Origin of the sequence: Carboxylicivirga marina (genome assembly GCF_016612505.1) — a bacterium.
GTDB lineage: Bacteria > Bacteroidota > Bacteroidia > Bacteroidales > Marinilabiliaceae > Carboxylicivirga > Carboxylicivirga marina.
This window is the reverse complement of record NZ_JAENRR010000019.1, coordinates 1-81985: the sequence shown is the minus strand read 5'-3', so window position 1 is coordinate 81985 and position 81985 is coordinate 1. Positions and strand designations below refer to the sequence as shown.

Annotated in this window: 52 protein-coding genes; 21 read left to right on the top strand and 31 right to left on the bottom strand. The window is 38.9% G+C overall.

Features of this window, described 5'->3' with window-relative positions; genetic code table 11:
• Positions 1 to 1430 (bottom strand): hypothetical protein (locus tag JIV24_RS10010; RefSeq protein ID WP_200464894.1); only part of this gene is annotated, 1430 nt, incomplete at its 3' end.
• A 776-nt stretch (positions 1431 to 2206) separates the two neighbouring features.
• Between JIV24_RS10010 and JIV24_RS10005 the strand changes: the two genes are divergently transcribed.
• The 6 genes from JIV24_RS10005 to pruA all read left to right on the top strand — a co-directional run bounded on the left by JIV24_RS10005 (position 2207) and on the right by pruA (position 9054).
• Entirely contained in the window at positions 2207 to 2758 is a 552-nt protein-coding gene (locus JIV24_RS10005) for a DUF6261 family protein (protein WP_200464893.1), read from the top strand.
• Between the two features lie 182 nt (positions 2759 to 2940).
• Positions 2941 to 3744: a hypothetical protein gene (locus JIV24_RS10000; RefSeq protein WP_200464892.1), complete on the top strand. Its 804-nt coding sequence runs from the start codon at positions 2941 to 2943 to the stop codon at positions 3742 to 3744.
• A 180-nt stretch (positions 3745 to 3924) separates the two neighbouring features.
• The gene (locus JIV24_RS09995) at positions 3925 to 4122 is read left to right on the top strand and encodes a hypothetical protein (protein WP_200464891.1); all 198 of its coding nucleotides are present in this window, start codon (positions 3925 to 3927) and stop codon (positions 4120 to 4122) included.
• Positions 4123 to 4305: 183 nt separating this feature from the next.
• Complete coding sequence (locus tag JIV24_RS09990; RefSeq protein WP_200464890.1) at positions 4306 to 4932, top strand: class I SAM-dependent methyltransferase; 627 nt, start codon at positions 4306 to 4308, stop codon at positions 4930 to 4932.
• Between the two features lie 160 nt (positions 4933 to 5092).
• Positions 5093 to 7264, top strand: coding sequence for a T9SS type A sorting domain-containing protein (locus tag JIV24_RS09985; RefSeq protein WP_200464889.1), 2172 nt, complete (start codon positions 5093 to 5095; stop codon positions 7262 to 7264).
• 161 nt (positions 7265 to 7425) lie between these two features.
• Positions 7426 to 9054 (top strand): L-glutamate gamma-semialdehyde dehydrogenase, encoded by a 1629-nt coding sequence (pruA, locus tag JIV24_RS09980; protein ID WP_200464888.1) that lies wholly within the window; start codon positions 7426 to 7428, stop codon positions 9052 to 9054.
• A gap of 103 nt (positions 9055 to 9157) precedes the next feature.
• On the opposite strand, the gene JIV24_RS09975 is transcribed toward pruA, so the two are convergent.
• On the bottom strand, positions 9158 to 9922 hold the full coding sequence (locus JIV24_RS09975; protein ID WP_200464887.1) for a lipopolysaccharide kinase InaA family protein: 765 nt from the start codon (positions 9920 to 9922) through the stop codon (positions 9158 to 9160).
• Positions 9923 to 10108: 186 nt separating this feature from the next.
• Here JIV24_RS09975 and JIV24_RS09970 point away from each other — a divergent pair, with 186 nt between their 5' ends.
• Together JIV24_RS09970 and JIV24_RS09965 are read left to right on the top strand one after the other, a co-directional pair.
• A complete protein-coding gene (locus JIV24_RS09970) occupies positions 10109 to 10417 on the top strand; it encodes an FtsB family cell division protein (protein WP_200464886.1) in 309 nt (102 codons plus the stop codon).
• 105 nt (positions 10418 to 10522) lie between these two features.
• The gene (locus JIV24_RS09965; RefSeq protein ID WP_200464885.1) at positions 10523 to 10846 is read left to right on the top strand and encodes a hypothetical protein; all 324 of its coding nucleotides are present in this window, start codon (positions 10523 to 10525) and stop codon (positions 10844 to 10846) included.
• A 6-nt stretch (positions 10847 to 10852) separates the two neighbouring features.
• Here JIV24_RS09965 and JIV24_RS09960 read toward each other — a convergent pair whose 3' ends face one another.
• The 7 genes from JIV24_RS09960 to JIV24_RS09930 all read right to left on the bottom strand — a co-directional run bounded on the left by JIV24_RS09960 (position 10853) and on the right by JIV24_RS09930 (position 39439).
• The gene (locus JIV24_RS09960; RefSeq protein WP_200464884.1) at positions 10853 to 12100 is read right to left on the bottom strand and encodes a glycosyltransferase; all 1248 of its coding nucleotides are present in this window, start codon (positions 12098 to 12100) and stop codon (positions 10853 to 10855) included.
• A 60-nt stretch (positions 12101 to 12160) separates the two neighbouring features.
• Complete coding sequence (locus JIV24_RS09955; protein ID WP_200464883.1) at positions 12161 to 12757, bottom strand: OmpH family outer membrane protein; 597 nt, start codon at positions 12755 to 12757, stop codon at positions 12161 to 12163.
• A 181-nt stretch (positions 12758 to 12938) separates the two neighbouring features.
• Positions 12939 to 14033, bottom strand: a complete 1095-nt coding sequence (locus tag JIV24_RS09950; protein ID WP_234445776.1) for a PorP/SprF family type IX secretion system membrane protein — start codon at positions 14031 to 14033, stop codon at positions 12939 to 12941.
• Positions 14033 to 36367 carry a PKD domain-containing protein gene (locus JIV24_RS09945; RefSeq protein ID WP_200464882.1) on the bottom strand — a complete coding sequence of 7445 codons (22335 nt, stop codon included), beginning with the start codon at positions 36365 to 36367 and terminating at the stop codon, positions 14033 to 14035. The genes JIV24_RS09950 and JIV24_RS09945 overlap by 1 nt, the downstream gene beginning before the upstream one ends.
• A gap of 254 nt (positions 36368 to 36621) precedes the next feature.
• Entirely contained in the window at positions 36622 to 37731 is a 1110-nt protein-coding gene (gene dprA / locus JIV24_RS09940) for a DNA-processing protein DprA (protein ID WP_200464881.1), read from the bottom strand.
• 614 nt (positions 37732 to 38345) lie between these two features.
• Complete coding sequence (locus tag JIV24_RS09935) at positions 38346 to 38954, bottom strand: hypothetical protein (RefSeq protein ID WP_200464880.1); 609 nt, start codon at positions 38952 to 38954, stop codon at positions 38346 to 38348.
• Positions 38955 to 38974: 20 nt separating this feature from the next.
• Complete coding sequence (locus JIV24_RS09930; protein WP_200464879.1) at positions 38975 to 39439, bottom strand: hypothetical protein; 465 nt, start codon at positions 39437 to 39439, stop codon at positions 38975 to 38977.
• 226 nt (positions 39440 to 39665) lie between these two features.
• Between JIV24_RS09930 and aroB the strand changes: the two genes are divergently transcribed.
• On the top strand, positions 39666 to 40736 hold the full coding sequence (gene aroB / locus JIV24_RS09925; RefSeq protein ID WP_200464878.1) for a 3-dehydroquinate synthase: 1071 nt from the start codon (positions 39666 to 39668) through the stop codon (positions 40734 to 40736).
• Positions 40737 to 40808: 72 nt separating this feature from the next.
• On the top strand, positions 40809 to 42053 hold the full coding sequence (locus JIV24_RS09920; RefSeq protein WP_200464877.1) for a 3-phosphoshikimate 1-carboxyvinyltransferase: 1245 nt from the start codon (positions 40809 to 40811) through the stop codon (positions 42051 to 42053).
• Between the two features lie 73 nt (positions 42054 to 42126).
• Here the strand turns inward: JIV24_RS09920 and JIV24_RS09915 are convergent, their stop codons facing one another.
• Complete coding sequence (locus JIV24_RS09915; RefSeq protein ID WP_200464876.1) at positions 42127 to 42651, bottom strand: hypothetical protein; 525 nt, start codon at positions 42649 to 42651, stop codon at positions 42127 to 42129.
• A 93-nt stretch (positions 42652 to 42744) separates the two neighbouring features.
• On the bottom strand, positions 42745 to 44649 hold the full coding sequence (locus JIV24_RS09910) for a vWA domain-containing protein (RefSeq protein WP_200464875.1): 1905 nt from the start codon (positions 44647 to 44649) through the stop codon (positions 42745 to 42747).
• A 109-nt stretch (positions 44650 to 44758) separates the two neighbouring features.
• Here JIV24_RS09910 and JIV24_RS09905 point away from each other — a divergent pair, with 109 nt between their 5' ends.
• The 3 genes from JIV24_RS09905 (at position 44759) to JIV24_RS09895 (ending at position 47156) form a co-directional block, all read left to right on the top strand.
• Positions 44759 to 45349 carry an RNA polymerase sigma factor gene (locus JIV24_RS09905; RefSeq protein ID WP_200464874.1) on the top strand — a complete coding sequence of 197 codons (591 nt, stop codon included), beginning with the start codon at positions 44759 to 44761 and terminating at the stop codon, positions 45347 to 45349.
• Positions 45339 to 46634 (top strand): carboxypeptidase-like regulatory domain-containing protein, encoded by a 1296-nt coding sequence (locus JIV24_RS22790; protein WP_200464873.1) that lies wholly within the window; start codon positions 45339 to 45341, stop codon positions 46632 to 46634. Before JIV24_RS09905 ends, JIV24_RS22790 begins: the two co-directional genes overlap by 11 nt.
• Before the next feature lie 63 nt (positions 46635 to 46697).
• The gene (locus JIV24_RS09895; RefSeq protein WP_200464872.1) at positions 46698 to 47156 is read left to right on the top strand and encodes a hypothetical protein; all 459 of its coding nucleotides are present in this window, start codon (positions 46698 to 46700) and stop codon (positions 47154 to 47156) included.
• On the opposite strand, the gene JIV24_RS09890 is transcribed toward JIV24_RS09895, so the two are convergent.
• Complete coding sequence (locus tag JIV24_RS09890; RefSeq protein WP_200464871.1) at positions 47153 to 47731, bottom strand: peroxiredoxin-like family protein; 579 nt, start codon at positions 47729 to 47731, stop codon at positions 47153 to 47155. The genes JIV24_RS09895 and JIV24_RS09890 overlap by 4 nt on opposite strands.
• A 140-nt stretch (positions 47732 to 47871) precedes the next feature.
• On the opposite strand from JIV24_RS09890, the gene JIV24_RS09885 reads away from it, so the two are divergent.
• Complete coding sequence (locus JIV24_RS09885) at positions 47872 to 48480, top strand: porin family protein (protein ID WP_200464870.1); 609 nt, start codon at positions 47872 to 47874, stop codon at positions 48478 to 48480.
• A 181-nt stretch (positions 48481 to 48661) separates the two neighbouring features.
• Complete coding sequence (locus tag JIV24_RS09880; RefSeq protein WP_200464869.1) at positions 48662 to 49243, top strand: outer membrane beta-barrel protein; 582 nt, start codon at positions 48662 to 48664, stop codon at positions 49241 to 49243.
• Between the two features lie 77 nt (positions 49244 to 49320).
• On the opposite strand, the gene folE is transcribed toward JIV24_RS09880, so the two are convergent.
• The 5 genes from folE to JIV24_RS09855 all read right to left on the bottom strand — a co-directional run bounded on the left by folE (position 49321) and on the right by JIV24_RS09855 (position 52876).
• Positions 49321 to 49944, bottom strand: a complete 624-nt coding sequence (gene folE, locus JIV24_RS09875; RefSeq protein ID WP_200464868.1) for a GTP cyclohydrolase I FolE — start codon at positions 49942 to 49944, stop codon at positions 49321 to 49323.
• 103 nt (positions 49945 to 50047) lie between these two features.
• On the bottom strand, positions 50048 to 50767 hold the full coding sequence (locus JIV24_RS09870) for a peptidase associated/transthyretin-like domain-containing protein (RefSeq protein ID WP_200464867.1): 720 nt from the start codon (positions 50765 to 50767) through the stop codon (positions 50048 to 50050).
• A 134-nt stretch (positions 50768 to 50901) separates the two neighbouring features.
• On the bottom strand, positions 50902 to 51465 hold the full coding sequence (locus tag JIV24_RS09865) for a nitroreductase family protein (RefSeq protein ID WP_200464866.1): 564 nt from the start codon (positions 51463 to 51465) through the stop codon (positions 50902 to 50904).
• Positions 51466 to 51567: 102 nt separating this feature from the next.
• A complete protein-coding gene (locus tag JIV24_RS09860) occupies positions 51568 to 52143 on the bottom strand; it encodes a superoxide dismutase (protein ID WP_200464865.1) in 576 nt (191 codons plus the stop codon).
• A 130-nt stretch (positions 52144 to 52273) separates the two neighbouring features.
• Positions 52274 to 52876, bottom strand: coding sequence for a superoxide dismutase (locus JIV24_RS09855; RefSeq protein ID WP_200464864.1), 603 nt, complete (start codon positions 52874 to 52876; stop codon positions 52274 to 52276).
• Positions 52877 to 53070: 194 nt separating this feature from the next.
• On the opposite strand from JIV24_RS09855, the gene JIV24_RS09850 reads away from it, so the two are divergent.
• Positions 53071 to 54366: an MATE family efflux transporter gene (locus tag JIV24_RS09850; RefSeq protein WP_200464863.1), complete on the top strand. Its 1296-nt coding sequence runs from the start codon at positions 53071 to 53073 to the stop codon at positions 54364 to 54366.
• Positions 54367 to 54436: 70 nt separating this feature from the next.
• Here the strand turns inward: JIV24_RS09850 and JIV24_RS09845 are convergent, their stop codons facing one another.
• Positions 54437 to 55348 (bottom strand): proline dehydrogenase family protein, encoded by a 912-nt coding sequence (locus tag JIV24_RS09845; protein ID WP_200464862.1) that lies wholly within the window; start codon positions 55346 to 55348, stop codon positions 54437 to 54439.
• A gap of 312 nt (positions 55349 to 55660) precedes the next feature.
• Between JIV24_RS09845 and JIV24_RS09840 the strand changes: the two genes are divergently transcribed.
• Complete coding sequence (locus JIV24_RS09840; RefSeq protein WP_200464861.1) at positions 55661 to 60043, top strand: PKD domain-containing protein; 4383 nt, start codon at positions 55661 to 55663, stop codon at positions 60041 to 60043.
• Positions 60043 to 61098 carry a PorP/SprF family type IX secretion system membrane protein gene (locus JIV24_RS09835; RefSeq protein WP_200464860.1) on the top strand — a complete coding sequence of 352 codons (1056 nt, stop codon included), beginning with the start codon at positions 60043 to 60045 and terminating at the stop codon, positions 61096 to 61098. Before JIV24_RS09840 ends, JIV24_RS09835 begins: the two co-directional genes overlap by 1 nt.
• A 145-nt stretch (positions 61099 to 61243) precedes the next feature.
• On the opposite strand, the gene JIV24_RS09830 is transcribed toward JIV24_RS09835, so the two are convergent.
• The 3 genes from JIV24_RS09830 to JIV24_RS09820 all read right to left on the bottom strand — a co-directional run bounded on the left by JIV24_RS09830 (position 61244) and on the right by JIV24_RS09820 (position 63343).
• Positions 61244 to 61684: an Hsp20/alpha crystallin family protein gene (locus JIV24_RS09830; protein ID WP_200464859.1), complete on the bottom strand. Its 441-nt coding sequence runs from the start codon at positions 61682 to 61684 to the stop codon at positions 61244 to 61246.
• A gap of 395 nt (positions 61685 to 62079) precedes the next feature.
• Positions 62080 to 62691, bottom strand: a complete 612-nt coding sequence (locus JIV24_RS09825; protein WP_200464858.1) for a porin family protein — start codon at positions 62689 to 62691, stop codon at positions 62080 to 62082.
• A gap of 31 nt (positions 62692 to 62722) precedes the next feature.
• Positions 62723 to 63343 carry a DUF4136 domain-containing protein gene (locus JIV24_RS09820; protein ID WP_200464857.1) on the bottom strand — a complete coding sequence of 207 codons (621 nt, stop codon included), beginning with the start codon at positions 63341 to 63343 and terminating at the stop codon, positions 62723 to 62725.
• Between the two features lie 147 nt (positions 63344 to 63490).
• Between JIV24_RS09820 and JIV24_RS09815 the strand changes: the two genes are divergently transcribed.
• Positions 63491 to 63967, top strand: coding sequence for a hypothetical protein (locus JIV24_RS09815; protein WP_200464856.1), 477 nt, complete (start codon positions 63491 to 63493; stop codon positions 63965 to 63967).
• A gap of 47 nt (positions 63968 to 64014) precedes the next feature.
• Here the strand turns inward: JIV24_RS09815 and gdhA (JIV24_RS09810) are convergent, their stop codons facing one another.
• The 3 genes from gdhA (JIV24_RS09810) to JIV24_RS09800 all read right to left on the bottom strand — a co-directional run bounded on the left by gdhA (JIV24_RS09810) (position 64015) and on the right by JIV24_RS09800 (position 72662).
• Positions 64015 to 65352 carry an NADP-specific glutamate dehydrogenase gene (gene gdhA / locus JIV24_RS09810; protein WP_200464855.1) on the bottom strand — a complete coding sequence of 446 codons (1338 nt, stop codon included), beginning with the start codon at positions 65350 to 65352 and terminating at the stop codon, positions 64015 to 64017.
• Between the two features lie 22 nt (positions 65353 to 65374).
• Positions 65375 to 68386 (bottom strand): PEP/pyruvate-binding domain-containing protein, encoded by a 3012-nt coding sequence (locus JIV24_RS09805; protein WP_200464854.1) that lies wholly within the window; start codon positions 68384 to 68386, stop codon positions 65375 to 65377.
• Positions 68387 to 68447: 61 nt separating this feature from the next.
• Positions 68448 to 72662: a PEP/pyruvate-binding domain-containing protein gene (locus JIV24_RS09800; RefSeq protein ID WP_200464853.1), complete on the bottom strand. Its 4215-nt coding sequence runs from the start codon at positions 72660 to 72662 to the stop codon at positions 68448 to 68450.
• Positions 72663 to 72925: 263 nt separating this feature from the next.
• On the opposite strand from JIV24_RS09800, the gene gdhA (JIV24_RS09795) reads away from it, so the two are divergent.
• Both gdhA (JIV24_RS09795) and JIV24_RS09790 read left to right on the top strand, forming a co-directional pair.
• Positions 72926 to 74278, top strand: a complete 1353-nt coding sequence (gene gdhA / locus JIV24_RS09795) for an NADP-specific glutamate dehydrogenase (RefSeq protein ID WP_200464852.1) — start codon at positions 72926 to 72928, stop codon at positions 74276 to 74278.
• Between the two features lie 810 nt (positions 74279 to 75088).
• Positions 75089 to 75310 carry a hypothetical protein gene (locus JIV24_RS09790; RefSeq protein ID WP_200464851.1) on the top strand — a complete coding sequence of 74 codons (222 nt, stop codon included), beginning with the start codon at positions 75089 to 75091 and terminating at the stop codon, positions 75308 to 75310.
• 264 nt (positions 75311 to 75574) lie between these two features.
• On the opposite strand, the gene JIV24_RS09785 is transcribed toward JIV24_RS09790, so the two are convergent.
• The 7 genes from JIV24_RS09785 to gdhA (JIV24_RS09755) form a co-directional block, all read right to left on the bottom strand.
• Positions 75575 to 76048: an ExbD/TolR family protein gene (locus tag JIV24_RS09785; RefSeq protein WP_200464850.1), complete on the bottom strand. Its 474-nt coding sequence runs from the start codon at positions 76046 to 76048 to the stop codon at positions 75575 to 75577.
• Position 76049: 1 nt separating this feature from the next.
• The gene (locus tag JIV24_RS09780; protein ID WP_200464849.1) at positions 76050 to 76625 is read right to left on the bottom strand and encodes an ExbD/TolR family protein; all 576 of its coding nucleotides are present in this window, start codon (positions 76623 to 76625) and stop codon (positions 76050 to 76052) included.
• Positions 76626 to 76670: 45 nt separating this feature from the next.
• Positions 76671 to 77117, bottom strand: coding sequence for a hypothetical protein (locus tag JIV24_RS09775; RefSeq protein ID WP_200464848.1), 447 nt, complete (start codon positions 77115 to 77117; stop codon positions 76671 to 76673).
• Between the two features lie 8 nt (positions 77118 to 77125).
• The gene (locus JIV24_RS09770; RefSeq protein ID WP_200464847.1) at positions 77126 to 77938 is read right to left on the bottom strand and encodes a MotA/TolQ/ExbB proton channel family protein; all 813 of its coding nucleotides are present in this window, start codon (positions 77936 to 77938) and stop codon (positions 77126 to 77128) included.
• Positions 77939 to 78258: 320 nt separating this feature from the next.
• Complete coding sequence (locus JIV24_RS09765) at positions 78259 to 79287, bottom strand: asparaginase (RefSeq protein WP_200464846.1); 1029 nt, start codon at positions 79285 to 79287, stop codon at positions 78259 to 78261.
• Between the two features lie 12 nt (positions 79288 to 79299).
• Positions 79300 to 80064: a TatD family hydrolase gene (locus JIV24_RS09760; protein ID WP_200464845.1), complete on the bottom strand. Its 765-nt coding sequence runs from the start codon at positions 80062 to 80064 to the stop codon at positions 79300 to 79302.
• Between the two features lie 140 nt (positions 80065 to 80204).
• Complete coding sequence (gdhA, locus tag JIV24_RS09755; protein ID WP_200464844.1) at positions 80205 to 81545, bottom strand: NADP-specific glutamate dehydrogenase; 1341 nt, start codon at positions 81543 to 81545, stop codon at positions 80205 to 80207.
• Positions 81546 to 81985 lie beyond the last annotated feature (440 nt).

The window sequence follows — 81985 nt, the reverse complement described above, 5'->3', positions numbered from 1 at the left end:
AAATCCTGAATATGACAACTCTCCACGGTAATAGTCATGGCAGAACCACCATTTAATTGTGCCAAATTCAGATTATACCCTGTCATTGCAACATTGCGGAATGTAAGGTGTTCATCCCTGGTAATGGAAGCGCTTAATACATGCCCTTTAAATTGACAACGCTCAAAGCGCACATGATTACTCTCATTCTGAATCAACACACTGTTGGTCCCATTGCTACGAAGCACTCCCATATCCTCAAACGAGATATAATCAGAACCGGTTAGTGCCAAAGTAAAATCATTGCTCGGATTACTGGTGCTGTAATGCAATTGAACCAAACTACTGTCCCGACTCTCTCCACGGAAAGTAATCGTATTGACTTCACTGCTACCACTGATTTCATACAACTTAATCTGCTCATCGTAAACACCATCGCGTACCTCGAAAATAACCGGACAAGCCACACCTGCATTATTCAATGCAGTAGCTACTTCGGTAAAATTTTCAAAGTCGGGCGATGCACCTCCAACGGTATAGGTACCGCACAGTGCCGTGTACAATGTTTTATTTAAGGTGTCGTTTAAGGCATAACCATCGTCTTCTCCATTGGGGTTGTTTTGCCATATTTTAAATACAGTTTTCTTCCCTGATTCAAACGAATAATTCCCAATAGTAATGTTTTTTTCAGTTGTACCAGAACTAAGAGAACCTGTCCAATTATAGGAAGGTTGACTTATTCCATTAACTGACCATTCGATGGTCGTATTGTTTATTGTATTGGCTCCAAAGTTGGCTAAGGTCACTTCTATAGGGTGCGTACCGGCAGCAAAAGGCATAATCGGCGCATCAAGCGTGGTAATTCCAGCATCGGTTGGCAAAGGGGTGTATATACTAATGTTATCTACGGCCCACATACCAAGGCTGTCGCCCTGCCAGTAGAAACGTATTTTGGCATTGGATATGCTCCCCGCATAAGCCGATATATCCAGAATTTCTTTTTCCGAATTAGCAGTTGTGTCAGTGTAAGTTTTAGCAATCTGCCATTTATCACCATCATACACTTCGACGGTTCCATTGGCATTGTTCGCTCCAACAAAATAATGGTCGAAGGATAATAAAATCTCGGCACTAATGGTGGCATCAAAAAATGGACTTTCCAAAATAACCTCTTCGGGCTCCTCATCTGCCGAGTAATTGGCGGCATCAAAAATGGCCATTTTACCAATAACCGGGTAGTTAACAGTCCGGCTTCCTGGATTATCGAACTGCCACAAATCGCTTGCTACACCTGCCGCCGTTGTGTTGGACCAGCCCTCGGGTGGTGTTGTACCATTGGCCGACGAAAAATCTTCGTTAAGTATGTAAGTCTGTGAAGATAGGCTATTAACAGCCAAAAGGAGTAGTAAAACTAAAACGTAGTTTTTAGTCATTGATAAGGGGTAATTCATTATTGCTCAATTATTTTTATCCAAAGCAAATACGTCTTTACATAAGAAAAAGTTTCTTAACTTTTGACGAAGCCATGAAAAACCATACTAAAGGGTTGTTTGAAGAGGGTGAAAACCCCGATAGTAATAAATGATATACCTATGGTCTTTTAATCTGCCACTTCGGAAAATTGCCATGAAGCATTATAAGTTCCTCCCCACCTCGTGGCACTCATACTTCAAAAAGCAGGAGAATACAAAACACTGTCCCTTACTAGACTATGGGCGTAATAGTCAATTTATTTGTTAATCTGAATCACCAACTATCCACTGATTCTTAACTGCAATCGCGATCGTAATTTTCAAAGTTTCGACAAGGCTCACTTTGAAAAATAATTTATGTACGTCAAGCGTTGAGCTCCTCAGACAAACTCTTTTATGAACAGGAGACCAATTACATAGAGTACAATTATCATACAGAAGCAAGAATAAATGTTATTGTTAACAAGAAGCCTTCTCCAATGATCACCATCACAATTAACCAGAAACGAAGAAACAAATGAAATCTTATACTTTTTCACCAAGTCTTACACTGTCTTCGCAACAACTAGCTAGCAACCAAATAGCTGTCTCGCTATAATGCCATTATTAACCTATACTTTACTCAAATTTAACTCACATTAAACTCAATCCCATTCGAATTTAATATGAGTTTAGTATGTATTTAGTATGACTTTACTATGAGTTTAATCCTTTGTTGACTATAAGCAGGTAGGAATCTGTCACTTTGCAGCATTATGCGCCACATAATAGAATCAGAATTAGCTGATATGGATGCCGTAACCGACAATGAAGTAAGCCTATTGCATGGCCTAACAAAAGGTTATACCTGCCACCCGGACACAACAAGAGCTAATGCAGCCAAAATGCTTTTTAATATGATTGATAAGTATGGGCTGGAGGTAAAGAAAAAAAGTTATCGCGAAGAATACCCGCTTCTGGGTTCCATGTTGACCGAAAGTAAAACGGAACCTTACCCGGCTTACATCGCCCAACTAAATGGTTGCGCCGAGCGTTTTAACCGATTAGAGACGGCTGTTAACCATTTTAACACCAAGCAAAATGCTTACCTGTCGGTGAAAGACGATGAGAGAAACCTCGCCTCGGCCACCGATATTAAAAAGCAGCTTATTAGCTTTATTAACGAAGAACTGATTGCCTACCTGAATGTGATGCAAAAGGTACAACCCGATGTGTATGGCGAACTGGTACAGTTTGTGGCCAACCGAATCGACGAGAGTAATAAGGCAAGGCGCCAGCGACGCAATAAAGTAGATGTAAACGAGTAAGTATTATTAACCAGAGATTAGTTGTAGCCCTGCACTTTGTGTGGGGCTTTTTTAATTAGAATAGTTCAAGAATAATTCCATATAGGTATGTATAATTGCACTCATTTTTTTCTACATTTGAAATAACTTGCATTACAGGCCATTAAGAAGTTAGGGGCAATAATAAATTAAATACACAAATTATGCATTGGATCATTTGCTTATTTTTAATTACCCCATTCATAGGTTATGAATGCTTTTCCCAGTCTATAAAAGAAAAGGGAAGTATCAATGGATACTTTGATCATGTTGTTGTTACTATGCCTACTAAAACATTTGATTCATTGTCACTGTATTTGAAGGGTGCCATTCCTAATTCTACCCGAATTGCTCAAGATAACTCAAAAGTATTTATTTTACCAAGATTAAAAATGCCTTATGTGGAAATATGGAATTCTGGTATAATTTATAATGCAGGAAATCAAATTGCACTTGGAAGTACTGATGATAACGCCATAGAGAAAGCCAAAGCTCATTATATGCAAGGTGGATTCGATTATGGAGATGGGCTATTTATTGTTGGTCGCGAGTTAGCTGCTGGTCATCCCTATGGTGGAAATTTTTTTGTGTCATATGGAAACCTTAACACGCAGAACCAAGCAGATTCAATAGAAATCCTTAGGCTAAAAGAGATAAAAACAATTATCCCAAAAACCAGAGAATATATTCAAGAGGATTATGAATTTTTTAATATTGAAATTGAAAAACAGGATTCCACATTCTCTTCAATTGATAAGTATGACACTAAAGTTTATACCAAAATTATAAAAGGCACACCCGAAAAAATCCTATTGGGAAAAATTGGACATGTTTCTTTCCGCTTCGAATTAACAGAAGCCAAATTTAATGAGTATAAAGAGATTTTAGTTGACGATAAACTAAAAATTATCTTTGACGGCAAAGAACTAATAATAATTCTTTTAGAAGAAGAATATATTAAGTGGTAGAATGAATTACTGGCCATAATCGAGTAGGCTGCCGATAGACCATTAGCCTATCGGAGAACCTCTCACACCACCCAGCGTACGGATCTCGTACTGGGCGGTTCGTTAAGTCATCAGGAAGAGCGAGTCACTTCTTTTGGCGTAATCCTTTATCTTACGCATCACTTCTTTAAACAAAAACCATTGAAAAAGAAAAAAATATACAAAGACAAAAAAGGTCGTGAATACGTCAAGGAAGCCTATTTTGTAGGCGGCAAACAGAAATTCAGACGAATATTTGTAATAGATAGTATACCTGCTGATAAGTATTACGAACAAAATGCCACGGACATTGACCATGTTATCAATGAAGAATATTGGCTAATCAAGGGGGAGAACTGATTTCATTATTAAAACATGTATTCAAGCAATCAACCATGAGCTATCTCCATGCTAACGTACAAACCCCTGCTGCCGCGCGAATCACTTCGCGTGGTATAATGCATAATTACACAATACAATGCTAACTTTGAATATTATTGCATACATATAGTCTCAACTCTCATATTATTAAATAGCTGAGTTATGCATCAAATGGACCACATCTATAAGAATATTCCATTGAATAAGATTCCCTGGAATATGGAACGGCCGCCTAAAGCTTTGCTTGATTTAGTAGCCAATAAAAATATAGTCCCTTGCAAAACAATTGATTTGGGTTGTGGCCTTGGTCATTATGCCCATTACCTGGCTAATTGTGGATTTGATGTTACCGGCATAGATATTTCTACAGAAGCCATTAAGTTAGCCCAAGAACGCTCTAAACAAGAAGGCATTAAAGCCGCATTCCGGACAGCTGATATGATTGGTGATTTAAATGAAATAAAGGAAACCTTTGACTTTGCCTACGACTGGGAAGTACTTCACCATATATTTCCCAATCATCGTCAACAATACATTAAAAATGTACACCAACTGCTTAATCCGAAGGGTAAATACCTGTCGGTTTGCTTTAGCATTAAAGACCAACAGTTTGGAGGACAGGGAAAATACAGAGACACAAAGCTGGGTACAACCTTGTATTTCTCTTCCGAAAACGAATTGAAAACACTCTTCGAAGCTTATTTCATCATAAAGGAATTAAAGACAATCGAGATCGAAGGTAAAATGGGAAACCATTTAGCGGTGTATTGTTTAATGACAAGAAAATAAATTCACCTTTTTACACCAGACGGTAAGCGGTTAAAAATGCAATCCACTTGTTCTAGCTCTTGCGCTTGGGCAAAAAAACTTATAATTTGATAATGTGACTGGTCGATTAATCATGACAAGTCCTTCTTGCCGGTTAATAAGCATATCAAAACCATTCGTTATGAAGCGACATTTCTTTCTGAGTATTTTCATTGTTTTTACCGTTCTTTCAAATGCACAAACAAACCTCTATGTTAATCCCGATGCGCCGGACAACGAATCAGCTGATGGCACACTGGTAAATCCGTATAATGATATAGCAGCAACGGTACAATTAGTGGCCAATGCAGGAGGTGGAAATGTCATCATCATCGATGGAGAATACGACCTGACCGGTAGAAAAGTTCTTATTACTACCGCAGCTACAGCCTCTGGCTCTGTCACCATTAAACCACAAAGCAGTTTTGGTGTTAAAATCATCTCCCGCGATCAATATGGTTGTTTTGATTTCGACACCTCCTCTCGTCATATTACACTGGAAGGAATAGAATTGTACGGCATGACGGACCAGATTGACTACTGGACCATTGTGGCACGAGCGTTCTGGGGCGATGAAACCATTCCTCGAAATGGAGGTCTGGCCATTATTTTAGACGGACAGTATATTACCATTAAAGACAACTATATACACGACTGGTTCCAAAAGGCAGTCGAAATACGTGATGGTCGTTATGTTGTGGTTGAAGGAAATATTATACACGACATTGCCACCTCTTCATTAACCGGAGGCCATGGTATTATGCGCCAACAAAAAGGAATCGAATTTTTTGATGATGACACACCCGGTGTTTATCGTTGGGATATTCGCGAGAACATGCTCTTTAACGTTGAACAACGCATTTATTCCTGGATACAGACAAAAGGATTTATTGAAATGGTTATTGACGAAGGAAAATCAATACTGATAGACGATCCTAAAGATACAGATGGAATACAGGAGCATATGAGTGCCCGAATAACAAATAATGTGGTGGCATTTGGTTCCATTGATCATATTCGTTTAAAAAGCACACCAAATTTAGAAGTGAGCCATAACAATGTATATGCTGACATTTCAGGTGCCGATGGTATTTCTGACCGAACGGGTGATACTGAAACGGCTCAATTTACAAATTTCAAATGCCTTAATAATGCTGTTCAATCCTTAAGCGATGCCTTTGCCATAGAGATCGATAACGCCATTGACCAAACTATCAACGCCGGTGGTATTCCAGAGGTTTCAGGTAATTATACAATGACAGGCAAACTAAAACCATCAAATGCAACAGGCATAACACCATTGAATGAAGAACAGCTGTTTATTGACCCCGCTGGTGGAAACTTCAGGTTAAATCCTGCACTTAATCTGCCTGCCTCAGCAGGTGTAAGTTCGCTAGTTTTAGATGCTCTGGATTTAAAAAATGCCAGTTATGGAGTGACATTTGAGCGTGAAGGGTTTGAAATTGATCATTTGAAACTTTCACAAACAATTTTTGATAACATACCAGGTTTAAATGATGGAATAACGGACAATGAAACAGTTTTTGCTGATTATGGAACCATGTCTCCAGACTATCATACTATCACCTTCGATGTTGTTGATGGCGACTGGAAGACTGATACAGGTTCACCTGACACACAAGAATTTAGACTTAATGAGGTATATCGCACATGGTATGAAACGGTAGCTACTACCCATCTTAATAATAGTGGCACCCAATATGAACGAATTCGCTGGGGCAATAGCGAGGTAATGCAAAATCAGGCTTTTGATCCAGATTGGTTATTGGTTAGTCAAATCACTGCAGAGTCTAATACAATAATAAATGGTCATGGCAATAATTTCATTTTAGACGGCGACATCTTAATTGACTTTGAAAATGTCACTCCTCAGGATGGGGAATATTTTGATCTGATACAGGCGGGTATTATTACGACAAACAATTCAGGAAGCTTATTTGACAGAGTGCTTTTTGAAGGCTTCACGCCAGCAAACTACACCTTGGAGATCATTAACATAGAAGGCAGACAGGCGCTTAGATTAAATATTATCTCCTCAACGTCAATCGAAGAAAATTCTCCAATTAAACAAAAGTTAAAAATCATTCCTAATCCGGCAAAGCACCAGTTTGAACTGCATAGCACTAAAGCATTAAAAAACATTCAACTCTATAATATTGCAGGAAAAGAAGTCACTAAAGACATTGTTATTAAACCAGATAATTATGCTTATCTCATCAATGTAACATTACTAAAATCGGGTATATATATCTTACAAGCTGATAATACATGCATTAAGCTAATCATTAATTGATGTTAGGGATAAAATATTATTCAAATTCACATCAAACCCTGACATTTTTCATGTACATCGGCTTTTTTATTTCATAGATTTGTTTCACTCAGATGATTTGGAGTAATATCCATTAACAAAAGTCAAGTGTGACTAATAACAACCAAAAAAAATAAAAATCTATGCCAAAAGGAATTTTCAATGTACCGCCGGCTGTCAATGAGCCAATTAAAAGCTACGCACCGGGTTCACCTGAGCGTGCCGAGTTAAAGGACATGTTGAATAAGCTACGTTCTGAAGAATTAGACATCCCAATGTTTATTGGTGGTGAAGAAATCAGAACAGGTAACAAAAAGCGTATTCACCCGCCTCACGAAATCGCTCATACATTAGGTCATTACCACCAGGGTGATGAAACGCATGTACACATGGCTATCGACGCTGCTTTAAAAGCGCGCCAGCAGTGGGTTAACCTAAGCTGGGAGCACCGTGCATCAATCTTCTTAAAAGCAGCAGATCTTTTAGCTGGTCCTTACCGTCAGTTAATTAATGCTGCTACGATGTTAGGTCAGTCGAAAAACGCTTTCCAGGCAGAAATTGATTCAGCTTGTGAGTTAGCAGATTTCTTCCGTTTCAATGTTCAGTACATGACTGAAATCTATGCTGGTCAGCCTGAGTCGGCTCCTGGCATCTGGGATCGTGTAGAGTATCGTCCGTTAGAAGGTTTCGTATTTGCCTTAACACCATTTAACTTTACCTCTATCGCCGGTAACCTACAAACAGCTCCTGCTATGATGGGTAATGTGACTGTTTGGAAACCATCTAAAACAGCTGTTTACTCAGCTTATTTCTTGATGAAGCTATTCAAAGAAGCTGGTGTACCTGATGGTGTTATCAACTTAGTTTATGCTTCAGGTCCTGTGGCTGCTAAAGAGATTTTCTCTCACCCTGATTTCGCTGGTTTCCACTTTACGGGTTCTACTGGTGTATTCCAGAGTACTTGGAAGGCTATTGGTGACAACATCGAAAAATATAAGACTTACCCACGTATCGTTGGTGAAACAGGTGGTAAAGATTACATCATGGCTCATAAGTCGTGTGATAATAAAGCGGTTGCTACTGCTATTGTTCGTGGTGCTTTCGAATACCAGGGACAGAAGTGTTCTGCTGCCTCTCGCGCCTACATACCGGCTGGTTCATGGGACGAGATTCTTGGCTATGTCAAAGAGCAGATGAAAGAAGTGAAGATGGGTCCTCCTGAGGATTTCAGCAACTTTGTAAATGCTGTAATCGACGAGACTTCATTTGACATTTTAGCAGGTGCTATTGATGAGGCAAAAGCAAGCAACGAAGCTGAAATCGTTGTTGGTGGTGGTCACGATAAGTCGGTTGGGTATTTTATTGAGCCTACTATCATCGTCACTACAAACCCAATGTACCGCACAATGGAAGAAGAGTTATTTGGCCCTGTATTAACTATTTATGTATACGACGATAACAAATTTGAGGAAACAATGGATATCCTTGATAAGACATCAATGTATGCATTAACGGGTGCTATTTTCGCTCAGGATCGTTATATCATTGAGCAGGCTACAAAGCGCTTGGTTGATACTGCTGGTAACTTCTACATCAACGACAAACCAACAGGTGCTGTTGTAGGTCAGCAGCCATTTGGTGGTTCTCGTGGTTCGGGTACAAACGATAAGGCTGGTTCAGCCATTAACTTAATGCGTTGGGTAAGCCCACGTACCATTAAGGAAAACTTTGTTCCGCCTTATGACTTTAAATACCCATTCTTAGCAGAATAGATCAATCGATAATTAGGTCGATAGACCATTAGATATTCGAAAGGCTTCACAAATGTGAAGCCTTTCTTTTTTTGACTTAAGTTATCTTAAATCTTGTCATATACTAGAGGATGGTTTTAAGAGCATGCAGAAAGCGTTTGGTATATCGGCGACGTAGGCGTCCAATATATTTCACAAAAAGAAGTTCATAAATCGTTTCTTCTTCGTTAGTATTTTTAAAGTTCGCGTAATATTTGGCTAGTTCAGCCAGGTAAATGGGGTTAGAACTTATCTGTTGTAAATTATGCAAACCTCTATGGTATTGAATGACTTTTGAAAACTTTATTCGGTTCAGGTCAACCAGTGAATATTGAAAGTGGCGTTCTCCAAGCTGCTTGATTAACACATTGGAGCCATTAAAATCTTTATGCCAAATACCCTGTGGGTGCAATCCGTTGATCATGAAATTAACAAAGCCGCGAACAATTAATGCCTTGTCATTTACTTCACTATTCAACACCTCAGATAAGGTGTAATCAACATGTTCAAAACGGCATATGTAGTACGAATGCTTTAAGAAATGCCAGCGATTGTAAATTTCCATAAAGGCAATCGGTTCAGGCGTATTAATGTTATTCACCAGCAACTGTTGGGCGATTTCATATGAACGCTGTGCTTTAGACTTTCGAATGTATGAATACATTAGGTGATTAAAAGCGGTTGCTTTATAAAATTTCTTTATACAGTAATCAACACCATCGTACTCAATACGCTTGATTTGATTTCGAGCATCTTTGATCCATTCACCATTATTAAGAAAATTATTGTCGATTTGTTCGATAACAGCCCGTAATTCTTCGTGCTTTTTATTTATTAAAATTTTAATCATCTGTTAGGTTTTAACTGTGGGTAGAAACTTAATTCATAGGATATTAAAATTGCTAATTATGTGTATGCACAATAGAAATTGAATCCTCAATTTACAAAAGCATAGGTCAAATGGCAATTAAAAATCAGTCATGCTGATAAGCTAGTTAATTGATAAAACCTTACATTTGTACAAATTTAGATATCAATGAACTGGTCAAATTTCAAGAAATACGTTAAACCACTTATTAGCAATAAGTATTTTTTGGCGACAATCGCCTTTATTGTGTGGATAACTATTTTTGATCAGAACAGTTTAATCGATCGTTACCGTTTGTCAAATCGCATTTCGCAGCTTGAAAAACAAAAACAGCATTACATTGATGAGATTGAGCAGAACAACCGTAAAATGGAAGAACTGCAAAGTAACCTTGATAATCTTGAGAAATTTGCTCGCGAAGAGTATCTGATGAAGAAAAAAAACGAAGTGATTTTTGTAGTTGAAGAAGAGGACTGATTTGATGTTGGATTTATGATGTGCAGATGTTTGATTGATATGACACAAACCTGGAACTCAAACGCGTAAGCAAACTACTGACGACTATCTAATAACGTAATTACAATGAAGATTTATAAGCTTTTAAGTATTGTCTACTACATTGGTATGGCATTGGTTTTTATTGGTGTATTAATGCACATTAGCGACTTAGTTTCTGGTGCCTGGGTATTTGGAGCCGGTTCGCTTATTATGATTGGTATCCGTGGGTACAACCGAATGATCGGACGAATTGAAAACCGACGTGTTTTTACCATTTTATTATATAGTTCATTGATGCTTCTACCTGCCACATGGGCCATGCTAAGCTATCGTAAATATTGGATCATATTTATCGCCTTAACAGCTCTATTAGACACCTACGCCAGTTTTCGAAGAATAAAGAAATAACAGAGATTAGCTTTTCTCAAGTTGGCGGTATGCCAATAAGAGCTCTTTGGTATCGAACACATCTAATGCTTGCTCGTACTTCATTTCGTACAAGTTGATGGCCGCATCAAACACATTCATTTTTTCAAGAAAATGCGTGTGCGTGTAGTTAAGGTACTTGACAACCCTAAATGCATTAAAAACTTCGTAAAAACGCTTCTGAAACACCTCTAGCGAACTGCAGTTGTCTTTTACAGCTTGCAGTGCCGGGAAGAAGTCGGAGTTAACCAAATAGCTTCTAATTCGCCCACTAAGCTGATGTGTGAAGCTTTCAATACCTTCATCAGTCATTTGATACAATTCATCCTTTATCGCAATAAATTCTTTTAGATCGATAAAGGCCTGTAAATTGTAGGTTTGATATTCCTCTTTAGATTCAAGCATCGCACTAATAGACGGCCCTGTTCCGAAAGGCACACGATCAGATGGTCGAGATGATGGATAGACACAGGTATTATTCACTTCTTCGAACTTGTCGGATGGTATGACCTTTTGTAAAAAATAGAAGTCTTCTCCCGCCTGTTTACGCGGCATCCCTCCTGCTTTTATATAAGCCTCGGCTGTTACGGTAAAACACGAGCCCACTGTATGAAAAGCATGTGGAAAGGCGGCATAGCGTAAAGCCTGAATATAATAGCGTAAATGCAATTCATATTCGGCAATGGCATCGTAAACTTCTGAATGAAAATTACCAGCCAAAGGGTGTTCAAAATAGACATTGCATCCTGACAAGCATTTCTTAGAATAGCATTCATTTAAAGCTGAAAAATAATTGTCACTCACGGTACAATCTGCATCCAGTGAAACAATAATGCCATCGTATTTTTCCTGGGTAACATATGAAAAAGCCGCATAATCCATTCCTGTTTTGCGGGCATGCCCCACCCCGGCATGTTTCTTAGCCACCGAATAATCTTTTAGTATGGTCAAGTCAAAACCAGTGCTCTCGAAAACAGTCCTATGTTCTTCTACCCTATCCAGCAATGCTACTTGCCGCTGAATTATCTGTTCGCTGGCCAATTCTGAATAATTAAATACCAGAATCAATTCGACAGATGAACCTGAGAATGTAGCAGCTTTTTGCACACTCTCCAACATCTTAAAAAGATCATCTTCTTCAAGATAAACAGGTACAACCACTTTGAAATCACTTGAGATAATCTCTCCTGATAGTGCTTGGTGTTGCTTAAAGTATTTGATATATAACTTATCCATATGAACTAAAAAAGGCAGAAATCTTACGACTTCTGCCCTCTTTTTATACGATTATTCTATTTATTTAGAAGCCGCATGACGGGCATTTAAAGCTTCTACAATTTGATTTGTAATATCTACACCTTCGGCAGCATACAATACATTGTCGCCAAGTGTATTACTTAAAATCATCTTATAAGGATGATCCTTTGCATACTCATCAAGATAAGTAATTAAAGTATCACGCAACTGACGGTTTAATTTCTCTTGCTCTTGCATAAGTGCATTGGTCAATTGCTGATTTAATTGCGCCAGGTCCTGCTCAGCTTTAGCTAAACGCTCTTGTTCCTTTTGCGCACGCTCCATACTTAAGAAACCATTGTTCTGAACTTTACGCTGAAACGCAACAGCATCCTGCTGAAAAACTTTGGCTTTCTCATTAAAATCTGCTCTTGAAGCTTCTTCCTGATTCATCAACTGCTCATTTACTTCTTTAGCAAATGTGTAGTTTAATAGTAATGAATCTGTATTAATATATGCAACAGGGAATTCAGCATCAGCTTGTGCATTACTTGCAACATTCGCTTGTTGATTTCCTGTGTTATTACAACTTGATAAAAATAATATATTAACAGCAACTAATAATACGCCATTCAACACTGTTGATAATTGTTTCATACTCTCCCTAGTGAAATTTAACCATTTAATTTTACGGAGAACAAATATAAGTGATTACCCTTCATATAAAAATATTTGCTCCTTTTTTTTGATAATCTCTGATACCTTCAATTCAAGTAATAGCCTACTCAATTATCAATGATAACGCTTTGGTATTAGTCATTCCTAAAATAATGAAGCATTAAAAGAAAGAGCGCGACCGACGACGGTATTTCGACCCAGAGCCTCCGTTAATACCTGGGGCGCTACAAGGTATAGCTCCCCGGCTTTTTAACTTCTTAACAGTTTGATTAAAACGCCATATAAGACTTAGCTCATTTGCTCCGTTGCTATAACCTGCCAATTCCGACATTGTCCAGTCATAGCTGTATGCAAAGCGGGCAGGTCCTATATTAATGCCCAATATAAAGATGAGTCCATCGTGGTTCTCAAGTCCCCCACTTGAAGCAAAAGGGATTCCGCGATACCACACCCCCAGCTCCATTGGATTGATATACCAATACGTACCAAAATCAAGTTGACTAAACTGTTCCTGTAAGCGATAATTAAATGCCAATGTTATACTTTTTTCATCATTGCGACGCATTTTATCACTATAGCGGTATTTATAACCTCCGTAAAGCGAGGTTTTAAATGGATTAAACGTTTCAATATCAGTGGTGGCAATATCGCTCTTCACTAAATTATGAAAGGCAAATCCAAACCAAAAATCATTGTTATAAATCATTGCCGATGCTGCAGCATCAAAATGCTTGTGATTATATTCCTCATTCGCACCATTCGCACCATTTGGCACATAACTTCCGTCAAAATTCAGGCCGGATGGGAAAACGGCATCTACCAGATTTAGATTGCGTTCTTTATAAGCAAACTCTATTCCTGGCCGAACAAAAAGATCACGGGCTACTTCAATTTCATAAGAATAGGACGCACTGATATCCTGCCTCACCAGCAGGCCACTGCCGCTATCATCGCGCATGACCATTAAACCAAGGCCACTGCTATATTCTTCCAAGAAATGATCCACAGCAAAGGAATAGGTTCGATAAGTATTAGCTATTCCAGGCCACTGATCTCTATACGCAAGGCTCATTCTGGTGCCTTGTGTCAGTCCTGTAAACGATGGGCTTAAGTACAATGGATTTGCATACATCTGAGAAAAGGACACGTCTTGTGCATTGACATTTAGTGACAACATACAACATGTTATCACCATGCTAACAAATAGCATGTTCCCTTTTTCCAGCGGTTTATGGGTTATATCTATTTTCGTCATTATCTAACTAATAAAACACTTCCGGCTTTGTTAATTTGTCTTCCATTTGTAAATCGAACAAAGGCTTTATAAACATAAACTGCTTGTGGCGCTAATTGTCCTTTGTAGGTTCCATCCCAACCTTCATTAACATCATTCGATTCAAAAATCAATTGTCCCCAACGGTTAAATATTTGTATATTGAATTCTTCTACATCCTTATTTTTCGATTTAAAGATGGCGTCGTTACGTTCTCCAATTGTACCAGAACTGCCAGCTCCACCCGGACGCGGTCTAAAGGCATTAGGAAATTCAACATAGCCGCTATTAATAGCTTCTACTGCATCCTCCTTAGTAAATGAATCTTCACATCCGAATTTATTCTGAACCGTCAAGGTTATGGAATAAGTACCTTCTTTACCATAGACATATGATGGATTTTGTTTATCTGATGTTTGACCATCGCCAAACTCCCAGAACCAACGCACTGCATCCACAGACATATCGTAGCACCTGATTTCTTCATGTGGTAAATATACCTTTTCAGGGCTTACATTAAAATCAGCCACAGGATGATCGTGCACTAGTATACGTTTTGTGTATATGGCATCAGGCACACCTGTTTTTGACACCGTTAAAATGGCAGTATAGTTACCAGCGTTTTCATATGTATGTTCAGGACCAGTAATCATGTCTGTTTCATAAACATGTCCGTCACCAAAGTCCCACTTATAACGCTCACCTCCTACCGAATAGTTGGTAAACTTCACCTCAAACGGAAAACAGCCTTCTTCTTCACTTAAAGTAAAGCCAGCCTCTGGTGTTACTTTATAGTCGATGGTTACTTCGTCATAGGCTTCACAACCATCCGTTGTAATTGTCCAGCGGAAAGTACTCTTACCCTCAGGCAAATTGAGCACAGTGGTATTAAAGAAGGTCGTATCATCAAATGTTCCTCCACCTGCTACAATCGTCCATACGCCATTCAAGGCTCCCGGGTTTTGAGCTTGTAAAGTATAAGCAGGCTCATAGGTCACATCATCTTCACCGGCATATGCATTGGCTTTATTACTCACGACTGTGACAACATCTTCAGTGGTGCAATCACCATAAGAAATCGTCCACTTATAGATATTCTCACCATAACCGATATCAGTTACCATAGTGTTATATTGGTGTTCATCCTCAAATACACCCTGGCCACTAATGACGGTCCATTTGCCGTAATCACCTTCAACATATCCGGAACTTGTCTTAGGATCATTAGAATTAAGAACTATAAAGTCATCACATGTTACCCTATCATCACCTGCAAATGATTGTGCTGGCACTCTGTTGGTAATGACCACAGAATCCATGGAGATACATTCGCCATTGGTAATGGTCCATAATAGGATATTATCACCATGCCCAAGTTCACTAATCAATGTTTTAGCACTTGAATGATTCTCAAAGTTACCTTTACCTGACACCAATGACCATTCACCTATACCTGTACCCTCCTGTGGTATATTGGCATCAAGTTGGGACCAATCTTTACAATCCGTAATATCAGGACCGGCATTGGCAATATCGGCTGCGTTATTAGTAACAGTGATTGAATGACTCAATTGACACTGACCACGGGTAATTGTCCACTTCAAAACATTGACTCCAGGCTTCAGATTAGAAATGGTAGCAGTTGGACTAGTTGGGTTATCGAAATTACCATAACCTTCTTCAATAGTCCATAAACTCTCCTCTATAACTAAAGCATCCTTAGCTTTAAGGGTAATAGAGGCACTACATGTCTCCTCATCAATTCCAGCATAAGGTATCGATGGTTCATTATTGACAATTCGCACTACATCCTCTGACCAACATTCTCCATTAACAACACTCCACACCAGAACATTATCACCCTTTGCAAGACCTGTTATCTCTGTTTTGGCATTCAAGGTATCTACAATTTCTCCGGATCCACTTAACAACCTCCATCTACCAACTCCGATACCAGGAACTGTGGCATCCAGTATTGTATTATCACCACATAATTCCTGATAGTTACCTGCATAAGCTGTACTTGGTGAATTATTAGTCATGCTTACTACCGACTCTGTTTCGCAACCACGGTAGTTAACCGACCATCGTAATATATTTTCACCATGGCCTAAATTAGATACTCTGGAACTTGGATTATTGACATCCTCAAAAATAGCCTGGCTGGTACCTCCTACCACACTCCATGTTCCGATTCCTGGGGCTGCTGCACTGCCTTCTAATTGTACCTCATCCGAACATAAATCCATATTGTAACCTGCATGAGCATCGATACGGTTGTTGCTAATCATCACATCAGATACAGATACACATTTATTATTCGTTACTGTCCAGCGCAATACATTATCACCAAAAGCAAGATTATTAATTGTGGAGTTATTATCTGTTGTACTTGTTTCAAATGTAGCCGAACCATTGATTACAGACCAAACTCCATCACCAACTGATGGGTTATTGGCTGATAATGTTGTTGAATTTGTTTCACACAACGACTGGTTATCACCAGCAAAAGCCACTGATGGGTTATCGTTAGTTATGATTACCTCACTAGTATGAGAGCATCCACCATAACTAATAGTCCACTGTAATGTATTATCGCCTTGCTGTAAACCACGAACTTTGGTATATGGATTTGATGAATCATCGAAAGATGCAGAACCAGCACCAGCTTTGACAGTCCAGCTGCCCATTCCAGGCGATGCTATATTGGCCTTTAATGTTGCTGTATCAGCACACAATACCTGATCTTTACCGGCAATCGCCTCGATGTGGTTATTTGAAATATTGACTTCATCGGTTGAAATACAACCATTATTATCAACTATCCAACGGAATCGGTTAACACCCAAACCAAGCCCATTCACTTCCGATTTTGGATTAGATGAATCGGAGATGGAACCGGAACCAGCTACTAATTCCCATCGACCAACACCTTGGCCCGAAAGAACTGGTACTGCATCCAATAGGGTATTATCAACACATAGTCCCTCAGTGATATCCTCACCAGCATTGGCTTGATAAGGTTGATTATTGGTAATTACAAGCTCGTCCGATAGCGTACAGTTATTATTATTGATGGTCCATACTAAACGATTCTCACCCGGTGCTAGCTTTTTGGCCCATCCATTCTCAAGCGCATCAGGATCGGCATATCCACTTGATACAGTCCACTCACCCACTCCAAAAGCTGGTGTATTAGGCAGTAGTTGAACTGAATCAATACAAATTGAAAGATCTTCACCTGCATCAGGAACAGTTGGTGTGTTATTGGTAATGGTTACATATGCTTCGCTGTAACATTCCTCCAATGAGATTCGATATTTCAAAGTATTAGCACCTTGACTTAATCCCCTTACAACTGTTAATGGGGATGTATCATCATCAAAGCTACCACTACCGCTCACAACCGACCATTGTACAGTTCCTCTATTAGCTTCAGGAGCAATGGCACTTAATTCAAACTCATCCGTATTACAAATGGATTTATTCAATCCCGCATTGGCATCTACCACAGCATTATTCGTAATAACAACTACATCACTTGAGGCAGTACTTCCATTATATAAAGTCCATACGAAATGATTTTCTCCTTCGTCGAGTCCTGTTACAAGGGTATTAAACTTCGTTTTATCTTCAAATACACCAGCTCCCTCAATAATACTCCATTCTCCAAGAGCAAAGATTGGTTCATTGGCAGACAACAGTATCTCTGAATTACAGGTTGATGCATCCCGTCCGGCATTGGCCTCTTCTATAGAACCATTAGTGATGGTTACATCCGAATAGTAACTACATATACCATTGGTGACTGTCCAGCGGAATACACTCTCTCCCGCACGCAAGTCAGTAATTAAGGTTCCCGCATTATTAACATCTGCAATGGTTCCACCACCTGACATTAATGTCCATTCTCCAATACCAACAGCAGGCGCATCAGCCACCATAACAGCAGTTGTACCATTAACAAATATCGGATCACCAGCTGATACTTCCCTCTTATTACCATGTGAATCGACATAGTACGGGTTATCATTAATGACATAAACTTCATCTGAAGAGGTACAGCCATTATGTGTGATAGTCCAAACAAAACCATTACTACCATAATCAAGAGCCCCAACTAAAGCTGTTGGACTTTGTTCATCACCAGGCCTAATCGTTGCACCACCTACACCAGCAATAAGCGTCCACATACCATCATCATATGAATTTGGAACACTAGCATTTAACATGGCTGTTTTACCACAAATAATCGTGTCTTTACCAGCATAAACATCAACATGTTTGTTGTAAATTTCAATATCTGCAAAAGCAGAACAATCATGATGCTGAATAGTCCATCTGAAGACATTTAAGCCATGTGCTAATCCACTAACACGTGTATCATGGGCGGATAGATCATCGAATACTCCAGACCCCTCAATAACAGACCAGAAACCTGTTTCATTAAATGCTGCTGAAGGCATATTACCGGTTAATACAGTTTCATAGGCACATACTTCCTGTCGTGTACCAACGGTAGCTTGTGTAGCAGAGTTATTTGTAATAATTACTTCATTAAAACTAGCACAGCCATTTTGAGTTAAGGTCCAGCGCAAGGTATTTTCGCCCCTGCCTAGATTAGTAATTGTGGTAATAGCATTGGTACCATCATTGAACTCTCCGAACCCATCAATAATCGACCATTGTCCGGTTATACCAACCGATGGATTCGTTGGCGTAGCATCCAATGTATAGGTGTCACTACATGTCGTCTTATCAGAACCAGCGTCAACATCTAACATGCTATTGAAAATTCTTATTTCAGCGTATTTAGTGCATGAATTTTTAGTAACGGTATAACGGAATATATTTTCTCCATTTTGCATTCCGGATACGAGTGTTGTGGCAGAATTGACAGATGCTATGACACCTGCGCCACTCACCAAGGACCATAAACCTTCTCCTTCAACAGGAACAACAGCATTAAGGGTGATATTATCTGTACAAATGTTAATGTCAGAACCATTTAATATAATCGCATCTGATGGTTCATCATTAACAAGTTCAACATCTGCAGAACTAATACAACCATTTTTAGTTACACTCCATCTGAGCACATTAAGACCTGCATCCAGGAGAGAGATATTAGATGTTGCTGCATTAGCCGATTCAATTGCACCGTTTCCGGTAATAAAAAACCAGCTACCTGCTGTGCCTTCCGGTACTGCAGTACCATTAACTACAGCAGTACCGTTACAGACTACGCGTTGAATGGCTGTAGCTGCAATTGCTAATTCATTGTTATAGATATTTACGGTATCACTTGTTTCACACCCTGAAACTGTATTTTGAACAGCCCAAACAAAAGTATTCTGATTATCCTCGCCATAAGATAAAACCGATACAGTTGCATTTGGATTTGTTGCATCACTTATTTGACCAGAGCCTTTAATAACAGTCCATCTACCTGATTCATTAGCTTGTAGAGGAGCCGCCTGTAATACAAACATATCTGAACAAACTTGCTCATCATTACCCGCATATGCAAGTGGTAATGGGTAAACAGTTACTGTTAATTCCGGAGAAGTCGTGCCGACACCACAATCGTTCCATGGTGTTACACTGATAGCACCTGTTGTACTTGGATAATTCGGATCGATCATCACTTCAATAGAAGTTCCGTCTGTATTCCCTACAGGAATGAATCCTGCAGGCAAATGCCATTCGTAATAACTGGCATTATCAACCGGATCAATCGTATATACAAGTCCGCTCTCTAATTCACAAATACTTTCTGGTCCTACTGGCGCAGTTATTATTGCATCAGGTATAGGTTTAGCTGTTATCCAATATTGCTGAACCGGACTAATACCACAATCATTCGATGCATAAACAGTAAGATATCCACCGTCAAAATCAGCATCAAAATCCAATGTTACCGAGGTACTGCCATCTCCTGTCCGTATTGTTGCACCTGCAGGAGCCGTCCAGTCATAACCTCCCGTAGCATAAGATACAGCTTCAACAGAATAACTTACTCCTATTGCTCCCTGACATACACCAGCTTCATTGTCACTTTCATCCACTTTAATGGCAGATAATTGCCCAGGTGCGTGATTGACAGTAATAGTCGCTGAAGGTTGAACAACAATATCCATTTCGCAACCATTGGCATCAATAACCGAGGTAATAACATAAGTGGTCGAAACAACAGGAGTGACTCTCCATGCATATTGAGATAAGGCATCTGGTGTTACATTCAATGTAACTTCCTCGCCGTTAGCTTCAAATATAACAGTATATGGTTGTGCACCCTGGCTAAACTCCAGTAGCAAGGTTGCTTCTTCGCCTTCACAGATATCTCTGCTGCCGATTAAGCTTACACTTGGTTTGTTGTTAATCATTACATCAACCTGACCAAAACCGGAGTTTGCGCAGCCATAATTATCACTTACACTAATAACCTGATAACTGGCGTCAGCAGCTGGAGTGTCACTGAAAGTTGCACTATAGGTGTTAATTCCAGTTTCAGTTCCAGAGGTACCATTATTGATATCCTGCCATATATACGTGAATGGACCAGCTCCGGTAAAATTAACCGATAACTGAACCGAACCATCTTCACATACCTGATCCGGTCCGGTGATATTAGCCGTTGGTAACTCATTAACAGCCAACTGAACATGACCATCAACCACCATACCCAAATCACATGACGCATTACCAGGCTTATAAACCTTTGTCAATTCATAAGTACGGCTCGTTTCAGGGCTTACTGTAATTTCAAACGGTGTTTTATCAACAGTATATTCTGTCGCTGTAAAATCATCATAGAGTACAACTCGCAAGTTACCATCAGCAAAATCCCAATTGGAAGTAGTAATGGCTAACTGATAGTCATCTCCTAAACAAATTGCATCGGAGCCACTTACTGAGCTTAATTCTACAACAGCTGCTGGTTCTGAAATTAAGGTGAAGTCAGATTTATAACAGTTATTACGATCCGGTACTTTTGTATCCAGTTCCTCGGCATAATCAAATACTGTAACCGTATATTCCCCAGCTGGTAAGTTGATAAAGCTAAACGTGCCAGCCGGTTCTTCTGCCTCTGCAAAATAACCTGTTGCGCTTGTAATTTCTACATGGTAATAGCCGGATGCATTAGGTGTACCACCTCCAATAGTTACTCTAATTTCTCCAGATGAAGAACCAAAGCAATCTACATCATTAACTTTAACAGTTGACAGCGTTAGTTCTGCCGGCTCTTTAATCTCAATATTTTCCTGATAAGTGTTTAAAACATTATCTGTTACTGTCACCTGATAGGTACCAGGAGCTAAATCAACTAAATCAGCTTTCGTATCGTTAATATCCAGGTTCACACCTGGTCCTGACAACTGAATGCGATAATTCAAACCTGCTATAGCAAAACCACCGTAAACACGTGTAATGTGTATCTCACCATTATTCTCACCATTACATGGACTTATTTGATGAACTACCTTCTCAAAACCGAGTGCTTCGCCTGGTTCTACAACTCTGATACCTGATAATTCAGATGTACATCCGTTGGCATCAGTGGCTACTACACGATAGGTTCCTGCACTTATTCCAGTTATTGGATTATTTGTGCCAATAGAAACATCTGATTCATCAAACCACTCTATTGAACGAGGCGCAATACCGTCATAAACATCAACTTGAATTTCACCATTAGAACCACCTGGAACTGTCACATCAGTCACTTGTGGGTTATCCACTTTAATGTATGATACGGGCTCTTTAATTTCAATATCGCCTGTGGTAAGAGTGCACTCATTGGCATCTTCAATGGTTAGGTTATAGATACCTGCCATTAGTCCGGTCGGATTAGAACCTGTGGCCACAGTTGTACCACTTGTCCATGTATAGATATAGTCACCCGATGTTGGCAATACACCACCAGAAGCAATAACTTTAATTTCACCAGTAGCAGCACCATGACAAAGCACATCGATAATATCAATATTATCAATCGTTAAAGGCGCTGCCGGTCCTTTCACTTCATAAGACTGAACGAAATCACAGCCTAACGCATTGTCAACAACTCGTAAACCATAAATACCCTGTACCAGGTTATCATGTATGGCAGTTCCCAAAGCACCATTCCAATAATATGAATAATCACCTGAGCCACCGGCCACTGAAGCTTCTAATCTTCCGCCAGGCTCTCCGAAACATATCTTAGAGTCAAAGGCGGCTACATTAACACTTAAGCCGGTTGATGCATTGATTATGAAAGAATGTGTCATCGAACAGTCGGTTCCACCCGCATCAGTTCTTCCATCTGTAATGGTTACTTCGTATTCACCTTCACTTAAACCACTCTGGTTTTGTGCTCCGACAACAATACGTGTGGCATCACCGGATTTGACATTCCAGTCAAATATATAATTTCCATCACCTCCAAATACATCGTAAGAGATGCTTCCGTCATCATTACCAGAACATGAAACAGGCGTGATGTCTTCATTAAGTATTTCAATACCATCAGTTATGGTAAAAGTAGTGCTGGCTGTACAGCTACGTCCATCTCCTAAGTCTGAAACAACAACTGTATAAGTTCCTCCTGTTAAGTTCGTCTGGTCTTCAACGCCCTGAACCAGCCCCGTACCATCAGTAGAGCTCCAATCGTATGAGAATCCTGCTCCTGAACCACCAACAACCGTTAAATCAATTGCTCCGCCAGTACCATCACATATTGTTTCTGTGATATCTGTCGTCAAGATAATTTCTGCATCCTGTAACACATCAATATTAGCTGTTGCCACACAATAATTGGCATCAGTTACAGTAACGGTATAAGTATCAGCAGGCAGTTCATATTGATCTTTATTAGTAATCTGGTTGCTACCAATCACTGGAGACCAGCTATAAGTATAAGGTCCTTCGCCTCCGGATACTTCAATTTCAATCTGACCATCGCTTAATCCGAAACAAGACGTATGTATGACGGTTGGATCAATGACAATTGCTTGAGGCTCTTCAACCACGATATCAAATGTTTTGCTACAACTTCCAGTTCCATCGCTTTCAATTTGATCGGTGATTGTAACTGTGTAAGTGCCGGCATATAGATTATCAATATTTCGGTCCGTGGATGTAAATACAGAAGGACCAGTCCAGCTAAATGTATAAAGTCCGCTTCCTCCACTCACATTTAACACTATAGAACCATTCGCTCCACCATTACAAGTTACCGAATTAACGACCGGATTAATAACTATCTCATCAGAAACAGTTAAAGTCCTGCTTAACTCACAATTATTTTCATCACGTACAGTGATAGTATAGACACCTCCCTGTTCAATTAACACAGACGTTGGATATCCAGGAGCTGCAATCGCTGCTGGAGTAAAGGCCGGACCATCCCAACTATAGGTATAAGCTCCTGTTCCTCCATTAACATTTTCAACCACTAATGTTCTTTCGAAAGGTTCACAGTTGGTGTAGTCATAGCGAGTGTCAAAGCTAATGGCTTCAGGTTCAAAAAGGGTATAATCAGCATCTAACTGACACGTAACCCCATCAATAACGGTTGTCATTCGAACCGTGTAATTTCCTGCAACAAGATCAAGCTGATTTTGCACATTTGGTACAGAAATGCCAGGGCCAGTCCATTGGTATGTTGGGTTAATGGCTGTACCATTCAACTCAAGTGTAATAGCTCCATCGCTGGCACCATTACAACTCACATCATTGATTTGAGGTGTGAATGAGAAGGCATTTTCAACATCAACTATAAACTCTTTAATGACTGAACAGCCTCTGACATTATCAGTTATCGTTAATACGTAATTACCTACAGAAAGACCATACTGATTCAAGGAACTATTATCAATGCCTATACCTCCATCAGTACTAGTCCAGGCATAGGAATAATCCCCGGATGTTCCATCAATAGTAATACCAGTAATGGCACCATTATTAATACCATCACAAGTTGTATTAACAAGCGGATCGTTGGTAATAACAATATGTTCTAACGTAAACTGATACTCGAATGAACATTTAGCAGGATCTGTGGAATTCAAATCAAGGATGGACAGATTATAAGTGCCTGCCTCCAGATTATTAAAGATTTCTGTTTTCACAGTTCCATTAGCTACACTAATTGGATATGACAAGCTTGCCTCTGGTAGTGCTATCTGGTAATTGTAATTACCGCCTGCAAGAATACCTCCGGTAATACCGAATGAGAAGCTACCGCTTGTGACATCAGCAGGATCACAGTTAATATCATGAGCAATATTTATCACGCTTAATGCTTGAGAAGGCTCAAGTATAGTTACCGTTTTAGTTGAAACAGCACAACTAGCTCCTCTGGCATCAAATACTTCAATCACATAAGTTCCTGCAAATAACTCGCTAAAGTTTAAAGCTTCCGTGCCATCACCAGTTTTTGCACCTTGTCCGTTAAGAGTTACAGTATATGGAGCGATTCCACCTGCAACATTAACAGAGATGATTCCACTGTTATCGCCAACACAAGTGCTAATGTGCGTCAAATCTTCAGTGATTGTTATAGTATTACCATCGTTAACAATAATACCAGCTTCTTCTACAGTACAATTATCAACAAGACTGGTTACTACCAAACGGTAATCACCTCCAGATAAACCACTAATAGTAGCAGTACCATCTAATTCATAATCCTGATATGCTGTACCGTCATGCAGATACCAGTCGTAACGGTAGGCAGCTGCTAATCGACCACTTACGCTGGTCACAATTTGCCCGTCATTGCCACCCGAACATGTCACATCCTTGATATCATCAATAGAAATATGCAACTCATCAGGCTCATTAACAACATAGGTATTGGTATACACACAACCTTGTTCACTGGTTACTGTAACCGTGAAAGTTTCACTTGTTGCAATTGGATCGAGTACATTATTTGTATAAGTTGTTCCATCGTGCAATGCACCACTCACAAATGTTCCTTTGGAGCCACTCCAAACAATATGATCAGTCGATACAGGTGCACGACCATCTAGCGTCACAATCACACGACCATCAGCCTCACCATAACACGAAATATCTTTTATACTTCCGGACAAGCTTATTTCTGCTTCCTGCTCAATACGTATACCAGCCTGGTGATAATGCGTACCTTTACTATCATAAGCATCAATGGTATAGGTGCCGGCCTTAAGGCTATTTACCGTACTATTCACTGAAGCAGGGTCAATACGTTCGGAGTCATAAGTTACACCATCATCCTGGTTTCCGGTTATTTGATAATAATAACCACCATTATGCGAGCTGAACTCAACCTGAACTTCACCATTGGCTTCTCCAAAACAAACAGCATCACGTGTAGTAACTGCAACAATTAAAGGATTTGGCTGATTGACAATCACATCAGTAATCGTTGTATCACAACCCGTTGGTGTATCCGTAATGGTGAATGAATAAGTTCCGCCTACCAGATCATTTCTTAAGAAATCACTAATACTGGCATCATCAGCCCAGCTGATCGAATATGGAATTCCATTACTACCTTCTACTGTATGCACATCAATAACTCCATCATTATTTCCATAAACAGTTACATCAGAAACGGCCCAGTCAATATTAAAAGCATCAGGCTCATTTATAGTTATTGTATTTGAAACAGTACATCCGTTGGCATCAATAAATGTATAAGTATAATCACCTCCGGTATAAACATTGAGCTTAGCAATATCACTTCCTAAAGAAAGTGTTTCACTGTTAATTATGCCATTTGGTCCTGACCATATCACCTCGTCACCTGCTAAAAAATATCGATTGAGTTGAATCGATATTTCGCCTGCACCTTGATCACCTGAATAACATGTTAAGTGCGTAATGCTCTCATTAATAATATTCTGAACAGGTTGATTAAGAATAATAGCCGCCTGGCTAAAGCTATTACCAGCATTGTCAGTAATCTGAATCTGGTAATCGCCAGCTTTTAAGTTATCCCAAAGGTAACTTCCAGTATTGTTCGCTATTGTTTGACTATCACTAAATAAATTACCATCGTATTCATCGCCTGTTAACTGAACCATATATGGCTCATTTCCGCTAAGAATATAAACAGCAATTTCACCTAAGGCATCACCATAACACTGAATATCAACATCTGATTCAGTTATATTAGCAGTTAATGCGTCTGGTTCAGAAAGAATTATATCTCCTGAATCATAAATGCAGCCATTGGCATCCTCAATACGATAGGTATACGTACCGGCCGGTAATCCTGTTTGCAGGCGTTGGTCGTTGACTAAAGTAGCACCAACAGGACCTGTCCATATAATCGTATAATCCTCAGGTTTAGAACTATCAGGTGTATTACCTGTTAAGACATCAATGTTAATTTCACCGTTGTTATTGCCGGTTGGAGACACATGAGTAACAGTATGGTGAACATCCCAGGCCGAAGGCTCAGTAATCGTATAGGTTTCTGTAATTGTACATCCATCCTGATTCGTTACAATTACCTGATAGTTACCTGGTATAGTAGCATCTGCTCCGGCAGCAATCGTTGTTGTAGGTACAGGAGCACTATTAGGGTTAATGACCTGCCATGTCTCCGAACCATCTTCATGACCACCCAAAGCAATCTCAATTCTACCATTGACACCACCATGGCATGTAATATCCGACAGTGTCGGTGTAATCGTAGTTTCTGGGTTTTGTGTGATTGTTATAGAAGATTCTATAAAAGTTTGAGAGGCATTATCTGTCACAGTCACCTGATAAACACCTGGCTTCAAGCCAGTGAACTCACTGGTTGTCAGCGTTTCGTTTTGTTCTACAAAAGCAGTACCATCATCAGGCACACCGTTAAGACTTACGGAATATGGAGCATTACCAGAGGTAATATTAACTGTAATCATTCCATTTTCAGCACCATAACAATTAATATCTGTATCTGTTACGCTGACTACTAACGCTCCCGGTTCGGTGATAATAATATCCAAACTGGTATACGTACATCCATTAGTATCTTCAATCACATAATAATAGGTGCCGGCTCCGATGTTGGTATTATCAGCACCTGTTACTCCTGTTAAAACACCATCCTTATACCAGCTCACTGAATAAGCACCAATGGCATTTTCAACATTATTTATCAGAATGCGTCCGTCAGTTGCCCCACTTGTTGAAACATGTGTAAGAGCATGACTGGCACTAATAGCATCAGGTTGAGTCAGTGTGATGACCAATGGATTACTCATACACCCAAACTCATTCTGTACATTAATCGTATATGTTCCAGCCACTAAACCTGTTTGCTGTTTTTCGGTTGCTACCGAACCAGTAGCAGACCACCCAAATGGTACAGTACGTGTCCAGTTAATGGTTGAGTTTGCTTCATCAATGGCGTAGCCTACGGTTTCAACCTCAATTTCACCATCATTACCACCATGGCATATTATATTCTGCGAGGAAGTTACTGCAACATCCAATTGTGCAAATTGGTTTATTGTAACTGACTTACTTAAAGTCTGTCCGGCAGCATCGGTAACGATAACATCATAGTTTCCGGATTTAAGATCGGTAAACATATAGTTACCCTTAACCAGACCATTAATTATCTGGTTAACTGAATTCCCTTCATAGTCATTACCAGTCAGTTCTATCTGATAATCAGCATTACCTGAAATAATATCAACTCCAATACTACCATTATTGAAATCATAGCAAGTCGCATCAACACCTTCCAAGTTGATCAGCAATTGATCCGGTTCAGTAACGGTTAAAATATCAGTGTACTTACAAAGACCTGTTGCATCCGTTATAGTAAACTGATAATCGCCTGCTGATAAACCACTTCTCCACCATGAAGTTAGAGTTGGATCATTATCCCAAACGATAGTGTAAGGCGCCGTATTACCAGTAGGTGGAAAATCAACTTCTACCGTACCATCATTATGCCCAAAGGTTGTAACTGGTGTAACAAAGGTTGTTACATTCCAATCACTCGGTTCACTTATAATAATATCTACAGCTTGCACTGACGGACATCCATTACCATTGGTAACAGTAACAGTGTAAGTACCTGCTTGTAAATTAGTTTTAGAATAGTTTGATGTTGCAGTTAAAATACTTTCAGGACCTACTGCGTATCCGTTATCAGCTGTCCACGAGACAGTTCCTCCGTCAATGTGACCTGAAAGTTCAACTGATAGTGCACCATTATTTTCACCATAACAAATAATATCTGTTGGTACAGGTACAATAGTCAATTCATCTGGTTGTGCTAAAACAACCGTTGAAATAAAGATTTCCGAAGAAATGTTATCCGTTAATTCAATATAATAGGAACCAGCTTCCAGATCAGTAATCACAAACGTATTGGTATTCTGATTGAAATTATTAGTATAAGGAGTACCACCTTTTTCAAGAGTACCAACAATATCAATCGTGTAATCGCCATTACCTTGAATTATCTCGATAATAATTACACCATCATTTAAGCCGTAACAAGTAATATTAGTACTGGTCGTTGTTGGATCAGTTACGGTAAATTCAAATGGCTGACTTAAAGTTATGTCAATACTTGTATAAGTACACCCTTTACTATCTGTTATCGTAAATCGATATGTACCAGCATCAAAGTTTGTTACATTCCAAATATTATCAAAGGCAGGAAGTGGTGTCCCGTCTTGTTGCTCCCAAGTAATTGAATAGCCTCCATTGCTGCCACTGCATGTGTGTACATTTATAGAGCCATCTCCGCCATTGTATTTTGTTAAGTTAGTCGGCGTATAAGCTACGTTCCATGCAGATGGTTCTGCAACTACATAATCTGAAGAAGTCACAGTACAGCCATTGTCATCTTCAACAATCACGCAATAAGTACCTAGTGATAAATTAGTTACCTGATCCATTCCATAACCTTGATCATGAATAATATCAGGTGTCCCTTTTCTATACCAGGTAAATAAGTAATCACCGGCTGGAGCAACGTCTCCACCGCTTACATTTCCTTGAAGATTAATAATTCCATCGGTACCACCGTTGCACGTTACAGGTGTAATGCTTTCAGCTCCAATAGTTATGGCAGCATTTGCCAGTTCATTAATAGTAGCATCAGCAACTGCTATCTGGTTACTTTTCTCACAACCAGTTCCTAAATCTTTTACATCAATAACATATGTACCAGATGACAATGCAGTAATAGGTGATGCTTGCCAACTAGTACCTCCATCGATACTATACTCAAATGGACCAACACCACCAACAGTGGTTAATGCTAATTGACCCGTCGCTTCTCCAAAACACTGAACATCTGTTGTGACACAAGTCGTTGCGAAATCAGTTGGTTGCGTAAGTGTATGCGTTTCAGTATCGACAGCGCAAGCAACAGCATCTCTGTCTCTCACCTGAAAAACATATGCACCAGCACTTAAGTTACTATATGTATGAATTGCCCCTAAACCGGCATCCCAAGTTAATCCACCATCTTTAGAGTAATCATAATTACCACTTCCTCCTGTGGCTGAAAGAACGACTTCGCCATCCAACTCACCATTACAAGAAGCATTCGTAAATGAAGAAATTGTCAAATCTAAAACTTCAGGTTGTGTGAGCGTTATGATTGGGAGCAGCTGATAATCACAACCTATTGCTTTTGAGTCTCTTACCCAGATAGTATGATTACCTGCACTTAAACCATTTATTGTAAATATTGCAGCATTATCACCTGCATTATATCCGCCGTTATCTACATTAAACTGATATGTACCAGAACCACCTGATGCAGTGATCGTTATTGAACCATCATTTCCTCCAAAACAAGTGATATCTGAAAGAGTCGTTAACACTAAACTAATTGGAGCAGGGTCAACAAGAGCATAAGTACCGACCAGGTATTCACAGTTGATATTATTGGCATCACGAACTTTCAAATTATAATTGCCTTCTATCAAGCCGGTAAAAGTAAAATCATCCATAGTGGCTGAACTTGAATTCGCCCAGTCAATAATTACAGGACCTTCCAGTCTGAATTGATAATCGCCAGAACCGCCATCAACTTTTACAGAGATGCTTCCATTACTTTCTCCGTTACATATATTGTTGGTAACAACAGTTGGAATTTCTAAAGTAATTGGATCAAGCTGAGCTATTACATATGGTGCCGCGACATTATTATAGCTACATTCATTATCATCAACAACAGTAATTGTATAGTTACCAGGTGCTAATCCAGAGATGGTTTCCACATTCGCAACTCCATTTGACCAACTAATGTTATAAGGTTCAGCTCCTCCCACGACATCTACTTCAATAGTACCAGTCGCCTGACCGGCACAATCTGCATCGGTGATGCTAACAGTATTAACATCCAAAACAGCAGGTTCCGTAATAGTAAAAGTTTGAATAACAGGTCCACAAGAATTTGGCACATCAGTGATAGTTAATTCATAAGGACCATTCGCAACATCCAGATTTTCTATGAAAACATCGTTAGAAATTACAACTCCACTGTTATTGGACCATTGATAAACATAATTACCACTCCCTCCTTGAGCTAAAACTTCCAATCGCCCATTATTACCCGCATTACACGATACATTCGAATGCTCAACCAATGAATAACTTAAGGCTGAAACATCTATAAGTATCACATCAACAGAAACATAGCCACAAGTTGGATTAGCCAAATCGCGGACATAAACGGTATAGTTTCCTGCACCTTGTAGTGCTAATTCATAACCATCTACTCCATTGTTAGCAGGATTCCAAATTGGTACAGCTACGACAGCCGGATCATCTGTTGTAAATTCATAAGTTCCGGAAGCAGCATTCGCAGCCCTCACAATAAAACTACCATCCTTAGCACCATTGCATGTAATTCCTACCTGTGATTCTTCCACTAAAGTTAAGGCAGCTGGTTCTGTAATCACTACCGGAGCAGCAAGCTGTGTGATACATCTATTATATAAGGGATCCGCATCGCGTACCCAAATGTTATAAGTTCCAGCTGACAGTCCATTTACTCGATAGCCATCTGTGCCAACATTTGCTGGTAGCCAAACTTCAGCTGTCGTTGCCGGATCAGTTAATGAAAATTCATAGACACCAGATCCTCCTGTTGCAGTTACTGTGTAAGAACCTTCAACTCCAGCGTGACAAACATTATCATTATGTAATGCTGGGTCGGCAGCTTCTGCAAGAGTCAGTGGAGCATTACTATCGATTGTTACACCAATCGTTGTAGAACAGCCATTCGCATCTGTCACTGTTACGCTGTGGTTGCCAACCGGCATACCCGTTTCTGTTAAGGCTGTTCCACCTGTCGACCAAATAATCGTATAGCCATCAGGCAATGTTCCATCAGGTGTTCCCCCGGAAATAGAGATGGTGGCACTTCCTTCACAGTCAACACCTGCCGTACATGGCGTGCAACCAACATTCGTTGTTGACACGATATTTGCATTGAGTACTGATAAAGGCTCCCCGATAGTAACGGTTAATATATTAATATGTTCCGAACACTTAGCAGCAGGTACATCAAGATCGCGTATTGAAATTTGATTATCGCCTGTAGCTAGGCCAGATATCACAGTAGAACTTTGCCAGTTTGTACCATCAATGGAATATTCATAGTTTCCACTACCACCAAAACCATCTACAGTGATGGTTCCGTCAGAACCTCCAAAGCAACTCACGTCTGTGACATCAACTAAAGTTATACCAAGTTCGTAAATGATAATATCTGCACTGCCATTCATTACAGCAGCACAGCCTCCCATGTTGGCTATTATTGTATAATTTCCTTCTTCGGTAAACAAACGCTCTGCACCACCTTGTGTATTATCAACAGTAAAATTAAATGAGTTGCCTGTTCCAACAAACGTTGCAGGAATTGATAGGCTACCACCATTCAACAACAATTCATAAGAAACACCTGGTGACGATCCGTTTAAACCAATAGTCTGACCAGCTACAGTTGCCTGACTGCAATACACTCCACCCCCCATCACATCAAATAAAACAGAAGGTGTCTCTATAATTTCGATTTGTTTACTGATTGTATGCGTACAACCATCAGCCCCTGTTAAGATATATTCCAAAGTATTGATCCCAATACTCATAGCTGAAGGATCAATCGTAGCCACACCATTAACCGTATTGCTTAAACCGGCAATGGCAGTAAATGAAGCTGTAGCACCAGCTGGCATTGAAACACCTGTTAATGTAATGATTCCTGAAGTATTACAAATTTTATCGCCATCGAAAATACCTAAGAAGTCCAGTTGTGGATAAATATCAAAGGCCCCTTCAACCACCTGCTCACAGCCATTACCTGTACTCACAAAAGTCATCACAACGCGGTAATTTGTACCAACATGACCATCTGGATCGATCGTTGCTGTATTATCACCGTTATCATTTAACCAGTTAACATTACTACCATCACTGGCAAACATCTCAAATGAAGCTACACCCACACTCTGTTCAAGCTCACTGGCTGAAATCGTAAAAGATGCATCACTTTCAAAATACGCACTGCATAAGCCGATAATAGATTCGTTCGGCTCACTTACGGAAAAAGTTCTGGTAACTGTTTCAATACAACCGTTATTATCCACGCGATGGGTAATCGTATTATCAGAAGGAAATAGGTTAAGTGTGCTTGTAAGTGTATTAAATCCAGTTCCAATGATAGAACCGTTTAACGAGAACTGTGAAGAATAATTCGCAATATCCGGATCAACAGCTGTTAACTCAACACCCCCATGGTTTATACAGAACTTATCAATTTCATCGCCGTCTGTATCTTTAGGAAAAGTAAACCAGGCATCAGGAGCCTTAGTGATGGTTATTTCCTGAATTAATTCATTTAAACAAGATCCACTATAGTAGCGATATATCACTTTATACACACCTGTGGTTCCTCCATTTGAAGTCACTAATTGGTTGGCATTGAAGTTTTGTGTATTATTAACAATACCGGATGCCAATGTATTATTACCAGGATCTATAATTTCAAAAGTCGAATTATCAACAGTGGCTGGAGGCAGCACCCCATCAATGTATCCGCGTAATGGGTAATCAGTATTATCGTTGGCACAATATTCGTTCGCTAAACCAACAATACTAATTGGTATACCTACATTAACAATAATACTGGTCGAGCCTGTACAATTGGTAACTGGATCTGTATAATCAAAGAAGATGGTGTGTGTCCCATTACCAGCCAAAGATGGGTTAAACTTATAAGAACCGCTATCTAATATAATAGCAGCAGGCGTAGAACATGAAAATACACCTGACACAGGCGAACCATTTAACTGACCTACTAAAGGATAACCAGTATTATCATCCTGACAGGGTTCAGCAGGTATCGAACTTACGATGTTTAGTACCCCGTTATTTAAATCATGTATGGTTAAGGCATTTCCCTTTAATTCCTGCAAACAACCATTATTGTCGGTATAATAGTAATCTATAATATAAGTACCTGCTGCACCATCGGCTGGATCAAAAGAAAGGGTACCGGCGGAAATATTAATATTGTGTGGACTAGCAAATCCTACAGCGCCAATTAATTTGTATTCACCTGTTGTTGAAGGAGAAAGACCAGGATTAGGCATCCCTGTAAAAAGCTGCGGACCATCATCAATACATAAATCAGATGGTATGTTTGGATTAACCGCTTCAAGGGCAAACTCTACGATGTTAATGTTATCTTCGATAATTAAATTACACCCTAAACTCGAAGTTCGTGCTTCAACTGAATATAATCCTTCTGTTACATTGGCAAAACTTCTTGGGTTACCGTCACCTGTAACGAAGTCTACCTCATTTCCTGCATCATCAACCAAGAAGTAATTAATACCTAACTCAGTAGTTTCAATATTTATTGGTACACCAGGAAAACCCTGACAATAGGCGCTCACCGGATAGGTCACATTCTGATTAATAGGCTGCTGCTCAATAATCAGTTCATCACTCAAGAACTGGGAACACGTACCTCTTTCTGCTAAAATGGTATAACTAGCAATTTCATTTAATCCGCTAAATGACACTGAATTTGTGCCATTCCCCAGAATAGGAGGGTATTTAGCGTCCGGAATGGCTCCACCACCAATATCGATATGCAAAGTATATAATACATCTTTCTCTCCAACCGGTATTGTGATATTACCAGTACCACATACGTAACCAGGGCTAACAGCAAGAAACGAAACATCGGTAAGTGCTGCATCAATAATTACATCACCATCCATCCAACGCTCACATCCTGTTATGGTATTAGTAGCCAAAATAGTATAAGTACCAACAGCACTTACTCCAGTAAAATTGGCACTACCTACTTGAGAAGTAACAAGTGTATTTCCAACTCCATTATCAACATATAATGAGTAGCTTACACCAGCTTCTGTTGCGCTTAAACTTATATCAACAGTTATACCTTCGCAAACATCTGCTCCCGTGACATTGTATAGTATTGGCAGAGCATTGATGGTCATGCTTGTAGTAGGGTTCATTGTTGTTGAACAAGAACCTATGGCTGAATACCCAATCAATGAATAGGTACCACTTGCTGAGATATTAGGAATACTAAAGGGATTACCATCTCCAATATGAGAAGCTACTTCTGTGGCTCCGTTAAAAAGGCGATAAATCACATTAGTCTCTGAGCCTGAAACCTCAAATGTATAATTAGTACCTTCACAATGCGGCTGAGCTTCGAGTATGCTAACATCGAAAACAGACGGTTGCTGATAAATAGAAACCTGACCTGTCATGCTCACATCAGCGCAAGTACCTGATTGCGCAATTACGGTGTAAGTTCCAAAAGCACTAACTGCAGTCGGGAAAATAAAAGATCCGGTACTACTGCGATCAACATACTCTATTTCCACTCCATTATGTAATAACAAGTACCTGACACCTGGTTCACTGTTATCCACACCAATGTTAATAGATGTTGTTGAAGTTGCTAATTTACATATATCAGTACCTGTTACATTATAAGCAAGCGGTGCATTTACAATATTGACCTGTACCGGTTCAGAGACACTAACACACTCCGGGTTATCCACATTGTAAATCTCAACAACAAATTGCCCAAAAGCATTATAGCCAGCAGTGCTTTCATCACTGTTTAATGGAAATGTAGAACCTGTACTCTCAAACATTAACTGGCCATTCTGAAACCAATTGTATTGTGCTGTAATACCCGCCGGTACTGTACCATCAAGTTCTGTAGTCAGATTAATGGCAGTCGTTCCTGTAAAACACATGCCAAAAACACCTGAACCATAAGGATTATCAATAATACTCACTGGTGGTAAGGGCACATTGCTGATATAAACATCAGCTGTCCTGACAATTAATTCCGGGGTACCGTTATTATCACAATCTCCACTAACATCAACGTAATAGTAACCAGGCGAGTCGGCTCCTGTTAGGGTATAGGTATTATCAATGCCAATAGAAAATTCATTTCCACTATTATGATCAGCATCACTATCGTAAAACCATTCAAATTGAAAATTACCCGGATCATATGGTAATACTTCCAGCACATTAGTTCCATCAAAGACATCAGGATCACATGCTGATCCTCCACCCTGAATTTGAACAGCAACAGCATCTACTTCAGCCAATTGAATTCTATTCGTTGTAATATCAAGACATGAACCACTTTCAACAAGAGCAAAGAATATATCTTCGTTCTGATACCCAATATTTCCTGCATTTAGATTAATAGTTTCTGGATTTGTCGCACCTGTAATTTCATTTTGCGTACCGTCATTATGGAGAAGCACATAATCCACTGCGTTAATGGTAGCGGTGCCTGGTTCAGGAACCTCTACAACATTGAAGGTATATGAATTGGGCGTTCCATTAGGGCAAAACAAAACAGCATTTGTGGTATTAGCTTCATTTCGCAACTCAAATTCGGGAGATACGATATTAGTTAATTCTATAGTTATATCGTAAGTTTGATCAGGTCCATGATACCAAGTCAAAGTAAAGGTATCCCCAAAGCTATATCCTTCAAAACCACTGATAATAGCATTCGGATCATTAATGTTTGAGAAAGTTAATCCGGCGGTATTACTCCAATAACCCTTTTCCAGGTGACCATTAGGAGCCCCATTAAGATCCCCATTATCATCCACAACATATGCATCTAGTGTTAGATAATCTGCTAATCGAACAACCCCATTCTGACAAACATTCACATTGGCCTGGCCTATCGCTTCAACTCCTACCAACAAACTAAGGATTAACATCAATGATGCAATCCTTCCTATAAGCCTTAACTTTCCTAACGCTTGGGTATTTACGCCCATATCCCCTAACTTATTTTATATATATTTACTCTCCTTGTGCACTCGGTTTTACTTACGCAAAAATATCATTTTTGTTCCTACTTCTATCCACATTTTTATTTTACAGCTCATATATAGGTAAAACCCTATTTGCTAAAAGATTTTCTGACTGAAGATTTACAAAAAAGGGTCGTTTTCACTACTACTCACCCTCAAAACTGCTCACAGTAACATTTCTCACCTCTCAACGCTGCCCTCTACCTTTCGTACTTCAACTATCTCACCAACCTAAATGCATTACCCGGCAAGCACTTGACCAATCCTGCAAACTCCAAAGATAACATGGTGGCACTGACTTTACTCACAGGCAGTCCACTTTTCACACACAGCTCATTAGCTGTTAGTTCTTTATTTTCAACAATTGTATTATACAGCACTTCTTCTTCTTTCGTATTAAATGACTGAAACAAGGATGACTGCAATGCATCTACCTTTCCTTCACTTTCCCAACCCAGTGAATATTCCAAATCTTCAACACCTTCAATCAATGCCGCTATATTTCTTTTTATCAAATAGTTGCCCCCTTTCGACAGTTCATCATTGGCTTTTCCCGGAAATGCCATTACATCACGATTGTATGACTCTGCAATACGTGAGGTTATAATCGCGCCCCCTTTAATCCCCGACTCTACCATCACTAAGGCATCTGCCAATCCTGCCACAATACGATTACGTCTAACAAAATTAGGCCTATCTGGTTTAGTACCCGATGTAAATTCTGTTATCAAGCCACCTTCTGACAACATATCTTTAGCCACATTACGATGCAACGAAGGGTAAATACGATCTAAGCCATGTGCCATCACGCCATAGGTTGGCAAACCAAATTTTAAGGCTGCCTGATGCGCGCACACATCAATACCATAGGCTAATCCACTAACGACCACAGTGCCCGGATGACGGTTCGCAATACCTTCAATTAACTTCTCACAATTAATACGAGCATCATCAGATGCTTTGCGGGTTCCAACAACTGCCAGAACTTTGCTTGCATCCAGATTAGAAGCTCCTTTGGTATATAAAACGATTGGTGCATCATCACAAAACGACAAACGTTTAGGATAATTATCATCTGCAAAATAAAGAGTTTGGATACCGTGCTTCTCTATAAATTCTAACTCTTGTTCTGCCCTGTCAAGAACATCAGACGACTTAATGCCACCTGCCAATCCATTACCAATACCCGGAATTTTTGAAAGAGCTCTTAAACTTTGAGAGAAAACAGCCTGCTCATCGCCAACATAAGCAACAAGGTTTCGCGCTAATTTAGGTCCTATACCTTTTATCAGGCTTATGCCAATTTGATATTTTAAGCGATCAGACAATGTAAGGTTTGATTATCAGATACTAAAGTAGAAAAAAATATGACTTAAGCTAGCAAATCACTTAAATAGTTATCAACACTCCAAAATTATCCCAACTTAGTCAAGTCAGAAAAGCATCAAGAATTCACAACATGTTAATAATGTTTCCCTTTTAAAGAAAAAATGGGAAAGTATGCCATCGAAGGCGGTAGGATGAAGTTCAACAATCAAACGCTGCTTGTTCGCAAGTCGCCATTTCCATAACGGATTTTGTTTGAAACAGCAGATGGCGCAGATTAAACACAGATTGTTTTATGACGGAAGACGGAAGTATAAAAGCTTAGTCATACTTGAGAAAAAGTAACACCTAACTTTCACAAAAGTATAAGGCAACTTTTTATGAAGTAACAGCATGCTTCCCAAAAAGTGTGATGTTACTTGTATCAAAGCACCACCTTACTTTAAAATCAAAGCAGAGTTCCAACATATGAAAGCAAATCATCCCAAATAATTGACAACGCCAGTTCCTTATGCTTGACCGATGATATTCCTTACGCTATACCATCATCATCCCTTACCTATGACTGCTATAGTTCCTTATAAGGGTCGATTGTTGTCAAGCTAGCCTGAGAGGATCAATAATTGTTCTGGGGTATTCTGAAAGTAATACCAGTAGTAACAACACCTATATTACCATTACCAACTTCGAGTAACATACAAAAGTTATCGGTTACAAAATAGCGCACCCCCACTAAGGGTCTAATCTTGATATCAAAAGATTTTGATGTTTCGGTTTGAATATTATCTATCCCCACAGGGTAATAAATATTATCCTCCGCTCTATTCCATTTAAAAAGCAGACTTAAACCAGCGTAAAAATCCCAATCGCCAAGAAAAACCTTGTAATCAGTCCATTCTTCAATCCAGCCGGCAAAATGCACATTGGCATTGCCTCCCAAAACCAGGTCAGAATAGATATGAACGTTAGCAGCAAGCGTATCATTCTGATATTCATCGCGACTATAACCTACTAAACCACCTACGCTTAAAAAATCAGCAAGTCCTTTTTCAGCTGCAATAGAAATTGGAGGCACTTTTTTAATGCTGTATCCATCCCAATCGTGCCGATCACTAAAGTCAGCAAAAGATATTTTCGGACTTATATACCAGTCTGAATTACTAAACTGCGCAGATAAAAGGTAGCAGTTACACAACAACACTATTACTATTAAAACACTTCGCATTAGTGCAACATTTTTTTTGTTTAAGCCTTGGAAACAATTGCTGCGTACCTCCTGAGTTCGATAAGTTGCTTTTTATCAACAGCACTTAAGCCCACAGTCGGAAACATAGCTATTCTTCCTTTAATTCTACCACAAATTAATAAACCTGCACCAACAATACCTAATCCACCTCGTACTTTAACATATTTAATTCGATCGACAGGAATCATAATACGTTTGTATTCGCGCCAAAAAGGAAACAAATTATAATATTTCACATCCAGTTTGGACTGATCACCCTCAACTTCAACATAACAAAAACCCCCAATGTAATACAGTACTACAATGGCAATTAGAAATATCCACAACAACATCTCAATGGTTTTATCACGGGTTTCAAACCACAAATAATTAGCCCCAATTGCCACAATAGCAATCATTACAATAATTCGTAATGTTGTACTTATTCTTTTTGCCCTATTTTTATTGTCAAACTTGATGGTCATTTTTAATTAACTTGAATGAATAAAACAGATGCTCAGCTTACAATATGACATTTATCACCTATCTAAACTCACAGTTTAATACTTTTAGGTAAAGACAAGTAAAAACATCGTTTCAATTGCTAAAAATAACTATTTTTGCATGCATCAAAGCAAAACACAAAAATTGATTTGATACCCAACTCATACATTTGTTACAGGTAGCTTGTTTTATCATTAAATTTTAAGAATGTTTCCCTTATTATCTAAAGAGTCGAATGTTTTCATTGCTGAAGATTTAAAGAAAGATATTGAGTATTTCATCAGTGGCTTTCCACACGACAAGGTCTTTCTTCTATCAGATGAAACAGCCTATGAGATGTGCTATCCGAAAATCAAAGAGGTTGTGGGCTTATCACCTGAACGAACTGTTATTATACCCTCAGGAGATCACAATAAAGGTGTTGAGACATTAGCAAAAGTGTGGCATCTATTAAGCCATGGCGGTGCCGATAGAAAATCACTACTTATCACCCTTGGCGGTGGCATGCCTTGTGATTTAGGCGGATTTGCAGCATCAACATTCAAAAGAGGAATACAATTTATAAACATACCAACGACTTTACTGGCACAAGTTGATGCATCTATAGGTGGGAAAACCGGCATCAATTTCGAAGGCTTTAAAAATGAAGTAGGTGTTTTTAACCAGGCTACTGCAGTTCTTATTGAAACCAGTTTTTTAGATACTTTAGACAAGGAAAACATCGTATCGGGCTTTGCCGAGATGATTAAACATGCCTTTATTTATTCAGCCGACAGATGGGATCAGCTAAAGGATTTTGACATTTTCAATCCGGACTACTCACAACTTAAAGAGCTCGTTGCAGATTCGATTCGTATAAAGGATCACTTTGTACAGAATGATCCTTTAGAAAACCATATTCGCAAGGCGCTGAACTTTGGCCATACTTTTGGTCATGCCTTTGAAAGTTTGGCCATGCACGAAAATCGTGCTGTTTTACATGGGTACGCAGTAGCCTTTGGAATGATTTGCGAATTATATTTATCGCACATACGCCTTGGCTTTCCAATGCCACAGGTAATGTCCATAGCCAATCAGTTAGAAAGCATATTTGGTCATTTTGAGTTTACAAAAGATCACTTTGACGAGCTTTATCGCCTAATGACGCATGACAAGAAGAATGATTCAAACCGCATTAACTTTACACTATTAGAGGAAATCGGGAAAATTCAAATTAATTGTCAGGCCAGTAAAGATGAAATATTTGATTCCTTACATTTTTACTGTAACATCAAATAACACTGTAAGCTAAACCAGTCCATTCAGAGATAAAGTGAACATTCGCTTTTAACACATTAACAATCACTTGCCATGCAATATAAATTAGCACACAATAAGGTTTCAGGAGATATACAAATACAATTGCCATCATCAAAAAGCATAAGTAACCGCTTATTATTACTTAATGCTTTAAGTTACAGTCCATACGAGATTAAAAACTTATCTGACAGTGATGACACTAAAGCCATGCTGGGGGTTTTAAACTCAAACAGCACTACATTTGATGTTGGAGCTGCTGGCACTTCTATGCGTTTTTTAACGGCTTTTTTATCGAAGATTGTTGGCGAATGGGTGTTAACTGGTTCATCGCGCATGAAAGAGCGGCCAATTAAAACATTGGTTGATGCTTTAAACCAGTTGGGTGCTAAAATTGAATATATCGAAAAAGAAGGATATCCTCCATTACGCATATTTGGCAGCAACCTTGAAGGGGGCGAACTCGAACTTCCCGGAAACGTTAGCAGCCAATATATTTCAGCCCTATTAATGATTGCCCCAACAATTGAAAACGGACTAAAACTTACTTTAACAGGTGATATTATTTCGCTGCCATATCTTGAAATGACCCTAGCACTAATGAAGGATTTTGGTGTTGAGAGCCATTGGAAAGACAATGTAATTACCGTTCCAGAAGGACACTATCAACCAAAAGTTGCAACAGCTGAATCAGATTGGAGTGCAGCCAGTTATTGGTATGAAATAGCAGCACTAAATCCCGAATTAAGCATTAACCTTAAGGGATTAAAGAAAATAAGTTTGCAAGGCGACTCAAATATTAAGGCCATGTTTGAGGTACTTGGTGTCAAAACGAAATTCTCACAAAAAGGCACATTCTTAAGTAATATTGGGACTAAAGCTAAAAAGTTTACCTATAACTTTATTAATGAGCCAGATTTAGCTCAAACTTTAGCGGTCACCTGCTGTTTAATGGATAAACCATTTCATTTTACCGGCCTGCAAACACTTAAAATAAAAGAAACAGATCGTATTACCGCCTTAATAAATGAGCTCAAAAAAATGGGCTATAAATTATCAACAAATGATGTTGATGACTTAAGCTGGAATGGCGAAAAAGAAACTATTTCTTCAGAAGAGCCAATTGTAATTGACACCTATAAAGATCATCGTATGGCAATGGCTTTTGCACCTGCTGTTATTAAGTTCCCGAATTTACTTATCGATAACCCGATGGTGATTACCAAATCGTACCCAAACTATTGGCAAGACATTGCTCAGGCAGGTTATGAACATCAAGAATTACAAACTAAAGATTAAGCCTTAAACAAAGAAATTAAATCGCATTCAATACAGCGTTCTCTTTATCGGAGAACGCTTTTTTTTATCCATCCTATAGGTTAATGGTAAAACCAGCTCTGAAATAGATGGAGATAAACCAAAAAGCAACCACCAAATAACTCATCCATATCTTTCTGGAAAAACCAGCACCGAGTACCAACACAACACCAAAAGCACGTAATATAACCGTCAACTGATCTTCGCCAAAATCGTAAAAGAAATGTGTGGCCATAAAAGCTGATAACATTGAGAAGAAGTTTGGCATTTGCTTCATGAAGTAGGTTTTCGTGTTATCGCCTTGCTCCGGTGTAAACACATTAACCGTCAGCATAAACAAGAATGGCGGAAGCAACTTTACCAGATAATCGTAATAATGCAGGTTTTGAAGATCTCCAACCAGTTCAGCATAAGCAAAAACATTATAAACAGCCGTTTCGGTTAGTAATACCGTAAAAAGCAAATAAGGGATAAACACGCCTTTGGGTTCAAGCAAACGCTTCCATTCACCAAACAAATCAGCCAGAGCTATACCATAAATCAATAAAGGCAAAAATGCTAAATACTCAGTTGCTTCCATTCTTTTTGTTTAATCTCGTTATAGATGGCTACAAAAATACAGAAGGGTTCTATTTTTCCAAACAGAACACCAATGTATTACCATCTCATATGCCTATCTACTTGCCATACTGGCATTCAACGATTCAGCAATATTAATTAAGCGAAGCATTTCGGCCTTATAGCCTTCTTCATCTTTACCTTTTGACAATGATGCCATATCTGAAATACGCTTATAATTGATATCACCCATATATGGCGATTCGCGTAACAGCATTCCAAAACCAGCAACAGAAGCAGCAAATCGAAAGTCCTCACTTGCGTTTTTGTATGTCTTCATCTTACCCTTAAGCGTTTGCGTTATCAAAACACTCTCTTTGGCATCTGGTTTTTTGTATCGTAATTTCAAAGTGAGCCATTCATCTGATAATGATAATTTAGGTTCGTGCGTTTGCTGGTACTTTAGCTTATCAACCTTTTTCACCCATTTTTTGCCATCACGCGCACCTACTGGTATTATTTCATACAAAGCAGTTACAGTATGACCAGCGCCTATTTCACCTGCATCCTTGCTATCATCATTAAAGTCCTCATCATTTAATAAACGATTTTCATAACCTATCAAACGATAGCCTAACACTTTTGCAGGGTTAAATTCTATCTGAAACTTCACATCTTTAGCAATAGTAAATAAAGTACCTCCAAACTCACTTACTAATATTTTCTGTGCCTCCTGTAGGTTATCAATGTAAGCATAGTTGCCATTTCCTTTATTGGCTATAACCTCCATTCGATCATCTTTATAGTTACCCATACCAAAACCCAGAACGGTCATGTATATACCACTATCACGCTCTTTAGCAACCAAATCTTCCATTGCTTCGTTGGATCGGAAGCCTACATTAAAATCACCATCAGTCGCCAATATAATTCGATTATTAGCATGTTTCTGATAATTCTTTTTGGCCAATTCATAAGCTCGCTTCAAGCCAGCTCCACCTGCCGTAGAACCGCCAGATTCGAGCTTGTCCAATGCAGCCAATATCTCTTGTTTATTTTCACCTGATGTTGGTTCAAGAACTACGCCAGCTGCTCCGGCATACACAACCATAGACACATAATCTTCGGGCCTTAGTTCATTCACTAATAATCGAAATGAAGATTTCAACAAAGGCAATTTATTGTAACTACTCATCGAACCTGATACATCAATTAAGAAAACAAGATTAGAAGGAGGTAAATTATCCTTATCAATTTCCTGACCTTTAAGGCCAACTTTGAGCAAATAATGTTCGTCATTCCAAGGACATTCTGCCATTTCGGATTTCACTCCAAAAGGATGATCACCATCTGGTTCACGATAGTCGTAATCAAAATAATTGATCATCTCTTCAATACGCACTGCATCATGTGGTGGCAATTGTCCATTATTTAAAAAACGGCGCACATTGGCATACGATGCCCGGTCAACATCAACTGAGAACGTTGAAAGCGGTTGTTTAACAGCTTCTTTATATCCATTCTCTGAAATAGTCGCGTAATTTTCATTACTACACTCATGAACGTAATTCGGCGGCGACAAATAGGCAACCTGACTATTTTGTGCTTTATCTCTTCGCTTTCGGCTTTTGTTACCCCTGATTTTAACACCTGAAACTGCACCGCTGATGCTCATTTTTCGCTGAACTCCATACCCAACAACCACAACTTCTTCCATTTCACAAACATCAGCTTCCATCGTGACATCCACTTTGGATTTATACTCTACCTTCACCTCAACAGCTTTCATACCGATAAAAGCAAAACGCAGTACATCGTTATTTCCTGATACTTTAATGGCGTACTTACCATGCACGTCAGAAATTGCTGACTGATTAGTGATTCTACTAATAATAGAAACACCTGGAATCGCAGACCCTTGCTCATCAGTAATTACTCCAGTCACAGTCCGTGTTTGTGCCTCAATATTAGCAGTTAACACAGTCATCAATACAATAAATAATACTCTTAACTTTTTCATGTTAGTAAGGTTTTAAATGTAAACTCTTTGCTATTGAGATGCGAGAGGATGTTGGATTCCATAAAAGTTTTTAAATATTTTTCTACTTTTAAGTTCTACAAAGCAATACATGACAATTAAGTGGTTTAAAAACAAGGAGAAAAGCGATGAGGAATTGTTGAATGAATTTCAGCAATCGGGGAATATTGACATACTTGGAGTGCTGTTTGAAAAATACATGCACTTAGTTTATGGTGTTTGCTTGAAATACCTTAAGAACCGAGAAGATGCACAAGACGCGGTAATAGAAGTTTATGAGAAGTTAGGCAAAGAACTTCTAACTAAACAAGTGGATAATTTTAAACCCTGGCTATATGTGGTGACTAAGAATTTTTGCTTAATGCAATTAAGAAGTCAGCAATCGCAGATTAAAAAAGTCAAAGAATTTGAGAAAAATGAGCTGTCATTTATGGAAACAGCGGCAAATATGCATCATACTAATGAAGCTTGGGAGCCCGAAGAAATGGATAAGCGATTGCAGGAATGCCTTAATAAATTAAGAGAACATCAACGAGCCTGCATTGAATTGTTTTATTTTAAAGAACTTTGCTATCAAGAGATTAGTAATAATTTACAACTCGACATCAAAAAAGTTAAGAGTTATATTCAAAACGGAAAGCGGAATTTAAAACTATGTATTGAATCATACGGTGAAGAATAAAAAACAACATAAGGCTAATCACAACTCAAGTGACTTCTTGCGATATCTGAATAAAGAGATGTCGACAAAAGAAGCACATAACTTTGAGCGCAATCTGCTGAATGATGATTTTGAAGCCGATGCACTAGAAGGTTTAGCCTCACTGAATGACAATACCCTATCTGAAGATTTAAACATTTTAAGCACAAAGATTACAAGGCAAAAACGAAAACAATGGAAACGCCCTGTTTTTTATGCTGCAGCATCCGTTATTATGTTTTTTGGCATAATAAGTACACTCTGGCTTTTCTTACCCAATAACCCTGTAATGGTTTCGGAAAGCACACTACCAATTGATGAGCCAATTTTAAAGAAACAATTGGAGGAGCAAACACAACCAGCAGATATCAGAGCTGAAAAAGGTGATAATGCCGAAGCTGATATTGTGTATAGTGCAAGTGAACCTCCATCAACAAGTGTTACTCCTGATAATAAAGAAGATATAATAAGTACAAAACGGAATAATCTTTCGCAACCATTAACAACTAAAAAAGAATTTGAAATTGACAGAGAAGAAGAACTAAGGCTTCAGATACCAAACTCCAGAAGCAGTATAAGCAGAGTTGAACAAGAAGTAATGAGCGTAGACTACGGCACACTTGAAGGCGGAAAAATAAGAGGCTATGCCAGCAAATCAAAATCAGACGAATTGATGGTTATTAGAGGCAAAGTCGCAGATAAAAACAATAAACCGTTACCTGGTGCAAGCATTCAACTACAAGGCACCGAGCTGGGCACCATTGCCAATAATGAAGGGCATTATCAAATGTACATTCCCGCAAGTGATTCTTCCAGGCCTGTTAATGTAAGTTATGCAGGCTTTATGCCTCAGGAAACGACAGCCTTAACGAGAGATTCAATCAACTTTTTACTGGAAGAGGAATACGCTACTCTCAGTGAAGTTATAACCATTGAAGCGTCGGATGATGAAAAGAAAAAAGTAGAAGAATTCATCCATGCAAGTCCAATTGGCGGACTTGATAATTACATTGAGAAAATTGAGGAAAATCTCAGGTATCCCAAAAATGGCACAGGCAAAAAAGAACATGTGGTACTGATCATTAGCATCAACCATCGTGGCGACATCAAAAATATTGAAATAAAACGAAGTCCTGGCGAAAACTATTCCATTGAAACTATTCGAGCTATTCGCAATGGTGTCAACTGGCAACCAGCAACTGACAAAGGCTTCCCCGTGGAGGATTCAATTAAATTAAAACTTCGATTTACACCTCCTGAAAAATAATTATTTACATTGTTGAAGCAACCGTTTATATTTGCAACTGTCTATATATACAAAAACCTAAACATGCTAAGCTCAACCTCCAAGACCTTTTTGTTTATTTGCACAGTTCTGCTTCTAAGTTGCGATCCAACAACTTATATAACGCAAAAAAATCATTTTAAATATTCGTATTCAGTCAACGAGGTCAACACTCCTGATTTTCCATTTTCTGATACAAAAGAGCAAAACCCTGTTAAAATTTCTTTTCCCAAGCAAGATGCCTTTAGCTTGCATTTATCAACGCATTCATGTGGAGGTGCTTACTCTGCTGATTTAGATGGCACCATTAATTTCACCAATACAAATTGCTCATCTAACTGCTGCGAAACTGACTGGGATTATTACATGATAACCTTAATCAAAAAGGTAAGCCATTATGAAGGCGATCCTGAGTCAACATCACTCATCCTCTTTATTAATAACACAAATTACCTGGTTCTTGAACTTGATGAGCAATATCGTACAAAACAACAATCATCTTAAAGATAGTTCAGTATTTCCTTAATTGTCATTCTGCTTTTATAATTTGTATCAAAATGACGATGAATTACAACGCCGTCCTTTGAGATTATATAGGTTGCTGGTACAGGCAAAGCTCTATCATCATTACCACTGGCTTTATTAACATTAATTCCATAGGCGGTATAAGCTGTAAACTTTGTTTTACTCATGGTAAAAGTCACCTTGTAATTATCCATTATCTGGTGTCCTTCATCATAGATAACGGAAAAACTTGCTCCTGACTTTTCTATTGTTTTATCAATTTCCTCATGCCGTTCGGGTGTAACAGCAATAACCTGGGCACCTTTATCTTTGATCAAATGAATGGAATCTTGCAATGCTGCCATATAACGATTACAATAAGGACACCACTGTCCACGATAAAACATCAACACAACCTTCCCCTTTTCGAGTTCCTTTGATAAATCAATCGTTAGCCCATTCTGATCTTCTGCTTTAAATAATGGGGCCTTTTCATTAATACCGATACCTTCCTGGGCTTTAACATTGCTTACCATAAACAGGAATACACTTAAAAAAACTAATATTTTTTTCATAGTATAATTACTTGATAATTCAACCTTTATCACATCAGTCGTCATTTAATATGAATCCTTACAAAAAACTTCATAAGTGTAGTTCTTTCAACAGGTGTCATACTTATGAACTAACTTGATAATTATTAAAAACCTATAAAATGAAAAAAGCAATTATACTTATTGCCATTACCTTAGTAGTAAGTACACTTTCAGCTCAAGATCGCATCGCCATTGGCTTAAAAACAGGCTTTAACTCAACAAAGATAAACCTTAGTGATATACCAGATGGAGAAACTATTAAAAACGAAGCAAATAGCGGCTTTTTGTTTGGTGCGTATGGTAGGTTAAGGCTTATTGGCAACCTTACTTTTCAGCCTGAATTGTACTATGCTAAGAAGCAAAGTGATATATCTTACATGACTCAAGAGCTTGATCAGATAGTCAACGCAAACGAAAAAATAACATTTCATACCTGGGACATTCCACTATTAGTCAACCTTCGCTTGCTTGATTTAAAGGTGGCAAGTATATATGGTGTTGCTGGTCCGGTTGCATCTTTTAATGCTCAAACAAAAACCGATTTACCAGGATACGATGATGTTGAAACTGCTAACTGGACTTTCCAGGCTGGTGCCGGATTAGAATTCTGGAGACTTACAGCAGATGTTCGTTACGAATGGGGAATGAAGGATATTTCAAAAGTAGATATTGGTCAAAAAACTGATGTATTAACTTTTTCATTAGGATTTAAGCTATTTGGCATCTAAGACATATATGTTCTAAACAACGAGATACCCAAATCTAGCAGGTCAGGCTTTAATAAGTCTGGCCTTTCTTTTTAGCTATCTATTGAGTAAAATATAGCAAATGAACACCTTAGTCTCTTTACTTTCGACATTTGATTGATTATATTGAAGAATTATTAATAATCAACTTAATTTGATAACTATGAAACGAGTATTATTTATCTGCCTGGCAATTGCCATGCTAGGCTTTACATCAAATGTAAAAGGCGAAGGTCCGGATGGAAAAGGAATACGCGCAGGATGGCAAAGTAGTTTTATCGCTATTGACGGTGTTGACTTATCAGATGATTCAAACGGCTTCTATGCCGGCTTCTTTAAGAGCAATAACATTGGCGTAAGTATTTTAAAGCTTGATTCTGGTATTGAATATTATCAGGTAAATGGGAAAAAGAATTTATTAGAGCTATTTAATGAAGATATAGTCGGCGAACTCAAACTTCATTATATTAACATCCCCATTGCCCTTCGTGTAAAACTAGGTCCAGTATACGGTTTAGGAGGAGTAAGCGGAGCTATTAAAGTCGCTGGTAAATTTGAAGTCAATGGCCAAGAAGTTGACGGCATGGACGTTTCTACTTTTGATGCGGGTATGCACTTAGGCCTAGGTGTAAAAGTTTTAAAATTTGGTATTGAGGCCAAATACAATTGGGGTTTGGTAGATATTATTGAAGATTCAGACTCTAAAACAGAATACCTGCAGATTGGAGCTGTCTTGTTTTTCTAAATCATAGATAACACTATAAATAAAATGGCCATCGATAAACGATGGCCATTTTATTTATTCTTTTACTCGGGCAACTCCTAATGAAGTCCTGAGCTAATTATCTTCATAAACTCTTCTCTTGTCGCCAGGTTCTTCTGAAAAGCACCTGTAAAATCAGAGGTCGTAGTAACTGAGTGCTGCTTCTGAACCCCTCGCATCTGCATACACATATGTTGTGCTTCAATCACAACTGCTACACCTAAAGGGTTAAGCGTATTTTGAATACAATCTTTAATCTGTGTGGTTAAACGTTCCTGGACCTGCAAACGACGAGCAAAAGCTTCAACTACGCGTGCCAACTTACTTAAACCAGTTATATGGTGACGTGGAATATAAGCGACATGTGCTTTGCCAAAAAAAGGAAGCATATGATGCTCACACATAGAATACAACTCAATATCCTTCACCACAACCATTTGTCGATAATCTTCACGAAACATGGCCGACTTAATAATCTCCTCAGGATCCATATGATAACCCTGGGTCAGAAACTGCATGGCCTTGGCCACCCTCAGTGGTGTTTTTTCAAGACCTTCACGATTAGGGTCTTCACCCAATGTTTCAATTATTTTATGATAGTTGTCGGATAATTCTTTAGTTGTTTCATCATCGTATGATTCAACTTTCGTATATCCTTTATTTCCATTTAATGTAAATTCCATTGTATTGCTTTTGATCGAACAAACTTTTGGGAATGCAAAAGTGATTATTTTCTTTTAAATTATTACTGATATTTATCTGATTTTGTAGCATTATAAATATATGTTATTCGACAGGCACATTTTTAGCTTGTTGCTGCTCATAAATTCTCAGAATTAGGTCCAACTCATTACGATTAAGCGGCTGAAGCGTAATCTCTTGAATGCGTTGCTCATTTTGTGGAATAAACAAACGCATTTGTGCCATATTTTCTGAGCTTACCCCAATGGTTTTTCCTGGAGGAATCTGTGTTTTATAAACCGTGCTCCAGGTTCGTTCTTGCAGCACCATACGGTGGTTCATTTCTGCATCCATACGGATGGGCGTTTGTGTAAGCGCCTGATGAGTTGATGAACGAATATTATTTGTAGCATAAGCTTGCTCAGGTGTAATCACTAAAGGCATGGTCTTAGCCTGCAAAGCAATATTCTCGTATCGAGGCATCACAATTACCTCACTAATAAGAAATGTATCGCGTGTAAGAAAAACACCCAACATGTAGTTCTTATGCTTGAGTGAATCATCGACCTGAATGTAAGTATCTTTAAAACCCATGTGCGAGAACCTGACAACCTCGCCTTGTTGTGCCCAAAATGAAAACTGTCCTTTTTCATCAGAAGCAAAGCTCTTTGCATCCAAATTAAAACGTGAATACGGAAGAGTATTGAGGCTATCCTGCTCAAATACTACACCAGTAATACGTACCGAATCTGTTTTATTTATTTGTGAGAATAAAGTGATTGGCACTAAAAACACAACTAAGGCAATCAGGTATTGAATTCGCATGGCTTAAGTTTATGATGAACAAAAAACAACTACATTACATACAACAAACCAGACTACTATTTGGTTGGAAATGAATCAAAAGAAAAAGCCCGATACAATTGAGTACCGGGCTTTACAATTACATAATATAAGGCTTAAACAATAATATTTTTCAGCTCACGCTTTGGAACATGATGGACTTTTTGAACATCGCGCCAATACTTAATATTGCCTTCATTCATTTCTTCAATCTGAACTTCTTCTTTCGGTTTACCAATAGCAATAATGTGCACTATTTTTAAATTATCAGACAAACGTAGTTCTCGTTGTAACTGTAAACGATTTAACGAACCAATAATACAACCGCCTAATCCTTTTTCAACAGCACCTAACAATATGCTTTGAGATGCAATACCATCATCACAAAAATAATTGGCTGAAATATCGGTATCATTAAGAACTACGATGTAAGCTGCAGGCTGTTCTCCTTTATCTGGCCCTTGCCAATCTTTTAAATAGCCGGCCCACGATAAGTGTGGAAATATCTTATCATTTAGCTCAGGTGTATTAGATAAAAAATATTTTAAGGGCTGGGCGTTACGTGCTGAAGGTGACAGACGAGCTAGATCGACGAGCTCATGTAATGTTTCCATCTCAATCACTTCATCTTGATAGAACCGTCTGTAACTCCGATTCTTAAGAATTAAATCTTTAAGCATAAAATCAATTTTTAGTTATTGTTTATAGGGTACAAAAAAGCGAGACTTAATATACAAAATTTGTTTTCAAGTCTCGCTTATAATCGTTTTAAATTACAGGTATTAGTATCTTGCCGACACAAGGTCCCAGTCAAGAATATCAAAGAACTCCTGAATATATTTTGGACGAAGATTTTGCTTATCAAGATAGTAAGCATGCTCCCAAACATCACAGGTTAAAATTGGCGTTAAGCCATCACGTAATGGGTTACCCGCATTACTTTCTTTAACGATAGCCAGTGAACCATCAGCTTTTTTAACCAACCAGGCCCACCCCGAACCAAATACAGTAGCTGCTGCTGCCGAAAACTCTTCTTTAAATTTATCGAATGAACCAAATGAAGAATTGATAGCTTCAGCCAGTGCACCTGTTGGCACGCCTCCTCCATTAGGTTTGAAAGACATAAAGTAGAATGTATGATTCCAAACCTGAGCTCCGTTATTGAAAATGCCACCTTCTGACTTTTTCACTATTGTTTCTAAATCGGCATTTTCAAACTCAGTTCCTTTAACCAGCTTATTTAAGTTATTAACATAGGCCTGATGGTGCTTTCCATAGTGAAAGTCCATGGTTTTCTTCGAGATAACAGGCTCAAGTGCATCTAACGCATACGGCAATTTTGGTAATTCAAAGTTCATATCTGTTCGTTTTAAATATTTGTCTGCGAATTAAACAAACTCACCAAAGTTATGTTTTGACTAATTAATAAAAAAACAAAAAGGGAATTCACGTTTGAATCCCCTTTTTTTCCCAGACAAAATGAACAAACTAAACTTTAAAACGTCTTGTTACTTCGTCCCAATTGACAACATTCCAGAACGCGCCAATATAGTCAGGACGTCTATTTTGATAGTGTAAGTAATAAGCATGCTCCCATACATCCAATCCTAAAATTGGAGTTCCTTTTACATCAGCAATATCCATTAGTGGATTATCCTGGTTGGCCGATGACGTAACAGCTAATGAACCATCAGCCTGCTTTACCAACCACGCCCAGCCTGAGCCGAAACGCGTTGCTGCGGCTTTATTGAATGTATCTTTAAAGGCATCAAATGAGCCAAAAGCCTTAGTTATTGCTTCTGCTAATTCACCATTAGGTGCGCCACCTCCATTTGGAGACATCACTGTCCAAAATAAATTATGATTATAAAAACCACCGCCATTGTTACGAATCGCAACCGAGTGTTGAGAAATATTCGCTAAAATATCCTCAATACTTTTTCCTGCTAAGTCACTTCCTTCAAAAGCTGCATTTAAATTATTAGTGTATGCTGCGTGGTGCTTTGTATAATGTATTTCCATTGTACGCGCATCGATATGCGGTTCTAATGCGTCGTATGCATATTCAAGTTTTGGTAATTCGAATGCCATATTATTGTAGTTACTAGGTTTAAAATTATAATAACGATTCAAATCTAAAAACTATTTGGAATTAGTCCAAATAAAATAAGGATATTTTTGTCTTTTATTTTGATATTTCTTTTAAACAGCTTAGTTATTAGCCTTTTATTCTCATTCTTATTTTCACCAAATAAAACTATCTTCGTCCTCAGAGTTCTCACACTATGAATAAAGACATACTTAAGCTTGCCATTCCGAATATATTAACCAACCTGACCGTTCCGCTTCTGGGCATGGTTGACATGCACCTGATGGGCTACCAGGATTCCTCTGTATTTATGGGAGCCGTTGCTCTGGGTGGTGTTATTTTCAATTTCGTCTACTGGGGTTTCGCCTTTTTAAGAATGAGCTTAAGTGGCATGGCAGCTCAGGCCTTTGGACGAGACAGCAAAAAAGAGATGGCCATGATGCTTTTCAGAGGCTTGTTTTTAGCGATGAGTGCAGGATTACTATTGTTGCTTCTACAAAAAGGTGTGGTTTCTCTCAGTCTTAATATTCTGGAAGGTAGTCAGGAAGTAAAGGCATTAGCTGCCGATTATTTTTACGTAAGAATATGGGCTGCCCCCCTTGCCATATCACTAATGGTAATTAATGGCTGGTTTTTAGGCATGCAGAATGCCATCTACCCAATGATTATTTCAATAACGATTAATGCGGTGAATATCCTATCTTCATTTTTCTTTGTTAAAATATTAGGAATGAAAGTGGAAGGTGTGGCACTTGGCTCTGTTATCGCTAACATTGTTGGATTTGCTCTTTCCATCGCACTTTTCTTAAAAAAATACCGCTACATTTTATCTGAATTTAGTTTTAAAGATATACTAGATAAGACAGGCTTATTGAGTTTTCTGAATGTCAGTAGTGACATTTTCTTACGCACCTTGTGCATCATTGTCGTCTTTACCTTCTTCACCTCCAAATCGGCGGGCACTGGCGACTTAATACTGGCGGCCAACAGTGCCTTATTACAGTTCCTATTTTTATTCTCCTATTTCCTCGATGGATTTGCCTATGCCGCTGAAGCATTGGTTGGAAAATTTACAGGGAGCCGAAATATTAAGGAAGTTAAGAGAACCGTCAAGTATTTATTTGCTTGGGGAGCCTTTTTCGCATTAGTATTTATAGGCATATACGGTATCGGCGGAAAGTACATACTAATGTTATTTACAAACCAGCCAGATGTGATGAATACCGCTCAAACCTATTTGCCCTGGCTAATAATTTTACCAATTACAGGTTTTTCGTCATTTATATGGGATGGTATTTATATTGGCGCCACAGCTTCGCGATTAATGCGCAACACCATGCTCCTTGCAACAGTTATTTTCTTCTTGCTTTTTTACTCCATGAAAGAAAGCATTGGCAATCATGCTTTATGGTTAGCTATGAACTGCTTTATGTTGGGTCGTGGGCTTTTTCAAAGTGTATTCTATAAGAAACTGGGAATCTTCAAACAGTAGTCGCAACGCACATAAACAAAAAATGGCATCTATTGCTCTGGATGCCATTGTCAATATTATATTAGTAGAATTACCCCTTTATAAATAACGATTTAATAATGTGGTTGGCCATCTTTGGATTTTCTTTTAAACGACGTGTACTATATCCAAACCAATCCTTCCCATAAGGCACATACACTCTCATTTTAAAACCCTTCTTCAATATTTCACTTCGTAATTCCGGTGTTACACCATATAACATCTGAAACTCAAACTGTTCCTGAGGAATATTGTTTTCTTCAATAATTTTAATGGCCCCTTCAACCAGCTTACGATCGTGTGTTGCAATACCTACATATACTTTATTCTTTAGTAGATACTCCAGGTCCTTAAGGTAGTGCTCATTTACTTCATGATAATCTTTAAAAGCAATCTCTTTTGGCTCAACATAAATACCTTTACACAAACGGTAATTAATCGGTGTTTCTTCGGTATGTATATCCATTAAATCTTCAAGGTCAGTTAAAGTACGGCGCAAATACGCCTGAAATACCAAGCCCACATGTTTGGGAAATTCAGCCTTTAACTTTCGGAATAATTCTAATTCAAGATCAACACATTTAGAGTCTTCCATATCGACACGGACAAAATTGCCATATGAGGCAGCCTTTTCCACAATCTCACGTATATATTGGCAGGATAACTCCTTATCTAACAACAATCCAAAGCTCGTCGGTTTTAAAGAATAGTTACCATCGATTTTTTCCTTCTCAAAACGCTCAATAATCTGCAGATATTCATCCTTATTAGCACGCGCCTGATCCATATTGGTAATAAATTCACCAAGGAGATCAACAGTTATCATCATGTTTTTTTCATTCAGTTGCTTTGAAGCTAATACCGCTTCATCAATCGTCTCACCTGCAATGTATTTCTTTGAAAAAATCCACACGAATTTCTTCGGAAAATAAGGTAGTGTTCTTGCAATTAATTTATTCATCATTGTTGATTTCCTTTTAGTTTGTTTCTGAAAAAGTTGCCATTTATCGGAACCTAAATGCAAATGAATGCGTAGTACCGACAGTAAGTCAATAGCAATATTGGAATTCTCAGGGAGTAATTCTTGAATTCAGAAATGTAAATTTTGGAACACTTTCGAAGAAAAAAAATGATTAAACTCACCTTTTGACCAAAACCATCCAATGCGTGATATAAATCAGTGCAATAAATAATGATATAAATCGTAATAGAACAATAAAATAACATATTCCTGTTAACTAATAATATAACAGGTCAACTTGGATTAAAAATGCTTATGGACGGTAAAATTAAAGCAATTTTAATAGTGTTGTCGGTTGTTGTTAGTATTCGTGGCTATGCACAAACGTGCAATATTACCTCGAAAGCTAATGATATTATACCAGACAAACTTTGCGCACCAGTATCGGTAACGTGGGACGTCGTTTACAGGGGCGTCAACGATGGCGGTACAGGTAATGTACAAATGCAGTTTGACTGGAATGATGGCACTGCTCTTGAAACTATTGATGCTACACTCACTGATGTTAGCCTAGCAGAGTGGACCGTTTCTCTTAATCATATATATCCTATAGGTGGCGATGAGTGCAATTATCACCCCACCGTTGCACTTGTAGTTGATGGTGTAGTATGTACCAGCACCATGCAGGAACAAATTGTTACTGTATGGGATATGGATGATAAGAATGGTGGTGAAATCTCAATTGACCCTCGGGTATATCCAATATGCGTAGGCAATAGTGGCAGTGTTACCTTTATGGACAACAGCCAGTGGAACTGTGTTCCGCCTGATGAAAATGATTTACCTAATGACCACAAAAGGTGGATTCAATGGATATACGGCACCAACAGTGGAGCTGGTAATTTTATCGATAACGCCAGAGTCAATGGATCAGTTCGAACTTACCCCTTTTCCGGCTCAATTGATGTTACCTCAGAACCAATATTAGCACCAACAGCCCCATGGAATGAAGCAATGCCAATATTCGTACCTAATGACAGAGCGGTGGGCGATGAGTTTGAGATCACTTTAAATAACTGGAACTATTGTAACCCTTATGACCAGGGGTACGATCCAGTTAGTACCACAGCAATAGTTTTAATCGTTGACGATCCTGATGGAAGTATAACGCCCGTGGGCCCATTCTGTGAAAATGACAATCCTATCACCTTAACTCCAGCTACTCCTGGCGGGCAGTGGTCGGGCGATGGAATCACGGATGAATGGGCAGGTGAATTCTCACCAAGTGATGCTGGACCCGGCACGCACATAATCAGCTATTATGTCGAGGATGGAAATAGTTGCAGTGCCACAGGAACCGTTTCAATTACTGTATTAGACTCCCCTGAAGCGAATATTTCACTGGGACCTGAAGCTCATTTATGCCCTGGAACCCAATTACCAATAGATGGTAATCCAACTCAAGGACAACTCCCATACACACATCTTTGGCAGGGAGATACAAGCCCACTGAACAACACAACTATTGATAATCCAATATTCGAAACGGTTGACGAAGGTACTTATGTATTAACTTATCGTGTTACCGACAACAATGGTTGCTACGATGAGCAAAATATTACAATTGGCGTAGATTCTGTCAGCATTCAGTTTTTGAATAAAGAAATAACCTTATGCTCGGGGTTGACTCAAACATTAAATCCGAATCCAAGTGGCGGTTCAGGCACATTTGTTTTTCACGAATGGAGTGGCGACAGAAGCGATCTGCTTTCGGCCACTGACATCGAAAACCCAGTTTTCAACTCAACAAGCCCGGGCGTGTACAAATATCAATACATGGTACGCGACTCTTATGGCTGTGAAGATATCGACAGCGTATATGTATATGTGCATGAGCAACCTGCAAGCCAGGCTGGAGCCAACGATAATGCATGCGGCTTAAGCTATACATTACAAGCAGTACCTAATGTAGGTGCTGGCCAATGGAGTCTCACAACAGGTGCTGGCTCTGTTAGTTTTGATGATATAAACGAGCCTAACACACTGGTTACCGTTGATCAATATGGAGACTATGTGTTTGCCTGGTCGGAGGAAAATAATGGTTGTGTTGATGTTGATGAAGTTACCATATCTTTTATTGAAATCCCGCAACCAACGGTTATGGAAGATGCCGACACTTGCGCACTCAAGTACGAGCTAATAGCCACACCCAGCATTGGTACAGGAACATGGTTACAACTTTCTGGCGGAGGAACAGCCTCATTTGATGATGCTTCACTTTCCTTAACATCAGTAAGTGTTTCTGCTCCCGATAAGTATGAATTCCAATGGGTTGAAGATAACAATGGCTGTATCTCTGAAGATGTTGTAACAATAGATTTCTACCCTGTTCCCAATGCAAGTATTGGGCCTTTTAATTCAGGTATTTGTAGTCCTGCTGTTGTTTCTTTCGATAATACTTCAGCCAATTCTGAAACATATTTTTGGGATTTTGGTGATGGTTTTATCTCCAACAAAGAAGCACCAGAACACACATTTACAAACAACACTTTTGAACCGGTCGATTATAACATAGAGCTGATAGCTTCAAATAGTTTTGGGTGTGTAGATACTGGCCAATTTTCAATTAACGTATTACCAACACCAATTGCACAGTTCAATAATGATGAAGAACCAGCCTGTAGCCCTCACGAAATAGATTTCATCAATCAATCGGAAGGTGCCAATTCGTACGGATGGAATTTTGGTGATGGAGAGAGCGCCATAACAGAAAATACGAGCCATACATTTGTTAACAAAGAGCATTACGTTCAATCATTTAATATCGAATTAATTGCCAGTAATAATTATGGTTGTCGCGATACCTTAGATAAATTTATAACGGTTTATCCTTTGGTGAAATATAACTTCGAAACATCGCCGCAAGAAGGCTGTCATCCATTGAAAGTAGATATGTTGGCCGAACCTGGCGCTTACTCTTACCATTGGGATTTTGGTAATGGCCAAACACTCGATGGCGCCAATATTGCAACACATCTTTTTGAAAACACCAACTCCGAACCTAAAGAATATACAATTAAGCTACACACAAGTTCAGCCTTTGGTTGCCGCGATTCCTCAGAGTCAAGCATAAAAGTTCTGCCTTCACCAACCTGTGCTTTTGAGTTATCAGACAACGAAGGATGTTCACCACTAAATGTTTTACTGTCTAACCATTCATCTGGTGCCAACACAAGCACCTGGTATTTTGATAATGGCGAAATGTCAGAAGAAAATGGTTCTTCTGACATATCGCATACTTATAGCAATCCAGAACTGGCTCCTATTTCTTTCTCCCCAAGCCTATTGGTTGAGAATGCATATGGCTGTAAGGATTCGAGTACACATCATTTAAATGTATTTCCAAAAGTAACTGCTTCTATTTCCGATGGCGCTGCTGGCTGTACACCCTATTTCGAAAGCCTGCTTAACAACTCAATTGGAGCTAACCAGTTTAGCTGGGATTTTGGAGATGGAAATACATCGAGTGCGTTTAACGGACATAATGAATACATTAACAGCACTCTGACTGATCAGAATTATGAAGTGCAAATGATTGCAGAATCATCATACGGTTGTAGCGACACCACATACACAAGCGCGACTGTTCACCGTCGTCCAGTACCCGAATACACCATTAATCCAACTGAATTACAAATGCCTGAGTCAACAATCTATATTGAAAACTTAACAAAAGGCAGCAACTGGAACTACAACTGGCATTTTGGTGACACTCAATCCAACGACACCAAAAATCCTGGCACACATACCTACGCTGTATCCGGAGAGTATGAAGTATGGCTTAAAGTGAATGGGGAGCATTGTGCCGATTCGTTGATGCAACTCGTCACCATTTACCCAACCTTACCAGCTATAGATTATGGTCCCGATGCTGAAGGTTGTCCGCCACTCGATGTGCAATTTTACAACAATACCATCGATGCACATAACTATTTTTGGGATTTTGGTGATGGTAATGTTTCATCTGAAAAAGAGCCCAAACATACGTATCATACATCTGGCAAATATAAAGTTAAACTCATGGCCGAAGGACCAGGTGGACTTATTGAGTCGGATAAGGTAGAAGTATGGGTATATGAGAAACCCTTGGCTAATTTTGAAGTCAGACCAACCCTGGTAAAACTACCTGAGACAGTTTCATTTATTAACCTGTCGGAAGGTGCGACCAGCTATTTATGGAACTTTGGTGATGGTCAAAGTTCAACTGAGCATTCGATACAATATCAGTATGAAGAGGCTGGTGTTTATGATGCATCCCTACTGGCAACAAACGACCAAGGCTGTTCTGATGAATTCGTCATTCGGGAAGCGGTTATTGCCGAAGAAGCCGGAAGCATCAGTTTTCCGAATGCTTTTACACCAAATCCAGCTGGCTCATCAGGCGGATATTACAAACCAGGTTCCTCTGATAACTTTGTGTTTTATCCATTTGTACATGAAGGTATAGTTGAATATGAGTTAAGAATTTACACGCGATGGGGCGAAATGATATTTGAAAGTCAGGATATTAATATCGGCTGGGATGGCTATCATCGTGATAAAATATGTGCAGGTGGCGTATATATCTGGAAAGTAAAGTGCCGTTATTCAAACGGTAATATTGAAATTAAAACTGGTGATGTAACACTATTTAGGTAATGAAAAAAGCACTATACATATTATTGCTGTTATCGACAGTGATTACCAAAGCACAGGATCCACATTTCTCACAATTCTATGCCAACCCACTGTATTTAAGTCCGTCATTAGCAGGCGCAACCGATGGTGGTCGGTTAATTGTCAACTATCGCAATCAGTGGCCCGAAGTATCTAATGCCTTTTCGACTTATGCTATTTCATTTGATAATTTCTTCCCTTCATTTAATAGTGGTATTGGTTTTTATCTGATGCAAGATAAGGCAGGAAGTGCCGGACTAACAACCACCAATGCTGCCTTTCAATATTCTTACAACCTTATTATATCCGATTATTGGCAAATTATTCCAGCGGTTCAGTTTGCTTATGGTAATAAAGCCGTTGATTTTTCAAAAGCTATTTTTCCTGATCAGCCACCAATTAGCGGAGGCTCAACAGGGGCATATAATCGATTATCCAATGAACAGGTTCATTACATCGACTTAGCCAGTTCGGTATTTTTATACTCACCAAAGTATTGGGTAGGTTTTACTGTTGACCATCTGGCTAAACCTAATTATACTTTTTTGAATGAAGAGTCAAAAGCTGAACTTAAATACACCGTTTTTGGCGGCATGAATATCTGGCGTGAGCGCAGACGCGGAAAAACCAACAGAGCCTTCTCTACAAGTTTTCGTTATCAGCGTCAGGCCGAATTTGACCAATTGGATTTAGGTTTATACTGGCACAATTCACCTCTTGAGATTGGAGTTTGGTATCGCGGTCTTCCACTCATTAATAAAGTTGATAAAAGCGCTGCTGTTAATCAAGATGCCATCATTGCCTTGTTGGCTTATGATCTGGGGCCAATCAGAGTTGGCTATAGTTACGATATAACCATTGGCAGCTTGGGATGGTCTACCGCAGGAGCTCATGAACTATCTCTTATATTTGAATTTAATCAACGTACGCGAATGCGTTCGGGAGGAAGACGCCCTGCTGTGCCTTGCAGCGAAAGCGCCAACCCACTCAATAGTGTAGGTGGAAAGTATACACGCAAAAAGAGACGACTGTATTAATCGTTATCATGCATTACATTTCTGTCCATGTGTTTTTAGCAGGATAACGATCAGGGCAAGTTCACACTATTGAACACCTACAAAAAAAAGGGCCACCAACATGGCAGCCCCTATCACATCATTATGAAAAGTATTCTCTGAAACATTAAGCAATTTCAATTAATCGCTTTGGTTTCGGTTTAGCTTCATCCTTTTTAGGAATCTCGATATTTAAAATACCGTTCTCGTACTTTGCTAAAATACCAGACTCTTTCACTTTATCCTTTGGCAGGGTAAATGAACGCTTAAACGAACCATAGCTAAACTCATAGTGAGAGTAGTTCTTTTCTTCTTTTTTCTCCTCCTTAGACACTTCAATGGTCAAAACATTATTTTCCAACTCCACATTAAAATCATTTTTATCAAACCCGGGAGCTGCAACTTCAATACTAAATGTGTCATCCGATTCCTGAATGTTCACCTTTGGCGTATTAAAATGCTGACCGCCTTTTAAAAAGTCAGAATCATGTAATAATTCATTTCCAAAGAAGTGATTCAGTAAACTTCCTGTTTGCGGGTACCTGTTGTTAAATCTTACTAGTCTCATGTTAAAATCTCCTATTATTTAAGTTTTTAATTGTTTTAAGTTCTGCACCCAGTAGTTCAATGATGATGCCAATAGGAGGTATGAGTCAGATTGTCAGTCTCTTACACTTAACGCATGTCAATTTGACTTAAGTGTAGAAAAATCAGTGCCACTTTGGCATTGATGTTCCAATATCACTTGATAATCTTTATTTAATCTATAAATAACAAAGAGGTAACTAGCTAGTTGGCCTAAAAGAAGACCTTTGACACCGTTATGAGAGTTATTTTCCTCCCAACAATTCCTGTGTGTATAGAGGTTGCCCCGTGCAACCTCTTCTTTTATGCTGAGAATTAACAAAAAAAAAGCGAGCCGTTAAATTACGACTCGCTTTTTTGTTATATCAAGAAATGATTTTAATAGTCCCAGCTAAAACCGACATTAATACCAAGCCAGTTTTGTTGTCCCAAATCCGAAGTTTTAAAGGATGTACTATAATCGACACTTAGAGCCAAGCTGGCATTATAACTAAGTGGTACCAATATTCCTGCTTTTGGAGCTACTGACCAGGTCCACCCTTTGTATGAAGTCGAGAATAAACCATTATCTGTCCGCTGTTCCATATAATAAGTACCACCTGCCAAACCAATAAACGGTCTTATAATAGCATCATCACTTCCTAAATAATACTTTCCCGTAAGCTGAATTGGTATGGCATTTAAATAACGGTATTGATTACTTGTTATTGCACCATTAGCTTCTCCTTCAATATTATCAAGACTATAAGTCGCACGGTCTTTTGCTTCATAAAAGGTATTCCATCCAACTAAAATACCAACACCAATATTTGGTCTAACAAGTCGTTCGAATTCAATATTAGCACCTCTAAAGCTTGTTGGATCAACATAATCTTTGGTATCGCCTGCTGGCATAGCCATACCATAAAAGGCATTGGTTTTTGACTGCGCACTTACCTCTAAACCCACTACTGTAAGTGCAACTATGAATATATACTTTAGTAATTTCATTTTCTACAATTTTTAATGAGGTAAATGTTAGTTAAAAGGGAGCTTGACTGAATAATTCATCTATTCCTCTCTCAAGTCGATCTCCTATATAGGCATCACTACCTTGCAACAAACCATCAAGAGCACCAAAATAAATCAAAGGAGGCTCTTCGGTTTCTTTTAACTCATAATCTGCCATTTCAATTAGAACACTACCTGTTTTGTAGTTATAGTAAACAGGATACCAAGGATAATATCCACCCCATCCCCATCCGGGATACCATGGATACCAACCGCCCCACCATCCACCACCGGGAATCCAGGCTGCTCCTGAATTATTTTGCTCAATGGCCGAAATAGCGATGGCTATAGAAGTATCTATACCTGCAACAGCCTCCTGCATTCCAAGATCAAGTAAATGCTGATTTACCTGTGCCAGTATGGCATCGTCATGTGTACGATCAGGATCTTCTACTTCTTCCCCATCTTTAATATGCAATATCTCATCGGGCAGATAGTAATATTTACCTGTCAATGGTTCATCAAAATAATCAGGACTGTACTTCGATATGGAGGTATCCAATTCATCAACGTATTCTGCTCCTCCAGGGTAGCAGGAATACATTATGGTAAGCAGACCAATAGCGATTAAGTAACTCACTTTTGTTTTCATAAGTATTTAATTAGGGGTTAAAAATAAATAACTCGTTCACAGACGAGCTATTATCAATAAAACGCTTCATTTATAATTCAAATATAAAACAATCATTTAGCTTTATTGTTTGAAATACGAATCTAATTTATCAATTAACATTAAACTATGAAAAAGTTTTTATTTGCTACAGCCTTGTGCATAGGTGTATTTTTAAACTCGTCAGCTCAAGCTACGGATCAGGAAATTGGATTGATAGGCTCCATCTTAAAATCAGAGGTAAAGGTCTTCTTTGCTCAAAATATGGAATTATCAACTAGTGAAGCAGAGACATTCTGGTCTATTTATGATGAATATGAAAATGAGCTTAAGCCCTTAAGTAATCAGCGTATTGATTTTCTAAAATCATTAATTGAAAAAGGCGGCGAACTCACAGAAGATGAGCTGGATGACAAAGTAAAACTAGGGGTCAAGATTAACAAGAAAAGAATTAGTCTTCGTTACAAATATTATAAAACGCTAAAAAAACAGCTAAGCATTAAGGTTGCAGCCCAGTTTTATCAAATAGACGCTTATATCTATACGCATATTTCGGCTTCATTGCACGAAGGCATGCCATTAATTGTGCCTACAAAGAGTGAATAAAAGATGTACAAACCATTATTAAAAGACCGACGCATGTTGGTCTTTTTTTATACCACCCCTTGATCAATCATTGCTTCAACCACCCGGTTAAAAGAGGCAATATTAGCGCCTTGTAAATAATTTACTTTACCCTTTTGGTCTTGCCCATACTTACGGCACAGATTATAGGTTCGCTCCATAATATCTTGCAGTCGCGTTTCAATTTCTGAATCCGACCAATATACTTTCATATTGTTCTGTGCCAGTTCAAGGCTTGAGATGGCCACACTTCCAACATTTGCTGCCTTGCTCGGCACATAAACCAGATCGCTATTATATATCTCCTGTACAGCATCAGCAGTGCATGCCTGATCGGCTCCTTCAATCATGTACATACATTTAGTCTTGAGCAACTGCTGCACTTCTGTTGAATCAATTTCGTTTTGAATAGCACATGGAATGGCTATATCACATTCAAGCTCCCACGGTTTCTTTCCTTCATAATACATTGTTCCCGGAAATTCCATTGAGAATGGACGAACCAAATCCTGTGAGGTAGCACGTAATTCTAAAAGATACTCTAATTTATCCCCGTTGATGCCATCCGGATCGTGTATATACCCATCAGGACCAGAGATGGAAATAACTTTTGCACCTAATGCTGTTGCTTTTTTTATAACTCCATAAGCCAAATTGCCAAATCCGGAAACAGCAATCCTTTTTCCATCCAGGCTATCATTGTGTCTTTTTAATAGCGACTTTAAATAGTACACCACACCATACCCATTAGATTCGCCTTTTAAACGCGTTCCACCCCAATACGGTGCTTTACCTGTAAAAGTGCCATTGTGCTGATGACTAAGCTTTTTGTACATACCAAACAGATAGCCAATTTCGCGACTACCAACTCCCACATCACCACCTAGAATATCCACATCATCACCAAGCAAATCCCATAGCTGCAGCATATAACTTTGACAAAAACGCATCACCTCTGCGTCCGATTTTCCTTTAGGATCAAAATTAGCACCTCCCATAGCACCTCCCAATGGTAATGAAGACAAGCTGTTTTTGAACACCTGCTCAAATGCTAACATTTTAATTGTTCCTAAGGTTATTCCCGGGTGAAAACGAAGTCCACCTTTATACGGTCCTAATGCATTGTTATATTGCACACGATAACCACGGCTAACAATCACTTTCCCTTCATCATTGATCCATGGCACCTTAAACATAAAGACTTTATCGGGCTCGCACAGGCGTGCAATGACCGCCGCACTGTCTAACCTGAAATCATCACATATATAATTTTGAACAGAAGCTAAAAACACCCTAACATTCTGCGTAAATTCAGGTTCGCTTAAATTGCTTTTTTCTAATTCTAAAAGGAATTTTTCGATATTCATAGCGTTCTGTTTTTCAGGTTAATTAATGCAGATTAAAATCTGAATCATCATCACCGGACGCATTGCTTACTTTATCCGAAGACATCACCACTCCAATCCCTTTTTGCCCATCTATTTTAACACTTGACTGTACCGGTAATTTAACATGGCGAACGAACTCATCTTCATATACAGCCGGCAAGCTATCCAGGTAATCCATATCAACATAACCATCTCCGATGGATGGTGTTACTGTAAAATACCCAACTCTTAAACTGGTTAAGTTTTGAAAAAAATGCGTTCCCTGACTTGGATCAACACGATAGTTTTCGAGCCCCATTTCAACAATTAGGCGAGCAGCTGATATTTGGGTCCATTTAACAGGTACACCTAACCACGAATCCTGCGAGCCCCATCTGCCAGGACCTATTAAAATATAAGACTTATCATTGGTATGAAACGGCGCATTTAATTGTTCAATAATTGGCACAAGCTTGGTGTTATTGGCGGGATTAAATGTACTGGTTTTAATATAAATCACATCCTCAACATCGTCGATAACACCATTACCTAAAGCAGACTTTGAATGAACTAATGTTTCTTCTGGTTTAATCTCTTCCAACTTCTCGACAATTGACTCTTTGGAATCTACAATCGGACGTATTTGCAGCAGATAAAACACTGGTGGTTCACCTTTCGGCACCTGCAAATCAACTGCAAACTCCACCTCTACCGGTTGATTCATCTCTTTCTGCCCAATCTCCAGCACCTTTTCAATAATAGGAGCCAAAGGAAATGCATCGTATTTTAACACATTCGCAAAGGTGACAAGTCGCAGGCCTTTAGCCATTAAGCCATCACGAATCATGTGATTATTATAGTCATATACCGAACCTAGCCAACGAAGAGTACCGTGTTGCTCGGCCGTTTTCAAATCCAGTTTCATAATATTAATGGAGTCATTCACTGAAGGCACAAAACTTGACGACTTTAAATCGAGTGCAAAGAAATTCTTTTGTGTTTCACGAACTGCCATATCAGTACTTGATAGCTGCAGGATCTTCTGCGGATACTTTGGAGAAAATCGCAATGATGCACTACCTTCAACAATATGTTTTCCGAGCCCCATGGCCACATTTACAGTTCCATCTTCTGCTTTCTCAGGCTCTATGGGGTAAAAATTAACTGAACGCCCAACACCCGATATCGTTGGATAAAAAACACCATCGTGCTCTTGTCCCACCACTTCCTGTAAAACAATACCCATACGCTCTTCATCAATCACATTCATGGTAGCTTCCATGTATCGCTTGCTCGAATTATAAAAAGCTGACGCGTATACACACTTAATGGCGTTACTCAATTGCTCAAGCACAATATTTTCCTCGCCACTATTGGCAATCATGTAGGTCGAGTAAATGCCTGCAAATGGCTGGTAGTGACTATCCTCTAATACACTGGACGAACGAACAGCAATAGGTCCCTTGGCAATAGATATAAACTTAAATAAATCACCATGAATACGCTCCGGTAAGTGAGCCTTAACGAAGACATCCAATATTTCTTCATCTGAAACTTCTGACAAAGCCAATGGATACAATTCATTTACCTCCATAAACTCATCAAACACATCAGTACTTAAAACCACCGTACGTGGGATGGTCACAACCACATTATCTATCGAATGAAAAGCATTGTACTTTTTAATGAGCAGATTCAAAAATGCCAATCCTCGTGCCTTACCACCAATTGTACCTTCGCCAATACGCGTAAAAGTGAGGTATTCATCAAATTTTTCGCGATAAAACTTGGCAATAATACCACGAGCCTTACTATATCGGAAATTAGCAATTGTATCAAATAAAAACCGCTTGGTGGCTTCCAAGTCCTTGAAATCCTCAACTTTCAAATATTTTATGACCTCGGCCACTGCAAACAGGGCTCTGGCATTTAGCCATTTGGACACATGATCGCGCTGAAAGTGATAAAAAAGCGATTCATCTGGTATTTGAAATAACTTCTCTTGCAGTTCCTTTAAGTTACTTACCCGTCCTACTTCCTGGCCACTTTTAGGATCGACAAAAACAAAGTCCCCAAATGCCAGGTATTTATTAATAAAATGCTTTAATCGCCGTAACAGTGATGATGAATGTTTAAACAAAAAAGCTACTTTTAATTCCTTAGCTACGGGCTCCAGACTACGGTTGGACGATTGCAATAAGAAAGGCATGTATTTGTTCCGTCCCTTGACGTGCCTGGCCAGTTTAATGCCTGCTTCGGTATCTTTCACCCCATCTTTATTGTAGGATACATCCGAAATAATACCCAAAAGATTCTCCTCATATTTCTCGTACAATTCAACAGCCTCTTCATAGGTACGTGCCAATAAAATCTTAGGACGTCCGCGCATTCGCATCATCTTTTGATGCTCATTCAGGCCTTCATCCATAAATTTCTTGGCCTGCTTAAGAATGATACGATAGATCAATGGCAAATAACTTGAATAGAAACGAACAGAATCTTCTACCAGTAAGATAGTTTGCACACCCACTTCTTCAACATCGTGTTCCACGTTCATCTCATCTTCAATGAGCTTAATAATGGCGAGCATAATATCGGCGTTGCCTAACCAGCAAAATACATAATCAATGGCACTCGTATCTTCGCGACTCATACGCACCGATACCTCACGTGAAAATGGCGTTAATACAACAATTGGTGTTTCACCATATGATTCCTTCACTCTTTTAGCCATTGAGAATGGATCCATACCTCCGATACTTAGCATGGTAATCACCAAATCAATCTGCTCATATCCGAGCACTTGCAAAGCTTCTTCTGATGTTTCAACATGGATAAACTGAGGCGGATAACGCAGGTTTAATGATACATACTCATTAAAAATCTGCTCATCGATGCGCCCATCTTCATCAAGCATAAAAGCATCATAACCACTACAAATCAATAGTACTTTATGAATACGCTTTTGCATCAGGTGACCAAAAGGTGTTTCAGAGAAATAATTGGTTTGCTGTATATTTGTTAGTTTCGTCATAGATTCGTAACTATTTACTACAAGTTCAAAACATCTTACTGCACGTAAGGTTTTGAATAAATTAGTTCTCTAAAGTAACAATTGCTTTTCTTTTTTTGCCATCAAGACGGATAACGAGAGCTTTATCAAAGCGAACATGCCTGAAGTAAGTTGTTTTTTCAATCTCTTTTCCTTTTGTCAACTTGTCCCATTTAATAAATGATTCCTTGTCGCCATCTACCACTGAACAGTAGCCAACCTGCATGGTTGTAACATTATGAAAGAAGTGCGAACCACCTGAAGCCTCCAGTGGAAAATGATTCATATCAGTTTCTACAATCACCTTGGCATTTGATATTTGCGACCAGGAAACCGGAATACCAATAAAAGGATCACGGGTTCCCCACCGGCCCGGACCAATAAGAACATAGAAGCGCTTTTCCTTTTTCATTTTTGCATTAAGACTCTCAATCTCCAGAGTCATATCTCTGGTTTTTGACTTATCAAAGGCATCGACATCAACATATATAATATCAGTAATGGTTTTGTTTTTGCCATTTCCCATGCTTTGAGATGATTGAAGGATGATTTCTTCTTCATTCACCCTATCCATATTGATACTGTAGTTTTGCTCACCTCCCATTAACGGTTTTATCTGCAGCAAGTAGAAAGTTGCTCTTCGCTGGCTGTCTTTTGATAAATCTACAGCAAACTCAATTTCAACAGGAGTTCCCATCGCCTCTTTAACTACATCAAGCACCACCGCAATAGCGCGTGCCAGAGGTATATAATTGTACTTTAAAATATTGGCAAAGTTAAGAACTCTGGGACCGGCCGTGGCTATTCCAGCCTCAATGGTATTGTTGTCGGGGTTATACACCGATGCCAGATGTCCTAAGGCTCCATGCATCTCAGCATCATCAATGTCAAGTCGGACTAATCCTGCCATTTCACCTTCCAAAAGGTTGAGATCTTTGATATTTAGATCAATCGCATAAAACTCTGTTTGTGAATTCTTCAATTGATCTTTAGCCGAGTTATTATCCAAATCAGGATAAATCGGACAAAACCGCAAAGCCTTCTCTCCATCCACTACGTATTTACCAAAACCAAGAGCCAACACCGCGAAACCATCCTCGGGGTTCATATGGCTGAAGGAATAGTAATTATAGGATTGAGCCACACCACTAATGTGTGGGTAAAACACTTTACCAAACGGCTTACCAACTGCCTCCTGAATCACAACAGCCATCTTTTCCTCTTCTATTTTAAAATCAACTGCCTCCGTAAAAGCTTTAGCTGTATCACTGAACACTGATGCAAACACCAGCTTAACAGCATTGCATAATTCGTTTAATCGTTCATCTATTGAATCGGCATTATTGGGTAAGAGATATGTTTCAAACACACCGGCAAATGGTTGTTTCTGACTATCTTCCAATAAGCCCGATGAACGCACAGCAATTGGTGTGGTAAAAATAGACAACAAGCGCTTGAGGCGTTGAATTAGTGAAAAAGATAAGTCACCAGCTAAAAACATTTTCTTAATCTGATGATAGGTAAGGTTACGGAAAATGAGTTCTCTAAAATCATTACGTTCCATAAACAGTTCAAACTCATCGGTACCTATTACTGTCGTCCGTGGTGCACGAATATTAATGCCTGGCACGTGCGCCTCAAAATCAAAATTAAAGAGCAAAGTATTAATAAACGATAAGCCGCGTCCTTTACCACCTAATGAGCCACCAGATAAGCTCACAATATTAGTTTCTTCGACAGTATCGAGCTCATCAAAATCGATTACCTTTCCTTGATTCTTCTCCTCACGGTGACGCGTAATAACCTCTAAAAGATAAGAGCGTATTAATTCTGCCTCTTCAAAATCAGTGATGCGAACAGGTGCAATTTGACGGGCTATTTTTATTTCTCCACGAGCCATCAGCCACAGGGAGAAATGGTTTTTACGTGCATGATAAACAATGGATTCAACAGGTACCTTACGCATTGTTCGTTCAAACTCCTTAAGATTTCTTGCTACAGCAATAGTACGACCATTGGCATCCTTATACGCAAAATTGCCAAATCCCAGGTAATGTCTGATAAAGGTTTTAATATCCTGTATTAAACTCTCGGAATACTTGTTGATAAATACTGTTTTAAGCTCATAAGCATCTTGCGAATATTCAATTTTTGACGATTGCAGTATTACCGGTAAATCCTTTATTTGTGTTTTCACATAGTTAACCAGGTCAAAACCCGCATTGGCATCCAGCCTACCACCTTTTGAAAACTCCACATCAGATATTAAACACAAGAGGTATTCCTTGTACTTCTCGAAGAGTTCCTGAGCCTCCTCATAGTTTTGCGCCAGTAATATTTTAGGTCGCGCTTTAAGCCGAAGCACGGCATATAATTCATCTTCCTTTACATCCTCAATCAAACGTTTGGTTTGCTCCAGCACACTTGAATATAAAAGCGGTAAGTACTTTGAATAATATCGGACTGAATCCTCTACGAGCAATATCACACGTGCCAGTCCTATTTCTGTATCATTCTCAACATTGACCTTATCTTCGAGATGAAACACCATGGATGAAAATACTTTTGGGTCACCATTCCACACAAAAATTTCATCCAATACACCTAATTCGCGCTGACGTGCTTCAAAAAAAGGTATATCAGCATCGTTATTAAGCAACATAAAAATGGGGATATAAGGAAACTCCTTTTTCACCATCTGACTCAAATCAATAGGAGATTGTTTCTCTACACCCACCATCACGATTATCAAATCAAAATGCTTTTCATTCAGTTTGGCAATAGCCTCCTTATAAGTAGTAACACCTGTAACTCTCGGCAATTCAGAAAGGTGCAACTGGTAAAACCCTCCCATTACCTGTTCAGTGAATCGCCCCTCATTTTCGATGGCATAAGCATCATATAATGTGGCTACAAGCAATATTTCTTTCACCCGAAAAGGCATTAAATCGTGATAAATATCGCGAACCGCATTATTTCGATGCATGAAGTTTTGGAGCAAATGCTTGCTGTGTATACTCTCTGGTTTATCAATTGATTGTGATTTATAGGTACCCTGTCGTGATGAGCGCCTAACTTTCTCCATCAGGTTTCGTGCCGCCACTCCATTTAGGTAACCAACAATAAGATTACACAAATTCTTAATCAAATCATTTTCCTCGTTCAAGAATAGCTCCTCTTGTGTCTTAGCCAGTTCTTTGAGGTAATATATTTCAATCATCCCTTTTTCACCATTGATGGTTTCAAACTGATGCCGTAATAGCCAGGGCGTTTCAACAAAACCACTACTTAAATACTCAAGCTTATGAAATGTTATGCGGGCCACCGAATAATCGGGATGCTGCATTCCCAGTGGTATTTTCTGTGCAATGTGTTCCAGGGTATAATTAATCGGCATATTCAGCGCTATAATGCGCGATGTTTCATTGATGGCATGTAGTTCTTTTTCACGTTCCTGACGCTCATTTTTTTCTTTAACAGCAATCAGGCTATTTATAAAATCACTTATCAAACGCGATAAGTTTATAAGCAGATCACGTTCTTCAATTAGAAATGGATCGCCACCAAGCGATGGAAATTCTTTGATATAAAACACGTCGATGGCACCTAGCTCTCCATCACTTGTTTGAAAGCGTTGTGTTTGAACCCACTCCGTTTCTATAAACTGGTCACTGCGATAGTCTTTTGAACGATAAGATATGCGCGCAACTGTATACTCTGGATATTGCCAGCCCAGTGGCAAGGTGAAAACGATTTGTTGTAATACATCGTCAACCGATTTACCTTCGTTAATTATTCGGGTTGTCCGATTAATGGTGGAAAGTTCCTTCAGTCGCTCAATTGATTCAGAATGATTACGCTCGGCCACAATTCGATTAATATAACCTGAAAGAAGCCGTGCCAGTTGATTCAATAATGCGCGTTCATCGCGTGAAAAAGGGCCTTCATCCCAATCATGGTGCTGTTCTCTATAAATCACGTCTATCACACCTTTCTCACCATCAATTGTTGCGAAACGTTCAGTCAGTCCGTACTGAGATGCCATAAAATTGCTACTTGTAAACTCCATTTCTCTATAACGGATTCGTGCTTCTGCATCCTTATATTTGAATCCATTAATAAGGCTTGCAGTGACATCTTCTAATGTATGTTTGATATCATTCTCCGCCTGAATAATCTCACTAATTTGCTCAAGAGTTTTCAATACTCGTTGAGAACCAGTTTCTGAAGTTCCTATTTGTTGACGATTTATTGACATGATTATGAGGTCATCAATTGCTATAAGTTACGGAAAAAGAAATTCAAGTGCTTGTATATCGACCTGATTAGAAATAAAATAAATTCAGGTTTTATCAGCCTTTATCATCGCGTTTGGATAATAAATTTCTTAACTTTTATCGTGAAAAAGCAACCATATCCAATCCTGATTTATTGACAGAAAACATGCAAAGAGGGAGCATATATTTGAATAACATCGAATGTTAATATCACTTTATTAATAACCCTTTAAATGCAGTAACTATGTCACACACTTCATCATTAGGCATCTCAGCATTTATGGCTGAGTTGATGGCGAAGAATCCGGCCGAACCTGAATTCCATCAGGCCGTTCACGAAGTGGTTGAATCGCTTGACCACTTTTTAGATGAAAACCCCAAATACAAACATGCGCGTATACTCGAACGCATCGTGGAACCTGAGCGCATCATTATGTTCCGCGTTCCATGGGTGAATGACAAAGGCGAAATGCAAGTTAACCGAGGCTTTCGCATCGAAATGAATAGTGCTATTGGTCCATACAAGGGCGGCTTGCGTTTTCATCCCACTGTTAATCTGGGCATTCTTAAGTTTCTGGCCTTTGAGCAGGTATTCAAAAACAGCCTGACAACCTTACCAATGGGTGGTGGTAAAGGCGGTAGTGATTTTGATCCGAAGGGCAAGTCGGACAATGAAGTCATGCGCTTCTGCCAGAGTTTTATGACGGAGCTATATCGACATATTGGACCAAATACTGATGTACCAGCAGGTGACATCGGCGTTGGGGGACGCGAAATAGGCTTTATGTATGGCCAGTACAAACGTATTGTTAATGAGTTTACAGGAGTGCTTACCGGGAAAGGACTTAAATGGGGCGGCAGCCTTATTCGCCCCGAAGCAACTGGATATGGCAATGTGTATTTTGCCCAGGAAATGCTAAAAACCAGAGGTGAGAGTTTGAAGGGCAAAACTGTACTGGTTTCGGGCTCTGGCAATGTCGCACAATTTACTGTAGAAAAAGTAAACAACCTGGGAGGAAAAGTAGTGACTTTATCCGATTCAAGTGGTTATATATTTGATGCTGATGGCATCGATGATGAAAAATTAAAATATGTGATGCACCTGAAGAATAACAAACGTGGTCGCATTAAAGAATATGCTGATAAATATGGCTGCAAATATGTAGAAGGTGAACGCCCATGGACTGAAAAAGCAGATATTGCTCTACCGAGTGCTACACAAAATGAAATTAACGAAACAGAAGCCATCACATTGGTTGGCAATGGATGCATGTGCGTTTCGGAAGGTGCTAATATGCCATCAACACCTGAAGCCATTCAGATATTTATTGAAAAAGGCATCTTATTTGGACCGGGCAAAGCTGCCAATGCCGGTGGTGTAGCCGTATCGGGTTTGGAGATGACGCAAAATAGTATGCGCCTTCACTGGACACGAGAAGAGATCGATCAACGACTACAAAGCATCATGCAAAGCATTCACTCCACCTGTTGCCAATACGGAACCAAAGAGAATGGTTTTATTAATTACGTGGATGGGGCCAACATTGGAGGTTTTGTTAAAGTAGCAGATGCTATGATGGCTCAAGGTGCTGTATAAATATAACAGGGTAAGTCCATTCCTTGGCCAGGAAAATCCACCCCTTAAACGGGATGATGCACTCCTTGGTTGGGAAAATCAGCTCCTTAAATGGGACGAAGCACTCCTTAACTAGGGAAATTGGTGCCTTAGATGAGGAGAAGTACTCCTTAAAAGGGAATATTAACTCCTTAATTTGTCACTTCGAATCCTGGGTAAAATAATGAATAACAATGCCCGATAAACAAACTGGTTTATCGGGCGTTTTATATATTTTAACCGGAGTTCGATTTAATTGTCGCACTGAAAGTGCAGTATATAAAAGCCCAATGCAACGCATTGGTTAAGCTATTTGATGTATAGAACGGGCTGTAAGCCCAGTTTAATTTTAAACTGCCTCTTCAAGGCGAAGGATTGTAAGATGTATTATTGCCTAATGCGTTGTATTAGAGTGTCTTAAAATTGACATTCAGCCAATTAGACTAATTTTTCACATCTAACTCTCGTTATTTTAAAATGTAGTCTATGAAATATTTGATTCTAATTTCTTTCCTGGCGATTCTTTCTTGTCAAAACTAATTAATACAACACAGTCATAGTCAATCCTTCTCATTTTCCATTGAAACAACACTACCCGGAAAACCAGAACTTGTTTACGATAAGCTGACTGGTGATATCAGCCCCTGGTGGGATCATACATTTTCGGGTCAACCGCATCAATTATACATTGAGGCCAAACCTGGTGGTGGGTTTTATGAGATTTTCGATGAATCGGGTGACGGCGTTCGTCACGCTGTGGTAACAGGAGCCCACAGGGGTAAACTTCTTCGGATGGAAGGACCATTGGGGTTAGCGGGTCATGCCCTTACTTTGGTCACAACTTACCACCTATCCACAGTCAATGATTCAACACATTTAAAAGTAGAAGTACATGGTGCCGGCGAATTCAAAGAAGAATGGCCCGAAGTAATAGAAAATGTTTGGAAGCACTTTATTATTGAGCGATTTAAACCCTATTGGGAAGAAAAATATTCAAAATCAAGTACTCGCTAATGAATTAGTTTTTATTCGTTTATTAATCGCCCCTGTTAGATACCATGGTCGTATCTGGTACGCATCAACCTCGCTGGGAGCGAGGTTATGCCGAACATTGTACGAAGGAGGAACTAAGGAGGTTCAATAAACCATCGAACAGAACTTGGCAAACTATCGAAGTTGACATGAGTTACAGAGCAAACAGAGCATACCGTTTATGCCAAACAAAAAAAAAGGGAAGCCTTTCGACTTCCCTTTTTCTTATATTTCAATTCAAATGAATTATCTGTCTGCAACCATTTCAGCAGCTGAATAATTAAGCTTCAGAGCTGCAGCCTTACGTAATGCCTGCTTGATATCAGTAATGATACCCATTGGGCATTCTTTATCAGCTTTGATTGAAACAATCATTTTTGACTGGTTTGCTTCACTCATGTTATCACGCGATTGTGCAATGTAACTTTGAATATCGGCAACCGTTGAAAACTGATCGTTTAACTGAATTCGTGGTTCGCTACCGTATAAAGATTGATACTTTTTAGCCGGAACACCTACATAAATAAATGTCACCAACTCTTTTTTCTCAAGCTTTACCAATTCAGTTGCTTGTGCTGGCTTAACAATAACGTTTAAGTCAACCTCCTTCATAGTAGTAGATACCATAAAGAAGAAAAGCAACATAAAAACGATATCTGGTAATGAGGCCGTGTTAATAGCTTGTTGGCCTCCGCTCTTCTTTTTTCTGAACTTTGCCATGCTAGTTTCCTCCTATATTTTTAGGTTCTGCCTCAGAAATCTTACGTGGATAGATTGTACGAACAGCTTTTTGCTCTTCCTTTTCTAACTCATCATAAGACTTACCAAATTTCCTTTTGGACAAATCCTCTCTCAGTTCATTAATAGCTCTCGACATCTCGTTCTGAACCATTAAGTAAGTCTGATATTCTGTATCACGGTCGTTTTGAAGCGATATGATGCCCTTTCCAATTTCCACAGTACCAAAGAATTCTACTTCCCTGACATTCTTTTCAGGTAAGTTCTCGTCGTCCATTGGATTAACGATAAATTCTTTCACTGCTTCTGTTAGGTCCCTTATCTCCATCGGTTTACCTTCAACCAACAACTGATTCTGACTATTAATTAGCACTGTAAATACGTTACGCTCTTTAACAGGCGGTGTATCTTCAGGTTCTTCTTCTACCGGAGGTGGAAGAAGTGTTGCTAAACCAGTATCAGTATCCATGGTAGTGGTTACCAAGAAGAAGATAAGTAACAAGAAAGCAATATCTGCCATTGACCCTGCATTAACTTCTTGTACTTCTCTTTTACCCATAGATAATTAAATTTATTGGCTCCTAACAATGCAGGAGCCGGGCCATTATTTAAACAGACGTGATAACTCTGCATAAAGAATAGCAGAAATTACTATTCCAAACAGAAGATAAGTTCCATATAACATGGTACCAGCTAGGTTTAACATACTAGGAACATTATCAGGACCATTATATCCTATTAATTGAAGTGGTGTATCATCTGACATTGCATAAGCCACTAATACAATCACCCCTAGTATACCCATTGAAATAATTGAACGCATTGCATTCTTTGGGTTAACAACAAGGTGAAATACTTCAAATAATAGTGATACACCTGCTGCAATGTAAATTAACAACTTAGCCCAGTCCAAGAATGACTCTGTAAAAACTGGTGTTTTGTAAGTCTCACCTGGTACATCTCCACCGAAAAAGAACATTCCGGCAAATACCAAGGTTACTGCTAGCAACAGGTATAATACAATATTTAAAATTTTTGAAAGCTTAGTCATAATGACAATTATTTTTTCATGTTATATTTTACCAAGATATCTAGTAGAGAGATAGAAGCATCTTCCATTGTATTTACAATACCATCGATTTTAGATACGATGTAGTTGTAGAATACCTGAAGGATGATAGCTACGATCAAACCAGATACAGTGGTAATCAACGCCACCTTAATACCACCTGCTACAGCTGTTGCAGAAATAGTACCCATTGCCTGAATGTTGTCAAATGCTTCAATCATACCAATTACAGTACCCATGAAACCAAGCATAGGAGCAAGCGAGATAAACAATGAAATCCAAGTTAAACCTTTTTCTAAAAGACCCATTTGAACTGAACCGTATGAGATAACTGACTTCTCAACTACTTCAACACCTTCATCGAATCGATCAAGACCTTGGTAGAAAATAGAAGCTACAGGACCTCTTGTGTTACGACAAACTTCTTTAGCAGCTTCTACACCACCGTCGTTCAACGCGTTCTCGATGTTCTGAAGCAACTTCTTCGTGTTAGTCGAAGCAAGGTTCAAGTAAATAATTCTTTCAATTGCTAATGCTAAACCGAAGATTAGACATAACAATACAAAACTCATAAAGATGGCTCCACCTTCGATAAATTTCGCTTTGATTTGTTTGTGAATACCTTTTGGTGCTTCGGCCATTTCTTCCTCAACAACCATTGCAGGTTCTTCACTTGGTGCTGTTTCTTCAGCCACCTGTTCTGTAGCTTCGCCAGCTACATTTTCTTCTTCCTGAGCATAAACGGCATTGGCACCTGTGCTCAGCATTCCAATTACTGCTAAAAACGCAAATAGCTTTTTCATAGTCTGCTAAAAATTTTGATTTGTATTAGTATTGTTAATACTCAAAATAGTTTAATGTTGTCCCCTTTTCTTTCCTTAATATCAAGTATCAAAAAAGGTTCAAACCCTTTAATTTTTCAGGGTTGCAAATTACAAAAAAAAAGTCAATTACAAACTTTGAACTGTTAATTTTCATTATTGCGAACACATTGAACTACTTCCATTAATAATATCACAAAAAGAACTGTAAAAATAACACATAAAACATTTGTAATCTTCTAAATATTAATAATAAACATTAAAAGATTACTTAGTGTGATAAAAGTACGACGTCCCTATTTCTATACGTGAATCTCCCCCTGTAGCGATTTATTCAAAGCCTTCTTTACCTCATCGGCTGAAGAACAATTAGCCAAAAGGTACATCAGCTTTGTTACGGCCGCTTCGGTGGTCATATCATAACCTCCAACAACTCCCAGCTCCAACAGGTGCACCCCGGTTTCGTATCGCCACATTTCAACGCTACCGGCCAGACACTGAGTAACATTAAGGATAATTAAGTCACGATCAAGTGCTTCTTTTATAGCATCTAAGAACCACTGTTTGGTAGGTGCATTACCTGAACCGTAGGTTTCAAGAACTACTGCTTTTATATTAGGGGCATTTAGTACTGCCTTCACAACGTCTTTATTAATACCAGGGAAAATACGTAAAAGTGCCACATTGGTATCCATCTTTTTGGCCACTCTAAAAGTACCGTTTAATGTCGTGTATCGAATATAGGGATAGTTATACTTTAAATGTATTCCAGCTTCAGCAAGTGGCGGGTAGTTATCTGCGCGAAAAGCGTGAAAATGCTCTGCATTGTATTTGGTTGTACGATTACCCCTAAACAGTTTATCTTTAAAGTAAATACAAACCTCCGGCACTAAAGCCTGTCGATTCTTTTGAGCAGCGGCAATTTCAAGAGCCGTAATCAAGTTTTCTTTCCCGTCTGTTCGAATAGTACCCAATGGCAATTGACTTCCTGTAAGTACTACCGGCTTTCTGAGATTCTGCAACATAAAGCTTAATGCACTCGCTGTGTACGCCATAGTATCGGTACCATGCAGAATGACGAATCCATCATATGCAGAGTAGTTTTCTTCGATAATGCCAACCAACTTCACCCAAATATCTGGATGCATATCGGATGAGTCAATAAGGGGTTCAAAAGAGATACTCTTTACCTGAAAGTCAAATCGACGCAATTCAGGCACTTGCTTGGAAATACTTTCAAAATCAAATGGCACCAATGAATTGGTTTCGGGATCGATAACCATACCAATAGTACCTCCAGTATATATAATCAATATCTTTCTTTCTTCCATCCTCATCTATGTTTACAAAGCAAATAAGCTTTTAGCATTAATAGTTGTTTGCTGTTTTACCTCATCAATACCAACATTGTGAACCATAGCAATTGTTTCAGCGACTCTTTCGATGTAAGCAGGCTCATTACGTCTTCCCCGTTTGGGCACCGGAGCCAGATAAGGCGCGTCTGTCTCAAGCACTAGTTTGTTTAGTGGTATTTCCTTTACTACTTCACGAAGGTGTGTATTCTTAAAAGTAACCACACCGTTAATCCCTATCATAAAGGCATTGTAACTTAAAATACGTTTAGCCTGTTCTTCATCACCGGTAAAACTATGAAATACCCCCATCAACTTATCATCCAGCTGCTTTTCCAATACTTCAAAAACTTCCGGAAAAGCATCTCTACAATGAATAACGATAGGCAAATTCAGTTCTTTTGCCCATAGTATTTGCTCCTCAAATGCTTTCATTTGCTCAGCACGAAAAGTTTTGTCCCAATATAAATCGATACCAATTTCGCCGATTGCTATATACGGTCGTTCATTAATATGTTGCTTTGCCTGAGCTAATAATTCCTGATAGTTTGACTTGATCGAAGTTGGATGAATGCCCATCATAGCATAACAAAACCCGTCATTCTGTTCTTCCAATTGATGCATAGCATCAAATGTTTCCTCATCAACATTGGGTAATAAAATCTTCTCAAGCCCTACAGCTTTTGCCCGATTAATTACTTCACTCCTATCCTCGTCAAAATCAGACAAATATATGTGCGAATGCGTATCTATCACTTCTTATCAATTTTATGAGCCCAAAAATACCAATGTTTATGGATTTTCGGGCAGCAAAAAGTATGATTTCTTCCACACCACCAGTTACAAGAAGGCCGTCTCGGGGAGGAGACGGCCTATATTGTTGCATCCAGAAAAATTTAAACAACACCTTGAGCAATCATTGCATCGGCCACTTTCACGAAACCGCCAATATTAGCTCCTTTGATGTAATTTACTTTGCCGTTTGGCTCAGTTCCATATTTAACACATGCATTGTGAATGCTGGTCATGATTTGATCCAGACGATCGTCTACTTCTTTTTCAGTCCAGTTTAAACGCATGCTGTTTTGAGTCATTTCTAAACCTGATACAGCTACACCACCAGCATTAACTGCTTTACCTGGTGCAAAGGCAATTTTATCAGTTGCTAAATAGGCCGCTTCAGCCGTACATCCCATATTAGATGCTTCAGCAATCACCTGACAACCACTTGCAATCAAAGTTTTTGCATCTTCCTCATTCAACTCATTTTGAATGGCACAAGGAATAGCAATATCTACTTTCTGCTCCCAAGGTTTTTTACCTGCGTAGAATGTAGCTTCCGGATAACGCTCAGCATATGGTGAAACGATATCCTGGTTAGAAGCACGTAACTCTAACATGTAATCAATCTTATCACCTGAAATGCCTTCCGGATCGTAAATATACCCATCAGGACCAGAGATAGTTACCACTTTAGCACCGTACTCAACAGCTTTTAAAGCAGCTCCCCATGCTACGTTACCGAAACCTGAAACTGATACAGTCTTGCCATCCATTGTTTCGCCTTTAGTAGCTAACATTTCACGTACGAAATAGATAGTACCAAAACCAGTTGCCTCAGGGCGAATTAATGAACCACCAAATTCAGCACCCTTACCAGTTAATACACCTGTAAACTCGTTACGAAGTTTCTTATACTGACCGAACAGGTATCCAATTTCGCGGCCACCAACACCAATATCACCAGCAGGCACATCAGTATTAGGTCCAATATGGCGGAATAACTCGCTCATGAAAGCTTGACAGAAACGCATAATTTCGTTATCTGATTTTCCTTTTGGATTGAAGTCAGAACCACCTTTACCACCACCCATCGGAAGGGTTGTTAAGCTGTTTTTAAATGTCTGCTCAAATCCTAAAAACTTAAGACCACTTAGTGTTACACTAGGGTGGAAACGCAAACCGCCTTTATAAGGTCCGATAGCTGAGTTAAACTCAACGCGGAAACCACGGTTTACCTGAACCTCGCCACTATCATCAACCCAAGGCACACGGAACATAATTACCCTTTCAGGTTCAGTCATACGTTCCAGTATCTTAGCTTTTTTATAGTGAGGGTTCTCCTGATAGAAATCCCAAACTGTTTCTACTACTTCTTGCACTGCTTGCAAAAATTCGTCTTCGCCAGGGTTCTTAACTCTAACGCTGTCCATGAATTCCTTCATCTTAGCTTCCATATTATAAAAGGTATTAAATGTTGGATCTATTAATTGTTTATTATGGTTTCAAAAGTATATAATTTTCTAAAACCTCATTATAAATCGTAAGGAAAATTCAATAATTTTGCCACATCCACATAACACTCATATCCTGCACCTTAAGAAATGTGTAAATATGTTTTTTAGCACTTCATGACATATATCACCAAAACAAGATGCTCAAAATAGTCGAAAATTGTAAGCAAGTGTAATTTGTCATGTTTTCAACCCACACCTCACTCCTTTAAAATTGCATAATGAACAAACTTACTATCTATCAATGCTGTTTTTAAAATCTGATAAAGTTATAAAAGGATGAGTACAACTTCAACTACTATAATAATTGGAGTTACCCCATAATACAGATGCCTATCTCATGGATTTCTTAGTTAACAAGGGTTTGCAGGGAATGCTAAGTG

What these genes read in the sequence shown, in the direction of transcription:
- JIV24_RS10005 (WP_200464893.1), top strand. Translation starts at nt 2,207, where the DNA reads ATGCGCCACATAATAGAATCAGAATTAGCTGATATGGATGCCGTAACC.
- JIV24_RS10000 (WP_200464892.1), top strand. Translation starts at nt 2,941, where the DNA reads ATGCATTGGATCATTTGCTTATTTTTAATTACCCCATTCATAGGTTAT.
- JIV24_RS09990 (WP_200464890.1), top strand. Translation starts at nt 4,306, where the DNA reads ATGCATCAAATGGACCACATCTATAAGAATATTCCATTGAATAAGATT.
- JIV24_RS09985 (WP_200464889.1), top strand. Translation starts at nt 5,093, where the DNA reads ATGAAGCGACATTTCTTTCTGAGTATTTTCATTGTTTTTACCGTTCTT.
- pruA (WP_200464888.1), top strand. Translation starts at nt 7,426, where the DNA reads ATGCCAAAAGGAATTTTCAATGTACCGCCGGCTGTCAATGAGCCAATT.
- JIV24_RS09975 (WP_200464887.1), bottom strand. Translation starts at nt 9,922, where the DNA reads ATGATTAAAATTTTAATAAATAAAAAGCACGAAGAATTACGGGCTGTT.
- JIV24_RS09970 (WP_200464886.1), top strand. Translation starts at nt 10,109, where the DNA reads ATGAACTGGTCAAATTTCAAGAAATACGTTAAACCACTTATTAGCAAT.
- JIV24_RS09965 (WP_200464885.1), top strand. Translation starts at nt 10,523, where the DNA reads ATGAAGATTTATAAGCTTTTAAGTATTGTCTACTACATTGGTATGGCA.
- JIV24_RS09960 (WP_200464884.1), bottom strand. Translation starts at nt 12,100, where the DNA reads ATGGATAAGTTATATATCAAATACTTTAAGCAACACCAAGCACTATCA.
- JIV24_RS09955 (WP_200464883.1), bottom strand. Translation starts at nt 12,757, where the DNA reads ATGAAACAATTATCAACAGTGTTGAATGGCGTATTATTAGTTGCTGTT.
- JIV24_RS09950 (WP_234445776.1), bottom strand. Translation starts at nt 14,033, where the DNA reads ATGACGAAAATAGATATAACCCATAAACCGCTGGAAAAAGGGAACATG.
- JIV24_RS09945 (WP_200464882.1), bottom strand. Translation starts at nt 36,367, where the DNA reads ATGGGCGTAAATACCCAAGCGTTAGGAAAGTTAAGGCTTATAGGAAGG.
- JIV24_RS09935 (WP_200464880.1), bottom strand. Translation starts at nt 38,954, where the DNA reads ATGCGAAGTGTTTTAATAGTAATAGTGTTGTTGTGTAACTGCTACCTT.
- JIV24_RS09930 (WP_200464879.1), bottom strand. Translation starts at nt 39,439, where the DNA reads ATGACCATCAAGTTTGACAATAAAAATAGGGCAAAAAGAATAAGTACA.
- aroB (WP_200464878.1), top strand. Translation starts at nt 39,666, where the DNA reads ATGTTTCCCTTATTATCTAAAGAGTCGAATGTTTTCATTGCTGAAGAT.
- JIV24_RS09920 (WP_200464877.1), top strand. Translation starts at nt 40,809, where the DNA reads ATGCAATATAAATTAGCACACAATAAGGTTTCAGGAGATATACAAATA.
- JIV24_RS09915 (WP_200464876.1), bottom strand. Translation starts at nt 42,651, where the DNA reads ATGGAAGCAACTGAGTATTTAGCATTTTTGCCTTTATTGATTTATGGT.
- JIV24_RS09910 (WP_200464875.1), bottom strand. Translation starts at nt 44,649, where the DNA reads ATGAAAAAGTTAAGAGTATTATTTATTGTATTGATGACTGTGTTAACT.
- JIV24_RS09905 (WP_200464874.1), top strand. Translation starts at nt 44,759, where the DNA reads ATGACAATTAAGTGGTTTAAAAACAAGGAGAAAAGCGATGAGGAATTG.
- JIV24_RS09895 (WP_200464872.1), top strand. Translation starts at nt 46,698, where the DNA reads ATGCTAAGCTCAACCTCCAAGACCTTTTTGTTTATTTGCACAGTTCTG.
- JIV24_RS09890 (WP_200464871.1), bottom strand. Translation starts at nt 47,731, where the DNA reads ATGAAAAAAATATTAGTTTTTTTAAGTGTATTCCTGTTTATGGTAAGC.
- JIV24_RS09885 (WP_200464870.1), top strand. Translation starts at nt 47,872, where the DNA reads ATGAAAAAAGCAATTATACTTATTGCCATTACCTTAGTAGTAAGTACA.
- JIV24_RS09880 (WP_200464869.1), top strand. Translation starts at nt 48,662, where the DNA reads ATGAAACGAGTATTATTTATCTGCCTGGCAATTGCCATGCTAGGCTTT.
- folE (WP_200464868.1), bottom strand. Translation starts at nt 49,944, where the DNA reads ATGGAATTTACATTAAATGGAAATAAAGGATATACGAAAGTTGAATCA.
- JIV24_RS09870 (WP_200464867.1), bottom strand. Translation starts at nt 50,767, where the DNA reads ATGCGAATTCAATACCTGATTGCCTTAGTTGTGTTTTTAGTGCCAATC.
- JIV24_RS09865 (WP_200464866.1), bottom strand. Translation starts at nt 51,465, where the DNA reads ATGCTTAAAGATTTAATTCTTAAGAATCGGAGTTACAGACGGTTCTAT.
- JIV24_RS09860 (WP_200464865.1), bottom strand. Translation starts at nt 52,143, where the DNA reads ATGAACTTTGAATTACCAAAATTGCCGTATGCGTTAGATGCACTTGAG.
- JIV24_RS09855 (WP_200464864.1), bottom strand. Translation starts at nt 52,876, where the DNA reads ATGGCATTCGAATTACCAAAACTTGAATATGCATACGACGCATTAGAA.
- JIV24_RS09850 (WP_200464863.1), top strand. Translation starts at nt 53,071, where the DNA reads ATGAATAAAGACATACTTAAGCTTGCCATTCCGAATATATTAACCAAC.
- JIV24_RS09845 (WP_200464862.1), bottom strand. Translation starts at nt 55,348, where the DNA reads ATGATGAATAAATTAATTGCAAGAACACTACCTTATTTTCCGAAGAAA.
- JIV24_RS09840 (WP_200464861.1), top strand. Translation starts at nt 55,661, where the DNA reads ATGGACGGTAAAATTAAAGCAATTTTAATAGTGTTGTCGGTTGTTGTT.
- JIV24_RS09835 (WP_200464860.1), top strand. Translation starts at nt 60,043, where the DNA reads ATGAAAAAAGCACTATACATATTATTGCTGTTATCGACAGTGATTACC.
- JIV24_RS09830 (WP_200464859.1), bottom strand. Translation starts at nt 61,684, where the DNA reads ATGAGACTAGTAAGATTTAACAACAGGTACCCGCAAACAGGAAGTTTA.
- JIV24_RS09825 (WP_200464858.1), bottom strand. Translation starts at nt 62,691, where the DNA reads ATGAAATTACTAAAGTATATATTCATAGTTGCACTTACAGTAGTGGGT.
- JIV24_RS09820 (WP_200464857.1), bottom strand. Translation starts at nt 63,343, where the DNA reads ATGAAAACAAAAGTGAGTTACTTAATCGCTATTGGTCTGCTTACCATA.
- JIV24_RS09815 (WP_200464856.1), top strand. Translation starts at nt 63,491, where the DNA reads ATGAAAAAGTTTTTATTTGCTACAGCCTTGTGCATAGGTGTATTTTTA.
- gdhA (WP_200464855.1), bottom strand. Translation starts at nt 65,352, where the DNA reads ATGAATATCGAAAAATTCCTTTTAGAATTAGAAAAAAGCAATTTAAGC.
- JIV24_RS09805 (WP_200464854.1), bottom strand. Translation starts at nt 68,386, where the DNA reads ATGACGAAACTAACAAATATACAGCAAACCAATTATTTCTCTGAAACA.
- JIV24_RS09800 (WP_200464853.1), bottom strand. Translation starts at nt 72,662, where the DNA reads ATGTCAATAAATCGTCAACAAATAGGAACTTCAGAAACTGGTTCTCAA.
- gdhA (WP_200464852.1), top strand. Translation starts at nt 72,926, where the DNA reads ATGTCACACACTTCATCATTAGGCATCTCAGCATTTATGGCTGAGTTG.
- JIV24_RS09790 (WP_200464851.1), top strand. Translation starts at nt 75,089, where the DNA reads ATGGAAGGACCATTGGGGTTAGCGGGTCATGCCCTTACTTTGGTCACA.
- JIV24_RS09785 (WP_200464850.1), bottom strand. Translation starts at nt 76,048, where the DNA reads ATGGCAAAGTTCAGAAAAAAGAAGAGCGGAGGCCAACAAGCTATTAAC.
- JIV24_RS09780 (WP_200464849.1), bottom strand. Translation starts at nt 76,625, where the DNA reads ATGGGTAAAAGAGAAGTACAAGAAGTTAATGCAGGGTCAATGGCAGAT.
- JIV24_RS09775 (WP_200464848.1), bottom strand. Translation starts at nt 77,117, where the DNA reads ATGACTAAGCTTTCAAAAATTTTAAATATTGTATTATACCTGTTGCTA.
- JIV24_RS09770 (WP_200464847.1), bottom strand. Translation starts at nt 77,938, where the DNA reads ATGAAAAAGCTATTTGCGTTTTTAGCAGTAATTGGAATGCTGAGCACA.
- JIV24_RS09765 (WP_200464846.1), bottom strand. Translation starts at nt 79,287, where the DNA reads ATGGAAGAAAGAAAGATATTGATTATATATACTGGAGGTACTATTGGT.
- gdhA (WP_200464844.1), bottom strand. Translation starts at nt 81,545, where the DNA reads ATGGAAGCTAAGATGAAGGAATTCATGGACAGCGTTAGAGTTAAGAAC.